Origin of the sequence: Undibacterium sp. FT79W, from assembly GCF_014284215.1 — a bacterium.
Classification (GTDB): domain Bacteria; phylum Pseudomonadota; class Gammaproteobacteria; order Burkholderiales; family Burkholderiaceae_D; genus Undibacterium; species Undibacterium aquatile.
The window spans coordinates 57,672-173,014 of sequence record NZ_JACOGB010000002.1 but is presented as its reverse complement, the minus strand read 5'-3'; the positions used below and the strand labels follow the sequence as shown (position 1 = coordinate 173,014).

General features: G+C 49.8%; 97 protein-coding genes and 1 tRNA gene (2 of these 98 cut by a window edge). 55 read left to right on the top strand and 43 right to left on the bottom strand.

From position 1 onward, the window contains the following. Nucleotides 1-404, bottom strand: the 5' portion of a protein-coding gene (locus H8K38_RS03885; RefSeq protein WP_186883497.1) for a response regulator transcription factor. 244 nt of this gene lie to the left of the window's left edge; 404 of the gene's 648 nt are visible here — the first part of the coding sequence; it begins with the start codon at nucleotides 402-404; its stop codon lies off the left edge, out of view. A gap of 203 nt (nucleotides 405-607) precedes the next feature. Between H8K38_RS03885 and greB the strand changes: the two genes are divergently transcribed. Further along, nucleotides 608-1,156 carry a transcription elongation factor GreB gene (gene greB / locus H8K38_RS03880; RefSeq protein WP_186883496.1) on the top strand — a complete coding sequence of 183 codons (549 nt, stop codon included), beginning with the start codon at nucleotides 608-610 and terminating at the stop codon, nucleotides 1,154-1,156. 59 nt (nucleotides 1,157-1,215) lie between these two features. Beyond that, nucleotides 1,216-2,583 (top strand): DUF3422 family protein, encoded by a 1,368-nt coding sequence (locus tag H8K38_RS03875; RefSeq protein ID WP_186883495.1) that lies wholly within the window; start codon nucleotides 1,216-1,218, stop codon nucleotides 2,581-2,583. Between the two features lie 286 nt (nucleotides 2,584-2,869). Here the strand turns inward: H8K38_RS03875 and H8K38_RS03870 are convergent, their stop codons facing one another. The 4 genes from H8K38_RS03870 to H8K38_RS03855 all read right to left on the bottom strand — a co-directional run bounded on the left by H8K38_RS03870 (nucleotide 2,870) and on the right by H8K38_RS03855 (nucleotide 7,133). Beyond that, nucleotides 2,870-5,164, bottom strand: coding sequence for a bifunctional (p)ppGpp synthetase/guanosine-3',5'-bis(diphosphate) 3'-pyrophosphohydrolase (locus tag H8K38_RS03870; RefSeq protein WP_186883494.1), 2,295 nt, complete (start codon nucleotides 5,162-5,164; stop codon nucleotides 2,870-2,872). Between the two features lie 55 nt (nucleotides 5,165-5,219). After that, nucleotides 5,220-5,423 (bottom strand): DNA-directed RNA polymerase subunit omega, encoded by a 204-nt coding sequence (gene rpoZ, locus H8K38_RS03865; RefSeq protein ID WP_186883493.1) that lies wholly within the window; start codon nucleotides 5,421-5,423, stop codon nucleotides 5,220-5,222. 40 nt (nucleotides 5,424-5,463) lie between these two features. Further along, nucleotides 5,464-6,108, bottom strand: a complete 645-nt coding sequence (gmk, locus tag H8K38_RS03860; protein ID WP_186883492.1) for a guanylate kinase — start codon at nucleotides 6,106-6,108, stop codon at nucleotides 5,464-5,466. Nucleotides 6,109-6,230: 122 nt separating this feature from the next. Further along, nucleotides 6,231-7,133, bottom strand: a complete 903-nt coding sequence (locus H8K38_RS03855; RefSeq protein WP_186883771.1) for a YicC/YloC family endoribonuclease — start codon at nucleotides 7,131-7,133, stop codon at nucleotides 6,231-6,233. 143 nt (nucleotides 7,134-7,276) lie between these two features. Between H8K38_RS03855 and H8K38_RS03850 the strand changes: the two genes are divergently transcribed. The 9 genes from H8K38_RS03850 (at nucleotide 7,277) to H8K38_RS03810 (ending at nucleotide 15,857) form a co-directional block, all read left to right on the top strand. Further along, complete coding sequence (locus H8K38_RS03850) at nucleotides 7,277-8,290, top strand: serine/threonine-protein kinase (RefSeq protein WP_186883491.1); 1,014 nt, start codon at nucleotides 7,277-7,279, stop codon at nucleotides 8,288-8,290. 68 nt (nucleotides 8,291-8,358) lie between these two features. After that, nucleotides 8,359-9,300 (top strand): PP2C family serine/threonine-protein phosphatase, encoded by a 942-nt coding sequence (locus H8K38_RS03845; protein WP_186883490.1) that lies wholly within the window; start codon nucleotides 8,359-8,361, stop codon nucleotides 9,298-9,300. A 3-nt stretch (nucleotides 9,301-9,303) separates the two neighbouring features. After that, on the top strand, nucleotides 9,304-10,041 hold the full coding sequence (gene rph / locus H8K38_RS03840) for a ribonuclease PH (protein ID WP_186883489.1): 738 nt from the start codon (nucleotides 9,304-9,306) through the stop codon (nucleotides 10,039-10,041). A gap of 10 nt (nucleotides 10,042-10,051) precedes the next feature. Then, nucleotides 10,052-10,636: an RdgB/HAM1 family non-canonical purine NTP pyrophosphatase gene (gene rdgB, locus H8K38_RS03835; RefSeq protein ID WP_186883488.1), complete on the top strand. Its 585-nt coding sequence runs from the start codon at nucleotides 10,052-10,054 to the stop codon at nucleotides 10,634-10,636. Next, complete coding sequence (gene hemW / locus H8K38_RS03830) at nucleotides 10,637-11,896, top strand: radical SAM family heme chaperone HemW (protein ID WP_186883487.1); 1,260 nt, start codon at nucleotides 10,637-10,639, stop codon at nucleotides 11,894-11,896. A 40-nt stretch (nucleotides 11,897-11,936) separates the two neighbouring features. Further along, complete coding sequence (locus H8K38_RS03825) at nucleotides 11,937-13,088, top strand: HDOD domain-containing protein (RefSeq protein ID WP_222610744.1); 1,152 nt, start codon at nucleotides 11,937-11,939, stop codon at nucleotides 13,086-13,088. Then, the gene (locus H8K38_RS03820) at nucleotides 13,088-15,103 is read left to right on the top strand and encodes a bifunctional diguanylate cyclase/phosphodiesterase (protein WP_186883485.1); all 2,016 of its coding nucleotides are present in this window, start codon (nucleotides 13,088-13,090) and stop codon (nucleotides 15,101-15,103) included. The genes H8K38_RS03825 and H8K38_RS03820 overlap by 1 nt, the downstream gene beginning before the upstream one ends. A gap of 61 nt (nucleotides 15,104-15,164) precedes the next feature. Continuing rightward, nucleotides 15,165-15,254, top strand: a tRNA-Ser gene (locus tag H8K38_RS03815). 162 nt (nucleotides 15,255-15,416) lie between these two features. After that, nucleotides 15,417-15,857 (top strand): Arm DNA-binding domain-containing protein, encoded by a 441-nt coding sequence (locus H8K38_RS03810; RefSeq protein WP_186883484.1) that lies wholly within the window; start codon nucleotides 15,417-15,419, stop codon nucleotides 15,855-15,857. Nucleotides 15,858-16,226: 369 nt separating this feature from the next. On the opposite strand, the gene H8K38_RS03805 is transcribed toward H8K38_RS03810, so the two are convergent. The 3 genes from H8K38_RS03805 to H8K38_RS03795 are packed head-to-tail and all read right to left on the bottom strand — an operon-like array spanning nucleotide 16,227 to nucleotide 18,391. After that, on the bottom strand, nucleotides 16,227-17,087 hold the full coding sequence (locus H8K38_RS03805; RefSeq protein WP_186883483.1) for a polysaccharide deacetylase family protein: 861 nt from the start codon (nucleotides 17,085-17,087) through the stop codon (nucleotides 16,227-16,229). A 10-nt stretch (nucleotides 17,088-17,097) separates the two neighbouring features. Next, on the bottom strand, nucleotides 17,098-17,817 hold the full coding sequence (locus H8K38_RS03800; RefSeq protein ID WP_186883482.1) for an SDR family oxidoreductase: 720 nt from the start codon (nucleotides 17,815-17,817) through the stop codon (nucleotides 17,098-17,100). A gap of 28 nt (nucleotides 17,818-17,845) precedes the next feature. Continuing rightward, nucleotides 17,846-18,391, bottom strand: a complete 546-nt coding sequence (locus H8K38_RS03795) for an ester cyclase (RefSeq protein ID WP_186883481.1) — start codon at nucleotides 18,389-18,391, stop codon at nucleotides 17,846-17,848. Nucleotides 18,392-18,523: 132 nt separating this feature from the next. On the opposite strand from H8K38_RS03795, the gene H8K38_RS03790 reads away from it, so the two are divergent. Continuing rightward, the gene (locus H8K38_RS03790) at nucleotides 18,524-19,426 is read left to right on the top strand and encodes a LysR family transcriptional regulator (RefSeq protein ID WP_186883480.1); all 903 of its coding nucleotides are present in this window, start codon (nucleotides 18,524-18,526) and stop codon (nucleotides 19,424-19,426) included. Nucleotides 19,427-19,860: 434 nt separating this feature from the next. Here the strand turns inward: H8K38_RS03790 and H8K38_RS03785 are convergent, their stop codons facing one another. Further along, nucleotides 19,861-20,802, bottom strand: a complete 942-nt coding sequence (locus H8K38_RS03785; protein ID WP_186883479.1) for an alpha/beta fold hydrolase — start codon at nucleotides 20,800-20,802, stop codon at nucleotides 19,861-19,863. Between the two features lie 123 nt (nucleotides 20,803-20,925). On the opposite strand from H8K38_RS03785, the gene H8K38_RS03780 reads away from it, so the two are divergent. Next, on the top strand, nucleotides 20,926-21,774 hold the full coding sequence (locus H8K38_RS03780; protein ID WP_186883478.1) for an AraC family transcriptional regulator: 849 nt from the start codon (nucleotides 20,926-20,928) through the stop codon (nucleotides 21,772-21,774). Between the two features lie 588 nt (nucleotides 21,775-22,362). Here the strand turns inward: H8K38_RS03780 and H8K38_RS03775 are convergent. From H8K38_RS03775 to wrbA, 4 genes are read right to left on the bottom strand one after another with little or no spacing between them, the layout of a single operon-like run. Continuing rightward, the gene (locus H8K38_RS03775) at nucleotides 22,363-22,797 is read right to left on the bottom strand and encodes a DUF4124 domain-containing protein (RefSeq protein ID WP_255422831.1); all 435 of its coding nucleotides are present in this window, start codon (nucleotides 22,795-22,797) and stop codon (nucleotides 22,363-22,365) included. A 29-nt stretch (nucleotides 22,798-22,826) separates the two neighbouring features. Then, on the bottom strand, nucleotides 22,827-24,233 hold the full coding sequence (locus tag H8K38_RS03770; protein ID WP_186883476.1) for an FAD-binding oxidoreductase: 1,407 nt from the start codon (nucleotides 24,231-24,233) through the stop codon (nucleotides 22,827-22,829). Then, entirely contained in the window at nucleotides 24,226-24,609 is a 384-nt protein-coding gene (locus H8K38_RS03765) for a DUF2069 domain-containing protein (RefSeq protein WP_186883475.1), read from the bottom strand. The genes H8K38_RS03770 and H8K38_RS03765 overlap by 8 nt, the downstream gene beginning before the upstream one ends. Beyond that, a complete protein-coding gene (wrbA, locus tag H8K38_RS03760) occupies nucleotides 24,606-25,217 on the bottom strand; it encodes an NAD(P)H:quinone oxidoreductase (protein ID WP_186883474.1) in 612 nt (203 codons plus the stop codon). Before wrbA ends, H8K38_RS03765 begins: the two co-directional genes overlap by 4 nt. Before the next feature lie 75 nt (nucleotides 25,218-25,292). On the opposite strand from wrbA, the gene H8K38_RS03755 reads away from it, so the two are divergent. Next, on the top strand, nucleotides 25,293-26,552 hold the full coding sequence (locus H8K38_RS03755) for a YihY family inner membrane protein (RefSeq protein ID WP_186883473.1): 1,260 nt from the start codon (nucleotides 25,293-25,295) through the stop codon (nucleotides 26,550-26,552). After that, entirely contained in the window at nucleotides 26,542-27,597 is a 1,056-nt protein-coding gene (locus H8K38_RS03750; protein WP_186883472.1) for a GNAT family N-acetyltransferase, read from the top strand. Before H8K38_RS03755 ends, H8K38_RS03750 begins: the two co-directional genes overlap by 11 nt. A 17-nt stretch (nucleotides 27,598-27,614) precedes the next feature. Here H8K38_RS03750 and H8K38_RS03745 read toward each other — a convergent pair whose 3' ends face one another. Then, on the bottom strand, nucleotides 27,615-29,033 hold the full coding sequence (locus H8K38_RS03745; RefSeq protein WP_186883471.1) for an undecaprenyl-phosphate glucose phosphotransferase: 1,419 nt from the start codon (nucleotides 29,031-29,033) through the stop codon (nucleotides 27,615-27,617). A gap of 15 nt (nucleotides 29,034-29,048) precedes the next feature. After that, the gene (locus H8K38_RS03740; RefSeq protein WP_186883470.1) at nucleotides 29,049-30,008 is read right to left on the bottom strand and encodes a glycosyltransferase family 2 protein; all 960 of its coding nucleotides are present in this window, start codon (nucleotides 30,006-30,008) and stop codon (nucleotides 29,049-29,051) included. 212 nt (nucleotides 30,009-30,220) lie between these two features. Here H8K38_RS03740 and H8K38_RS03735 point away from each other — a divergent pair, with 212 nt between their 5' ends. The 5 genes from H8K38_RS03735 to H8K38_RS03715 are packed head-to-tail and all read left to right on the top strand — an operon-like array spanning nucleotide 30,221 to nucleotide 35,596. After that, nucleotides 30,221-31,174 carry an SLBB domain-containing protein gene (locus tag H8K38_RS03735; protein WP_186883469.1) on the top strand — a complete coding sequence of 318 codons (954 nt, stop codon included), beginning with the start codon at nucleotides 30,221-30,223 and terminating at the stop codon, nucleotides 31,172-31,174. Next, nucleotides 31,174-32,625 carry a Wzz/FepE/Etk N-terminal domain-containing protein gene (locus H8K38_RS03730; RefSeq protein WP_186883468.1) on the top strand — a complete coding sequence of 484 codons (1,452 nt, stop codon included), beginning with the start codon at nucleotides 31,174-31,176 and terminating at the stop codon, nucleotides 32,623-32,625. Before H8K38_RS03735 ends, H8K38_RS03730 begins: the two co-directional genes overlap by 1 nt. Further along, nucleotides 32,618-33,559: a polysaccharide biosynthesis tyrosine autokinase gene (locus H8K38_RS03725; protein ID WP_186883467.1), complete on the top strand. Its 942-nt coding sequence runs from the start codon at nucleotides 32,618-32,620 to the stop codon at nucleotides 33,557-33,559. The genes H8K38_RS03730 and H8K38_RS03725 overlap by 8 nt, the downstream gene beginning before the upstream one ends. Nucleotides 33,560-33,580: 21 nt before the next feature. Next, nucleotides 33,581-34,519, top strand: a complete 939-nt coding sequence (locus H8K38_RS03720; RefSeq protein WP_186883466.1) for a glycosyltransferase family 2 protein — start codon at nucleotides 33,581-33,583, stop codon at nucleotides 34,517-34,519. A 27-nt stretch (nucleotides 34,520-34,546) separates the two neighbouring features. Beyond that, nucleotides 34,547-35,596 (top strand): acyltransferase, encoded by a 1,050-nt coding sequence (locus H8K38_RS03715; protein ID WP_186883465.1) that lies wholly within the window; start codon nucleotides 34,547-34,549, stop codon nucleotides 35,594-35,596. On the opposite strand, the gene H8K38_RS03710 is transcribed toward H8K38_RS03715, so the two are convergent. Next, on the bottom strand, nucleotides 35,593-36,903 hold the full coding sequence (locus H8K38_RS03710) for an O-antigen ligase (protein ID WP_186883464.1): 1,311 nt from the start codon (nucleotides 36,901-36,903) through the stop codon (nucleotides 35,593-35,595). The genes H8K38_RS03715 and H8K38_RS03710 overlap by 4 nt on opposite strands. A 68-nt stretch (nucleotides 36,904-36,971) precedes the next feature. Between H8K38_RS03710 and H8K38_RS03705 the strand changes: the two genes are divergently transcribed. After that, nucleotides 36,972-39,392: a cellulase family glycosylhydrolase gene (locus H8K38_RS03705; RefSeq protein ID WP_186883463.1), complete on the top strand. Its 2,421-nt coding sequence runs from the start codon at nucleotides 36,972-36,974 to the stop codon at nucleotides 39,390-39,392. Between the two features lie 38 nt (nucleotides 39,393-39,430). Here the strand turns inward: H8K38_RS03705 and H8K38_RS03700 are convergent, their stop codons facing one another. Then, a complete protein-coding gene (locus H8K38_RS03700) occupies nucleotides 39,431-40,456 on the bottom strand; it encodes a GTP pyrophosphokinase family protein (RefSeq protein WP_186883462.1) in 1,026 nt (341 codons plus the stop codon). Nucleotides 40,457-40,764: 308 nt separating this feature from the next. Continuing rightward, nucleotides 40,765-40,983, bottom strand: a complete 219-nt coding sequence (locus tag H8K38_RS03695) for a DUF6500 family protein (RefSeq protein WP_186883461.1) — start codon at nucleotides 40,981-40,983, stop codon at nucleotides 40,765-40,767. A 398-nt stretch (nucleotides 40,984-41,381) separates the two neighbouring features. On the opposite strand from H8K38_RS03695, the gene aceA reads away from it, so the two are divergent. Then, nucleotides 41,382-42,683, top strand: a complete 1,302-nt coding sequence (aceA, locus tag H8K38_RS03690) for an isocitrate lyase (RefSeq protein ID WP_186883460.1) — start codon at nucleotides 41,382-41,384, stop codon at nucleotides 42,681-42,683. A gap of 107 nt (nucleotides 42,684-42,790) precedes the next feature. Here aceA and H8K38_RS03685 read toward each other — a convergent pair whose 3' ends face one another. After that, complete coding sequence (locus tag H8K38_RS03685; RefSeq protein WP_255422816.1) at nucleotides 42,791-43,603, bottom strand: WecB/TagA/CpsF family glycosyltransferase; 813 nt, start codon at nucleotides 43,601-43,603, stop codon at nucleotides 42,791-42,793. A 121-nt stretch (nucleotides 43,604-43,724) separates the two neighbouring features. Between H8K38_RS03685 and H8K38_RS03680 the strand changes: the two genes are divergently transcribed. From H8K38_RS03680 to bamC, 16 genes are all read left to right on the top strand, one after another. Continuing rightward, nucleotides 43,725-44,390 (top strand): phosphoribosylanthranilate isomerase, encoded by a 666-nt coding sequence (locus H8K38_RS03680; RefSeq protein WP_186883769.1) that lies wholly within the window; start codon nucleotides 43,725-43,727, stop codon nucleotides 44,388-44,390. A 191-nt stretch (nucleotides 44,391-44,581) separates the two neighbouring features. Next, nucleotides 44,582-45,850 carry a tryptophan synthase subunit beta gene (gene trpB, locus H8K38_RS03675; RefSeq protein ID WP_186883459.1) on the top strand — a complete coding sequence of 423 codons (1,269 nt, stop codon included), beginning with the start codon at nucleotides 44,582-44,584 and terminating at the stop codon, nucleotides 45,848-45,850. A gap of 260 nt (nucleotides 45,851-46,110) precedes the next feature. Further along, nucleotides 46,111-46,908: a tryptophan synthase subunit alpha gene (trpA, locus tag H8K38_RS03670; protein WP_186883458.1), complete on the top strand. Its 798-nt coding sequence runs from the start codon at nucleotides 46,111-46,113 to the stop codon at nucleotides 46,906-46,908. 103 nt (nucleotides 46,909-47,011) lie between these two features. Beyond that, on the top strand, nucleotides 47,012-47,884 hold the full coding sequence (gene accD / locus H8K38_RS03665) for an acetyl-CoA carboxylase, carboxyltransferase subunit beta (RefSeq protein WP_186883457.1): 873 nt from the start codon (nucleotides 47,012-47,014) through the stop codon (nucleotides 47,882-47,884). A gap of 57 nt (nucleotides 47,885-47,941) precedes the next feature. Beyond that, nucleotides 47,942-49,231, top strand: a complete 1,290-nt coding sequence (folC, locus tag H8K38_RS03660; protein ID WP_186883456.1) for a bifunctional tetrahydrofolate synthase/dihydrofolate synthase — start codon at nucleotides 47,942-47,944, stop codon at nucleotides 49,229-49,231. Between the two features lie 66 nt (nucleotides 49,232-49,297). Beyond that, complete coding sequence (locus H8K38_RS03655; protein WP_186883455.1) at nucleotides 49,298-50,347, top strand: SPOR domain-containing protein; 1,050 nt, start codon at nucleotides 49,298-49,300, stop codon at nucleotides 50,345-50,347. Between the two features lie 14 nt (nucleotides 50,348-50,361). Further along, nucleotides 50,362-50,850 (top strand): CvpA family protein, encoded by a 489-nt coding sequence (locus H8K38_RS03650; protein ID WP_186883454.1) that lies wholly within the window; start codon nucleotides 50,362-50,364, stop codon nucleotides 50,848-50,850. Between the two features lie 22 nt (nucleotides 50,851-50,872). Next, nucleotides 50,873-52,393 (top strand): amidophosphoribosyltransferase, encoded by a 1,521-nt coding sequence (gene purF, locus H8K38_RS03645; protein WP_186883453.1) that lies wholly within the window; start codon nucleotides 50,873-50,875, stop codon nucleotides 52,391-52,393. A gap of 499 nt (nucleotides 52,394-52,892) precedes the next feature. Further along, nucleotides 52,893-55,172: a TonB-dependent siderophore receptor gene (locus tag H8K38_RS03640; RefSeq protein WP_186883452.1), complete on the top strand. Its 2,280-nt coding sequence runs from the start codon at nucleotides 52,893-52,895 to the stop codon at nucleotides 55,170-55,172. A 128-nt stretch (nucleotides 55,173-55,300) separates the two neighbouring features. Then, nucleotides 55,301-56,155, top strand: coding sequence for a 3',5'-nucleoside bisphosphate phosphatase (locus H8K38_RS03635; protein WP_186883451.1), 855 nt, complete (start codon nucleotides 55,301-55,303; stop codon nucleotides 56,153-56,155). Nucleotides 56,156-56,219: 64 nt separating this feature from the next. Continuing rightward, complete coding sequence (gene htpX, locus H8K38_RS03630) at nucleotides 56,220-57,095, top strand: protease HtpX (RefSeq protein WP_186883450.1); 876 nt, start codon at nucleotides 56,220-56,222, stop codon at nucleotides 57,093-57,095. A 52-nt stretch (nucleotides 57,096-57,147) separates the two neighbouring features. Further along, nucleotides 57,148-57,771, top strand: a complete 624-nt coding sequence (locus tag H8K38_RS03625; protein WP_186883449.1) for an L-threonylcarbamoyladenylate synthase — start codon at nucleotides 57,148-57,150, stop codon at nucleotides 57,769-57,771. 57 nt (nucleotides 57,772-57,828) lie between these two features. Next, nucleotides 57,829-58,491, top strand: a complete 663-nt coding sequence (locus H8K38_RS03620) for a site-2 protease family protein (protein WP_186883448.1) — start codon at nucleotides 57,829-57,831, stop codon at nucleotides 58,489-58,491. Nucleotides 58,492-58,510: 19 nt separating this feature from the next. Beyond that, nucleotides 58,511-59,083 (top strand): bifunctional 2-polyprenyl-6-hydroxyphenol methylase/3-demethylubiquinol 3-O-methyltransferase UbiG, encoded by a 573-nt coding sequence (locus H8K38_RS03615; RefSeq protein WP_186883447.1) that lies wholly within the window; start codon nucleotides 58,511-58,513, stop codon nucleotides 59,081-59,083. Between the two features lie 92 nt (nucleotides 59,084-59,175). Beyond that, the gene (dapA, locus tag H8K38_RS03610) at nucleotides 59,176-60,060 is read left to right on the top strand and encodes a 4-hydroxy-tetrahydrodipicolinate synthase (protein ID WP_186883446.1); all 885 of its coding nucleotides are present in this window, start codon (nucleotides 59,176-59,178) and stop codon (nucleotides 60,058-60,060) included. A gap of 80 nt (nucleotides 60,061-60,140) precedes the next feature. Then, on the top strand, nucleotides 60,141-61,301 hold the full coding sequence (gene bamC / locus H8K38_RS03605; RefSeq protein ID WP_186883445.1) for an outer membrane protein assembly factor BamC: 1,161 nt from the start codon (nucleotides 60,141-60,143) through the stop codon (nucleotides 61,299-61,301). A gap of 119 nt (nucleotides 61,302-61,420) precedes the next feature. Here bamC and H8K38_RS03600 read toward each other — a convergent pair whose 3' ends face one another. Both H8K38_RS03600 and H8K38_RS03595 read right to left on the bottom strand, forming a co-directional pair. After that, nucleotides 61,421-61,639: a hypothetical protein gene (locus H8K38_RS03600; RefSeq protein ID WP_186883444.1), complete on the bottom strand. Its 219-nt coding sequence runs from the start codon at nucleotides 61,637-61,639 to the stop codon at nucleotides 61,421-61,423. Nucleotides 61,640-61,923: 284 nt separating this feature from the next. Further along, complete coding sequence (locus tag H8K38_RS03595) at nucleotides 61,924-63,057, bottom strand: cupin domain-containing protein (protein ID WP_186883768.1); 1,134 nt, start codon at nucleotides 63,055-63,057, stop codon at nucleotides 61,924-61,926. Between the two features lie 78 nt (nucleotides 63,058-63,135). Between H8K38_RS03595 and H8K38_RS03590 the strand changes: the two genes are divergently transcribed. Beyond that, nucleotides 63,136-63,669: a peptidylprolyl isomerase gene (locus H8K38_RS03590; protein ID WP_186883443.1), complete on the top strand. Its 534-nt coding sequence runs from the start codon at nucleotides 63,136-63,138 to the stop codon at nucleotides 63,667-63,669. A 70-nt stretch (nucleotides 63,670-63,739) separates the two neighbouring features. On the opposite strand, the gene mutS is transcribed toward H8K38_RS03590, so the two are convergent. The 3 genes from mutS to H8K38_RS03575 form a co-directional block, all read right to left on the bottom strand. After that, nucleotides 63,740-66,379 carry a DNA mismatch repair protein MutS gene (gene mutS / locus H8K38_RS03585; RefSeq protein ID WP_255422815.1) on the bottom strand — a complete coding sequence of 880 codons (2,640 nt, stop codon included), beginning with the start codon at nucleotides 66,377-66,379 and terminating at the stop codon, nucleotides 63,740-63,742. A gap of 395 nt (nucleotides 66,380-66,774) precedes the next feature. Then, on the bottom strand, nucleotides 66,775-68,160 hold the full coding sequence (locus tag H8K38_RS03580) for a DEAD/DEAH box helicase (RefSeq protein ID WP_186883442.1): 1,386 nt from the start codon (nucleotides 68,158-68,160) through the stop codon (nucleotides 66,775-66,777). 87 nt (nucleotides 68,161-68,247) lie between these two features. Continuing rightward, nucleotides 68,248-69,054, bottom strand: coding sequence for an inositol monophosphatase family protein (locus H8K38_RS03575; protein ID WP_222610743.1), 807 nt, complete (start codon nucleotides 69,052-69,054; stop codon nucleotides 68,248-68,250). Between the two features lie 157 nt (nucleotides 69,055-69,211). Here H8K38_RS03575 and H8K38_RS03570 point away from each other — a divergent pair, with 157 nt between their 5' ends. From H8K38_RS03570 to H8K38_RS03560, 3 genes are all read left to right on the top strand, one after another. Further along, nucleotides 69,212-69,967, top strand: coding sequence for an RNA methyltransferase (locus H8K38_RS03570; protein ID WP_186883441.1), 756 nt, complete (start codon nucleotides 69,212-69,214; stop codon nucleotides 69,965-69,967). Between the two features lie 241 nt (nucleotides 69,968-70,208). Then, on the top strand, nucleotides 70,209-72,068 hold the full coding sequence (locus H8K38_RS03565) for a FimV family protein (RefSeq protein WP_186883440.1): 1,860 nt from the start codon (nucleotides 70,209-70,211) through the stop codon (nucleotides 72,066-72,068). Between the two features lie 81 nt (nucleotides 72,069-72,149). Continuing rightward, entirely contained in the window at nucleotides 72,150-72,797 is a 648-nt protein-coding gene (locus tag H8K38_RS03560) for a glutathione S-transferase family protein (protein WP_186883439.1), read from the top strand. Nucleotides 72,798-72,864: 67 nt separating this feature from the next. On the opposite strand, the gene H8K38_RS03555 is transcribed toward H8K38_RS03560, so the two are convergent. Beyond that, nucleotides 72,865-73,665 (bottom strand): PP2C family serine/threonine-protein phosphatase, encoded by an 801-nt coding sequence (locus tag H8K38_RS03555; RefSeq protein WP_186883438.1) that lies wholly within the window; start codon nucleotides 73,663-73,665, stop codon nucleotides 72,865-72,867. Nucleotides 73,666-73,747: 82 nt separating this feature from the next. Between H8K38_RS03555 and H8K38_RS03550 the strand changes: the two genes are divergently transcribed. The 4 genes from H8K38_RS03550 to H8K38_RS03535 all read left to right on the top strand — a co-directional run bounded on the left by H8K38_RS03550 (nucleotide 73,748) and on the right by H8K38_RS03535 (nucleotide 77,199). Continuing rightward, entirely contained in the window at nucleotides 73,748-73,948 is a 201-nt protein-coding gene (locus H8K38_RS03550) for a YdcH family protein (protein ID WP_186883437.1), read from the top strand. A 48-nt stretch (nucleotides 73,949-73,996) separates the two neighbouring features. Then, nucleotides 73,997-76,051 (top strand): ATP-dependent DNA helicase, encoded by a 2,055-nt coding sequence (locus H8K38_RS03545; RefSeq protein ID WP_222610742.1) that lies wholly within the window; start codon nucleotides 73,997-73,999, stop codon nucleotides 76,049-76,051. Between the two features lie 11 nt (nucleotides 76,052-76,062). Further along, nucleotides 76,063-76,476 carry a hypothetical protein gene (locus H8K38_RS03540; protein ID WP_186883436.1) on the top strand — a complete coding sequence of 138 codons (414 nt, stop codon included), beginning with the start codon at nucleotides 76,063-76,065 and terminating at the stop codon, nucleotides 76,474-76,476. A gap of 87 nt (nucleotides 76,477-76,563) precedes the next feature. Continuing rightward, nucleotides 76,564-77,199, top strand: a complete 636-nt coding sequence (locus H8K38_RS03535; protein WP_186883435.1) for a hypothetical protein — start codon at nucleotides 76,564-76,566, stop codon at nucleotides 77,197-77,199. A gap of 333 nt (nucleotides 77,200-77,532) precedes the next feature. Here the strand turns inward: H8K38_RS03535 and H8K38_RS03530 are convergent, their stop codons facing one another. Both H8K38_RS03530 and H8K38_RS03525 read right to left on the bottom strand, forming a co-directional pair. Further along, nucleotides 77,533-79,605, bottom strand: coding sequence for a M13 family metallopeptidase (locus tag H8K38_RS03530; protein ID WP_370587048.1), 2,073 nt, complete (start codon nucleotides 79,603-79,605; stop codon nucleotides 77,533-77,535). A 122-nt stretch (nucleotides 79,606-79,727) separates the two neighbouring features. Then, nucleotides 79,728-81,716, bottom strand: coding sequence for a M61 family metallopeptidase (locus H8K38_RS03525; RefSeq protein ID WP_186883434.1), 1,989 nt, complete (start codon nucleotides 81,714-81,716; stop codon nucleotides 79,728-79,730). Between the two features lie 197 nt (nucleotides 81,717-81,913). On the opposite strand from H8K38_RS03525, the gene H8K38_RS03520 reads away from it, so the two are divergent. Beyond that, a complete protein-coding gene (locus tag H8K38_RS03520) occupies nucleotides 81,914-82,600 on the top strand; it encodes an alpha/beta hydrolase (RefSeq protein ID WP_186883433.1) in 687 nt (228 codons plus the stop codon). Here H8K38_RS03520 and recJ read toward each other — a convergent pair. Then, the gene (gene recJ, locus H8K38_RS03515) at nucleotides 82,570-84,261 is read right to left on the bottom strand and encodes a single-stranded-DNA-specific exonuclease RecJ (protein WP_186883432.1); all 1,692 of its coding nucleotides are present in this window, start codon (nucleotides 84,259-84,261) and stop codon (nucleotides 82,570-82,572) included. The two genes, H8K38_RS03520 and recJ, sit on opposite strands and share 31 nt — an antisense overlap. Next, nucleotides 84,258-85,289: a hypothetical protein gene (locus tag H8K38_RS03510; protein ID WP_186883431.1), complete on the bottom strand. Its 1,032-nt coding sequence runs from the start codon at nucleotides 85,287-85,289 to the stop codon at nucleotides 84,258-84,260. The genes recJ and H8K38_RS03510 overlap by 4 nt, the downstream gene beginning before the upstream one ends. 57 nt (nucleotides 85,290-85,346) lie before the next feature. Between H8K38_RS03510 and H8K38_RS03505 the strand changes: the two genes are divergently transcribed. The 7 genes from H8K38_RS03505 to pbpC all read left to right on the top strand — a co-directional run bounded on the left by H8K38_RS03505 (nucleotide 85,347) and on the right by pbpC (nucleotide 99,494). Then, nucleotides 85,347-86,603 carry a lipoprotein-releasing ABC transporter permease subunit gene (locus tag H8K38_RS03505; RefSeq protein WP_186883430.1) on the top strand — a complete coding sequence of 419 codons (1,257 nt, stop codon included), beginning with the start codon at nucleotides 85,347-85,349 and terminating at the stop codon, nucleotides 86,601-86,603. Further along, the gene (gene lolD, locus H8K38_RS03500; RefSeq protein WP_186883429.1) at nucleotides 86,596-87,288 is read left to right on the top strand and encodes a lipoprotein-releasing ABC transporter ATP-binding protein LolD; all 693 of its coding nucleotides are present in this window, start codon (nucleotides 86,596-86,598) and stop codon (nucleotides 87,286-87,288) included. Before H8K38_RS03505 ends, lolD begins: the two co-directional genes overlap by 8 nt. Before the next feature lie 13 nt (nucleotides 87,289-87,301). Beyond that, nucleotides 87,302-88,621, top strand: coding sequence for a hypothetical protein (locus H8K38_RS03495; protein ID WP_186883428.1), 1,320 nt, complete (start codon nucleotides 87,302-87,304; stop codon nucleotides 88,619-88,621). Next, nucleotides 88,618-89,352, top strand: coding sequence for a polysaccharide deacetylase family protein (locus tag H8K38_RS03490; RefSeq protein WP_186883427.1), 735 nt, complete (start codon nucleotides 88,618-88,620; stop codon nucleotides 89,350-89,352). Before H8K38_RS03495 ends, H8K38_RS03490 begins: the two co-directional genes overlap by 4 nt. A gap of 176 nt (nucleotides 89,353-89,528) precedes the next feature. Further along, nucleotides 89,529-91,415, top strand: coding sequence for an MFS transporter (locus H8K38_RS03485; RefSeq protein WP_186883426.1), 1,887 nt, complete (start codon nucleotides 89,529-89,531; stop codon nucleotides 91,413-91,415). Between the two features lie 4 nt (nucleotides 91,416-91,419). After that, entirely contained in the window at nucleotides 91,420-97,212 is a 5,793-nt protein-coding gene (locus H8K38_RS03480; RefSeq protein ID WP_186883425.1) for an alpha-2-macroglobulin, read from the top strand. A 53-nt stretch (nucleotides 97,213-97,265) separates the two neighbouring features. Further along, the gene (pbpC, locus tag H8K38_RS03475) at nucleotides 97,266-99,494 is read left to right on the top strand and encodes a penicillin-binding protein 1C (RefSeq protein WP_370587060.1); all 2,229 of its coding nucleotides are present in this window, start codon (nucleotides 97,266-97,268) and stop codon (nucleotides 99,492-99,494) included. Nucleotides 99,495-99,512: 18 nt separating this feature from the next. Here pbpC and H8K38_RS03470 read toward each other — a convergent pair whose 3' ends face one another. The 14 genes from H8K38_RS03470 to H8K38_RS03405 form a co-directional block, all read right to left on the bottom strand. Then, complete coding sequence (locus tag H8K38_RS03470) at nucleotides 99,513-101,075, bottom strand: DHA2 family efflux MFS transporter permease subunit (protein ID WP_186883424.1); 1,563 nt, start codon at nucleotides 101,073-101,075, stop codon at nucleotides 99,513-99,515. After that, the gene (locus H8K38_RS03465) at nucleotides 101,075-102,298 is read right to left on the bottom strand and encodes an HlyD family efflux transporter periplasmic adaptor subunit (protein ID WP_186883423.1); all 1,224 of its coding nucleotides are present in this window, start codon (nucleotides 102,296-102,298) and stop codon (nucleotides 101,075-101,077) included. The genes H8K38_RS03470 and H8K38_RS03465 overlap by 1 nt, the downstream gene beginning before the upstream one ends. Beyond that, nucleotides 102,295-103,788, bottom strand: coding sequence for an efflux transporter outer membrane subunit (locus tag H8K38_RS03460; protein WP_255422814.1), 1,494 nt, complete (start codon nucleotides 103,786-103,788; stop codon nucleotides 102,295-102,297). Before H8K38_RS03460 ends, H8K38_RS03465 begins: the two co-directional genes overlap by 4 nt. An 83-nt stretch (nucleotides 103,789-103,871) precedes the next feature. After that, nucleotides 103,872-104,345: a MarR family winged helix-turn-helix transcriptional regulator gene (locus tag H8K38_RS03455; protein ID WP_186883421.1), complete on the bottom strand. Its 474-nt coding sequence runs from the start codon at nucleotides 104,343-104,345 to the stop codon at nucleotides 103,872-103,874. Between the two features lie 109 nt (nucleotides 104,346-104,454). Further along, the gene (locus tag H8K38_RS03450; protein WP_186883420.1) at nucleotides 104,455-106,209 is read right to left on the bottom strand and encodes a PhoH family protein; all 1,755 of its coding nucleotides are present in this window, start codon (nucleotides 106,207-106,209) and stop codon (nucleotides 104,455-104,457) included. A gap of 116 nt (nucleotides 106,210-106,325) precedes the next feature. Then, complete coding sequence (locus H8K38_RS03445) at nucleotides 106,326-106,802, bottom strand: peroxiredoxin (RefSeq protein WP_186883419.1); 477 nt, start codon at nucleotides 106,800-106,802, stop codon at nucleotides 106,326-106,328. A 43-nt stretch (nucleotides 106,803-106,845) separates the two neighbouring features. Further along, nucleotides 106,846-107,781: a polysaccharide deacetylase family protein gene (locus H8K38_RS03440; RefSeq protein ID WP_186883418.1), complete on the bottom strand. Its 936-nt coding sequence runs from the start codon at nucleotides 107,779-107,781 to the stop codon at nucleotides 106,846-106,848. An 11-nt stretch (nucleotides 107,782-107,792) separates the two neighbouring features. Then, nucleotides 107,793-108,833: a bifunctional UDP-4-keto-pentose/UDP-xylose synthase gene (locus tag H8K38_RS03435; protein WP_186883417.1), complete on the bottom strand. Its 1,041-nt coding sequence runs from the start codon at nucleotides 108,831-108,833 to the stop codon at nucleotides 107,793-107,795. 59 nt (nucleotides 108,834-108,892) lie between these two features. Next, entirely contained in the window at nucleotides 108,893-109,807 is a 915-nt protein-coding gene (locus H8K38_RS03430) for a formyltransferase (protein WP_186883416.1), read from the bottom strand. 1 nt (nucleotide 109,808) lies between these two features. Continuing rightward, nucleotides 109,809-110,774 carry a glycosyltransferase gene (locus tag H8K38_RS03425; RefSeq protein ID WP_186883762.1) on the bottom strand — a complete coding sequence of 322 codons (966 nt, stop codon included), beginning with the start codon at nucleotides 110,772-110,774 and terminating at the stop codon, nucleotides 109,809-109,811. A 17-nt stretch (nucleotides 110,775-110,791) separates the two neighbouring features. Then, entirely contained in the window at nucleotides 110,792-111,919 is a 1,128-nt protein-coding gene (locus H8K38_RS03420) for a DegT/DnrJ/EryC1/StrS aminotransferase family protein (protein ID WP_186883415.1), read from the bottom strand. A gap of 173 nt (nucleotides 111,920-112,092) precedes the next feature. Further along, on the bottom strand, nucleotides 112,093-112,464 hold the full coding sequence (locus H8K38_RS03415) for an SMR family transporter (protein ID WP_186883414.1): 372 nt from the start codon (nucleotides 112,462-112,464) through the stop codon (nucleotides 112,093-112,095). 24 nt (nucleotides 112,465-112,488) lie between these two features. Further along, the gene (locus H8K38_RS03410) at nucleotides 112,489-114,186 is read right to left on the bottom strand and encodes a glycosyltransferase family 39 protein (RefSeq protein ID WP_186883413.1); all 1,698 of its coding nucleotides are present in this window, start codon (nucleotides 114,184-114,186) and stop codon (nucleotides 112,489-112,491) included. Continuing rightward, nucleotides 114,183-114,560: an Mth938-like domain-containing protein gene (locus tag H8K38_RS03405; RefSeq protein WP_186883412.1), complete on the bottom strand. Its 378-nt coding sequence runs from the start codon at nucleotides 114,558-114,560 to the stop codon at nucleotides 114,183-114,185. The genes H8K38_RS03410 and H8K38_RS03405 overlap by 4 nt, the downstream gene beginning before the upstream one ends. Before the next feature lie 307 nt (nucleotides 114,561-114,867). Here H8K38_RS03405 and H8K38_RS18620 point away from each other — a divergent pair, with 307 nt between their 5' ends. Then, nucleotides 114,868-115,343 carry the 5' end (the start) of a methyl-accepting chemotaxis protein gene (locus H8K38_RS18620; RefSeq protein WP_186883411.1) on the top strand. Its footprint extends 1,132 nt past the window's final position, so only the first 476 of its 1,608 coding nucleotides appear in the window; it begins with the start codon at nucleotides 114,868-114,870; its stop codon lies off the right edge, out of view.

Sequence of the window (115,343 nt, the reverse complement as noted above, 5' to 3'; positions counted from 1 at the left end):
GCCAGTGCCGTACTGATGTATTTCAAGCCATTCGAAACTTGTCGGATGGCAGCCAGGATCTCATCACTGCCACAATGCTCGTTGAGATAACCGGATGCGCCAGCCTTCAGGCACCGTATTGCATACTGATCTTCGCGAAAATTCGAAAACATCAAAACATTCACTTCCGGCTTTTCAGCTTTGATTTGCTTCAGAACTTCTATGCCATTTTTATCGGGCAGTGCGATGTCGAGCACCATCACATGGTAATCGAGTTTTCTGGATAAACGCACCGCATCGAGCCCGCTGCTTGCTTCGCCCACGACCGCAATATCAGGCGCGGCGGCAATGATTCCTTTTATTCCTTCTCTGACCACCACGCGGTCATCCACAATCATTAACTTAATTGACGCATATTCAGCCATGCATATTCCATTTCTATCTCAGACCTTCGCTATTATGGGAGTTTTACTTTACAGTGAGAAGTCTTGGTACTCGCCAGAATCTGCGCTGTGATCATTGTTCAGAGTTGATCGGAACAGCGCGATCGCTTATTTTATAAGGGATGGCAGAGCTGCGGTAAGAAGATGATGATTAATTTGATCTGCTTCGGCAGAAGATAAAATAAATGAGTAAAGCTTTTATAAAAGAATCTGAGCAGGACGACGATGAAGAGATCGGCGCTCCTGCAATTCCTGCCGGTGCAAAGAATTACATGACGCCGGAAGGCCATCAGCGGATGAAAGACGAGTTCTTGCGTCTGATTGATGTTGATCGCCCGGAAGTGGTGAGTATTGTTTCTTGGGCCGCTTCGAATGGCGACCGTTCTGAAAACGGCGATTACATCTACGGGAAGCGACGCTTGCGTGAAATCGACCGGCGCATACGCTTTTTAAGTAAGCGTCTGGATATCGCGGAAGTGGTTGATCCTCGCGTGCATCATGGTTCCGATCAGATATTTTTCGGGGCAACTATTGTTTATGAAAATTTACAGGGTGAAGAAATTACGATCACTATTGTCGGCGTGGATGAATTTGATCCGCTGCAAGGAAAAATCAGCTGGATTTCTCCGGTTGCCCGCGCGCTGACCAAAGCGCGTACGGGGGACACTGTGATACTGAAAACACCGGCGGGAGTCGATGAGTTGACGATACTGGATGTCATTTATCCAGCGTAAATTGACTCAGAACGATCAGCGTACTGCGAACCTCATTTACTACTTATACGGCATACACGATGGCACTTAACTATACCGATATCAACCATCCTTTGCGGATTCCTCTGGCTGCCGAGGTGCATTCGCGCCCATCATTGCGCCTGAATGCGCCTGAGGTGCTGACCCATATCGCGGTTTTTGCGCATAACCAGGGGCGCATCGACGGCGATAATCTGCATGTGCAATTGCAGATACTCAGTGAATTTTGCGGATATTTCGGTGTCGCTTGTCCCGGTGGCGATGCTAAATATTTTTTCCATGATTTTGGTCGCTTCCGTCTGAAATGGGAATGTCATACCGAGTTTGCGACCTATACGTTTCTGGATAATCCGGAAGACCCAACCCTGGCAGCCGTAGCGATAGCGGATATTGCGCAAGTGTTTGCAAAAGTGCCGTTGCGACATGTGCCGCAACAATGGCTGGCTGGATTGCAAGGAAAAGTGATGGTGGCTGCCCACGTGGCCCTGATTCCTGCCGCAACCCCTGTTGATGCCACGCCGCCGGCCGGTACGGTAACGATGCGCGGGATGTTTGAAGGCAGTGTGTTAGTCGGCAGCCAGGTGATTGATCGCGGTCAGGTCTGGACAGATTTTCTGATTCAGGCTGACGGTTTTAGCCGTTTCATCGTCAAGGATCAGGGCTTTCTCGATCAGCAGGCGGGACGTACTGTGCAGCGCATACTGGAAATTGAAACCTACCGCATGATTGCCTTACTTGGTCTGCCACAAGCGCAGGCGGCAGCGCCGGTATTGAATGCAATTGAAAACGAGTTGGTGCAGATCACATCTACCATGACGCTCGCAAGCGGCAGCGATGGTGAGCTGGCTGATACCGATGCTGAACAGGGTGTCTTACGGCAAATTATTGATCTGGCGGCGCGCATAGAAAAGCTGGCGCTGGAAAACAGCTATCGTTTTTCGGCGTCCAAAGCGTATTTCAGTCTGGTGAATGCGCGTATCGGCGAGCTGCGCGAGTCGCGGATTGATGGTATCCCTACGATAGAAGAATTCATGGAGCGTCGCCTCGCACCGGCAATGCATACCTGTGAGGCGATTGTACGCAGACAGGAAGCGCTGGCTGCCAGAATTGCGCATACCAATGATTTATTGCGCACCCGTGTCGGCATCGTACAGGAACAGCAAAATCGCAAAATCTTGCAAAGTCTGAATGCGCGGGCAGCACAACAACTGCGTTTGCAACAAGCAGTCGAAGGGCTGTCTGTCGCCGCGATCAGTTACTACGTTGCCGGCTTATTTTTATACACCGGCAAAGGCATGAAAGCCATGGGGCTGGAAATTAATCCAGATTTGCTGACCGGAGTTCTGATACCCGTGATTGCCGTCTGTGTCTGGCTGGGCTTGCGGCGCATGCATAAAAAACTGCATTGAATTGTATTGAACGTTTTTTTTGCGGGGCGTTGGTCTGCCGATAAACACAGCGCTCAGCAAGGTAATTGCCCTATCGATCAATGGTGCAATCGGGGCAATTTAGTCTGCGGCAACTGGATGATTGAACGATAAACCCTGGAAACTGACGTAAATATACTCCCCGGAGTATATTTAAAGGCCCAGTCAATTCGCCGACAATAAGGGGGTTTTCTTTAAAAACAGGGGGAGTATATTAAAAACTGCTGTTTTCAGACGGAATGTGGCGGGATGTAATTCAGAAAATGGTTCAGACGCGCACGACGCGGATGACGCCACTCAGATGCTTGATGCTGCGCATAATCTTTGCCAGATGGCCGCGATCTTCCACCTGAATCGTGAAATGGATGTTCGTCATATCATTGGCGTCGCCATCTTCCATATTTACATGGCTGATATTTGCTTCCGATTCACCGATGCCAGCGGCAATGCGTGCTAATGCGCCGCGTTCATTATTCACAGTGACGATGATGCGGGTATCAAAACTGCGATTCAGTTCTTCGCCCCAGGTGACGTCGATCCAGCGGTCAGGCTCTTTGAAATGCATGCGTTTTGCATGTTCACAGTCATCGGTATGCACCACCAGCCCTTGGTCGCGTTTTAACTGGCCGATGATATTGTCGCCCGGAATAGGCATACAACATGGCGCAAGTTGTACTGATAAACCTTCACTGCCATAAATAATGACAGGCTCGCGCTTGTAATTTTGTTTGTCGCCAAACTGTTGGAACGGGAAAGGCGAATCGTCTTCGACCAGATCCAGAATATGTCGTGCGACCAGCGTTGCCATACGTTTTCCTATACCGATATCAGTATAGATTTCATCCATCTCTTTGGCGGTGGATTCATTGAGTAATTTATCGACCAGCGTGCCCGGTAACTCCGGATTCAGATTGACTGCCACCAGCGCCTGAGCGAGCAACTGTTTACCCAGTTCAGTCGATTCATTCAGGTTGATCGTGCGCAGATAATGGCGAATCGCAGAACGGGCTTTGCCGGTACGCACATAAGTCAGCCAGTTGGGTGTCGGACGAGAACCGGGCGACGTAATGATTTCGATGATGTCACCATTTTTTAATTCTGAGCGCAACGGTACCGGTTCGTGATTGATGCGCGTCGCAATCGCCTGATTGCCGATGTCGGTGTGAATGTTGTACGCAAAATCCAGCGCCGTAGCGCCACGTGGCAGGGCGATGATCTTGGATTTCGGTGTGAATACATAGACCGAATCCGGGAACAGATCGATCTTCACGTGTTCTAAAAATTCTGCCGAATCGCCCGTCTGTTTCTGGATGTCGAGTAAAGACTGCAGCCATGCATGCGTGCGTTGCTGCAAATCCGTCAGACTACCTTCGGCGTCTTTGTAGAGCCAGTGTGCTGCCACGCCTGATTCGGCTACGCGGTGCATTTCCTGGGTGCGAATCTGAAACTCGACCGGCGTGCCATACGGGCCGATCAACGTGGTGTGCAGCGATTGATAACCGTTAGTTTTAGGAATGGCGATATAGTCTTTAAACTTGCCGGGCATGGGCTTGTACAGCGCATGCAGAGTACCGAGGGCGTAATAACTCTCACGGAAATTTTCGACGACAATGCGAAAACCGTAAATATCTAATACCTGAGAAAAACTCAGATGTTTATCCTGCATTTTGCGGTAAATGCCATATAGCGTTTTTTCTCGGCCATAGACCTCCGCATTCAGCCCCGCTTCTTTCAGCGAGTTCTTCACTGCTTCCAGGATTTTGCTGACGACTTCACGACGATTACCACGTGCGGCTTTCACTGCTTTGGATAAAGTCCGGTAGCGCATCGGATACAAATGCGAGAAGGCTAAATCCTGTAATTCGCGATAAATATTATTGAGGCCAAGTCTGTGCGCAATCGGCACATAGACGTCCATCGTTTCGCGTGAAATACGGCGTTTTTTTTCTGAGCGCATCACGCCCAACGTGCGCATATTGTGCAGACGGTCCGCCAGTTTAACGAGAATCACACGCACATCGCGCGCCATCGCCAGCAACATTTTGCGGAAATTTTCTGCCTGCGCCTCGATCTGGCTCTGAAATTCGATTTTTTCGAGTTTCGATAAACCATCCACTAGTGTCGCTACCGGCGCACCGAAACGTTCTATCAGTTCTTCTTTTTTGACATCCTGATCTTCCATGACGTCGTGCAACAGCGCCGCCATGATGGCTTGCACATCCAGCTTCCATTCGGCGCAGATTTCGGCGACAGCGATAGGATGCGAAATGTAGGGCTCGCCGGATTTACGCACCTGACCCAGATGCTTTTCATCAGAAAAACGATAAGCCTCCTTAATCAGCTTGAGGTCGCCCGGCGACATGTATTCTGCGAGACGTGCAGAAAGTGCCGTGGTTGAGGCGACACCGACAATAGGTGCAGGCGCGGGGGCCTTTACATTGGCTTCAGTCGAAGTTGCGGCGTTTTTTTTTGCGCTGCTCTGCGGCGTGGCCGCTGATGGAGAGGGGGCAGTATCAGGTTCGGCCGGTTTGCTCAGAGATGAAGAGGTTTCTGTTGCGTTCATTCTGTTTTTTCCGGCCGATAAAGGTGGGTACTTTGATTTTTCGCGTAACGCGAAATTACATAGGAACTTTTTTTAGCATCTCAATACCGATTTTGCCGGCAGCGATTTCGCGCAGGGCAACAACGGTTGGTTTGTCTTTTGCTTCAACCTTTGGTGTGTGACCTTGCAATAACTGGCGAGCGCGATAGGTTGCGCACAGTGTCAGCTGGAAACGGTTAGGGATTTGTTTCAACGCGTCTTCAATGGTAATACGTGCCATATTTTTTCCTAAATACAAATGATACAAATAATTTTTTGAATTAATTCGGGTTGGCGTGGATGCCAAGCTGGGCAAACAATTCGCTGTTCCGTGTCGCCTGTTGAGTAAATCTGCAGCGGGTCGCTTTAACGATCGCGTTCAATTCAGACAACGCAGTGGTAAAGTCTTGGTTGATAATAACATATTCGAACTCGGGGGAGTGCGCCATTTCTCCGCCAGCGGCCAAAATCCGGCGTGTAATGACGTGAGGCTCGTCTTGCCCTCGTTTTTTCAGGCGTTCTTCCAGTGCCGGAATCGATGGCGGCAAAATGAAAATGCCGACAGCACCTGGAAATTGTTTGCGTACCTGCTGTGCGCCTTGCCAGTCAATCTCCAGCAACACATCCGTACCCGCGCGCATCTGCTCTTCGATGATCAGGCGGGAGGTGCCGTAGTAATTACCGTGAACTTCGGCATGCTCGAGAAATTCTCCGGTTTTTTCACGGGCAACGAAGTCTTCGACGGTCGTGAAATGATACTCGCGGCCATCCTGTTCGCCCGGGCGCGGAGGACGTGTCGTGGACGAAATGGATAACTTGATTTGTGGCTCCTGCGCCAGTAAAGCATTCACCAGCGTGGATTTGCCGGCGCCTGATGGCGCAGCAACAATGAACAGGCTGCCTGCAGTGGATGTGATAGGGCGCATACGGATCTCTGGTTGGTATCGTCAGTGAAACATGAGGCAACAAAAACACAACGGCGGCATTGTGTGCCGCCGGAATTGTCGCTTCTTAAAATATCGGCGGCAGTATAAGCAAATGTACCGCGTTATTCAAGGTTTTGTACCTGCTCGCGCATTTGCTCTATCAGTAGTTTCAATTCCATTGACGCATCGGCCAATTCTTTGAGTGCCGCTTTGGAGCCCAGTGTATTGGCTTCGCGATTAAGTTCCTGCATCATGAAGTCCAGACGCTTGCCGACCTGGCCGCCTTTTTTCAGAATGTGGCGTGTCTCTGTCAGATGTGCGGATAAACGGGCAAGTTCTTCCGCAACATCGACGCGTATGCCGTATACAGCGACTTCCTGACGAATTCTGTCGAACGCTTCTTCGCGGGTAATGGTCTGGGCGGCGTTGTTGCCATTGGCGGGTTGTGCTAATCCCAGCGCCTCTTCGAGCCGTGCAACCGATTTTTGCTGAAATTGCTGCAACATTTGCGGCATCAGCGGCTTGATTCTTTCGACGATTTCTTCCATCGCGGTTACCCGGCTGAGCAGTACCTGCTCCAGTGCTGCGCCTTCACGCTCACGGCTGGTAATGAATGCTTCCAATGTGTCATTAATGCTACGGATAATCGTATTCTGCAGGTTTTCGGCATTGATTTCAGCTTCCTCTATGACTCCGGGCCAGCGTAACAATTCATTCACGGTGAAGGGGGCAGCGTCGGGAAAATGACTCTTCAAATTGTCTTGGAAGCTGACCAGTTGTCCGAGTATGGTTGTATTCAGCGCTTTGTTACTGGTTTCGGTGGTTTTTTTTCCGAAACTGAAACGACATTCAACCTTGCCGCGGGCTAACTTGCGCGAGATCGCATCGCGGAATAATGATTCCACAGAGCGAAAATCATCATTGATGCGGAACTGCAGATCGAGAAAACGGGAATTGACACTTTTGATTTCTATGGTAATCGTGCCAGCGTCTGTTTCCTGGGTGCTGGTCGCATAACCAGTCATGCTGTAAATGCTCAAGTTGTTTCCTTTTAGAGAGTATGCTGATGGGCGCAAAAGGGAGTAAGAAGTTGTTACAAACCATTATAGTCTTTACAAACAGTGCGATTATCAACACAATCGCTTTTGTCTAAAGGATGGAAACAACAATGGCTGCACAAAATAACGCCCCCTTGCCAGATGGTCTGGAAATCGCCGGTTACCGCATTGTAAAGAAAATTGCCTCCGGTGGCTTCAGTATTGTCTATCTGGCTTCGGATGAAGACGGTAATGCAGTTGCTATTAAAGAGTATCTGCCGAGTTCGCTTGCTTTGCGTCAGCAAGGTGAGCTTGTGCCTGCAATTTCAAATGAAAATCTGCCGATCTACCGCATCGGCTTGAAATGTTTTTTTGAAGAGGGCCGGGCGCTTGCTCGTATTTCACATCCGAATGTGGTCAGCGTTGTTAATTTTTTTCGCGCGAACGAAACCGTGTATATGGTGATGGCGTATGAGTCAGGACGATCATTGCAGGAGCATATTTTACGTCGTCGCGATAAAGGTGAAAAACCGCTGGTATCAGAGCGTTTCATCCGCCGTATGTTCAATCAGGTGATGAATGGTTTGCGCGAAGTGCATACCAATAAGTTGCTGCATCTTGACCTGAAACCCGCAAATATTTATCTGCGTCTTGACGGTACACCGATATTGCTGGATTTCGGCGCTGCGCGCCAGACATTGAAAACAGATATCCCGAAATTGTATCCAATGTACACTCCCGGCTTTGCAGCCCCGGAGTTATATCAAAAAAATGGTAGCCTTGGCCCCTGGACTGATATTTACAGCATAGGCGCTTCTATTTTTGCGTGCATGATAGGCGCTCCACCTCAACCTGCAGATCAGCGATTGACCAACGATAAAATGGAGGCGCATTTCCGCAAGCTGGAAGGTATGTATTCTCCTGAGCTGATTGAAGTTGTTCGCTGGTGCCTGAAGCTTGATCCATTGGAGCGACCACAGAGCGTATTTGCATTGCAAAAAGCACTGGCGATAAAAGCACAGCCAGCCCCAGAGCTGAGTTCGTTTGGCAAAATGAAATTGAAAATTACGTCTTTTCTTAAAAAATATAAGAAAAAGAAGCCAGAGAGTGACCATATAACGATACAAGAAAGCACATTGAATTAACGATGTTTGTGCTCGTACTGTCGGGTTACCTTTTTTATTAATTGTTATTTAAAGCATTACTACTGTTCATGCGCTTTTCCGTTTATCAAGAAAGTCACATTGGCGGCCGCAAGGTCAATCAGGATCGCATGGGATATAGCTTTACCCGTGATGCGATTTTGTTGCTATTGGCAGATGGCATGGGCGGTCATATCCTTGGCGAGATGGCGGCAGCCATCGCTATGCAGACGATAGGTTCGCTATTTCAGCAGCAGGCACATCCTTTGGTTGGACGCCCGGAGCGATTTCTGGAGGATAGTTTTTTAGCGGCACATCAGGAAATACATCGTTATCATACGTTGAATAATTTGCCGGAAACCCCGCGCACCACCATCGTTGCTTGTCTGATTCAGAATGGGTACGCTTATTGGGCGCATTGTGGCGATTCCCGTTTGTACTGGATGCGTCAAGGGCAGATACTTTTACGTACGAAAGATCATTCTCGTCTCGAAACCCTGATTGCACAGGGGAAGGTGGACCCATCAGAGCGTCACACACATCCTGATCGCAATAAATTGTTCAACTGTCTGGGTGCGCCGAATGCCCCTATTGTTGAACTCTCACGACGTGCTGCATTGCAGCCGGGCGATATTATTCTGCTTTGCTCAGACGGTTTCTGGTCTATGTTGCCAGATCATATGCTGGCTCAACGTTTGCACGAACACACCATCGTTCGCGCGATTCCAGAACTGATTCGCTCAGCGGTCAGTATTGCTGGCAAACACAGCGATAACACGACGGCGCTGGCAATGATGTGGGAAGGCGATAACAGACTGGAGGATTCCTCCATTATTTCCACCAATACTTTACCTATTGGTTCCATTACGACTACCATACAGGCACCTGTTGACCCGGATGTCGCTTCGGATAGTGCAGAACACGATATTTTCAATGATGCAGAGATCGAAAAAGCGATTGCTGAAATCCGCAATGCGATCCATAAGTCATCCCGTATTACTTCTAAAGATTAATTTATGTCTCATATTCAACGCCCTAGCGGCCGCGCAGCGGACGCTTTGCGGCCTGTCGTTATCAGTCGCCATTTTACGAAACATGCCGAGGGTTCTGTACTTATAGAGTTTGGCGATACCCGCGTGATTTGCACGGCCAGTATTGAAGATAAAGTTCCCGGCTTTCTGAAAGGAAAAGGGCAGGGCTGGCTTACTGCAGAATACGGTATGTTGCCAAGATCCACACATACGCGTATGGACCGCGAAGCGGCCAAGGGGAAACAGTCCGGACGCACTCAGGAAATTCAGCGTCTGATAGGTCGTTCTTTGCGTGCAGCATTTGATTTGAACGCATTTGGCGAACGTACATTGCATCTCGATTGCGACGTGATTCAGGCCGATGGCGGAACACGTACTGCTGCTATTTCTGGCGCAATGGTTGCAGCCTTTGACGCCTTTTCCAAACTGGTTGCAAATGGCGTTATTGCGCAGGTTCCGCTCAAAAATTTTGTCGCTGCAGTTTCTGTCGGTGTTTATCAGGGACTCCCGGTGTTGGACCTTGATTATCCTGAGGACTCCAGTTGTGATACAGATATGAATGTGGTGATGACCGATGCAGGGCATTTCATCGAAGTTCAGGGAACCGCCGAGGGCGTCGCGTTTGATCGTGGCACGATGAATCAATTGCTTGATCTTGCTGAAAGTGGCATTAATGATCTCATCGATTTGCAAAAACAGGTACTCGGTTTGTTGGAAAACTGAGTAGATTGCAATGACAAAGAAAATCGTACTGGCCTCCAATAATCAAGGCAAGCTGAAAGAGTTTTACCAGATACTTTCGCCACTTGGCGTTAAGCTGTATTCGCAGTCAGAGTTTGATGTGCCGGAAGCGGACGAGCCCTTTTTCAGTTTTGTCGAAAATGCGCTAGCCAAAGCCCGGCACGCATCGAAACTGACAGGTTTGCCAGCGCTGGCGGATGATTCAGGCATTTGCGTGAATGCCTTGCAAGGCGCTCCCGGTGTATTTTCTGCCAGATACGCCGGTGAACCGAAATCGGATTCCAGAAATAATCAAAAGCTGATCGCTGATCTGCAAAATAAGGCCGATAAATCAGCATATTATTATTGCGTGCTGGTTCTGGTTCGTTCAGAACACGATCCCCAGCCGGTGATCGCTGATGGCATATGGAATGGTGAAATTGTTGCCAGTGCGCGTGGTGAGAATGGTTTCGGATATGATCCACATTTCTGGATTCCTTCGCTGAACAAAACAGTTGCGGAACTATCAGCAGAGCAAAAAAATCAGTTATCGCACCGAGGACAGGCATTGCGTGCATTGTTTGAGAAATTGAAATAAATGATTCCGATTAAACCGGTATCTCAGTTAACTGGCGTAGTGCGACCAACGACGGATATCTCCCAAATTCCACAAGATGTTGCGACAAAATTTTTGTCTCCGGGCAGTCTGAATCTGTCGGTGTTGCCGCCGCTGTCTTTGTATATTCACTTTCCCTGGTGCGTCAGAAAATGCCCTTACTGTGATTTTAATTCGCATGAAGTAAAGGGAAGTTTTGACGAAGATGCTTATCTGGCGGCGTTGCGCGCAGACCTTGAAGTTTCGCTGCCCCTGATCTGGGGCCGGAAAATTTATACGGTATTTATTGGCGGAGGCACGCCAAGCCTGATGTCGGCTGCAGGTGTTGATCGCTTGTTGTCGGATATCCGTACATTATTACCGATAGATGGTGTCGCAGAAATTACGCTGGAAGCGAATCCCGGAACTTTTGAAACCGAAAAATTTCGCTCGTTCAGACAGAGTGGAATTAATCGCTTATCGGTAGGCATACAAAGTTTCAATTCACAGCACCTTGCTTCTTTGGGGCGTATTCATAACGGTGATGACGCTAAACGTGCAATTGATATTGCCAAAACACATTTTGATAATTTCAATCTCGATCTGATGTTTGCGTTGCCCGGGCAAACGCTGACTGAAACGCAGCAAGACATTGAGATGGCGCTGTCTTTTGCTCCGCCACATTTATCCCTGTATCACCTGACGTTAGAGCCGAATACCTATTTTGCCAAATATCCGCCAGCAATTCCTGATGATGATACAAGCGCAGAAATGCAGGAATTGATACACGCGAAGATGGCAGGCGCGGGCTACGTTAACTACGAAGTGTCGGCGTATGCGCAACCCGGTAAAGCATCCCGGCATAATCAGAATTACTGGAATTTTGGCGATTATCTGGGGATCGGTGCAGGCGCTCATTCCAAACTGTCGTTTCCACATCGCATCGTTCGTCAGGCTCGCTTCAAACAGCCGAAAGTATTTATTGAGGCGAGTATGGCTGGTAATGCAGTTCAGGAGTCGAATGAGATCGATGCACGCGATTTGCCATTTGAATTTATGCTGAATGCCTTACGTTTGAATCAGGGGTTTCCTGTTAATTTATTTCAGGATCGTACTGGTCTGCTGCTGAATTCAATAGAGAAAGAATTGCAACTTGCCGAGAAAAAAGGACTGATACAAAGAGATCATCAGACAATTTCACCGACCCCGACGGGGAGGCTATTTTTGAATGATCTTCAGGAAATTTTCTTGCGTGACGTGTAATTCGATGTACAAATCATTTATCCCTTCTTTTTTGCCAGTCATGAATTCGCAGCAGCAGTTGTCTGCGATTTATCCGGATTTTGGTGCCATGTCGCAGAGCATTGTATTCAGTACGCTGGAGCACTGGCAGAACACAAGTTTTTTCGACAGACTTTCTGATATCAGTTATTTCGTTTCTGTTGAGGATTTGCAAGAAATACCAGCAGATTTGCATACCAGTCTGTCTGGCTCCCGGATCGTGCTCTGCGTGTCTGATGAACAATGTGCTGAAGAGTCGAATCACACCAAGTTGAATGATATCGTCAATAACGGATTCAGAATAGTCACTGATCAGTTAAATGCGCAAACAGAAGTGCGTTGGACGGACGCCCGGCACGTTGCGGTCGACTGTACTAGTGGTGTGCCATTAAGTTGCAGGCCCTGGATCACGCGTCTTAGCAGCGGTCAGCATTGGGCGAAACAACTCTCGTCTTCGATAGAGTTGGAGCAAGCAAAGCAAGCAGGCTTTACTTTGTTTTCAGGAGATTATGCGTTTAATCCTCCAGCAAAAAATAAAGCGGCGGATAGCTCGGCCCGCACGCGTTTGCTGAAATTACTGGGATTGCTTTCCCGTGATGCCGACTCCGATGAACTTGAAAATTTAATAAAACAAGATCCCACCTTGTCTTTCATGCTGTTCAAATTAGTCAGTTCTGCCGCTTTCAGTCAACCTGTGCGCGTTTCATCCTTTGGCCAAGCCATCAGTTTATTAGGTCGCAGGCAATTGCAGCGCTGGTTACAGTTGCTGTTATATGCGCGTCAGCAGGATCAGGGTGGTGCGCTTAACCCCTTGATGGCACGAGCCGCATTTCGCGCCAGTATGATGGAAGCTGTATTTCAGAAGCTTGGTGCAAGTAAAGACGATCTGGATGGTGCATTTATGGTCGGTATGTTTTCCTTGCTGGATAAATTGTTCGGCAGTGCGTTGTCGGAGGTACTTCAGCCTTTGCAATTGCGTGAGGATATTTTGCACGCGTTGTTATACAGATCTGGAAAATTGGGGCAGTGCCTTTGTTTAGTTGAACTCGCGGACCGCACAAACACCATGGCGTTAAACGAACAAACGAGATTGTTGGAATTAGATGCAGACAGCTATTACGATTGTATTTGTGACGCGTACGTGTGGGTCAATCAAGTCTGCCGGGATATGTGATGACGGAAACATCTGTTGATGTACTTAATCTGAGTCTCGGCGTCACTTTGGGTGAGGCGGTTCTTAGTCTGGATGGGCATGATCTGGACAGTGAAATTAACCGGATTGCGCATACCTTATTTTCTGATGGGGCGCTTAGTTACGAACGCGGCACTGTCGCGTCTGGGATGTCCGGGCAAGGATTTTGTGTTTCTGTTTCGCCGGAGACTTATTATCTGCTCGCTGCTAAACAGGGTGTTTATTCCGAGGCAGATCTGGAAAAAGTGAATGCGTTGGCCGTGTTAACTGCCCGCCTGTTTGCTAAGCGTCAGCATCTTTTGCAGCAACAAAATATGAATTTGCAACAACATATGTTGCAGACGCAGATACTGGATCAGATTCATGAATCGGTGATTACGATGGATCTGGCTGGCTTCATACTGAGCTGGAATCGCGGTGCCGAAAAATTATTTGGTTATCGCTCTGACGAAGTGCTCGGGAAGAATATTCTGTTCTTGTACGACAATGAAGAGTCAGATGAAGGAACGCCAGCATTTTTCGATCATTTTCTGGAGCATGGCGGTCGCGAGATGGAGGTGCGCCGCCGAAAAAAGTCAGGAGAGGTGTTCTGGGCCAGCCTGACTTTGTCTACGCTCATCAGTCAGGATAATCAGCCGGTCGGCATTGTCGGATATCTCAGCGATATCACCCAACGCAAAGAGGCAGAACTAAAAATTAATCGCCTTGCTTATTTCGATACCCTGACGCAGCTTCCCAATCGTAGTTTGTTTAAACAACTGGTTGATCAGTCTTTGCAGCAATTGCGACGTAAACAAACAAGTGGTGCGTTGCTCTTTATCGATTTAAACCGCTTTAAGCCTGTGAACGATACTTTCGGGCGCCAGATTGGCGACGCTTTGTTGATGCAGGTTGCCAGACGTTTCCAGCAAACTCTGCGAAACGAAGACATTATTGCCCGTTTGGGTAGCGATGAATTTGCTATCGCTTTAACCGATGTGAATCAGTATTATCACGCCAGTCTTGTCGCGCAAAAAATTCTCTCATCCCTTGATGCTGCATTTGATATCGGCATACATGAGCTACGCGTCAGCGCCAGTATCGGTATCAGTCTGTTTCCAGAAGATGGAATGGACGCGGATAGTTTGTTGCAACGTGCAGATATTGCGATGTTTAAAGCAAAGCGTAATGGTGCTGGCATTTCGGGTAGTTATGCGTTTTACAGTAAGGGTATGGATGCACACATTGCCGGAAAGTTATTCCTTGAGTCTGGCTTACGCAAAGCGCTTCATCAGCAAGAGTTTTTCCTGGTATATCAACCGAAGATCGACGTGCAGACGCGCACCTTGGTTAGCGTTGAGGTTCTGCTGCGTTGGCAACATCCTGAGCGCGGTTTAATCTCTCCAGTGGAATTTATTTCCATTGCTGAAGAGACTGGGCTGATTCTGCAAATTGATGCCTGGGTCTTAAACTCCGCCTGCCAGCAAGCGAAGTCATGGCAGGATGCAGGCCTGACTCCGTTCAGAATCGCAGTCAATCTGTCGGCTAATGAATTCACCAGTGGCTTACCATCGAAAATTGAATCGGTACTGCGGCAATATCAGATTTCACCAGACTGGCTGGAACTTGAAATCACTGAAAGTATGCTGATGCACAACACCGAGAGTGTGATCGCGATTATGGAGCAACTGGTTGCACTCGGCGTTAGTCTGGCACTGGACGATTTTGGCACTGGCTATTCCAGTCTTTCGTATCTGAAGCGCTTTCCAATCTCATCCATCAAAATTGACCGTTCTTTTGTGCAGGGCATCCCTGCTGATGCAAGTGATTGTGCGATTGCGAGTGCAATTATTGTTATGGCGCACCAACTGCAGCTGAAGGTTGTTGCGGAAGGGGTTGAGACAACGGATCAGTATCAATTTTTGAGTGCTGCATCTTGTGATGAAGTGCAAGGCTTCCTGTTTTCAAGGCCGACATCCCCGCAAAAGATCGTGAAACTGATCGGTAAAGTCTTTTAAGGCAAAAAATCGTCGCCGAGGCTTGTTTTGCGTATCGCTATCAGGATATAATGCGAGGCTCGGAAGCTTGGCAGAGCGGTTGAATGCACCAGTCTTGAAAACTGGCGAGGTGTTAAAGCCTTCGTGAGTTCGAATCTCACAGCTTCCGCCAAAAACATGTAAAAAAAGGGGTGAAATCAAGAAAGATTTCACCCCTTTTTTCTTTGTGTAATCAACGCTCTTAGCGTTATGTTTCGCAAACGGACGTAAAGCTATGTAAAAGGTAGGAAGTAGGTGGAATGTAGGTAACTTAAAAAAGTTACCTACTTTTGCCATGGCACTCACGACAAAGCAGATTGACGCTGCAAAATCCAAGGACAAGCCCTATAAAATCCGCGACATCGAGGGGCTATATCTCTATATCTCTGTCGCTGGATCAAAATCATGGAAGTGCGATTGTGATGTTGGTGGCCGGCGCACGACGATCACGTATGGAAAATATCCCGATCTTTCTCTTGCTGATGTCCTCCTGAAAAATTTTGAGCGTAAAAAAGCCCCGGTTGAGCGCGTAAAGATGGCGCAGACATTTCGCGAGGTTGCGCTGGAGTGGCTTGAAAAGAAAGTCCCTTCGCTCTCCAATCCAAAACGTCAGCATCAGACCATCACATCGCTTGAGCAATTTATTTCTAAAGTTGGTGATCTGGCGATCGATAAAATGCCGCTGGCCGTGCGAATGATGTACTCGATCACGTACTCGCCACAACACCGAAAGTAAAAAATCGGTGCTCATTGAGCAGCCTTTCCATCGCCTTCACACCTCAACTAACGACTCCTGTGTCCGTAGCTTTACTGTTTCTCGCACTAGTGGCTGGAGATTTATTGATAGCCAATAGGTCGAATAAGTAGAAAGGTTTACTATCTACACGGCGACATTCTACCGTGGGCTATCTCAGCCTGGTTCAGTTTGAAAATCTAAAGTGCGCCTGGCGGAAGTATCTGTGACGTCGGGAAAGGCCAGTTTCAGCATCAACGCAGCTGGGCTGTATGTTATTTATCGTGATTTTATGCAGACCTTGTTAAAGTGCGCAGCGCGAAGTTGCCGCTGCGCCTTATTTTGCACTAACACCTTTAAACAGTAGACGACTCAATCGAGATAGACACGTTCTGGTACGTTGGGCAAGGTGAGAGCGAGGTCGGCAATTTGGTCCTTGCGCAGAAAGACGACTCCAGGATGGCTCTTGGCGTAGGTGATGAAGTCGTCCAGAGCTTTGACGCGGCTTGGCGTGCCGGCGATGCGGTCGTGGGTGGATATCGACATCATCCGACGCCGTGTGGCAGATTCTGAGTAGAGCTGGTCGAATTCATCACGGAGTTCTTGCCCGAATGCAGCAGCGGTGAGCGGACCTTCAGCGCCGAAGCGAGCAATATCGTTCATGCGCAGTGTGTAGGGTACGATGGCGAAGGGTAGACCATTGATCTGGGTGCGCATAGGTTCGTCTCGTGACAGATCATCGATGTGATAGCGAAAGCCGAGTGAGGCAAGGATGCTCAGCGTGTTTTGGGTGCCGCGTAGCCAAAACGCATTGAAGCCAGTAGGACGTGTGCCAGTGGCGGCTTCAATGGCAGCAATATTGGCTTCGTAGGAAGCACGTTCGGTCGCTTGGTCCATTGTCCAATGTGGAGTCCAGGTTTGCCCGTGTGCGGCCGCTTCGTGGCCGCGGGCGACGATTTCGTGCCCTAGTTCAGGATGTTTTCGCACCGCTTCACCCACCATGTGCGAGGTGACTTTAATGTTGTGTTTGTCCCATAAGTTGAGCAGGCGCGGGATACCTTCATAGATGCCGTAGTCGAACCATGTCCGTGCGGGTAGATCGGGCAGGCTTTGCTCCATGACTGGGAACGGTGAGCCATTGTTGTGTTCGCTTTGGGCGCCTGCTTCTAACTGCATGGAGACGGAAATTACTAGCCGGATGTTATCGGGCCAAAAGGCGTGTGGAGTTGGCATGTATATTTCCTTATCCGGCGATCAATGCGCCGCTGTCGAGATCGATTACCGTGCCGGTGAGGGCACGGGCTTGCATGGCGAAGAGGTAGGCCGCGGCTGTGTCTTCGGGACTGGCAACAAAGCCAACTGGTAGAGTGCTACTGAGCTTGTCAAATACGGCGGCACGGGAATTCTCGTCCAGATGGGTCCAGCTGGGAGTATCGACGGGCCCCGGGCTGACGGCGTAAAAGCGTAATGGAGCGAGTTCCTTTGCCAATTGCCGGACGGCTGCTTCGAGTGCAGCGTTAATGAGCGTTTTGGCGAGGGCATTGATCGTAGGCTTGCGAGCCAACATGCCAGAGGTCAAGCCGATGGAACCACCGTCACGGATGCGCGGTGCTGCGTACTTGGTCGCGAGCAGGCTACCGTAGAGCTTGCTGTCCACCGCATCATGTAGGGCTGAGAAATTTTGTGTGACGAGTGGCGAGGCTCCGATGGGGGCGGCAGCGGTGACGACGAGGTGATCAAACGTACCAATATGCTCGAAGAAGTCAGCGACTTGTTTTTCGTCGCGTATGTCGAGCACTTCGGTAATGATTCCAGGGATATCCTGGGCGGCTGCGGTTAGCTTGTGGGCGTCCCGCCCAGCGATGTGGACTTTCCCGCCTTGCGCGGCAGCGCCACGGGCAACGGCCAGGCCGATACCCGAACTGCCGCCGATGACGACAATTCGTTTGTCTTTGAGTGACATGATAGTTCCTAGGTTTTAGTTGTTGGAATTAGTGACCGACAATGCCCAACTGTTGCAACAACGTCAGGTTGTCTTCCAGGTGCCAGTTCTCGGCGATACGCCCATCGGCAATCCGATAAATATCGGTTGCGATGAAATCTACTTTTTGGCCCTTACCCTGTACGCCGTTGAAGTGCCCGGTGAAGTGCCCGGTGAAATGCAGACGGCCCACCACGCGGTCTCCGACAAGGAGCATTTCATCGACCGAAGTAACGAGATCGGGTACGGCAGCACGAAAATTGCGGGACGCAAATAAGGGGCCTTCAATTCCTTGTGGGCGGCCGGGCGGCAAAGTACGGTCGATAAAGTTGCTGTCAAGCGCAGCTTTGGCGAAACTGGCATCGCCCGTGTTCCAAAAGGCATAGTAGCGACGGGCGGCGAGGCTCATAGATTCCTGCTGCGAGGGTGCAATGCCCTTATCGACGATAACGGAGGGTGCGTTAGGCAGAGCGGAACTGTCGGCCGCACTGGCGGCGTTGCCCATAAGTGTGATCATGACGGCAACGACTAGTTGGTGAAGTTGAAAAGTGCTCATGGATATGTCCTTTAACGATTATTCGTCAGCCACTTGCTGGCGTATCGCTATTTTTATCTTTATTAAATTGGAATAAAATGGATGAAAATGCATAAGCATCTGTTCCATTTTAGAAAAGATTGAGAGGCTTCCATGGTAGAGTTAGCCGATATGCGCCTGTTTGTGAGCACGGTGGCCTGCGGTAGTTTGTCTGCGGCGGGGCGTGATCTTGGTTTTTCTCCGGCAGTGGGTAGTAAGCGACTAACACGTCTGGAGGCGGATTTGGGCGTTCGACTGTTGCAGCGCAGCTCTCGTCGTTTGGCGCTGACGGAGGAGGGGGTAATCTACTACGAACGCTGTCAGGCGATTTTGGCCGATGTAGCTGATGCGGAGGCCGCCGTGGGCAGTGTCCGGCAAGAGGCGCAGGGCGTGTTGCGGGTATCTTCCCCAGTGGCGTTGGGTCGTCGTTGGATCGGACCGGCCTTAGCTGAGCTGGCGGTGATGGCACCAAGGTTGTCTGTTCAACTGACGCTGACAGATCAACTTGTCGATTTGATAGAGGGCGGTCTGGATTGCGTTGTGCGTATTGGCGGTGCACCTGATTCGCGGCTGATTGCGCGGTATCTCACGGATAATCGCCGTATCATCTGTGCCGCACCAACCTATTTGAACCAACGTGGCATACCCCAGACGCCAGCAGAGCTGGTTGCGCATGATTGCATTGTGATGAGTCGCAACAGTGCATCCCATGCAGACTGGCGTTTGGAGCAGCGCGATACGGGGCTGCAGACGACCATAAGGGTCAAGGGGCGATTTGCGACGGATAATGGCGAACTTGCCCACGACTGGGCGCTTGCAGGCATGGGCTTGGTGCGCAGGTCTTTCCTCGACGTTTCGGACGAGTTAGCCAGTGGCCGTTTAGTGGAAGTGCTGCCACAGTGGACTGGTGAGTGCGCCCCTGTGCAAGTGTTGTACGCATCGCGCAGACATTTGCCGGCGAGGGTGCGACTGTTTATCGATCACTTGGCGGCGATGTTTGCGCGTGCCGCAATGTAGTATGCCAAGGAACACTGACGAAGAAAGCGAAGCACGGTGCAAAATTCGCTTCGCTTCTGCCCATAAAAATACCGAAGCCGCCGGAAGGCTTTTGAAACATGCTTTACAGGCCGAAATGAATGAGCGTATGGGTGTCGGCTATGGTGCAAACCCTCATAATTCACTTCTTGCAAGCCTGATTCGCCTTAAATCTGCAAGGTTATCCTTTACCCTCATCGACTGCTTCGTAAAGTAGTCCCTTACAGGGTAAGGACATTGTGCCGATCCGCTCAAATATAGACCAATCGTTCTTAAAATGAATGCTGATGCCTCTGCTTCAAATTTTTTGCGCGCTGCTCGTCGCTCTGACATGGGGCGAGTGCAAAAGGGGCACTGAAGTCAGCTCTCCAGTGCCATCTAAGTGTCAGTTTACTGACTAATTTTTCTGACCAACATTACTGACTGATGAAATCCAACAAGTCCTGATTCAAGCGGTCTTTGTGCGTGTCAGTGATACCGTGAGGCGCACCTGGATACTCGATGATTTTCGCACCTTTGACTAATTTGACGGTCGCTCGCCCTGAGGTTTGAATCGGAACGATTTGGTCATCGTCACCATGAATGACCAGGGTAGGCACGTCGATGCGTTTCAAGTCTTCTACAAAATTGGTCTCGGAGAACGCCTTGATCGAGTCAAAAGTCCCTTTGTGCGAGGCCGTCATGCCTTGCAGCCAGAACGCGTCGATCAAACCGGCGGAAGCGCTTGCGCCGGGGCGGTTGAAGCCGAAAAACGGACCACTGGCAATGTCTTTGTAGAGTTGCGAGCGGTTTGTGGTTGATCCTTTGCGCAGGCCATCAAACACTTCCAGCGGAACTCCATTCGGGTTCGCCTCGGTTTTCAGCATCAACGGAGTCACTGCGCTCACCAGAACAATTTTGCTGACGCGCTTGCTGCCGTGGCGGCCGACATAGCGTGCCACCTCGCCCCCACCAGTTGAGAAACCCACCAGTGTCACGTCTTTCACATTTAACGTCTCTAGTACGACGCCCAAGTCATCCGCATACTGGTTCATATTGTTGCCATTCCATGATTGTCCAGAGCGACCGTGGCCGCGGCGGTCATGCGCAATCACCCGGTAGCCTTTCTCTGCCAGGAACAGCATTTGGGCTTCCCAGCTATCGGAGTTCAGCGGCCATCCATGGCTGAAGACAACGACTTTGCCCTCCTTCGGGCCCCAGTCTTTGTAATACAGCGGCGTGCCGTCTTTGGCTGCGATGAACATGGAAGACGGCTGGCTCACACTTGGCGCAGCAATGGCGGTGTGAGGTGCGGATATTGCAGTCAGGCTGGCAGCTGCGATGCTTGAAGCGAGGAAGATGTTTTTGAAGACTTTCATGATGTTCACTTTCGAATCTGTAAGTTTGTTTGCCAATCGGCAGAACAGAGTTTGCCCGTCTTTGATGTATGATGTGTAGCATTGAGTGCGCATTATTTTGCAAATAGTTCAAAAATAACAGATATGACAGATCGTTTAGCTTCACTACTCGCACACTTCAGCATCAGTGCCAAAACCTTTCATGCCGGCGCCTTATGCGGCATCAACTCAATGACCGGTAGTGACGGGCTGGGCCAGTTGCACTTGATCCGACAAGGTGAAGTCAAGGTCATGCATGGCTCAAAGCTCGTTGTCCACATCAATGAGCCCAGTCTGCTGCTGTATGCGCAGCCACTTGCCCGGCGTTTTTTGACTGACAAAACGAAAGGGGCAGAGTTCGTCTGTGCCGACCTTAGTTTCGAAGGCGGGAAGGCTAATCCTGTAAGAGCCGCACTACCTGCTTTTGTCTGCTTGCCCTTATCAAGTTTGCGCGATAGTAAGCCCGTGCTGGATTTACTTTTTGCAGAAGCAGCAGGCACTAACTGTGGACGACAAAAGATGCTCGACAGTCTGTTTGAAGTGCTTCTGATACAAATTCTCCGCGAACTCATGGAACACCACCTTGTTCAGTCCGGCATGTTGGCCGGGATGGGACATCCGCGTTTACGCCGGGCTCTGGTCGCTATGCATGACCAGCCAAAACGCGACTGGTCTTTGCATGATTTAGCAGTCGAGGCTGGGATGTCACGGACTTCGTTTGCCAATACCTTCCGTGATGTGGTGGGGGTAACGCCGGTACAGTATCTGCAAAATTGGCGCGTCGGCCTGGTGCAAAAACTACTCGTAGAGGGACATTCAATGCGCCAGATTGCCGATGAGGTGGGTTACTCCAGCGAAGCAGTCTTGTCACGTGCTTTTCGTACGCAAACAGGAACCTCGCCGCGTGAATGGCGCAAGAATCACGAAGACTCTTGCATAGTGCTGCAATCTTGATGCTATTTATCAAAATTATGCTGACGGGACGGTATTTTGTGTATCGAACAGAATGCAACGTTACACTAATGGTTCACGATCTTACGGCGCATTAAAATTGAGCCCAGAGCCAGACGGGATAATCCGAGTCAGATCAATGCTTTCATGACTGGCGTAGTAATGTACCTTGGTGTGTTCGACGAACACAGTGTCAGCGATGCGTGGTGATTAATACAAATCGCGCAGATACCCTGACAAATTTTTGTAACCGCTAGGGGGCGACGCAAACGCTGAATGGAGGAGACCTTGCCAGTCAGCTCAAACGTCGCTCCGGCATACTTTGCTTCAGAAAGACCTTGCGAATGGGTTGGTACCAAGTGCTGCATTAGGTTCAAGAGCCGCGCGACCCAACGGAGTAGAGCCCATCTCGATGCGCTGCATGGAATGTAATCAAACTGAGTTTGCATGCACATTCAAAATAAGCCAGAAAAATCAACTCGAAACCTGTGTCTTGATTGAGTTTTAGACATTCATACTATCGATCAAGCACCCTTAGATCTTGGCACTTCAGATCTGTTTTTTTTGGGGGGGACCTGGCTGGCAATGCCGCTAGTGTTTGCACGCAAGATCTGCTTTTTCTTTCGTCCTCTTTAGTTTTTGTCGTGCTTTAGCTTCTGATTTGGGTGATGCATTGCGTGCATCTTCTTCGGCCCATTTCACTTGTAAGTGCGCTTTGTCACACTGGCTTTTTTGTTTTTCTGTTTTAGCAGCTTGCCGACTGTTTTCTTTGTCTCGTTTATCTTCTGTTTTATGCCGTTCGCGTTCTAATCTGGCAGCTTCTTTTTTATCTTCTGCTAACTGATTAATGCGATGCTGTTTTTCGCTTTCGCTGTCCGTTGAGTCTTGCGTTACTTTTTTTCCTATGGCTTTCTGATCATGGGAGCAGGGCGTCTGGCTGTATTGCATCCGCCCATCTTTTTCACATTGATAAATTTCCGCCGCAGACAGATTCTGGACGCAAGAAATACTGAGTAAGAAAACCATCAGAAAACGTTTCATTTACATCTCCCTGATCAGATAATTTTTCCCGGATTCATCAGATTGTGAGGATCTAAAGCCTGCTTTATCGAACGCATCAGATTCATTTCGATGGGCGATTTATAACGTAGTATTTCTTCTCTCTTTAGCGCACCGAGGCCATGTTCAGCTGAGATCGATCCGTGAAAATGATGAACCTGATCATGCACCAGCCGGTTAACTGCTTCCTGGTTCTGAATGAAGACGTCAGCCGATTGACCATCTGCGGGGGAAACGTTGTAATGCAGATTGCCGTCACCCATGTGGCCGAAACAGACTACTCTGCTTCCTGCGAAATGGTGCGCTAATAATTGATTCGTTGTTGCGATGAAGGCGGGAATGCTGGAAATGGGCACAGAAATATCGTGTTTGATATTTTTCCCTTCCTTTGCCTGTGCCATGGAAATGTTTTCCCTGAGACTCCACAAGGCACTTGCCTGGGTCAGATTTTCTGCCAGGACGGCGTTAAGGATATGCCCCTGATTTAACTGTGCTTCCAGAAAATCCCTGATGAACACTGTCGCGAGTTCCGCGGATTGATGCTCGGATGTCTCTAATAATACGTAATACGGATATTGTTGCGTGAACGGATCAGACTGGTTGGGAATATGTTTGATCACCAGTTGCAGGCAAATCCTGGAAATTAATTCGAATCCGGTCAGGGTGGGGCCGAGTTTTTTACTCGCTTCATTCAGTAATAATAAGGCGGCTTCAGGGCTTTCCAGCGCCACCATGACCGTCATATTGGCCACCGGTGCAGGATACAATTTGAGTGTCGCGGCGGTAATGATGCCCAGAGTGCCTTCGGCTCCGATAAAAAGATCGCGCAGATCGTAACCTGTATTGTCTTTACGTAAGCCTCGCAAACCATCCCAGATATCACCGTTCGCAGTGACGACTTCAAGACCCAGGCACAAATCACGTGCGTTACCATAGCGCAGTACAGCGGTGCCGCCAGCATTCGTCGAGAGATTGCCGCCGATGGTGCAGCTTCCCTCTGACGCCAGCGACAAAGGGTAAAGCCTGCTCACCTTTGCCGCTGCTTGTTGAATCGCGCTGAGCAGGCAGCCAGCTTCCGCGGTCAATGTATTGTTTGCCGTATCAATTGCACGTATGTTGTTCAAGCGCTTGAGCGACAACACAACTGATTTACCGCTACTGTCAGGGATACTGCCTAAAACCAAGCCGGTATTACCTCCCTGAGGAACAACAGATACACCGAAAGATTTACAAATGGTGATCAGCTTGGCGACTTCCTGCGTTGATGCTGGCCGTAACACCGCTAAGGCATTCCCGCGAAGGCGTTGACGCCATTCCTGCTCGTATGCAAATGTGTCTTCTTTATCAGTCAGAACATAACTGGCACCGATAGCGTTACGGCATTGCTGGATGAATTCAGTCATTCTGACTCTTTCTGGCTTTTTTCGCTTCTTTTTTAATCGGACGTAAATAGCCCAGAATACCGGTGACATAAGTGACAGAGAGTATAACTTCCATCCAGGCCAGTTTAACTGACAGCAGATTGATGTCGCTATAGGCGCGGACGATACCTTCAGTGAAATACAGCCAGATCAGCATCGAGGTCCATTGCATCGTGTAATTATCTTTGCGTAAAACGCCGCGCAAAGGAATGAACAAAGGTAATGCTTTCAGCATGAGCCAGAAGCTGCCCGCCCTGACTGGTGCCAGCCAGGCTTCCCATAAAATACACAGCAAAATCAGCCCAATCAGACTGACACACGCGAGCAGGTGAAACTGTTTTTGGCGCGCCGTAATCATGATGCGGTATTGAGTTTGACAGCCGTTTCCGCAAGCCTGCGACCCAGTGCGATTGCCAGACGGCGACTATCTTCGGATATTGTGTTTTTTCCATCCAAGCCAGACCAGTGGGTGGCGCCGTAAGGGCTGCCGCCTGTGGATGTCGTCATCAGTTCAGCCTCGCTGTATGGCAGGCCGGTGATCAGCATGCCGTGATGCAGCAGCGGCAACATCATGCTTAATAAGGTTGACTCCTGACCGCCATGCAGACTGCCGGTACTGGTAAATACGCAGGCTGGTTTTCCGCTCAGTGTTCCTGAAAGCCAGTCGGCGGCGGTGCCATCCCAAAAATATTTCATTGCCGACGCCATATTGCCGAAGCGCGTCGGCGAACCCAGTGCGATGCCTGCGCATTCCTTAATATCTGAGAGTTCGACATACGGCGCACCGCTGGCGGGAATGTCGGATTCGCTAGCTTCTGTTGTCGGCGACACGGATGGCACAGTACGCAATCTGGCATCGCAACCGGGAACACTTTCAATTCCCTGTGCGATAAATTCTGCCAGTTTTCGTGTGCTTCCATGGCGTGAGTAATATAAAACGAGTAGGGTGAGGTTAGTTGTGTTCATATTTATTATTATATTGGGCTTTATTGTGACTCTCTCAGTAAAATAGAAGACTTGTATTTTTTATTTAAGAAATGTATGCACGGACCGTTGTGGAAGCATTTGCAGAATTTGTTTCAGTTTGCCCGCAAGCGATTGCGGGAAGGGCAGTTGTCGCAGGTGGCAGGCAGTCTGACGTTTACCACCGTACTGGCGCTGGTGCCGATTCTGACGGTTGCACTGGCCATATTCACGGCGTTCCCTCTGTTTAATACTTTCAGGACTTCGCTGGAAGCCTATTTCATCCAGAATTTAATGCCGAAAGGGATAGCCAACACTATCCTCGGCTATCTCACACAGTTCGCAACAAAAGCGACCCGGCTATCGGCCGTGGGCGGTATTGCACTGATGATCACCGCGATCGCAACGATGGCGATGATAGACAAGACATTTAATCAGATATGGCAGGTTAAGCGTTCCCGTCCCATTTTTCAGCGCATTCTGGTGTATTGGGCCATTATCACGCTTGGGCCTTTGCTGATAGGTGCTTCGATTTCAGTGACGTCTTATTTATTTACGGCCACCAGTGGTGTAGTGAAATCGGTTCCGTTTATCGGTGGAATTTTTTATACCACGATTTCTATCGTCTTTACGATGGGCGCGTTTACCTTGCTGTATCTTGCTGTGCCTTACCGAAAAGTTAATTTGCGTGACGCAGCCTGGGGCGGTCTGTTTGCCGCATGCGTATTTGAAATTTCAAAGCGCGGCTTCGCTGCCTTCATTACGCATTTTTCTACTTACACCGTCGTCTATGGCGCGTTAGCGGCGGTACCTATTTTTCTGATCTGGATTTATCTGTCATGGTTAGTCACCTTGATCGGTGCTGTGATTGCTGCTGCGCTGCCGATTGTGAAATATGAGCGTTGGTGGCATGTGCCCACGCCAGGAAGTGCATTTGAAGATGCGATCAAAATATTACAGGTACTGTTTTTCGCCCGGCACAGCGCAAGTAACGCGATTGTTAATGCTGGGCAGATCCGCGCGCAAACAAGGTTCGGGCTCGATGAGATAGAAGGCTTGTTGCAGCGTATGCTGGAAGCGGGATGGGTCGCGCAGGTGTCTTCGCCAACAGTAACATCCGCTTCAACGTTATGGGCGCGCAACAGCGATGGTGGTGATTTATGGACGATGGCAGCCAATCCTTCTTTATTGACAATGGCCGATGTCTACAAGGTATTTGTGTTTGAGCCCGTGCAAGGCAGCCGTTTATCTGCCCTCGTCGAAGAAGTAATTGAAGTGAGTTTGCAAAAAAATCTGCAAGAGTATTTTCTGACGCAAGAGCAAAAAAATGAAATTTAGTCAGATTACTACGTCAGAATTAGACCCAGGTTTGCTCACGCAATGGCAGCAATTGCAGTCTGTATCCACCGTTTATCGCAGTCCTTATTATCATCCGCAATATTCTCAGATTATCGCGGCTGCGCGGCCGGACGTGCGTGTTCTGGTGATAGAAGATGCTGGGCAGGTGATCGGGTTTTTCCCTTATCACAAAATAAATCGTTTCCGTGCTGATGTCATTGGTGGTGGACTCACTGATTATCAGGGACCAATCTGTTCCTTTCAGTATCACTTGCCTGTCGGTGAGATGTTGAAAGCAATGGGTGTCGCTTATATGGAGTTTAACCATATGCCGCAGGAACGGCTTGATTTCTCTGCGTATGCATGGAGTCAGAGCCGTTCATTGACCCTGAATCTGGAAGGCGGTTTTGCAGCTTATGCACAACGTCTGAATGATAAACGTGATGCATCTTTGCTCAAAAAAGTTGAAACCAATGAGCGCAAACTGGCAAAGAAATTCGGGGTCCTGTCGTTCACCATGGATTCAAGAAGCGCAACGGAATTTGATGCTTTGTTAGCGGGTAAATCGGCGCAATTCACCAGAACGCTGAGTGCTGAGCATGATATTTTTGCGACGCCATGGATACGTGATCTTGTGTATGGAATTTTTTCGCAGCACAGCACAGATTTTGGCGGAATACTCTCTTGTTTATATGCAGGTGACAAGATGATCGCTGCCCATTTTGGTATGCGGTCCGGTAACGTTTTGCACTACTGGTTTCCTTGGTACGACACGGATTATGCAGAATTTTCACCCGGTTTGATTTTGTTGGCATCCTGCGCCCGAGAGGCGCAGGCGCATCAGATTGATCTGATAGACCTGGGACGTGGTGAGCAAGCGTACAAGCAGCGCTTTGCCACCGGATTCATTCCTCTTTGCGAGGGTGCGGTATCTGCTCCTGCAGTAATAAGTAAAGCGCAGGGCGCTTACTTATCGGCAAGGGCGTATCTGAAAGAATCCAATCTGGGAAAAACGATCCGCGCTTGGAAAAATGCTAAAAAATAAGACGAATGAATGACGGCTCAATAAGCATTTTTATCGCCAAAAACGACTTTCAAAGTGCGCCAGATAATGACGATATCGAGCCAGATAGACCAGTGCTGCATGTAGTACAGATCATAGTCAACACGCGCCTGCATTTTTTCCAGTGTTTCCGTTTCACCTCTGAGGCCGTTAACCTGCGCCCAGCCAGTGATCCCTGGCTTGATCTTATGGCGGAACATGTAGCCAGTCACCAGTTTTCTGTACAGTTCATTGTGCTCAACAGCGTGTGGCCGTGGCCCGACCAGACTCATTTCACCTTTCAGCACATTAAACAACTGTGGTAATTCGTCGAGCGATGTTTTTCTGATGAAGCTACCAAATTTAGTGACCCTGGAATCACCGACTTTTGCCTGAATCACCGGAACATCTTTCGGTGCTATTTTCATGCTGCGGAATTTATACACATTGATCGGTCGCCCAGCGATGCCGTATCTGACTTGCTTAAATAATACAGGGCCGGCCGAACTCAGACGGACGCCGATGGCAATCGCAAGTAAAACAGGTGCCAACAGAATCAGACCTATCAGTGCCCCGGTAAAATCCAGTATCCTTTTGGGTAGCGCTGCTAAGCCGATGAATGGCGTTTCGGTCGACGCCAGCACCGGCTGACCTGCTAATTCGCGTAGTTGAATGCCAGGCATACCGAAAATTAAAGATTCCGGAACAAAATAAGTCGTCGCCGTGCTGTCATACAAAACTTCAATAATCTCTTCAAGTTCCGGCGACTCTTTACTGCTCATACCTATAAAGACGATATCCACATTCATTTTCCCGGTCTCCTGATCAACGATCCAGTCAACCGCATCTTCGATATTTCCCAGTTTTTTAATATCGATAGGTGGGCGTAACTCATTCCTGTTATCAAAGAAACCGATCAGGTCTATCGCTGCCAACGGCGAATCCCTTAAAGCATTGACTAATCCAGCAGAAGCTGAATTTGACCAGATCAGCACCGCTTTTCTGCGGCGGGCGGGGTTGGAATAGTAAGCTTTGGCAACAGACCGTATCAGCATGGCGACGCTCATCAGAACAAATGGCGTTATCACCAGCCATAAGAACATGACTTTGCGAGACAGTTGTTCCGACGCCTTATCGATATAGGCCGTCAGCAAAACGACCATGAAGACGATAAACCAGCGCCAGCTCAATTTGGGAAATAAAGGAAGTGCGTCTTTAGCCTGCAGTGAATTGAGTAACTGGTGACTTGAGAAAACGATGATGCTGGTAAAGCCTGCAATAATGATGCGGATGCCAAACACATCCACATCTGTTTCTTCGACCTGATGCAAAATAGCAAACAAGGTCAGGCAAATTGCGGTACCGAATGCTATTCCCGTCAACACAGAGAGCAAATGTGCCGGTTGCGATGAGTTAGCATGCGAGTGAGAATTGAACATAAGTGCTGATTCTTTTTATTTGGTTTTACTTTTGAAAAATAATCTTTTGATTTGTGCCAGTTGCCATTGATGCAGGTGTTTTCTGAATTCCGGATTGTCATATCTGGGAGCATGCTTCAAGGCAGCTTGCAGATAACCGGCGATAATCAGCAAGCCACCAATGATGAAGGGCTTTTCGCGCATCCTGAAGATGCCGGATGCAATTGCATACAGCGGGTGATATCCCATAAACCAGATGCCTCGGCCCCAGCGCAGGCGTCCCCGATAGACATTTTTATCTGAGGATCCCATCAGCCTGTGGTGCATCAGGATGGCTTCCGGATGATAAAAACTCAGGGTATTCCACCCCTTCATCCGTGCTGTGTGTACATCAATTCCATCCCACAATACTTCTTCGACGAAGCCGCCTATCTGTTCGAACGCGACACGTCGGTACAACTTGAACTGACCTGCGACATGTTCGTCGATGATGATTTCTTCAATTTTTTTTCCATCTTCCTCGCGAAAGACTTTGCCGGAAACGGCGGCTAATTTTTCATCTTTAGCAAACTGATCAAACATCATTTCCAGGTAGCGCGGCCCAAATGACATGTCGCCATCTAATTTCGCGATGTATTGATAATCCTGGTGTTTGATCTGCGATACGCCGTACTTGAAGGCGGCAACAACGCCGCCACCGACTTTGCGGAATCCCCGGTCTGGTCTTTGCACCAGACGGATGAAATCATATTTTTCTGCATATTCACGAACAATGTCTGGCGTTGCATCTTGTGATCCGTCATCGACGATGATCCACTCAACAGGACGTATGGTTTGGCGAACCATAGAATCGAGAGTCAGACGGATTAAATCCGCTTCGTCGCGAACAGGAGCGATAATGACCAGCGGTACGGTCTGATAGCCACTGGAGTCAACCTTGATGTTGTTATTCAAAACGGGATGCTGCGGGACTTGCTCTGTTGTGGATGGAACCATAGTTTGCTTTCATTCATTTTGTGCAATATTAACGTAGCGAGTGTCGTGCGAACAATTGTTAATAGTTAATAATTGTTATGTTTGTGTTTTAAGTCATGGATATGCGGATGCATTTCAAACGCAAGATATTTTGTGTGTATGACAAAAATTTGCATCTTTATTTACTCTGGCAATATAAAATAAAACGGTTTTCCCTCTAAGCTTAGGTTTAAATGATTTTTACTTCTATTTTGAAATTTGAAGCAAAATTTTTAAGGCGTTTTTGTGCCGGAATTCTGCTGATTTCATTATTTGCTAATGTTTTTGCACAAGAGACTGAGCAAGCGATCAGTCCAAAGCTGAAGGTGGAAAGCCAACTCTCCACTTTGCCCGCAGAGAAAACACCCGCCATTCAGCAGGAACAATCTGCTTTATCTGTACCTGATTTCTCTTCCGACCTGGTAGGAGAAGGCGACCAGCTGTTGATTACCGTGTTCGGACAACCTGACCTGAGCGCTGATGTGATCGTTGGTCCTACCGGTATTATCACCTTGCCTCTGGTGGGAACGATAGACATAAAAGGAAAGACGGCGAATGAGGTTGCCAGTATTTTTTCCCGCAAACTGGAACAGGGCCAATACTTACTGAGTCCGAAAGTTTCAGTCAAAATCAATCAGCAAGTCAGCCGCAGTTTTTCCGTGATAGGCGAAGTGCTGCGTCCCGGGCGTTTCCCCTTGCAGGGGCAGATGAGTATTGTGGAAGCGTTGAGTCTCGCTGGAGGTGTTACTCCCAGAGCAGATAAACACCTGAAGGTATTGCGCAGGACTAGTCAGAATGGGCAGACAGAGTTGCGCGAGTTTACCTCGCTGAAGCTCGATTTCGACGATGAGAAGAACAATGACAGTCTGATGCAAAAAATTCTGCCGAATGATGTGCTGATCATCGGGCAACAAAAGAATTTCTATGTGTACGGAGAGATCCGCCGTCCCGGAATGTATCCGATGGAGGATGATCTGAATATCGTGCGCGTATTGTCTATCGGCGGTGGCGTTACCGAGCGTGGCTCTGCTTCGAGAATTATTATTCATCGAAAATCAGATAACGGAGAGTTGAAAGAAATTCCGGCGCAGATATCAGATACTGTATTGCCGGGCGATGTGGTCATGATCAAAGAACGGATTTTTTAATGAATAAGATGAAAAATCCTTCGGTTGAATTAATACTTTCATTTACACAAATAGGCGCGATGCTGCGCGCCCGTCGCTATTTGATTTTTATTGTGACGATGATTGCGGTGCTCGGCGCAGGTATCACCAGCATGTTACTGCCGAAAACTTATGTGGCGACAGCAGATATTTTCATTGATTACAGAGTTAATGATCCTATCGGCGGCCGTCAGTTTCATCCTCTGCAGGATGAAAGCTATTTGCAGACGCAGTTTGACGTCATTAAAAGTGTGCAGGTGGCTGAACGTGTGATTGCCGAGTTACATCTGCAAAATTCAACAGACAGCCGGCGTCTGATTGCCCGATATGGCGAGCAGGGCGGCTTACGTGCGCTGGCAGAGTCGATCGCAAAAAATATCGAAGTTGCGCCGCATAAAAATAGTCGTGTCATTGGGATTCAGTATTCCGCCGGTACCCCGCAGCATGCAAAAGAAGTCGTGAATGCGGTGGTGAAATCTTATATTGATTTATCACTGGAAATGATGAATGCACCGGCGCGTGCGCGCAAGGATCAGTACAACGCTCAGTTGGAAACCTTAAGTCGTCAGATGGATGAGATACAAAAAAAACTGACCGCATATCAACAGGAATTCCAGATTGTTGATGTTGATGAACGTGCCGATCTCGAATCCCGGCAAATGTCAGCGTTGAGTACCAAGCTGATGGAAACACAGTTGCAAAAGCTTGAGGCGCAGGCAAAGCGACAATCTTTAGAAAAATTACTGAAGCAGGGCAATTTAAATTCTGATATCCCCGAAATCGCAGGTATTGGTCATATATCTGGCCTGAAGGCAGCCCTGATTTCTCTTGATACGCAACTGGCTAACGCTAAAACCACTTTGGGCGTCAGACACCCCCGTTACATCGCGATTCAGGATGAACGAAAAGCGTTGATGGATAAGCTGGAAAAGGAATCGGCAACGGCGTTTCAATCCCAGTTGACTGTTGAAAGCAGGCTGGCACAACAAGAAAAAGTAATGGAAGCAGAATTAGCGGGCTATCAGAAAAAAACTTTTGAAAACAAAAAGCACCGTGATGTCATCAGCTCCTATCAACGGCAATTAGACAGCGTGCAGAAAGTTTATAACGCTGCGATACAAAAATTTGATGAGTTGCTGATGACGAGTAATGTTGTCATCTCGAATGCAACCGTTATGCAATGGGCGGAGCTGCCAGAGAAACATGCGAAACCTTTACTGAAAAATAATCTGGTGTTTGGTCTGATTGCAGGTCTGATGCTGGGTCTGAGTCTGGCTTTTTTACTTGAGCTGATGCATAGAAAAGTTCGTTGTCTGGAGGATCTGGAGCGGGAATTTGATGTTCCTGTAATGGCGCAGGTCGGCTTTCATGAAAGGCTGCTGGATAAAGACGTAAATATCGGTCGTATTGCTGAGAGGAAGACGCATGCCTGAATTGAATGAGGCGCAATCGGGCGCAACAAAAATTGGGCGTCTTGGCGAATTGTTTTTGCAAAAAGGCTTGCTGACCGAAGCGCAGGTTGAACAGATATCTGTCGAACAGCGAGAAAAAAAATTGCGTTTTGGTGACGCTGCGCTTGCATTAGGCTTACTTAGCCAGGCAGAAATTGATTCCGCCCTGGGTGAGCAGTTTGGTGTTGGCAGCAAGGACCTTTATAACGGCAGTGCAGATAAGAAGCTGCGTTTTTTTCACGCGCCTTTTTCCAAAGAAGCGGAAGAAATCCGCGGCTTACGTAGTGAATTGCTGTTGAAGTATGGGGCGCAGGAAAAAATCAAATTTGCGTTGATCAGTCCGGGTGCCGCCGAAGGTAAGACATATATGGCCGCCAGTCTTGCAATCGCGTTGTCGCAAGTCGGACGAAAAACGCTACTGATTGACGCGGATTTACGCACCGGTAATTTGCATGAATTGTTTTCGTTGGGGGTTCGCGACGGCTTATCATCCGTCTTGATAGGTCGCTTGGCAATGAGTGACGCCTTAATTCCGCTGATGCCCAATTTGCATATTCTGCCTGCCGGCCCACGTGCGCCGAATCCGCTGGAAATTTTGCGGGCACCAAGATTGCGCGAATTGCTGGATTCATGCCACGACCAGTTTGACGCTTTTGTATTCGATACCTGCGCGGCGTCTGAAAGTTCTGACGCGCAGATGGTTGCACATCAGATCGGCGTTGCTTTACTGGTCGCGCAGAAAGACCTGACGGTATTAAGCGATTTACGTCAGACCAGAAGCGATATGCAAGCGGCAGGGGTCAATGTGATTGGTACGATATACAATCAATACGCGCCGCAGGGCGACAGCACAGGGTTGCGCGCAAGAATATCAGCAGTTCTGCGTCGCTTGCCCTTCTTCCGACGCGCTGTTTAAGATGACGGACGGATACACCAGATGATCGATGTCAGTGTCTGTATTTGTACTTTTCGTCGCCCTCAGTTATTGCGCCGTTTATTACTCGCTGTTTTTTCGCAGAATATGCCGGATTGCCGGATTGAGGTCGTCGTCGTCGATAATGACCCGCAACAGTCGGCTGCAACTGTGCTGGCGGAATTCAAAGCAGAGCATCACGATCGATTAATCGTTCTAAATTTAAGTCAGCCGAATATTTCCCTCGCGAGAAATGCCGCGATCCGCGCCGCAGGTAGCGAATGGATATGCATGATCGATGATGACGAGATTCCCCGGCGTGACTGGTTACTGAATTTGTTCAGTACGCAAAAAAAATACGCAGCAGACGTCGTGTTTGCACCGGTGTTGCCCGAATATCAGGATGGTGTGCCTGAGTGGATAAAAAAAGGTGGCTACTTTGACCGGCGTCGTTTAGCGACAGGAACCGTGATCGATCATCGTGATGCCCGTAGTGGCAATGTGCTGGTTCGTCGCTCCGCGCTTGCGCAGATTACTCAGACACAAGGTGGCACAGAGGGGCCGTTTGATCCGGCGTTTGGCCGCACTGGCGGTGAGGATTCCATGTTGTTCCGTCGTCTCGACGAGTCCGGTAGTCGTATGGTTTGGTGTGACGATGCTCCTGCGCTTGAATTTGTTCCGTTGGATCGTGCCAGGGCAGCATGGTTGTTGCAAAGATCGTTTCGCACCGGGCAATTGTTTGTGCGTACAGAGCTGGCAATGTGTCCGCCATCGGCGCGTTCAGGGCATGCGCTCTGGTTGTCTTTCCGCGCAGTTGTGCAGATGGGTATTGCCTCTGTTTTTGTTATCGCGCTGATGCTTTTCGCTCCCCTGAAAGCGTTTCATTGGGCGCGTGTTGCAGCCTCTCAATTAGGTAAGCTGAGCCATTTCCGTGGCAAGGCGTCTGAGGCTTACGGTGATTAATAAATAAAATAAAGTAGCGGGTTTCTTATGAGTTCTTTGCATCAACAGCGACTTTTGGCATTAGACGGCCTGCGGGCAGTGTCGATCTTGCTGGTGCTGGTGTCGCACGCATGGCTGGGGCACATCGTCCCCGGCGGTTTAGGCGTCACGATTTTTTTCTTTATCAGTGGTTTTATCATTACCCGTCTGATGATTTCAGAGTGGGATAAGACTGGCACGATCAGCATTAAAAAGTTTTATATACGGCGCTTTTTCCGGCTGATGCCAGCATTGATTGTATTTGTTGTGCTCTCACTCATCACGATGCAGTTAGCTCATGTTAACTGGACATGGACAGAGCTGAGTTCGGTGTTTTTTTATTTCGCGAATTATTTCGGCATCTTTATCGGCTTCAGTGGTGAAGTATTGCCGCCGCCTTTATCGATCACCTGGTCACTGGCGGTCGAAGAACATTTCTACATGATCTTCCCGGTATTTTTTCTTGCAGTGATTGCTGTACCTAAGCGGTTTTATCGTGTCGCGATTGCTTTGCTGATTGGCGTGCTGTTCTGGCGCATCTATCTGGTCTATGGCGTTGGGCTCGACAATCTGCCGCATTACCGCATTTACAAAGCTACCGATACCCGCGCAGATTCGATTGTGTACGGCACCTGTTTTGCGTTTTTACTCGCACGGACAGAATGGGCCTTAGAATTTTTCAGTCAAAAGAAAGTGATTCTGGCTGGTGCAATATTGATGCTGTTTTCGTTGCTGTTTCGCGATGAAAACTTCCGCGAAAGTTTTCGTTACTCGATACAGGGTATCGCTTTGATGTGTCTGTTTCCGGCGCTGGTGTTGAATACCACCATTGCCAGCCGCATCCTGAGCACGCCGGTATTTGTGTACATCGGGCGCGTCAGTTATTCGCTTTACCTGTATCACTGGCTGGTTTTCGGCATCATCACCATGTGGCTGCCCGATCTCAGTTTTGCGGTGAAATTTCCAATGATGATCGTGCTCTCGTTCATTCTTGCAGACTTGTCGTGCCGTTGGGTGGAAACTCCGTTTCTACGCTTGGGGCGCCGGTTTGCGCATTAAGAAACAGAATCCTGATTCAGTCTGCGTGTGGCCGAGGTAACGGCAACCAGCGCAAAGATAAAAAACACATTCTGAAAACCAAACCCGCGGAACAAGCTGCTTTCCGTAAAATTGGTGACCACCACAACGAGCAGCATCGCGCTCCAGAATGCTGCCTGTATTCTGTCTTTATGTGACAGAAGAACCAGCATTCTGACCTGCACCAGCAAGGTTAATATACAGAGCGCCAGTCCTATCAGCCCTTGTTCATTCAATATATCGAGATAGCCGTTGTGCGATTGCAGCGGAATCCAGTTCAGCGCATCAATCACGAATTGCGAGAGACTGTCCGGCCCCAGCCAGAAAGCGCCATAGCCCAGGCCAAGCACCCAGTGCCGCTCAATTTCCAGCCAGACCAAGTCCCAGATATCAGTGCGGCCAGTCAGATCCGAGCCTTTACCGAAAATACCTGCGATCGGCGCAGAGACTTCGGGCCAGGTCGGAAAGCGCGATTCCTGCATATAAAAAATATAGACCCCAACCAGAATCACACACAGCAAGCTCAGCAGCACGCGCGTAATCGAATAATCAGAACTTAAACGACGTTTTCTGAGTAAATGAAAAATACCGCTGGTCGAAAGTGTGATGATCATGCTGGTCGAACTTTTACTCATCACCAGCATAAAAAAGCTGAACATAATCACGAATAACAGCAGCTTAAAATCCACTTTTTCCAGACATGCTTTTACCTGCCATAACAAGATCGCCATCGCAGCGACCTGGCCCAATTCATTTTTTTGCGAGAGTGCGCCACGCCACGCACCGCCCAACTCATAATCGATACCTATGCTCGGTACGGCCACCGCCATCACCAGCGAGAGCGCCAGCATGCTCATCAGGGGATAAATTAAACAGTTCACAATCAAATGCAAAGGGCGCGGTGCAAGCTGTATGCTGAGACCGATCAGGACAATGCCGTAAAGCTGTATCGCCCGCTTGAACGTGACGGCAGGCAAGGGCGACCAGATGCTCGACAGCACGCACCAGATCAGCACCAGCACCAGAAAAGGATTCAAGGCACGAAGGTCTTTCAATACTTGCGGCAGATGTTTTGATAAAACGAACAGCGCAACCAGAAACAAACTACCCCATTCTAATTTCGTGGTCAGCGACCCTTCCATCGTCAATGCAGATGTACCGGCATAGTCCCAGGAGATACCGTAAGGCAGCAGTGAAAAAATCGCAAATAAGACCACCATGGCCCGTATGAGCAGGATTTCATAGTCTTGCATGGGCTTAAATTGATCTGAAACCGGCGGAATTGTCATTGACTCATATCTTTGTCATTTGTTTGTGCGATATTCTAATGTCTTGCTCTGTTGTCGCGATTTATTTCATGAACTATTTTCTGCATTTGTCCAAACACGGTTGGCGTTCATTGATTTTTCAGTTAATGCTGCTGTCCGCTGCATGTTCCATCTCTGCAAGACCTGCCTATGCCGCTGATCCAGAATGGTTTCCGTTCAGTGTGAATGAAGATCAGCTCTCTGCGGTGGCTGATTTCAGTGCGATGAATAACCCGCTGACGCACAGCGATCGTTTGTTTGTGAAACAGGCGCACTTTTATCGTATCGGTGCCGACAATAAAATCAACACCGCTGATGATCAGCGCGTACGCCTGTTCGGTATCAGCCTCAGCGGTGCCGCGAATTTCCCGCCGGAAGAAGACGCCCCCAAAATCGCGCGGCGTTTGCGGCGTCTGGGTTTTAATGCAGTCAGATTACATCATCTCGATTCTGTGCTGAGCGACAGCGATGCGCAGCCACAGGGCATATTAAATAGCGGCGCATTTCCCAGCTTTAATCCAGTTGCTTTGCAGCGCTTGCACACCCTGATCGAAGCGCTCAGGCAAGAAGGCATATACGTTAATCTGAATCTGCATGTCGGCTACACATTTCGCTATGCGGTTGACCGGCTGACGCCGATGTTGCCGGGCGAGACCATGCCGCATGCGAGCCATCCGCTGCACGTATTCGAACCGCGCATGATTGCGTTGCAAGTCGAATATGCGCAGCAACTGATCCGGCGTTTGCAACTCAATGATGACCCCGCGCTGGCCATGATAGAAATTAATAACGAATCTTCGCTGGCAGGCGCGTGGCAACGCAAAGAACTCGATGGTTTATCCGGTGAATACGAACGCTTGTTGCAGCAGCAATGGCAACACTGGATTACACGCCAGCACGGCAGTCTGAAGCAGGCATGCGAACTTTGGCGCAGTTGCGGTCTCACCAAACAAGGTGCCTTACTCGTCAAAAGTGATGAGGCACGTGTTCTGGCGCATGGCGAAGGCTGGTTTGCGCGGTTTAAATATTTTTTGCAGCGTGTTGCCAGTAAATTAGGTTGGTCTTCGTCTGCGTTCTTTGAGCAAGAGTATGAAATGCATGAGCAGGGCGCTGGTCGTCGCGTTCTGGATTTCACCCGATTTCTGGTCGAGATGGACAAGCAATATCTGGATACCATGCGCAAAGCGATACGCGCAGAGGTGGGCCCGAATCTGCCACTGACCGGCACGCAGGTGTACTTTGGCGGATTGCTGAATACCGATGCCCAGCAGGAAATGGATTACGTCGATGAACATTTTTATGTCGATCATTACGATTTCCCGCATCAGGCATGGGACAGAAACGACTGGCGCATCCGCGATCATTCTGCCTTGCGTGAAGGCTGGGAGCCCTTATTGAAAAGAGCGTTTTATCGCGATGCCAGAAAACCATTTGTGGTCAGTGAATTTAATCAGGCGTATCCGAATCGCCAGAGCGCAGAAATTATTCCCGTCATGACAGCGATCGCCAGCGCGCAGGATTGGGATGGATTATTTTTCTTCCATTATGTCGACGGCAATAGCTGGCAAGCCTTGCCGGATAGCTTTGGCCTCAGCGGGCAGAGCGGGCAACTTACCACGGTGGGCATGTCGGCCGCCATGTTCCGCTATTTTCAGATTCCGGTTTTGCGCGAACAGTTGCGCATTCCTATCAGCGCAGAACAGCGGCAATTGTTTGGCGCGCTCGGTGATGGCGTGTCGTCTGCGGCGTACACCGATTATTTGAAAAGCAAGCGCAACATCGATATCAAAGACGCTTTTTCCAAGCACATTACCGTCAGCGATGCGCCGGATAACAATGAACAGGCATCGCAGTCAAAAGAAGAAACGCAAGCATCGTCAACGGATAATTCAGCCGTCTGGTCTGCCGCTGGTGGCGCTATGCAGTTTCATCCTGATGGCCCGAATTTGCGCGTCACAACACCATACAGCGGCCTGTTTGCCGGGTTTAGTGCAGCGGATAAACCGGTCGCAGAACAATGGATGTCGCCCGTTTTTGCCAAAAATACGCGACAGTTTGGTGTGATGCTGGCGATGAGCCGAGACGGCAAGCCTTTAAGCGCATCGCGCCGTGTCTTGCTGAGCCTGAGCGGCGCAACGATGGGCAGCCAGCCGGATGAAATCCCAACCCGACCAAAAAAACTGGTGCCGTATGCCGGTGATCATCAATGGTGGACGCTGGAGCCGGACAGCCGCAATGCAGGCAAACCCTCAGGCCCGCGTGACGCAATCGGCCCGGTCTGGCAGGAGCGGATCGCAGCAAGCATTTTTTATCCGACCAAGGCACATAGAATCCAGATTTACCCGCTCGACGGCCAGGGCCAGCGACTGAGCGCGATTGCGGCAAATGACATCAGCCGTGTCGCTGGTGGTTTTCAGATGACGCTGAATAAACCGACGTTGTGGTATGAGGTGTTGATTGAGGGGCGATAATGCCCTTTATGTAGACGTTATGAGAGGTGTTTAGCGTTTTAAATGCAATCGTCATTCCCTAACCACTCGTCAAAGCGAGCTCGTTGATCGTTATATAGTATTCTTTGATATACATCTTTATTTGACTTGTAAAGGATGTGGCGTATTTCCGTATAAGGATTGAGGGCGTGGCGACTGACCTCATCTTGTCCGAGATGCCTCTTATATTCCTCAACTTTATTGAATTCGCTTTGCACCACTTCTTTGAATTTATTGGGAGTGATTTTTTCATAGGCAATTATTTCAGATACAAAGCCATCGACTTTATGTGGCTGAAATCGATATCCAGGAAATTTTTCTTCTGCTATCGCCAAGAATGAAAATGCATCAAGTGGGTCAGTAGTTGAAGGTGCCGTGACTGTATTTTTTGCTTTAGCTTGGATCGCCTCTGTTTCATTTTTAATCGAAAAAAATTCTCTATCGGCCAATTCAAAAAGCGCGGCAAGAGTATTGATTCGTCTTTTCATGTTCAGAGGAATAGACTGTTTATACTTGATTTTATGATCAAGAACACTCCATGCGTCTTGAATTATTGTTCTTATTTGAACTTCAAATCTAAGGTTAGAGTACCTCTGGTATTCTTTCATTTGAATTCTCGGAGCCTGCAGCTTTAGATCAATATGAAGACCTTTATATCCGAAAGAATCTTCTTTCGATTCCATTGCGGTAATTTTATCTGTGACGCCAATTACTTCGAACTCCTTAGACAAAGAGTTTTTTATTTTTATAACATCAGACTCATACATGCAAAGAACTCGAAGCCCTACTAAGTCAGTGATGTGATCTTTTATTTCGTATGGAGTGCTATTTTTCTCTAAATCCGTCTGATACTTTCTAGAGAATTTTTTTATGCATTCTTCCCTATCTTTAACTCTTCCAATAACTGCTGAAACTGCGAAGTCACTCGCTATCAAAGAATCGATGATGACTATGAAGGCATTCTTAGCCAGTTCAAAAATTTCATGATTTTCATTCCAATATTCACTGAAACTTGACTTCTCTCTCTCGAAATCTAGTGATGGCATAAGATATTCTTTCGATATTTAATGTACTTTAATTTAATAAAAGTGATATTAATTTGTTGGATGCATAAATGCAATTTGCATCCACATCTTAAAATCCGCAGAATGTTCGTTGTATGTGGCTATTGTTAAAAAAAGGGGAGTATGTGCATTTTTCGCTCTATTCTCAGCGTATTCATTAGGTGTTTAAAAATACTCTCCCCAGTATATTTTGCCAGTTAACAGGCAAAAAACGGATGAAACTGGTGCTATTGCCAAACTGCGCGGCTTTTGGGCTAGTGTGTGGACTAGGGTGGCAAGCGCAGGCGTACTCAGAGTGTCGCCTCAACCATGCGTCTGATCTTTGTTGCTTTTTCAAAGTGATCTAGTTTGTTTTCCAGTATCCACCACCTTGCTGCCTCCATGAGCAGTTCAGGGTCATCGTTTTTGTTGGCAAAGAAAGCATAAAAAGACAGGCCAACGCTGTCGCCTTTAGTCTCGATCTTTTCATTACAGACTTTGATGATCTTTCTTTTCAGTGCGTCTCTCATGTGCTCAATATTTCTGCGTGTGTTTGGCTGACCGGGATAACCGTGAAGAGATCGACGTTAACATGCTTGTGTGAAATTGACAACGCAGCCTGCACTGATACAAAAGGCGGACACGCATTACTTGCTGTTATTTCGTTGAGCGCACGATCTTCCGCTCTAAAAAATATCGTGATATGAAATCAGCTTGCCGCATTATGAGAAATCCTGTTTCGGTGCATCAATCTGCTTTCTCATTTTAAGAAAAACACTTCCGCATCGCGAAATAAAAAATGTAGATCCTTGATTTTAAACAGTTAAATATATTTTTTCTGTCTTATATAAGACATTGTTGCTGCGCAAAAAAACTCCTATGATTTATATCAATAGAAATCGAATTTAATTGATCAGCAGGGGATAGTATGAGTACACGCGAACAGCAAATCGCTGCTTTACAGGCAGACTGGGATGCCAATCCACGTTGGCAAGGCATTAAACGCAATTACACGGCAGCAGATGTGGTGCGGCTGCGCGGGTCGGTGCAAGTGGAACACACGCTGGCGAAAAACGGCGCGCTCAAATTGTGGGATCTGCTGCACCGCGAGCCGTTTATTCACGCACTCGGCGCGATGACAGGCAATCAGGCGATGCAGCAAGTAAAGGCGGGTCTGAAAGCGATTTATCTGTCTGGCTGGCAAGTCGCGGGCGATGCGAATGTCGCTGGCGAAATGTATCCCGATCAATCGCTGTATCCGGCCAATTCTGTGCCGCTGGTGGTGAAGCGCATCAATAACACCCTGACGCGCGCCGACCAGATTCAGTGGGCGGAAGGGAAAGACGAGATTGATTATTTCGCGCCCATCGTTGCCGATGCGGAAGCTGGTTTTGGCGGCGTGCTGAATGCGTTTGAATTGATGAAGGCGATGATCGATGCTGGCGCGGCGGGCGTGCATTTTGAAGATCAGTTGGCGTCGGTGAAAAAATGCGGTCACATGGGTGGCAAAGTCCTGGTGCCGACGCGCGAAGCGCTTGAAAAGCTGAATGCAGCGCGTCTGGCGGCGGATGTGATGGGCGTACCGACGCTGATATTGGCGCGCACCGATGCAGAAGCTGCCGATTTATTGACATCGGATATCGACCCCAACGACCAAACCTTTTGCACTGGCGAGCGCACGGTCGAGGGCTTTTATAAAACCACGCCCGGATTGCAACAGGCGATTTCCCGAGGTTTGGCGTATGCCGAATATGCCGATTTGATCTGGTGCGAAACCGGCAAACCCGATCTGGCTTTTGCGCGGGCGTTTGCCGAGGCGATACACGCGAAATTCCCCGGCAAATTACTCGCGTATAACTGCTCGCCTTCGTTTAACTGGAAGAAAAATCTGGACGACATCACGATTGCCAAGTTTCAAAAAGAACTGGGTGCGATGGGTTATAAATTTCAGTTCATCACGCTGGCCGGATTCCATGCGCTGAATTACGGCATGTTCCATCTGGCGCATGGTTATGCGCGCCGCCACATGTCTGCCTTTGTTGAATTGCAGGAGCAGGAATTTGCTGCCGCCGCCAGAGGTTTTACTGCGGTGAAACACCAGCGCGAAGTGGGAACGGGTTATTTCGATGCAGTGACGCAGGCGATACAACAAGGGCAGTCGTCAACCACCGCTTTGCATGGCTCGACTGAAAATGAGCAGTTTTTGGAGCCGCTGAAACAGATCGCCTGATTCATTACGATAAAAGCTGAGGGCGATAAAATCCGGAAAATCTCAGGCTTGCATGAAAAAAGACCGCGCTGCTTGTGATGCGCGGTCTTTTTCTTTGTGATGTTTGATCAGGACTGGCGTCGCAGCGCTTGCTGTGCGCGGCGTTCGCGTAACAGGATGCCGATATATTTTGAGCCCTGTGTTGTGTAGCGCTGCCACAAGCGGCGCGGTTCGCTGGCGAGACGCCAGAGCCATTCCATGCCAATTTTTTGCATCCACAAGGGCGCACGTTTTTTCTGGCCGAGCGCAAACTCCATCGCCGCACCGACGCACAGCAACAGCGGGGCGTTGCGGCTGGTTTGCTCGCGGCGATAGCGGAAGGCGAAGTATTCCTGTTTCGGCATACCAAGGCAGATGAATACGATATTCGGTTGTGCCTGTTGTATCAGGCCAATGGCGGTATCGGCTTCGCTGCCATCCGGTGTGAATTGCATGGACGGGCAGAAGATCGAAACTTTTAATCCCGGGTAGGTCTGTGCAAACGCCTGCAACAGCATGTCTTCCTGCCCTGGCATGCCGCCGACAACAAAGATGGACATGGCTTTTTCAACGCAGCCCTTGCACAAAGAGACAAACAAATCAGCGCCGGTCACGCGCTCTGGCAGCGGGTTTGCCGACATTTTGCTGGCCCAGACGACAGGCATGCCATCGGCAAAAATATAATCAGAGGTTGAATAAAGCTGTTTGAATTCAGGCTGACTGTCGAGCCGTACCACGTGATCAACATTCGGTGTGACCACCACCCGCGCAGGATGCTGGCGATCGGCGGCAACGTCTAACAAATGCTGATTCGCCTCTGCAAAAGACATATTGTGGATGTTAAGCCCGAACAGGTGCGTGCAGGAATTGCCGATGTGGGATTGCGATGCGGTGTTTGTCATAGTGCTGAGCCTGAAAAGATGGTCTGATTATCTCAGAACTCTGGTGTTTTGCCGCGTTATCGCGGGTGAAAAACATGATCGAAAGAGTAAAATAAGTTTTCCTCCATTTTGCGGGCAGATGATGCAACACAGAACCAGAATAAAAATTTGCGGGCTGACTAATCTTGCGGACGTGAACACGGTCGTTGCCAGTGGCGCCGATGCGCTGGGATTTGTGTTTTATCCGCCCAGCCCGCGTTATGTCGAGCCTGATGTGGCGGCGACGTTGTTGCAGGCGTTGCCGCCGTTTGTGGTGTCGGTGGGTTTGTTCGTGAATGTGACGGAACAGGATTTGCAGGCCACGGTAAAAAAAGTGCCGCTGCAGCTGTTGCAATTTCATGGCGACGAAACACCGCAGCAGTGCGCCGCGCTGGCGGCCAGTGTGCAACGGCCGTTTATCAAAGCTTTTCGCGTCAGACCTGACACGAGCGCAGATGATTTGTTAGAATGTGAGCGTTCATATCGTGACGCAAGTCCTTTATTTAACGGTTTGCTGCTGGATACTTTCGTTGAAAGTTACGGTGGTAGTGGAAAGGTTTTTGATTGGTCTCTCATCCCAAAAGAGCTCGCGCCTCGGGTCGTTTTAAGTGGTGGCTTGAGCGTTCAAAATGTGACTGGCGCAGTTAGTCAGGTGCGTCCGTTCGCGGTCGATATCAGTAGTGGTGTCGAGTTATCGAAAGGGCGCAAGGATGAAGTCAAGGTGCAGGCGTTTATCGCGGCTGTGTATCGAGCTGACAAACCAAGCTGACAAGTCAGTTTGAAAACGCAGCCTGATATACCGCTGAAATGCGGCTGACAATAAGCCCGAAAAATGGCTGATCAATAATCTGTAAGCGCCTTGCTGATGCAGCAATGCGGTAAAACTACTAAAGAGTCCGGCGCTTCCGTTAATACGACGTGTTAGCGCAGAAACAGCGCCGGCCTTAGCAAAGGAATGATATGACACATAAAGTCCCCGGTTCTGCTAGTACCGAATATCCAGACGTCGCCCATCAGGCGATTTACCAATCTTCCGATTACCATTTACCAGACCAGCGCGGCCATTTCGGCCCGTATGGCGGTACTTTCGTTTCCGAAACGCTGACGCATGCCTTGAATGAGCTCAAGGATGCGTATGCCAAATACCATAACGACCCGGATTTCATTGAGGAATTTCGCAAAGAATTGAAATATTTTGTTGGTCGTCCATCGCCTGTGTATCACGCAAAACGCTGGTCTGATCTGATGGGCGGCGCGCAGATTTACTTCAAACGCGAAGACCTGAACCATACCGGCGCGCATAAAATCAATAACGTGATTGGCCAGGCCTTGCTTGCCAAGCGTATGGGAAAACCGCGCGTGATCGCCGAAACTGGTGCCGGCCAGCATGGTGTGGCGACTGCCACGATCTGCGCCCGCTTTGGCCTCGAATGTGTGGTGTATATGGGCTCGGAAGACGTTAAGCGGCAGGCGCAGAATGTCTATCGCATGAAGTTGCTGGGAGCGACGGTGGTGCCGGTGGAATCCGGTTCCAAAACCCTGAAAGATGCGCTGAATGAAGCGATGCGCGACTGGGTTGCGAATGTCGATAACACGTTTTACATCATCGGCACGGTGGCTGGCCCGCATCCATATCCTATGATGGTGCGCGATTTCCAATCGGTGATTGGTGAAGAATGCCTGTGGCAAATGCCGGAGCAAACCGGGCGTCAGCCTGATTATGTCGTGGCATGCGTCGGTGGCGGCTCGAATGCGATGGGGATTTTTTATCCTTACATCGATCAGAAAGACACAAAACTGATCGGTGTGGAAGCGGCGGGCGAGGGCGTTGACACCGGCAAGCATTCCGCTTCGTTGACAGCAGGTTCTCCTGGCGTATTGCATGGCAACCGCACGTATCTGTTGCAGGATGAGAATGGTCAGGTCATCGAAACCCATTCTGTTTCCGCCGGACTGGATTACCCGGGCGTTGGCCCTGAGCACGCCTGGTTAAAAGACAGTGGCCGTGCTGAATATGTGACGATTACGGATGATGAAGCATTAAAAGCATTCCACGATTGTTGCCGCATTGAGGGCATCATTCCGGCGCTGGAATCGAGTCATGCGCTGGCGTATGGCGCGAAACTGGCCGCGACTTTGCCGAAAGATCAGATCGTGCTGGTGAATTTGTCAGGACGCGGCGATAAAGATATGCATACCGTGGCTGAACGTGCGGGGCTGAAGTTTTAACAGATTGTCTTTGTCATCAGGGTGCAAACCGGGTGCAAAAAAGGCTGAAATAAGGCCATAAACAAGGTTGAAATCAGATACTCCCCCATGAATTTGGGTTTTCCCGCTTGAAGTCAGCATAAATAAAGGGCTTCAAAATATACCCGGGGGAGTATCTGGGAGCCTGATTTGAGTGCCCGTACCTGATCTTTTGTCCGGGCGGCATTGCTGGTCAGTATTGTCATCACGTGATGCCGTCGTTCACTTTCTTACTTAATACTATGTCAAAAATTCAAGCTACTCTCGCCGCGCTCGCGGCGCAGCAAAAAAAAGGTCTGATTCCGTTTATTACTGCCGGTGATCCGGCGCCTGCTATGACCGTGCCGCTGATGCATGCGCTGGTCGAAGGTGGTGCTGACATCATCGAGCTGGGTGTACCGTTTTCTGATCCTATGGCCGATGGCCCGGTCATTCAGCGTGCTTCTGAGCGGGCGCTGCAATTTGGAATTGGCTTGCGTGATGTATTACAATTCGTCCGCGAATTTCGCCTGAGCAATCAGATAACCCCGGTGGTGCTGATGGGATATGCCAATCCGATTGAGCGTATGGGGCAGGATGCTTTCATTGCGCAGGCATCCGAAGCGGGCGTTGATGGCGTGCTGGTGGTAGATTATCCGCCCGAAGAATGCGAAGACTTTGCCGCCAGAATGCAGCAACAAGGCATGGATACGATTTTCCTGCTGGCACCGACGTCGACCGGTGAACGCATCGCGCTGGTGGGTAAAATTGCCAGTGGCTATGTGTATTATGTGTCCCTGAAAGGGGTGACCGGTTCCGGCAATCTGGATCTGGATGCCGTGGCAGAGATGATTCCGCGCATCAAGAAACACGTCAAAGTACCGGTGGGCGTTGGTTTTGGTATTCGCGACGGTGCCACGGCCAGAGCGATTGCCTCGGTATCGGATGCAGTGGTGATCGGTTCGCGTATCATTCAGGAATTAGAGAATACGCCGCATGAAAACGGTGTTGCCGCAGTAAAAAGTTTTATTTCTGGTGTCAGACAGGCCTTGGACGAGTAAAATACGCGCCGAACGTACCTGAAAGTACACCATGGTTCCTGTATCAGAATGAACCAGATGCCGGTTTGCAGCGATTGCAGACTGGCTGTTACGAGGAGAAAACATGAGTTGGTTAGAAAAATTGTTACCACCGCGCATACAGCGCTCGGAATCTGCAAATCGCAAATCTATCCCCGAAGGTCTGTGGGTAAAATGCCCATCCTGCGAGGCAGTGCTGTACAGATCAGATCTGGAAGCCAATGTTCATGTCTGTCCTAAATGTAGCCATCACATGCGTATCGGCGCACGTGAACGCCTCGATTCCCTGTTGGATGCCGGCGGTCGTTACGAAATCGGTCAGGAAGTCTTGCCTGTCGATACTCTGAAATTTAAAGATAGTAAGAAATATCCGGATCGTCTGAAAGACGCGCTCGAAACAACGGGTGAAACCGATGCGATGGTCGTTATGGGTGGTTCGATTATGTCGATTCCCGTTGTCACCGCTTGTTTTGAATTCCAGTTCATGGGCGGCTCTATGGGCTCCGTTGTCGGCGAGCGCTTTGTGCGCGGTGCGCAGGCAGCGTTAGAGCAAAAAGTGCCGTTTATCTGCGTGACAGCCACAGGCGGCGCGCGTATGCAGGAAGGTTTGCTGTCGCTGATGCAGATGGCGAAGACAACTTCGATGCTGACCAAATTATCTGAAAAGCGTCTGCCTTTCATTTCTGTGCTGACTGACCCGACGATGGGCGGCGTTTCCGCTTCATTTGCGTTCCTTGGTGACGTCGTGATCGCTGAGCCAAAAGCGCTGATCGGTTTTGCCGGCCCGCGTGTGATTGAAAATACCGTGCGCGAAAAATTGCCGGAAGGTTTCCAGCGTTCTGAATTCCTGCTGCAAAAAGGCGCGATCGATATGATCGTTGACCGCCGTAAAATGCGCGAAGAAATCGCCCGTTTGCTGGCGTTGCTGCAAAATCAGTCGGCCGATGCAGTTGCTTAATTAATTAAAATTTTCTCTATAAGCCCGACATCATGTTGTTCGGGCTTTTTTTATCCTATGTCCAATTTGCCTGCGAGCTTGCCTGAATGGCTGGCTTTACTCGAAACGCGCCACTCCAAAGAAATCGATATGGGGTTGGAGCGCGTTGCGTCCGTTAAAAACCGTCTGGGTTTGCAGTTTTCCTGCCCGGTCATTATGGTCGGCGGTACCAACGGTAAAGGCTCTACTTGCGCGATGCTGGAAGCGGTGTATCTGCAGGCGGGTTATCGCGTCGGTTTATACAGTAAGCCACATTTTCTGGATTTCAACGAGCGCGCCCGGATCAATGGTGAAAACGTCGATGACGCGAGCCTGATCAAGGCTTTCACCGCCGTTGAAAACGCCCGCGAATCGACCTCGCTGACCTATTTTGAATTTACCACGCTGGCGATTTGCCAGTTACTCGCCGAAGCGCCGCTGGATGTGGTGATACTGGAAGTCGGTCTGGGCGGACGTCTGGATGCGGTGAATGTGATCGATGCGGATGTCGCGATTGTCACCAGTGTTGATATTGATCACACCGATTATCTGGGTGATACGCGGGAAAAAATCGGCTTTGAAAAAGCGGGCATTTTCCGCCCCGGCAAAGCCGCAATTTGCAGCGACCCGGTACCGCCGCAATCCTTAATCGATCATGCGAATGCGATAGGTGCAGATTTATGGCTGTTTGGGCGTGACTTTAATTACGCTGGCGATAAGCAACAATGGAATTTTGGCGGTCGTACCCAGCGTCGCAACTCTCTTGGTTATCCCAGCTTGCGTGGCGCGAATCAGTTGTTGAACGCATCCGGTGTACTCGCGGCGTTAGAGGTGCTGCGCAATGAATTGCCGGTCGGGGCGCAGGAAGTGCGTACCGGGTTGGTGATGGTGGAATTGCCCGGTCGTTTCCAGGTGATGCCGGGGCGTCCGGCGGTGGTGCTGGATGTGGCGCATAATCCGCACGCAGCGGCAACGCTGTCGCAAAATCTCGATAACATGGGCTTTCACGCCTACACCTATGCCGTGTTCGGCTCCATGCTGGATAAGGATATCGACGGTGTGATTGCGCAGTTAAAAGACAAAGTCGATCACTGGTATGTGACTGGCTTACCTTTGCCGCGCGCTGCGACTGCTGCACAACTGAAACAAAAATTGCTGGATGCCGGTGTGTTAAGTGACCCTGAAAAAACCATCGTCGCTTTTGAATCACCGGAAGCTGCCTATGCAGAAGCCATCAGCAAGGCGGGTGAAAATGATAGAATAGTGGTCTTCGGTTCTTTCCTGACGGTCGCCGGTGCAATGCGCGCCAGAAGGACTGCACTGCATTGATGTGATTTTGTCGGTTTGCTCCGGATTTTCCGGGCAAACAACACTAACTAACCAGATTATTTGCACATGGGTTTGCTCTCGCGCTTTAAACAGAAGCAAGAAACTTCCGACAGTCAGGACAGCGGTGAATTCCGTTCCCGTTCTGAGGAGGACAGTGTTCAGTCCCGGGCTCGCAGTAAAAAGACAGAGAGTGCCCGTAAAAATAAGATCAACGACCCGATACTTCCGGAAAAAAAGCGTGCACGTCGCCGTCTGATCGGCGCGATGGCATTGGCGCTGGCGGCGATTATCGGCTTACCGATGATTCTGGATTCCGAGCCTAAACCGCTGGCCGACGACGTTAACATCCGTATTCCTGCAAAAGATAAAGTGACAGATATCGCTGCGAATCAGGTCGCTGAGCCAGTGGCGCCGCGTAAATCGGCTGTCACCAACAGTGATGCTGTAGAAGAAATCATTGAGCCTGTCAGCAGCGCTAAAAGCAAGCCAGCAACTGACGTCGTCAGCAAGGTCGCGCCAGCGAAAACCGATGTGGCGACGGTAATTGCCAAATCCGACAAGCCAGCCGGTGCAGAGCCACGGGCCGAGCGCAAAGTCGAAGCAAAAACGGAAGTTAAGCCAGAAACGAAGTCAGAAACCAAATCAGAATCCAAGCCTGAAAATAAGCCAGAATCTAAGCCCGTAGCGAAACCGGCAGACAAAGATGTGGCGAAAGCGGAACATAAAGCAGAGCCTAAGCCTGAACGTAAAGCCGATACCAAACCGGAACCAAAAGCTGAAACCAAACTGGTGAAAACGAATGGTAACGATGATGATGCAGCGCGCGCATTAGCGATTCTCGAAGGCAAGGCACCACCCAAAGTAGCGAAACCTGAAGCCGCTGATAAATCCTCCTTCGTCGTGCAGGTCGCAGTTTTGTCCACCCAGGAAAAAGTGGATGAATTGCAAGCCAAGCTCAAGAGCGGTGGCATCAAATCTTACACACAAAAGGTACCAACCGCCTCTGGCGATAAAACCCGTATTCGCATAGGTCCGTTTGAATCCAGAGACGAAGCAGAAAAAGTGCGCGCCAAACTGACGAAGTTAGGTTTAAGTGGTTCGCTGGTGCCGAACTAAGCGGGGCGCGGATCTTGACTCTGTTTGACTACGTCGTGCTGGTGATATTGATTTCCTCGATTGTGATCAGCACGATGCGTGGATTAATCAAAGAAATTTTGTCATTGGTCAGCTGGGTCGTCGCCTTTGTGGTCGCCAATGCGTACAGTGAAACGCTGGCAGGGTGGTTGCCCGCCGTGTTTCCTGGGCAGATTATTCGGCTGATCGTGGCTTTTCTGGTTTTGTTCATCGGCGTGCGCCTGCTGATGGCGCTGGTGATGATGGCGGTGGACGCGGTCATTAAAGCCAGCGGCTTATCGCTGGCGGACCGTGGACTCGGTGGTTTATTTGGTCTGGCGCGCGGTTGTGTGCTGGTGTTGGCGGCAGTGCTGGTGTGCGGGATGACAAGTATGCCGCAGCAGGCATTCTGGAAAGATGCCTTGTTCAGCCCGCTGGCAGAAACTGCGGCGCGTACGGTGATCCCGTTTCTGCCTGCGTCGGTGTCAGACCATGTCCGGTTTTAATTTGTCTTTTTAGGAGTCCACCATGTGTGGCATCGTAGGTGTAGTTTCAAATAGTCCTGTCAATCAGCTCATTTATGACGCATTGCTGTTACTCCAGCATCGAGGTCAGGATGCGGCTGGTATTGCCACCAACCACGGCAATAAATTTGCCATGCACAAAGCGAATGGCCTGGTGCGCGATGTTTTCCGTACCCGCAACATGCGATCCTTGCCGGGGAATGTCGGTATTGGTCAGGTGCGTTATCCAACTGCTGGCTCGACCAGTGAAGAAGAGGCGCAACCGTTTTATGTCAACGCACCGTTTGGTATCGTGCTGGCACATAACGGCAATCTGACGAATGCGGTTGAACTGAAAATCGAATTATTCAAAAATGACCGTCGTCATCTGAATACCGATTCCGATTCGGAAGTGTTGCTGAACATTCTCGCGCATCAGATTCAGGAAGTGACCAGCGGTTATTCGCTCGACCCTGAAGGTTTGTTCCGCGCGGTGTCCATGTTGCATCGGCGTGTGCGTGGCTCGTATGCTGTCGTGGCGCAAATTTCCGGCTACGGCTTGCTGGCTTTCCGCGACCCGCACGGCATTCGCCCTTTGTGCCTCGGTATTTCTGAAAATGCTGGTGGCACCGAATACATGATCGCCAGCGAATCAGTGGCGCTCGAAGGCTTGGGCTTTAAGTTTGTGCGTGATGTCGAGCCTGGCGAAGCCTTGTTCATCGACCTTGATGGCAAGCTGTATCAGCAGCAATGCGCAGATAATCCCAGCCTCAATCCATGCGCGTTCGAATACGTGTATCTGGCGCGTCCGGACTCCATCATCGACGGTGCGTCGGTTTATCTGACCCGCCTGAAAATGGGTGAATATCTGGCGGAAAAAGTCCGCAAGCAATTCAACCTCGGCGACATCGATGTCGTGATGCCGATTCCGGATTCTTCGCGTCCATCGGCGATGGAGCTGGCGGAAAAACTGAATCTCGATTATCGCGAAGGCTTCATCAAAAATCGCTACATCGGTCGTACTTTCATGATGCCGGGACAAGCGGTGCGCCGTAAATCTGTGCGTCAGAAACTCAATGCGATCAGTTCCGAATTCAAAGGCAAGAGCGTGTTGCTGGTGGATGATTCCATCGTGCGCGGCACGACCAGCCGTGAGATCGTGCAGATGGCGCGTGAATCCGGCGCGAAGCGAGTGATCTTTGCATCCGCTGCGCCACCGGTGCAATTCCCTAACGTCTATGGTATCGATATGCCGACCCGCAGCGAACTGATTGCCTTTGGTCGTTCCGAGGAAGAAGTCTGCCGCGAAATTACGGCGGATGCGCTGGTGTATCAGGATGTGGATGCGATGAAACGTTCTATTTCCGACGTGAATCCTTTGCTGAAAAACATCGAAGCATCTTGTTTTGATGGTTTTTACATCACCGGCGACGTGACACCGGCTTATCTCGATAAACTGGAAGCGGCGCGCAACAGCCCGCGTCCGGACACGGAAGATTTGCTGCGCTCACAACTCAATCTGAATCTGGCGGCGCGCGCAGACTGATCATCTGTTTTCATCGTTGTGCCGTTTCAAAAAAGCCCGCCCGGGTGTTTCCGGCGGGCTTTTTTTATGGGATTTATCTGCTTTTCAGGGGAGTATGTGCTAAAAATGCCTTTATCTCCTTATAAATAAAGGGTGTGAAAATATACTGGGGGGAGTATATTTGGGCCGGAAAACGCTAAAAAATGGCGTTCCTGTATGTTTGCCGTGCGTTTGTCAGCGGCTGCGGTCGGAGGCAGGGCAGGGTGTGAAATTCGCTCCGGTACATTGCTTACGTATCGCAAAGTATCAGTGTCGGCGTTGGTGTTTCAATTCCATACAAAACTGGCGCGGCTGCGGGTGGCGTGCGAGGCGGTATAAAAATACAATGATCCCGTCTGGTCAGTGTCTTGCGTAGCATTGTGTCCTGATCTTGTTACTGACCTTGTTGCCTATTTTGTTGCCGACCTCGTACGTCCCGTTTCTCACCCATTTACGCCCATTCACGCCCATTTTTGACATCATGCTGATACCTTTCCGTTTCTCTCCTGTTGCAATCGCGGTCGCTGCTGCTGTTGCGTCTATCGCATCGGTTGCATCTGTTTCTTCGGCTTATGCGCAAACAGAGGTAGTCAAGCCCGCCAGTGCTGAGGAAGCGGTAAAAACACCAACTGTGCCACCGTCCAAAAAAACGGATGCGCCGTCTAAAGAGAATGTGCAGAAAGTGACGATCAGCGGTGGGCGCTCTGATATCGATGAGCGTCGCCAATCCACGGCGGCAAAGCTGATTTTTGGCCGTGAAGAGCTCGACAGGAATGGCGACACCAATATCGGCGACGTCCTGAAACGTTTGCCCGGCGTGACAATCGGTGGGCGTCCCGGGCGTGGCGGCGATATCCGCATGCGCGGCATGGGCAATGGCTATACGCAGATACTGATCAATGGCGAACGTGCGCCGCGCGGTTTCTCCATGGATTCGCTGACGCCCGATCAGGTGGAGCGCATAGAAATCGTTCGTGGTGCGGTGGCTGAATTCAGCACGCAGGCGATTGCCGGCACGATCAACATCGTTTTGCGTGAAGAATATAAGCAGAAAACAACCGATCTGAAATTTTCGCTCGGTTCAGAGCAAGGGCGGCTGGCACCGAATCTCTCGATCACCATGCCGGGTGAAATTGGGAATCTCAGTTACGCTTTCAGCGGTTCGGTTTTTCAGAATCGTCAGCACGATGAGAGTACGACGTTCACGTCTGAAAAAGACGTGAACGGGCAAGATGCCTTAATGCAGAATCAAGCCGATCAGACGAACCGGCAAACCACCGGTATCAATCTGGCGCCGCGTTTGAACTACCGTTTTGAGAATGGCGACACGCTGATGTTGCAACCGTTTTTAATGCACTCACGCAGCGATTCTGATAGTCGCAGTGAAGTCGATCAGCTATTCCGTTCTGATACCTACAGAGGAACGACGCCGTACGCGCTGGCAAATGCAAATGCGCACGCTGAAACGACTTTTTTACGTGGATTCGGTAACTGGCAACATCGCTTTGAAAATAATGCCAAGCTCACTGTACGTTTTGGTGGCGGCTTGGGAAAAATGGATAATTCTTCCACCCGCACGCAGTTTGACACCACGGGTAAGCAGATTGATCTGATTACCGATGTCAACAATACCCGCGATAGCAGCCTCAATACCGGCGGCAAATACATGCTGCCATACGGTGAAGGGCATACGCTGGCAGCCGGTTGGGATATGGAATTCGGCAGACGTGAACAGACGCGCGTGTCTTTGGATAATGGCCTGCCGCAATTTGCTGAGTCTGGCGACAATCTCGATGCGCGCACCCGCCGTCTGGCCGCTTTTGTTCAGGATGAATTTGATATCAATCCACAGTTCGCTGCCTACGCAGGTCTGCGTTGGGAAGGCATCCATACATCAAGCACGACCGCCAAAGGCGTAGTGACGAATGACAGCACAGTGGTGAGCCCGATTTTACAAGGCGTCTGGCGCATTCCGGATTCAAAAGATCAGATCCGTCTCGGCTTCAGCAGCACCTATCGCGCACCGGCATTGAATGATCTGATTGCCTTGCCCAGCATCTCAAATCTGAATACGCCGACACGCCCTGATCGCACTGGTAACCCGAATCTGAAGCCTGAATTATCGAAAGGCATCGATCTGGCTTTCGAGCATTATCTGAGCCGCGCCGGTATTGTCAGTGCAAATCTGTTTGTGCGGAATATTGATGATCTGATTCGCCGAACCACAGAACAAGTGGTGACAGCAAAGGAAACGCGCTGGGTGTCGTCACCGAAAAATATCGGGCATGCTGTCACCAAGGGGATAGAACTCGAAGCGAAATTCCAGTTGCAGGAATTTTTCCCAGACGCACCATCGGTTGATTTCCGCAGTAATTACAGCCGTTTCTGGTCTAAGGTGGATGATATTCTGGGTTCCAATAACCGTTTGGATCAACAGCCGACCCAGACCGCGAATTTTGGCGTCGATTATCGCCTGAGTGGCATGCCGCTGACGCTGGGCGGTAATGTTAACTGGACGCCAGCGTATTACACCCAGACCACGAATGCGCAGTTAAATTACACGGGCATCAAACGCCAGCTGGATTTGTATGCGCTGTGGAAATTTAATCCGAATCTGCAGGTGCGACTGTCCGCAAATAATCTGACGGCGAATGATTCCATCAGTAATAGTCTGGTCACTACCGGAGGCATCAATCATATCGATTACAACGATGCCAAGACCTATAAAACCCTGACTTTGCGCGTGGAGATGAAGATTTAATTTGCCCGGGTATTTGCGTCATCAGGCGGGAATGCGCATATATTTTGCATTGCAGCAGTTTGCGTAAGCTGAGAGTACAATAAGACGATGATTACATCGGATGCTTCTTGTTACGCTGGCTGAATATTATGTCCATTCTTACTCTTAATGCTGATTTACACAGTCACTCCACCATATCGGACGGCGTGCTGACGCCTGCCGCCCTGGCCGAAAGAGCGAAAGCGAATGGCGTTGATGTCTGGGCGCTGACGGATCACGACGAAGTCAGCGGCGTGGCTGCTGCTCGTGCAGCGGCACACGAGCTTGATATGGGCTTTATTTCGGGCGTTGAAATTTCCATCACCTGGGCGGGTAAAACTATCCATATCGTTGGCTTGAATATCGATGAAAATAACCCGGATTTAATTGCCGGGCTGGCAAAGACGCGTTCAGGACGTGAGCGCCGGGCGCAGGATATGGCCGCCGATCTGGCGAGTAAAGTCGGCATTACTGGCAGCTTTGAAGGGGCGCTGAAATACGTTGGCAATCCGGATCTGATTTCCCGTTCGCATTTTGCCCGTTATCTGGTGGAAATTGGTGCTGCGCCTTCGGTTTCTGATGTGTTTAAACTCTATCTGGCCGAAGGCAAGCCGGGTTATGTGCCACATCGCTGGGCGACGCTGGCAGAAGCCGTCAGCTGGATACGCGGCGCGGGCGGTGCTGCAGTCGTCGCACATCCGGGGCGTTATGATCTGAGCCCGCTTGCATTCGATAGTTTTTTCCGCGAATTTAAGGAATATGGCGGCATTGCGATTGAAACGGTGACTGGCAGTCATACCGTAGATCAGTATGATGAATACACCAAAATTGCAAATCAATATGGCTTTCTGGTATCGCGCGGTTCAGACTTCCATTCTCCGGAAGATGCGGAAGTGGATATCGGTAAACTGCCTTTGCTGCCGAAATTTTCCAAACCGGTATGGGAAAACTGGCTGAGCGCTTGAAATTGACAATATTGCCTATATCTTCCAAAAAGATTAACTTCTTTCCCCTGGCTGGAGATTCTGTATGAAACGTATCGTCTTATTTTTGCTGACTAATCTGGCGGTGATGGCCGTGATGTCTGTCGTCCTGTCTGCATTGGGCGTCAATCGCTATCTGACAGCAAACGGCCTGAATATGGGCATGCTGATGGTGTTTTCGCTGGTGGTTGGTTTCACCGGTGCGATTTTCTCTCTGTTGATCAGTAAGCCGATGGCAAAGTGGTCAACTGGTGCCCGCGTCATTGATGCGCCGTCTTCTTCAACGGAATTGTGGCTGGTGAATACTGTGAAAACACTGGCGGATCGGGCTGGTATCGCGATGCCTGAAGTTGCTATTTACGACGGCGAGCCCAATGCGTTTGCAACTGGCGCATTTAAAAACTCTGCTTTGGTCGCGGTGTCGTCAGGCTTGTTGGAAGGAATGACAAAAGAAGAGGTTGAGGCTGTTCTTGGTCATGAAATCGCCCACGTTGCCAATGGCGACATGGTGACGATGACGTTGATACAAGGCGTGGTGAATACCTTTGTGGTCTTTCTGGCGCGCGTGGTCGGTTACGCGATTGACAAAGCCGTGTTCCGCAACAGCGATGACGACAGGCCAGGTATTGGTTATATGATTACCGTCTTTGTTTGTGAAATTATTTTCGGTATCGCCGCATCCATGATTGTGGCCTGGTTCTCGCGTCAGCGTGAATTCCGTGCAGATGCAGGCTCAGCGCAATTGTTAGGAAACCGCCAGCCTATGATTCATGCTCTGGCTCGCCTCGGAGGTATGGAGCCGGGTGAGTTGCCAAAGTCGATTGCTGCTGCGGGTATCAGTGATAAACCGGGATGGGGTGCTTTATTTTCCTCACATCCTCCGATGGAACAACGTATCGCTGCGTTGCAAAATCTGAAATAATATTGCACTTATTTATATAGCGGTAGCGGTTGCTACCGCTTTCTTCTTTTTTATGACCCAATTTTTCCAGATTCATCCAGAAAACCCGCAATTGCGTTTGATTAAACAATCGGTGGAAGTGGTGGAGAAGGGTGGCATTGTCGCTATCCCTACCGATTCCTGTTATGCGCTGGTATGTCGCCTTGACGATAAAGACGCGGTGACGCGTTTGCGGCGCATCCGTGGTGTCGATGAAAAGCATCATCTGACTCTGTTATGTCGTGATTTGTCTGAAATCGCCTTGTATGCGAAAGTCGATAACCGGCAATACCGCTTGCTAAAAGCGGCTACCCCAGGGCCGTACACGATGATATTGGAGGCGACTAAAGAAGTGCCGCGGCGTCTGAGTCACCCGTCCCGTAAAACCATAGGTTTGCGGGTGCCGGAAAACAATATCACGCAGGCTTTGCTGGAAGAGTTGGGACAACCTTTGCTGGCAACGACGCTGATTTTGCCAGACGAGGACGAACCATTGACTGATCCTGAGTTGATCCGTGAAAAGCTGGATAAAATAGTTGATCTTGTGATTGACGGCGGCGCATGTAGTCTGTCGCCAACCACGGTGATTGATATGACAGGCGAGATGCCGGAATTGGTCAGACAGGGCAGAGGCGATGCCAGCCTGTTTGGTTTGTAATTTTCATTCACGCGAACGCAGATGTAAGCTGAGTGACAGAATATTTAAAAGACTTCCATGAATGAATTAATACAGACGGTACTGATTTACGCTTTGCCCGTGATCTTCGCGATCACCTTGCATGAGGCCGCGCACGGCTATGCCGCCAAATATTTTGGTGATACGACTGCTTTTAGTCAGGGGCGTCTGAGTCTGAACCCCTTGGTGCATATTGATCCCATTGGTACAATTTTGATCCCGGTTGTTTTGTATTTTGCGACCGGCGGATCATTTTTGTTTGGTTACGCCAAACCGGTGCCGGTGAATTTTTCGCGCCTTAAAAATCCTAAGCGGGATATGGCGTGGGTGGCGTTGGCAGGTCCGGCAGCCAACTTTGCGATGGCATTTGCCTGGATGTTGTTCGGCGCGGTATTGCAGGCGGCAGATATCGATGAAGCCTATTTCAATAGCATGGCTAAAGCGGGTTTGCTAACGAATCTTGTGATGATGGCGTTTAACCTGTTTCCAGTCCCGCCTTTGGATGGTGGCCGGATTTTGGTTAGTTTATTGCCTTACAAACTTGCCTATAAATTTGCTCAGATTGAACCCTATGGCTTTTTTATCGTCATGGGGCTGGTCGTTTTACACGTGCTGCAATTCTGGATGTTGCCAGTGATGGTGTTGACAAGCAGCTTTTTGTCTCTATTACTGACGCCGTTTTCTTTCCTGCTGGGTTTGTGAGTTGATCGAAGCCGTGCTTATGTCGAATTCCATACTCGCAGAGCCATCACGCTGGGTCAAAAGATTTGCATCGCTGATTCCTGCAGGTGAAGTGCTTGATCTGGCCTGCGGCGGCGGCAGAAATTCCCGGTTTTTACTGGCTGAAGGCTTTACCGTTACCTGCCTCGATAGGGACGACAGCTCTTTTGCTGATCTGGTGTCTCGTGGAGCTAAAACTATTTTGCATGATCTGGAGCCTGATGCAGAAGAGTACGACTGGCCGTTTCCTCCAGCGTGTTTTGCGGCAATAGTTGTTTGCAATTATCTGCACCGCCCCTTGTTTCCTCGCTTGCTGGAGAGCTTGCAGCAAGGCGGATTGCTGATCTATGAAACCTTTGCAATGGGGAATGAGCAATTTGGAAAACCATCTAGCCCGCGTTTTCTTTTGCAAGCCGGAGAACTGCTGCGGCAAGTAAATGCCAACCCAGAATCGTGTATGCATGTGATCGCGTATGAAGAAGGTTTTATTGCCGAACCAAAGCCTGTAATGGTGCAGCGTATATGCGCCAGAAAAGCAGTTGGATCTGCACCGGAAGATAAGCTCCCGTTTTAGTTGAATGAGGATGAAATCTAATTCCATCTATTTGCGCCCCGACTGTCGGTCTATCCGCTACAATCAGGGTTTTACTTTTTTCTTGCACTAACATGACAAAGATACAGGGTAGTCTGGTCGCGATTGTGACCCCTATGCATGAGGATGGCAGTCTTGATTTGCCATGCCTGCGCAAATTGATTGACTGGCATATTGCTGAAGGCACCGATGGTATCGTCATCGTCGGTACGACCGGTGAGTCGCCGACTGTCTCTGTTGAAGAGCATTGCGAACTGATCCGTGTCGCTGTAGAGCACACGAATAAACGTATCCCTATCATTGCGGGTTCTGGCGGTAATTCGACCGCAGAAGCGATAGAGCTGACCCGATTCGCGAAAGACATCGGTGCCGACGCTTCGTTGCAGGTGGTGCCGTACTACAACCGCCCAACGCAAGAAGGCATGTATCAGCATTTTAAGAAAATTGCCGAGTCGGTTGATATTCCGGTGATTTTGTATAACGTTCCGGGTCGTACGGTTGCCGATATGTCGAATGACACGATTTTGCGACTGGCACAAATTCCAGGCATTATCGGCGTCAAAGATGCAACTGGTAATATTGGTCGTGGAACTGATCTGATTCGTCTCGCGCCATCTGATTTTGCTGTGTATTCAGGCGATGATCCGACAGCAATGGCGTTGATGTTCTGCGGTGGTAAAGGCAATATTTCTGTGACTGCCAACGTCGCGCCGAAAGCAATGAGCGAGTTGTGTGCTGCTGCGATGCGGGGCGACATTCAAGGAGCGATTGCGATTAACAATCGTATGCTGCCGTTGCATAATAAGTTATTTGTTGAACCTAATCCGCTGCCAGTAAAGTGGGCGATGGTTGAAATGGGATTGATTCCTGCTGGCATCAGATTGCCTCTGGTGCCGATGGCCGCCCCATATCATGAAGTGGTTCGGGCAGCTTTGCGCGAGTCAGGTGTATTACAATAAGCACCATTCTGAGCGGGTCAGTGACAGACCCGCTTGCTCCACGTAGTTTTTGATTGACGATAATGAGTAGGGACTTTCACATGGCAAAAAGCTTTGTTGCTAAAAATGGGATCATTGGCGCAGTAGCGTTAGTTGGATTGACTGGTTGCAGCTCTATTAGCAATATAATTGAGCCGAACAAGATTGATTACAAAAGTGCAGGTAAGGTAACAACCGCGTCCCTGGAAGTCCCTCCTGATCTGACTCAGATCCGCCGCGATAACCGCTTTGCCATTCCTGATGCCAATAAAAGCAGCGCGACTGCATCGGGCTACAATCTTGAAAAAGGTGTAAAAGCCTCCTCTGTTGCCGCGACGATTGCGCCAACGCAGATTAAAGGTATGCGAATCGTCCGTGACGGCTCGCAGCGCTGGTTGGTTGTTGGCCAGACACCTGAAGTACTGTGGCCACAAATTAAAGATTTCTGGCAAGAATCTGGATTTTTGATTAATGTCGAAAATCAGGAAGCTGGTGTGATGGAAACTGATTGGGCTGAAAATCGCGCCAAAATTCCTCAGGATATTATCCGCAGTACTTTAGGTAAGGTGATTGACTCCTTGTATTCGACTGGTGAACGCGATAAATTCCGTACCAGACTGGAGCGCGGAGCTAATGGCGAGGTAGAGATTTACATCAGTCACCGCGGCGCGCAGGAAGTGTTGACTGGGGCGCAAAAAGACAGCGCTACCTGGACATCCCGTCCTGCTGATCCTGATCTGGAAGCGGAGTTCTTATCCAGGCTGATGGCTCGTCTGGGTACTGACGCTGAAGTTGCCAAGGCGGCGGTCAAGGCACCGGCTGCGAATGTTAAACCGCGTGCTCAGCTGTTGAAGGCTGGTGAATCAAGTTATGTTGAGGTTGATGAAGGATTTGATCGCTCCTGGCGTCGTGTCGGACTGGCACTGGATCGCGTCGGCTTCACTGTGGAAGATCGTGATCGTTCACAGGGATTGTATTTTGTTCGCTATATCGATCAGGATATTGATGCAAAAACCAAGGGTGCAAGCGAAGGTTTCTTCTCTAAATTATTCTCTTTTGGTTCCAGCGATAAATCAAACGATGCTAAAAAATATCGCATTCTGGTGAAGAACGCATCGAACGGAGCTGTCAGCCATATTTCTGTGCATAACAACGAAGGTAAAGTTGATTCGTCGCCCGTCGCAACCAAAATATTGCAGTTGTTAAACGACCAGTTAAAATAATTCTGTTCTTTATTCAACAAAAAAAAGCACAGGAAATCCTGTGCTTTTTTTATGCCTGCGAAAAAAATTTAGGCATAAAAAAAGCCGACCCGAAGGTCGGCTTTATAAGTAATTAAAAATTACTTAGATGCTGGAGCTGCTGTAGCGGAAGCTGCTGGAGCTGCTGCTGCATCAGAGGCTGCTGCTGGAGCTGGAGCTGCTGCTGGTGCTTCTACTGCTGGTGTAGATGCTGGAGCTGCTGCTTCAGTTGCTGCTGGAGCTGGAGCTGCTTCTTCTTTTTTGCCGCAAGCAGCCAAAGCGATTGCTAACAGGGATACGAGCAAGAGTGATTTTTTCATGTTTTACTTTCAAATAAGTAGATCAAAAATGAGATCAAAATTTTGCGATGAATAATTACCGGTAATTATCGCTCTATAGGCTTACCCGAAGGCTCCGAAATACTACTCGTTACCTTCGAAAGTTTCCTAACCCATGATTATAATGATTTTTCCGGCAATGGAATAGGTCTTGCTGTCGAATTGCACTTAATTTCCTGAATATTTGTAATAAAGAACTAAATTCAGCGATATTTTTTGACGAAATTTTCATTTCTCTGACTTTAGTCAACGCCGAAAAAGATCAGTTATCGTAATTCTAACCATCCGTCTTCGTACCACAAGCAAAACGCCTCCATGACGTCTGCCGAAGCGGAAGATAACTCGTCGCCGTCAAGGAAGCGCTGATTCGCCAGTTTATTTAAAAGGATTTTGTCATCTTTGCTGACTGCAAATGACTCGCCGTTTATAAAAACATGCTTACCTTTGTATAACATCGATGACTTTAACGATAACTTAATTCCCTTTTTTTGCGCTGCCTGCTCAAAGCGCTTAGGAGATAAAGGCTTTTCCGGGGACGTGAAAAATACCGAAGGCTTTGGTTCTGATAAATATTCACCCAGAAAAATAGTGATATCGTCAGCGGTAAACTGAACTTTGGCGATTTGTTCTGCCACTGTTTCCAGTAATTCATTACCGATTTCGGCAGGTTTTGTTGTTGCTTTCAAATCCGGGTCGCTATAACGACCGGGTAAGTCTATCGATTCAGACATGAAGTGAAGGAAAGCTTCACCCAACTCCTGAAACGCCGGAGCACGGAAACCAACCGAATATGTCATGCACTCGCCGATGGCAACGCCATCGTGCGCATATTGCGGCGGCAAGTACAACATATCTCCTGGTTCGAGAACAAATTCTTCTTCAGGTTTAAAGTTGCTAAGAATTTTGAGCGGCATTCCTTCGACAAGAGATAAATCTTGCTGCGCACCGATTTTCCAGCGCCGCTGACCATGCGCTTGTAATAAAAAGACATCGTAGGAATCATAGTGCGGGCCGACGCCGCCACCATCTGCTGCATAGCTGATCATCAGATCATCAAGGCGTGCATCTGTTATGAAACGGAATTGTCGCAACAGTTCATCGGCTTGTTGATTGTGCAGATTGACGCCCTGAACTAATAGCGTCCAGTCTTTCTTTTCTTTGATCGGAACCTGTTTTATCGGGCCGGATTTCATTTCCCAGTGTTTCTTAAAGAAGGTAATTAATCTTGACTCGGTATCTTCTTGCGATGCGAGTTCAAATAATTCTTCCGGGTTCAGCAGGGCTTTAAATCCGGGGATCGCCTGGCGGATAAGTAATGGCTTTTTATGCCAGTAGTCACGCAGGAATTGTTCCGGGCTGATGTTGCCCAGCAGGGCGAGGGGGGAGGTGGTTTTTTTCATTCCGGCATTATAGGCTTGCCTGCGCCGCTGTTCCAGACAGGTATAATCGTGCATGAATATATTTTTTAAGGATATCGTATGAAGATTGTCAAAAATTCGGTTGTTACTGCGCGCTATACATTAAAAGACGCACAAGACAATCTGATCGAGGAAGGTCAGGAACCTATGGTTTACCTGCACGGCGGCTACGATAATATTTTCCCGAAAATCGAAGAGGCATTAGAAGGCAAGGAAGCTGGTTTCAGCACCATTATTCAATTAAATCCTGAAGATGCATTCGGGGACTATGATGCTGCACTGGTCAAAGTAGAACCGCGTAACCGGTTTCCATCACCTTTAGAGGTCGGTATGCAGTTTGAAGGTATGCCGGAAGAAACCGAAGAAGACGAGGCACTCATTTTTACCGTGACTGATATTGCAGAAGATAAGGTTGTTCTGGATGGCAATCATCCGCTTGCAGGGATTGCGTTGCGATTTTCGCTGACAGTTGAATCTGTGCGCGAGGCTTCGGATGAAGAGGTCGCACATGGTCACGTCCATGGTGCTCATGGGCATCATGACGACGAGGATGATGGTATGGGTGATGAATACCGTAGTCATCAGATACATTAATCATTGCATCTCGCTGGCACAGATTTTTTCTGTTGGCGCATAAAAAAACCGCACCTGAGTGCGGTTTTTTTTACTTAGCTTGTCTGATCAGTGATTTGAGTTCGTAGAGTGCATCGAGCGCTTCTCTTGGCGTCATTCTGTCAGGGTCGATTGATTCTATCGTGTCCTGTAATTCTTGTAGCTCCGCAGGAATCACCGCGACCTCTGTCTCCGTTTCGACTGAAACGGATGATGAGGAAAATAAATCAAACTGTGATGTCGATTGTATCGAGTGCGCTTCCAGTTCGGTCAGGTGTTTGCGGGCAGAGCGTATAACGCTTTGTGGAATTCCCGCTAACTGAGCGACTTGTAAGCCATAGCTTTGTGATGCAGGCCCCGGCTGTACCGCATGCAGAAAGACGATGTTCTCCTTATGCTCGACTGCAGATAAGTGAACATTCTCAGCACTTGGGTGAAGCTCCGGCAATTGCGTTAGCTCGAAATAATGCGTCGCAAACAAGGTGTAGCTTTTCGATACCTGGATTAAATGTTTCGAGATTGCCCAGGCGAGCGCCAGTCCGTCGAACGTCGATGTGCCGCGTCCGACTTCATCCATCAGCACCAGAGAATTTTCCGTCGCACCGTTCAAAATGGCGGCAGATTCCGTCATTTCCACCATGAACGTCGAGCGTCCGCCAGCGAGATCATCCGCCGCGCCTATGCGAGTGAAGATGCGGTCAATTGGCCCGATAACAGCAGCACTCGCAGGTACATAGCTACCGATATAAGCGAGCAAAGTAATCAGCGCAACCTGCCGCATGAAAGTCGATTTACCGCCCATGTTCGGGCCGGTAATCAGCAACAGTTTTCGTTGTTCGGAAAGGTCGCAGTCATTCGCGATAAAGCGCTCTATCTGATTTTCCACAACAGGATGGCGGCCCTGTTTAATTTGCAGAATGGGCTCGTTGACGAGTTGAGGCGCGCACCAGTTGTTTTTGCTTGCGTGTCCGGCGAGACTGACCAGAGTGTCGAGTTGAGCGATGGCATGTGCGATTGCCTGGAGAGAGCTGATGTGGGGCAATAGCTCTTGCAACAATTTTTCATACAACATTTTTTCGCGCACTAAGGCTCGCTCCTGGGCTGACAGCGCCTTGTCTTCGAATGCTTTAAGTTCTGGCGTGATGTAGCGCTCGGCATTTTTTAGCGTCTGACGACGGCGATAGTTCTCCGGCACTTTATCGCTCTGACCGTTCGTCACTTCAATGTAGAAGCCATGTACACGGTTATATTCGACGCGCAGATTGGCGATGCCAGTGCGTTCTCTTTCTGAAGCTTCCAGCTGTACCAGAAACTGACCTGCATTTTCAGATAAAGCCCGCAATTCATCTAATTCGGTGTCAAAGCCATTCGCGATGACGCCGCCATCCCTGACCATGGTGGATGGTAAAGGCATCAGTCCACGTTCCAATAAATCAAGACAATCTGCAGGCGTTGCTAAATCTGACAATATCTTTGTCAATACACTGGTCTGATTATCGGCAATGCACATGCTGACGTAATTGCGCAGGTTAGGCAGATGTTGCAGACCATCCCTGAGTGCGGATAAATCGCGCGGACGTGCCGACTGCAGCGCAATCCGTGTGGTGATCCGTTCTATATCCGGTATCGCATTCAGGGTTGTCGCCAGCCCATCGGTAGAGTCAGTCTGAATTAAGGCTTTGATAGAACTGTGTCGTCCCGCTGCAATGGCCTGATCACGTTTGGCATGATGCAGCCAATGCCTGAGTAAACGGGAACCCATCGCGGTACGGCAATGATCTAACAGTGAAAACAGGGTTGGCGATTCCTGACCGCGTAAGGTTTCGGTCAGTTCAAGATTGCGCCTGGTTGCGGTATCCAGACCGATAAATTCATGCTCACTTTCGACGCTGAGGCTATTAACGTGTTTCAAGCCTCGACCTTGCGTGTTTTCGGCGTATCGCAATAATGCCCCGGATGCACCTAAGGACGCGCTCAGATTGTCTGCACCGAAACCTGTCAGCGTTGTGGTGCCCATTTGATCTTGTAAGGCTTTTTGCCCTTGCTTGAGATCAAAGTGCCAGTCGGGCACTTCAGAGAATTTGCCCGGTAACTGTTCGTAGTGTTCGTCCAGTAAAAGGGTGCCGGCAGAGAGCAAAATCTCAGCCGGAGATATGCGTTCTAATTCTTGTTGCAGACGCTGAAACAGTGATTTTTCATCAGTTGAAAATTCCATGAGTTTCAGCGAACCACTCGCTAAGGATAACCATGCCAGCCCCGCAGTGACGGTTTTCCGGTGTTGCAACAGGCAGAGCGAAAGCAGTGGCCGTTCTGATTTTTCGGGCAACAAATCCGTATCGGTCAGCGTGCCCGGCGTGATGATACGCATGACCTTGCGCTCAACCGGCCCTTTGCTGGTTGCGGGGTCACCAATTTGTTCGCAAATTGCCGCAGATTCGCCCATTTTCACCAGTTTGGCGAGATAGGGTTCTAATGAGTGAAATGGCACGCCTGCCATTTTGATAGGATTGCCTCCGGAGCTGCCGCGCTGGGTCAGCGTGATGCCAAGCAGGCGTGAGACTTTTTCAGCATCGTCAAAAAAAAGTTCATAAAAATCGCCCATGCGGTAGAACACCAGCGTGTCTGGGTGATCAGCTTTGATGCCAAGATATTGCTGCATCATGGGAGTATGTTGCGTTTCTTTTGCGGTCATATTGCTTATTTTTATTCGATTTATTTTCTTAGTTTCGTCTGTCCGGATTTCCCGGATTTGTCAGATCAAATTCGTTGCGCACCTTATCATAGACGATGGCAGTGGTCTATGCTTGTGCCTGTATGCGCTTGATCCGGTTCGGAAGGCGAAAAATTTTTTCGTGAGTCGTGCATGTTTGCGCCGGAGTTGTGTGCAGGTGAGCCATGATGCTATTGAGTTCGCTGTGCAGAATGCGTGTTGCAAGTTGGAATGGAAAGAGTGCATTGACTGGCATAAGTGCAGCAGGTAAGACGCGAGTGAAATGTATCGGGATGCGGAGTTCAGCAGCGACGAAGGGAGCAGGAAAATGTACGACATCTTCCTGCTCCCTTCGTTTTGCGATATGAGTTAAATAATTAACCGTTACCGCGGCCGCCAGAGCGGCGAGGTGTAGATTGTTTTACTGCCGGACGGTTTCCTTGTGGACGAGGCTTACCCGCGCCGTCACGGGCCGGAGCCGCACCGGATGTTTTGCCTGGTGTGCGTGCCTGCGCAGGTTTGTTGCCTGCTGGCGAACGCGCCCCCCTGTTTGCGGGCGCATTTCCGCGTCCCTCAAAACTACGCAATTGAATTGGCTGTGCTTTTGCGTGTGGATCAGGAATGAAGCCATCAATAATTTCTTGCGGAATCTGACGCTTGATGAACTTTTCAATATCAGCAAGTAATTTGAACTCGTCCACGCAAACCAGTGATACCGCTTCACCACTCGCACCGGCACGGCCAGTACGCCCAATGCGGTGTACGTAATCTTCGGGTACATTCGGCAGATCGTAGTTGACGACATGCGGTAATTGGTCGATATCAATGCCACGCGCAGCAATATCGGTAGCAACTAACACCGGCAGGCTGCCATCTTTGAATTCAGACAAAGCTTTGGTGCGTGCAGACTGACTTTTGTTGCCATGAATTGCCATGGCAGCGATACCGTCTTTGGCTAATTGCTCTACCAGCTTATTTGCGCCATGTTTAGTGCGCGTAAATACCAGCACCTGCGACCACGCATGTGTCTTGATGAGGTGTGCCAACAGTGGATGTTTCTTATCTCTGTCAACCGGATGCACTTTTTGTGCAATCACTTCGACCGTCGAATTACGACGCGCAACTTCTATCATGGCTGGATTGTTTAACAGCCGGTCAGCAAGTGCTTTGATGTCATCAGAAAAAGTCGCAGAGAACAACAGGTTCTGGCGTTTTGGCGGCAGGATCGCCAACACTTTTTTAATGTCGTGGATGAAACCCATATCCAGCATACGATCCGCTTCATCCAGTACCAGGATTTCGATGTTACGCAGATCGATCGTTCCTTGTTGATGATGATCCAGAAGTCGCCCCGGTGTCGCTACCAGAATATCGACGCCATGTTTTAATACCTTGATTTGCGGATTAATACCTACGCCACCGAAGATCACCGCCGATGTCAGTGGAAGAAATTTTCCGTAAAGCTCCACGCTTTCCTGCACCTGCGCCGCCAGTTCCCGCGTCGGTGTCAGAACCAGCGCACGGATAGGGCGACGGCTTGTCTTATCCTTAGGTGCATTGGCTGAGGTCGACAGACGCTGCAAAATCGGCAGCGTAAAACCAGCTGTTTTACCAGTGCCGGTCTGCGCACCAGCCAGCAGATCCCCGCCTTGAATGACCGCTGGAATTGCTTGTTGTTGAATCGGCGTGGGGGATGTGTAACCTTGTTCGCTGACGGCGCGAAGAATGTCCTCGGATAATCCGAGTTCGTTGAATGAGGGCATGTGTTTCTGTAGATTTTCTTTAAAACCCAGACTGGTTATTGCCAGCCTGGTGACGATGGCACTCCGGCATCCGGAGCGTAAGAGATATTATTTTGTTGCCGATGCTGCAAATGGCTGCAATAAATTGACCATCTGTCCGAAAACTTTAGGTGTGCCTGCAAGCACATCACCTTTATACAGATAATCTGATTCGCCAGAGAATGTGCCGACAATGCCGCCAGCTTCAGTAATCAGCAAAGAGCCGGCAGCAACGTCCCACGGTGCCAGTCCCTTTTCAAAGAAGCCATCAAGGCGACCCATCGCAACATAGGCGAGATCCAGTGCAGCCGAGCCTGGTCTTCTCAGTCCCTGGCATTTACCTGTCATCACTTTGAACATCTCCATGTACTGATCTAGGCCTGACAAATCACGTGAAGGGAAACCAGTGCCGATCAGCGCGTCTGCGATCTTGTCGCAGCGGGTGACACGGATACGTTTTTCATTCAGGAAGGCACCTGCGCCTTTACTGGCGGTGAATAATTCGTTGCGGGTAGGGTCGTAGACGACTGCTTGCGTAATGATGCCACGATGTTGCAAGGCAATCGAAACACAGTATTGTGGAAAGCCGTGGATGAAATTGGTCGTTCCATCCAGAGGATCAATGATCCAGACATAATCATTTTCGTCGTGCAAATTAGCGGAGGCACCTGATTCTTCTGCGAGTATTGCGTGATCAGGGTAGGCTGTCTTCAACACCTCAATGATCGCAGTTTCTGCGGCCTGGTCGACTTCTGTGACAAAATCATTGAAATGTTTTTCAGTGACACTGACGCGATCGAGGTCAAATGAAGCGCGGTTGATTAATGTCGCGCCGCGACGAGCGGCTTTAATCGCCGTATTGAGCATTGGGTGCATATAGTTTCCGATAAAATGACGGCAAACGAGAACTCTCATCTCAATATGAGAGAAACTGGTTTGCTACACAAAAATGATAAAGAGCGTGCGCAATTGTCTTTTGCCCGGCGAAAGCACGTAACCAAAAAATAATCAACGCTGAATGATGCTATTTTAAATGAACTTGACTGAAACTGACACATCTCTTTTTCAACGCCTGCGTTTTGTACTGGTGGAAACCAGTCATCCGGGCAATGTCGGTGCCGCGGCAAGGGCGCTGAAAACCATGGGTTTTGCCAATCTGGTGCTGGTAAGGCCACGATATCCGGACGTGCTGAGTCATCCTGAGGCAATTGCTTTTGCCAGCGGTGCGCAGGATATTCTTGAATCTGCCCGCATCGTTGATACTGTTGAGGAAGCACTTGCCGGTTGCGATCTCGTTGCGGCCGTCAGCGCCCGTTTGCGTGAGTTTTCCCCGCCTGTCGTTACACCAAGGGAATTGGCGGAGAGTGTCGCTCACCGTCAAGGTGGTGATGTTGCCTTTATTTTCGGTAGCGAGCGTTATGGCTTGCCGAATGAAGTTGTCATGAATTGTCAGGCGTTAATTAATATACCTGCGAATCCCGCTTATTCATCATTAAATCTCGCGCAGGCAATACAGTTGCTGGCGTACGAATCCAGAGTCGCGATGCAACTGACTGTGACTGCTCCCCAAATCGGATTTCAAGGGCAAACAGCGAGCAATGAAGCTGTAGAGGGCATGTATTCCCATCTTGAACAGGCATTGGTCGCGATTGATTTTATCGACCCAGCACACCCTAAAAAACTGATGCCACGTTTGAAGCGGCTTTTTTCCCGCGCTCGTTTAGAGTTGGAGGAAGTGAATATTTTGCGCGGGATCGCCAAGAAAATTCTGGATCAGCAGCAAAAGTAAGGTGATTAATGGAATAGGGGCGGCTTTCAGATCATTTGTTATTTAATTTGTTGTCTGAATTGATAAATATCATGAAATCACTTGCTTTAAAGCTAGTTTGTTTCCTGTTTAGTATTTTCAGTTGTAACTAGTTTTGTTATAACGACAGTAAGATTGTGATTTAAACATATCGTCAGAATGCTGTTCCATTTTCGTTGAGGAAATTATTATTTTTGCTCCCTTTCCAAGGTCGTCCCTTTCCTTGATATGTGCCAGCGTCATTGCTGCCAGTTCGGCAGGGTCGGCTCATGCTCTTGGTGTTGGTGGCTTGCGGGTTCAATCGGGTTTAGGACAACCGCTGAAGGCGCAGTTAGATGTGACTGGTGCCGATGCGCAAGATGCAGATATCCATTGTTTTAAAGCGCTGGTTGAGACCACTGACGGCGACTTACTGTCTGTAGTTAACCTGGGAATGTCAACTCAGGGAAATAAGCGCATTCTCAGTTTATCGACACGAAAAAATCTCTTAGAGCCTGCGCTGAAAGTGGTCTTAAGTGTAGGCTGCGAAGTTCAGTTACACCGTGATTATCTGATATTGCTTGATCCGCCGGAATTTAGTTCCGTTGGCAAAAACCTCAATTTGCCTCTGCTAAGTCAGAATGATGGCTTGGTATCCAGCGCTAACGTCCCGACTGCTAAAGAGTCTAGACGAATCAGAAAAGAACCACTGCGCCCCTCAGTTGCGGCAAATCCTGCACCTGAAACAAAAAAGAGCGCCCCTCAGGCTGCGCAGAAAGACCGTTCAGTACGCGCATCCAGTGCCACGCGGGATGCTTTAAAACTGTCTGATGAAGCTGATGTTCAACTGCTTCCTGCCGGACTGAAAATGGCGGACAGCTTGTCTGTTGTATCTGATGAACAGCGCAAGGCTGATGCTCCAAATATCGCGGAACTACGCCTCGCGCAGGCACAATTTGCCGCGATGTTGCGCGGAGAAAATCCGCCTGCCTCAGTAGAAAAAAATACCGCGGATCAGAAGAAAATACAAATTCTTCAGCAGGAAGCAATTCAGTTAAAGCACACGATTCAACAAGACAAAGCGGCACTCGAAAAAATAGAAGATGCAGCAGTCGCCAAACCCTGGTTCTACGTTTTCGGCGCGTTGATACTTGCCGGGCTGACGATTATTGGTTTGCTTTTTGTATATATTCAACGCTTACATAAACGTTATGCATCAACCTGGTGGGAGCAGGACGAACCTAAACTTGGTCAGGATCAGAAGAAAAATATAGAAGAACTGGTGAATGACGTTCAGGCGAGTTATGGGCCAACGACGGTCAATGGTATGAATAGTTCGGCTCTGTTAAAAAACTTATCTGAGCAAGCTGGAGTTGCATCGGTTCCTGCATCAGTCAAAACAGGACCGGCTGACCATGCCGCGGCGCTTGGTGCCGTGTCGGGAACTGCCCGCGCTTTTACACCTTCTCTTGAAGATACCAATAGCAGCACCTTTAATTTCTTTTCTTCACGTGCCAGCTCTTTGAAAGTAGAAGAAATTTCGGATGTAACGCAGGAAGCGGAGTTCTGGATGTCGGTGAACGATCCTGAACGTGCGATTGAAATTCTGGAGCCGCAGGCAGAGCAGGAGCGTCCTGATTCTCCGGTGCCCTGGTTATATTTACTGGATCTTTACCGCGTCACGAAAAATAAGGAAAAATACGACGCGCTGCGCGATCGCTTTATTGTTTTCTTTAACGCGAATGTCCCTGAGTTTGAAGTTGATCCGCTGAGTTTGCCAACCCGTCATCTGGATGATTTCGAACATCTGATGAATAAAATATGCACCCTTTGGAATACTAGTAACATATTACCGTTCCTCGAAAGTTTGCTGGTTGATGATCGCGATGGCAAGCGTATGGGATTTGAGTTGCCCGTGTACCGCGATATTTTGCTGTTGATATCCGTTGCCAATGAGTTAGACCGGATGAGACCCGACAAAGACACATCAGGCTGGCAAAAAGTAACGAATGTCGAATTGCATGCGGATGCTGTTAAAACGGAACCGGATGCTGACACGAATGTGATTAATTTTGAGACTATCGATTTCAAAATAAATCCATAAAATCTATTTGGCGAAGCTGTCTTAGCTTCGCCGTCAACGTTATCAAAACGTATTAATCCGTATCAGTTACGAGGTCAGAAAATGATTAAGCTCTGTGGTTTTGCAGTCAGTAATTATTACAATAAAGTGAAACTGGCTTTACTTGAAAAAGATATCCCGTTCGAGGAAGTTCTTGTCTGGACTGATCGCTCCCCGGACTTGCTGCGAAAATCGCCACTCGGCAAAGTTCCTTACATCGAAACTGAGCAGGGTGCGCTGTGCGAATCTCAGGTCATCCTTGATTATTTAGAGCAAGCCTATCCGGAAAAACCCTTGTTACCAGCAGATTCGTTTGCAGCGGCAAAAGTCAGGGAGCTGATCGTGTTTATGGAGCTGCATCTGGAGCTGCTCGCACGCGAATTGTATCCACAGGCGTTTTTTGGCGGACAGGTTTCTGATGAAGTGAAGACTCGCGTGGAGAAACAACTGACACGACACGTTTCTGCATTTGCCCAATTGGCGAAATTCGAGCATTTCATCGCGGGAGATCAATTCACCATGGCGGATTGCGTTGCGGTGTGCCATTTGCCATTAATTTCCCTGGCGACGAAAGCGATTTACGGACGTGATTTTTTGACCGATTTACCCGTAAAGGAATATCTGGCAAGAATGAATGCAAGACCGCACATGCAAACCGTAAACGCTGACCGTAAAGTCAATCAGGCTTTATTTGCGAGTAAGAAAAAATAGAAGTTGGCCAGACTATGGCGATAAAAAAGGAAGCAACATTGCTTCCTTTTTTTTGTAATTTTCAAGCTTATATCGCTCTGCGCATTTTCTGCACGGTATAGTTTTTGACCTCTGCAGGCGGCACAACTAATTTGACAATGGCAAATGTGCAGTTGTCGCCGCGTGGCGTGCCACGGTCACGGGCTTTCCTGATCAGTAATTCAGAAGCCTGTCTTGGTGAATTTGCGGCAACGGCGGCAGACAGTTCTGCATCATCGAAGTAATGCCAGAGACCGTCGGAGCAGAGTAAAAAGCTGTCGTGCGCTTTTAAGCCATCGTATTGACCGAAAGTGATGTAAGGCGGCGTGGTGGTTGAACCAAGCACATTCGTCAGTATGTTCGATAGTTTATGAGTCTTGGCTTCCTCGGGAAGAATTTTTCCTTCTTCGACGAGTTGTTCTACATAAGAGTGATCACGGGTTTTTTCGACAAAATTAGGGCCACTGAAACGATATAAACGTGAGTCGCCGGCATGTGCCCAAATCGCTTGTTGCTGTGGCGTGATGACCATGGCAACGAAGGTGCTGTGCGGTTCCTTTTCTGAAGATACAGCAGATAATTTGATGACGGTGTGTGCTTCGTTCAGAATGTTTTCGAGTAATGCTCGGACATCATTGCCCGGATAAAAATCATCAAATAATTGTTTGGCCGTACGGACGACTTGCTCTGCTGCGAGTGCGCCACCGCTTTTTCCGCCCATGCCGTCAGCAACCACGGCCATCATGTAGCCGGGTGCGTTGGTGGCGGCAAATAAGCCGACACGGTCTTGTTGTTCCTGGCGGTCACCGATATGTTGTCCGGTGCCAGCTTCGATCTTATATTGGCTCATACGTCTCGGTAGATTACACTAACGGAATTCAGCCTGTGCTGATTTCCAAGAATTCATCCTATTTTACTTTAAGCTGAAGGCTATGAGCCATCCTGAACAAGTGCGACAACGAATAATTGAGTTAGAGGTTGAACATCGCGATCTCGACATGGTAATTAACACGTTGACCACAGATCCTGCACACGACGAATTGCAATTGCGTCGCCTGAAAAAACGTAAATTACAACTCAAAGATCATATTACTCTGCTTAAAATGCAAATGATGCCCGATGTGCCTGCCTGAGTTATTTTTACCAATAATATTACTGTTTTAGCTTCTGATTGCCGCATTTTGATTGAAAATACTCCCACCAGCACGATAAATACCAGCACATCGCATGATGCCGAAGTCGAGCAGATTTTCGGCTCCACAGGGCCGCTCAGTAACAGCATTGCCGGCTATCGCCCGCGTCAGGCGCAAACAGAAATGGCGAAATCCGTGGCAGCTGCGATCGCCGGTCAGAAGACCTTGCTCGCTGAGGCAGGAACGGGAACGGGTAAAACCTACGCCTATCTGACGCCGGCTTTGCTGTGGGGTGGGAAAGTAATTGTTTCAACTGGTACAAAAAACTTACAAGATCAGTTGTTTTTACGTGACATTCCCATGATCAAGAAGGTCTTGCGGGCGCCAGTTTCGGTCGCTTTGCTCAAAGGCCGGGCGAATTATCTGTGCCATTATCATCTGGAGCGTACGCTGCAAAATGGACGTCTGAGTTCACGCGAAGATGTCGGCTACCTGCGCGACATCGCACGTTTCATCAAGACGACCAGCAGCGGTGATAAATCTGAACTGTCGCGCGTTCCTGAAAATGCCAGCGTCTGGAGTCTGGTGACATCGACTAAAGATACCTGCATGGGATCGGAATGTCAGTACTACCAGGATTGCTTCGTCATGAAAGCACGTAAGGAAGCGCAACAGGCCGATGTGGTGGTGGTGAATCACCATTTGTTTTTCGCCGACGTTGCGCTGAAAGACACTGGCATCGCTGAATTGCTGCCTTCGGCCAATACCGTGATTTTCGATGAGGCGCATCAGTTACCGGAAACTGCGACTCTCTTTTTTGGCGAAACGGTATCCACGTCGCAAGTGCTGGAGCTCTGCCGAGACGTCCTCGCTGAAGGCTTATCGCATGCCCGCGATGGTGCGGAATGGGCGAAGCTGGTGGCACCAGTTGAACGTGCCGCCCGTGATTTACGCCTGGCATTTCCGCAGGATATTGTGCGTCTTTCTATCGATCAGATTGCACCTTCCAGTCCGTTTTTTGAAGCGCTCGATACGCTTAAAGCCAGCATGAGCGACATGATTGCCGTGTTGGAAAAACAGGCGGAACGCGCTGAAACGATAGAGCAATGCCGCGCCCGCGCGATCATGTTGCAAGATCAGATCGACGACTGGAATGCCGAACCCAAAGGCAAGGAAAAAGAAGGCGATTACGTTTTGTGGGTAGAAGCATTTTCTGTCTCGCTGCAACTGCATCGCACACCGCTGTCGATCGCACCGATATTCAATAAGCAGCGTGAAGGTGTGCCCCGTGCATGGATTTTCACGTCGGCGACGATGGCGGTGAAAAATGATTTCAGCCATTTTGTCTCGCAAATGGGTTTGTGGAATGAACCCGCACATACCTGGCCGAGCCCGTTTAATTATCAGGAACAAGGTTTTTTATATGTGCCGAACGGCATGCCTGAGCCGAATTCGCGTGATTATGCGGAAGCCGTAGTGGAAGCTGCATTACCGGTGATCGCGGCGGCGGGCGGACGAACGTTTTTGTTATGCACGACACTTAAAGCGGTGAAATTCAGCGCTGAGCGATTTAAAGAGGAGTTTGAAAAACGCGGTTTGAATTTCCCCTTGTTTGTTCAGGGCGATGCCGGACGGACAGAGTTACTCGATCGTTTCCGGGCGGCTGGCAATGGCGTGCTGATCGGCAGCCAGAGTTTCTGGGAAGGTGTGGATGTGCGCGGTGAAGCGCTGTCATTGGTGATTATCGATAAATTGCCATTTTCGCCGCCGGACGACCCTGTGTTGGCCGCACGGATCACGGCGATGGAAAAAAAGGGGCTGAATGGCTTTGTTCATCACCAGTTACCCGAAGCGATTATTAATCTGAAACAGGGGGCAGGGCGTCTGATTCGTGATGAATCGGATCGTGGTGTGCTGATGATTTGCGATCCGCGTCTGATTTCCAAACCCTATGGCAAACGCATCTGGCAAAGTCTGCCTTCGTTTGCCCGTACCCGTGCAGAGGCCGACGTGGTCAGTTTTTTTGAGAAACTGCATGTCGCCAGAACGACCACAGTCACGCCTGAAAAAGGCGTTCCACCTGATATGCCTGAACGAATTTAAAAGGATAAGTAATGTTTCTGACTCTGTTGCTGGTGACTTTTGCCGTTGCCATTGCTGTTGCTTTACTCGTTTCCCGTATGTTCACGCAGCCGATAGACATGATACTGAAGCGCATCATCGCGGATGCGATCAGCGCGGCCTGGCTGAAATACATGAAATTTGCGATTCTGGTTGTTGGCATTTCTTCGGGCGTGCGTATTTACGAGCTAGAAAAATACATCGTGCCAGCGAGATTTGATAAGGAAAACAAACTGCTGGAACTGACTTTCGAGCGCTGGATACTCGAAATATACCGCACCATCATCGCGACCTTACAAGGCATCGCGTGGATGCTGCTGCTGTTTTTTGTCTGCGCACTGATTGCGTATGTGATTGTTCGTGTCGCTGAAATGAAGCGTCGTCAGACGGATAGCGAATCACAGTAAAGCGGGCGGAAGTTGCAATGACGTTGTCTGCGCTGGAGCTAGCTGCATGGAAGATGACGAGAGATAAACAGACATTGGCAGGGTGAGATGAAGGCGATAGTCGGCGCAGAAATTCTGGATCAGGACAGGTTTGCCGCATGGCTGCCTGTATTGCAGGAGTGGGGTGCGTGCCACGTTGAATTTGCGCAGCAAGTGGACGATGCGGCGTATTGGTACACCGAGCGCAGCAATGTCGGGATACTGGCGCAGGCGGCCTGGCGTTCGGGGCGGGTGGCACTGGAAGAATATCAGGCCAGAAAATCCCGCCAGCACGGTCATGCAACGAAAGAATGGCTGGGACGCTGTGATTTGTGGATTTCGGATGAACAGGGCGGCGAACTCATCGAGGCCAAGCAGGAATATCTGGCACTGCGTTCACGTCAGGCTGTTTTTCTGACCAATAAAATACTGGCAACGGCAGTCAAAGACGCCGGACACACGCGTAACGGCATAGACTCAGCCGCCTGCGGCATCGCATTTTTACCGGTCTATTTAAGGGCAAGCTGTGCGCCGACAGCTGAGCGACTTGAGGCGGATATTCTTGCGCTGATCGCCGCTTTGCGCACATCAGAGGCAGGTATGATGGCATGGAGTTTTCCCGCTGAAACCCGCGAATATCTCGGTGCGGACGGGCGCAATCTGATTCCGGGAATTATCTTGCTGGGCGCTTCTGCACCAACCTGAATCAGCCTGAATCAACCAGAAGCCAAGCTGAAATCACCCTGAATCTCCCTGAAAAAATGCATTTTCAGGGGAGTATCTGTGTTTTTCGCCTTTATCTCCTTATAAAAAAAGGGCTATAAAATATACTCCCCCCAGTATTATTTAGCTCTTATTTAGCCTTCGGAGGGTGTCAAACAGGCGTTGGGCGATGCTGCGATACTTTGCACGCTATGTCTGCTGATAGGCAAATTCAGTACTTCAGACAAAAAAAGCCGGGCATATTTCTATGCCCGGCTTTTTATATCGAACTACCGCTGTCGCTGTTATACGCCAGTAAAACGATCAGTTGGCTGATTACCAGATCGTGACGCGTTCTGCTGGTGGCAGATACATCTTGTCGCCTTCTTTAACGCCGAACGACTGATAGAACGGTGTCATGTTGCGCAAGGAGCCGTTGGCGCGGAATTCGCCAGGCGAGTGCGGGTCAGTCTTGATGCGGATGATCGCTTCCTGTTCGCGCAACTTGCCACGCCAGACCTGACCGAAGCCGGTGAAGAAACGCTGATTGCCGGTTAAACCATTGATGACCGGTGCAGGTTTGCCACCGAGGGATAACTGATAGGCTTTGTAAGAAATCGCCAGACCAGAATTATCGGCAATATTTTCGCCCAGTGTCAGTTCACCATTGACGTTGTAGCCGGGAACCGGGCTGAACGCATTGTACTGTTTGACCAGTGCGGCTGTTTTTGCAGCGAACTTAACGTGATCTTCTTTTGTCCACCAGTCACGCAGATTACCCGCGCCGTCATATTGTGCACCCTGATCGTCGAAGCCGTGGCTGATTTCATGTCCGATAACGGTACCGATACCACCGTAGTTCACGGCATCGTCCGCTTTCGGATTGAAAAACGGTGGTTGCAGGATCGCAGCCGGGAAGACGATTTCATTCATCTCCGGGTTGTAATACGCATTCACGGTTTGCGGTGTCATGCCCCATTCGTCGCGGTCAATCGGTTTGCCGAGTTTATTGAGCTCGGTTTGTGCGGCGAAGCTGCGGATCGCACGCAGATTGCCGACCGCATCGCCTTTGGTGATGTGCAGCGCGGAGTAATCTTTCCACTTATTCGGATAGCCGATTTTAGGCATGAACGTTGCCAGTTTTGCCTGTGCTTCTTTTTTCGTTTCCGGGCTCATCCAGTCCAGCGTATCGATACTTTCCTTGTACGCTAACAACAGATTGGCGACCAGTTTTTCCATTTTCGCTTTGCTGTCAGCCGGGAAGTATTTCGCCACATACAGTTTGCCTAAGCTTTCGCCCATGCCGGAATCAACCAGGCGAACACCGCGTTTCCAGCGGATTTCCTGCTCAGGAACACCGCGCAGTGTTTTTGAAAAGAATGCGAAATTCTCGTCGCTGTATTGCTTAGGCAACTGGCTGGCGACCGAGCTCAGCAAATGCCATTTGAAGTACGCCTTGATCGTGTCGAGCGATGTTTCCTGCAATACCTTGTTCATGCCAACCAGATAGCTGGGCTGGCTGACGATGACATAATCAATTTTGCCGGTGACGCCGAGTTCTTTCAGATAGGCATTCCAGTCGTAGCCTGCAGTGAGTTCATTGATTTTGCTGATCTCGACTTTATTGTAAGCCTTGATCGGATCGCGCAAATCGACTTTGGTCCATTGTACTTTCGCGAGTTCTGTTTCAAATGCGAGAATCGCCGCCGCATTTTTTGCGGCTTCTTTGTCGCCCGACATCGTCAGCATGGTTTCGATATGCTTCAGATATTTGCTGCGAGTATCTTTCAGCTTGGCGTCGTCGTCTTTCAGGTAGTAGTCACGGTCAGGTAAGGCCAGACCGGATTGAGCGATGTCGAGCACGTATTTGGTCGAATCTTTATTGTCCTGATGCACCTGAATATCGTAAGGCGCGGTGACGCTGATGCGATTGAGCCACGCCATCAGGACAGGAATTTGCTTTTTATCGGTCAGCGCATCGATTTTGGCAAAATCTGCCTGCAATGGCTTCAGACCAGCAGCTTCTATACTTTTCGTATCCATGAAGCTGGCGTACAGATCGCTGATTTTCTGCGCATCTGATCCGCTGGCATTCTTGGCTTTTGCCAGACCATCGATGATGGCGTGCAGACGTGGCACAACTGCTTCGCGCAAATCCATGAAAGCACCGGCAGAAGAACGGTCTGACGGGATCTGGGCATTTTTGAGCCAGGTGCCATTGACGTGACGGTAAAAGTCTTCTTGTGGTTTGACGGATTTGTCGTTGTACTGAACGTCAATACCCGACTGCAGTGGCGCTGCTTTGGCAGGTTCTGCCGCAGATGCACTGGCAGCCCCAGCGATCAGTAATGCAATGGCGCTCAATACCTGCGCTTTGAATGTTGGTGTTTTAATTGCTTGAGTTTTCACTTTTGGTGATCTCCTGTCGGTGGGTGGAACGATAAAAATATCGTCGCCCTAAGGGCTGGGCGCGATAGAAATAAACAGATGAGGCTTGAGTGATCGGTCTCATTATTGACGTACGGTACTGATCATTTTAACGGTGTGAGTATTTTCGACAGCCGGTCTGGAACAAGATTATTACGTACTAATGCCGGGTATTTTAATCCTTCAAAATAATCGAGCTTGATCGTCCGGTAGTATTCACCATGTCTGACGATCAGCTCTATTGCTTGCTTCTGCGTTTTAGCATTGGTGATCGCTGATTTCAGGGCGTCTGCTTTATAGCTTTTGCCATTAACGGCGATGATCAGGCTGCCGCTCAGGATATTCGCTTTGCCGGCAGGGGTGTTTAATAGCAGGCGAGTGATTTTGCCGGTTTTATCCAGACTGAATCCGAGTGAATACAGAAAGTCACCATCCTGTGTATCTTCTGTTGCTTTCGCATACTCAGACGGTTTCTCGGTGTACACCAGTTTCCAGCCTGCCAGTTCCAGGCTCGCAGTTGGGGTTTTACTTTGCAAACCTTCCAGACGCTCTTGCAGGAAATGCCCCCAGTCAAATGGCTGTATTTCATTGAGGGTGCTGATAATGTCGCTCAATTGATAGCTGAGCGGGCTTGTGCTGCCGTTGTTGACGCCAAAAAACTTGCTGGCAAAATCATTCAGCGAACGCTTTTCTGCTGAAAGTGCGCGCAATTGTGCATCCACTTCCAGCCAGAGTAATGCGCCTTCTCTGTAATAATCTTCATCCCGCTGAAAATCACTCCAGGCCTGACTGCGGCGGCTCACAAACACGGGATTATTAGTCGTGTCCTGCAAATTGCGCCAGCTGCGCCCGCTCTGATGATCGTAATAAGCGGCCACGTTTGCCAGCACGTCGCGAATATGTTCCTGCTTCATCAATCCCGAACGCGCTGCCAATACATAGCCCCAGTACTGAGTCTGACCTTCATACACCCACAGCAGACTATCCTGCATCGGGGTGTTGAAATGTGGGGTCAGCAGATCTGCGGGGCGGCGGAATTTTCCGTTCCATGAATGGGTGTATTCATGCGCGAGCAAATCGCGGCCACTGGATTTTTTTGCCCAATCGCTGAAGTAACCCGGGCGCACGCCATTTTCGCTGGACTGGTGATGTTCAAGCCCTATGCCGGAAAATTCATCGCTGAGCGCCAGTAAAAAATCGTAATGGCGATAATGTTGTGAACCGAACAGGATAGTCGCTTGCTGCACCAGCGCCTTATGCGCTGCGATTTGTTCGGGCGTGGCATTCAGTGATTCAGGTTTATCCGCCACCACATTCAGATGCACAGGTACTTTTGCGCCGGGATTGAGATCAAAACGTTTGAAATACTTTCCTGCAAAGACTGGTGAATCGACCAGTTGTTCCAGTGTGACAGTCTTGAACTGAAACTCGTTTTGGCTTTGACTTGGGCTCAGGTTCTCACTTTTTTCTGCCAGCTTCAGTGCGCTGCCGAATTGAAATCCAGCTGGCAAAATCAGGGTAGGCTGAATCTGTATCTGGTCAGACGCTGCGCCCGCCGGATACAGAATCATGTTATTCCATTGCACACCGATAATTTCCGGCGTCATCGTAACGCGGCCGAATTTATCATCCGTCGGTGACAGGAACTGATATTCGGCTTTGAGCTGACTGACGCCTGCAGGAATTTGCAGATGAAACGCATACATATTCAATGGGTCACGTTTCCAGGCGATGGATTGCTGGTTGCCGCTGAAATGCAGCCCTGCAAGCTGGTTCAAGGCTACGTTTGTGCCATGTTTGCCTGGCAGCCATTCGGGGAAATATAGTGTCAGCGGGCCAGTTTGTACCGGAATACTGGCGCGGATGTTAAAAATTTTCCTGTCCAGATCGCTGGCATCAACGGTCAGTTGCACGATGCCCGGATAAGCTTTGTTGCCAGCAGATTTCCCTGTGCTGACCTGAGTCTTGTCGGTAGCAACGTTTTCTGTCGCAGCAAGAGCGCAATTCAATGTAAAGAAACCGCTGAGGAATAATCCGAATAAGGGGAGCAGTGCGGTCGCTGATGATAAAGGTTTGCTAGCGGGCAATCTCATGTAATTGTTTCTTTTCGTCTTTCAGGTCTTTGAGGATCTTTTTTGGTTTTTGATTTGGGTAATATTGGTTACCTATCAATACATGGACTGCGTAAATGAAAATTAGTTTCCAAAACTAAGTTACTATTTAATTGAAAATTAGTCAAAACACAGTCAAAACATAGTCAAAACTGAATTAAACCTGAAACGATAGAAACATGACTTTCTTGGTCGATTTTCTCGCCGGTAGCGGCTCTTTTCCCGCAATCGTGATTGCCCCGGGTTTACGTTACGCCATGCACAGGGAGTTATTCAGCCTGCTGGCGGATAAAGCGGTCGCGGCAGGGTTTGCCGTATGTCGTTTTAACTGGTGTTTCTACGAAAGCGATCCGCTCGCCGGTCAGCCATCATCTGCGTTACAGGATGAGTTGGAGCAACTCAAAGAAGTGATAGAGCAGTTACGGGCAGAATCACGTGTATTGCCAGCGCAAGTGCATGTTTTCGGAAAATCATTCGGTAGCATCATTGCATGGCAGGCACTGCGCGACGACGCTGAATTGAAAAGCGGCGTGCTGATGACACCCTTGTTCGATGAAATGCAAGAGGGGCAGCCATGCGATGTTACCGACACATATTACCCGGGTCTGCTCGCAGAATCCCGCCCTTTGCGGATCGTCTGCGGCGACAATGATCCTGATTGCAGGGTTGCTAGCGTGCACCGTATTGCGGATCAGGCTGCAGCAAATATCACCTTAACACTGCTGCGCGGTGATCATCTGCTGCAAATTCACACGCCGGATACGCAGTTACTTGAACGTGCGTCAGCAGAAAACATGGCGCTGGCGGCGGATGCCGTCGTGCAGTTTCTGACGCGTCAGCATTCAATATGCTCGACCAATAACTGAACCCTGGTGACGCCGTTGTATTCATTGGCATCGAGCCGGAATGCCACATGCACATGCTCGCTCAGGGTGTCGGTATGGCCAAACCAGATAGCGTCATAACGAACGCCTTTTTTCTCCAGCACCAGTTTTAAATGGCGTTCTTTCAAAATGCGTTGTGAGATCAGTTTAAAGTCATCGCAGAACACCGGCGGCGGAAAACCCTGACCCCAGACCTGGCTATCCATTAAGGCGATAAAGTCGGTGCTGAAATAGGCTTCTTCGAGTGCGCCGTCAGTTTCGATGATTCGTTCTAACTGATGTTGTTGCAACCAGCTTTTCCCTACGGCTTCAAACGCTTGCTGAAATGCAGGTAAATCGTCGTGGCGTAAGGTTAGTCCGGCCGCCATCGCATGCCCACCGAATTTTTTTATCAGCGTCGGCGCATGTTTCGAGACCAGATCGAGTGCATCACGCAGGTGAAAGCCCGGAATAGAACGGCCGGAACCCTTGATTAAGCCATCGCCACCGGGCGCAAAGGTAATGGTGGGGCGATAAAACTTATCTTTGAGTCGCGAGGCGACGATGCCGATCACACCCTGATGCCAGCTTTCGTCAAACACGGTAATGGTGTGGTTGGCTGCAGGTTCGAACTGATCCAGATGCAGCAGCGCAACGTCTTGCATGTCGCGTTCTATGTCTTTGCGGTCGGCATTGATGCCGTTGAGCTCCTGCGCGATTTGCCAGGCACGGCCTTCGTCGTCAGTCGTCAGGCATTCTATGCCCAGCGACATATCAGCAAGCCGGCCAGCGGCATTTAAGCGCGGGCCAAGTGCAAAACCCAGATCAAACGGGCTGGCATTACGCGGTTCGCGACCTGCGACTCTGAATAGCGCTGCAATGCCCGCACAAACACGTCCGGCGCGCATGCGTTTAAGCCCTTGCGCAACGAGGATGCGGTTATTGGCATCGAGCCGCACGACGTCAGCAACCGTGCCGAGGGCGACCAGATCGAGCAGGGTATCGAGCTTGGGCTGTTGTTGCTGGTCAAACACGCCGCGCTTACGCAATTCTGCCCGCAGCGCGAGTAACACATAAAACATCACGCCAACGCCAGCCAGATGCTTACTGCCGAAAGTGCAGTCAGGCTGATTCGGATTGACGATTACCTCGGCATCGGGCAACTGCTCGCCGGGTAAATGATGATCGGTCACGAGTACCGCGATACCCTGCGCTTGTGCTGCCGCAACGCCGTCAACACTGGCAATGCCGTTGTCAACGGTGACGATGATATCCGGTGATTTTTCGCGTATGGTCAGCGCGACGATTTCCGGTGTCAGACCATAGCCGTATTCAAAACGATTCGGCACGATGTAATCCACATTCGCGCCCAGCATACGCAAGCCGCGAATGGCGACCGCGCAGGCCGTGGCGCCGTCACAGTCATAGTCGGCAACGATGACTAATTTCTTACGTGCGGCGATCGCGTCCGCCAGAAAGACCGCCGCTTTTTCTATTTGCAATAAGCCTGATGGCGGCAACATGGCACTTAATTCTGTGCTCAATTCGGTTTCGCTCAGCACGCCACGTGCTGCATACAGGCGCGCCAACACCGGATGCATGCCGTTTTGCCGCAGCATTTCTGATTCGCGCAGGGAATAGGGGCGGGTGGTAATGCGGGTCATGTTGGCTTCAGTGTAAAAAGTGCTTGCAGGCGGGGCTTGATCCAAAATTGGCGCAGCGACCACGGCGTCAGCTTAAAGCTGGCAAGCAGATGTGCATCAGAGCAGTGCAGGGTGATGCTGTTGAGCTGGCGGTTTTTTAATGCCGCCAACACAGGCGCAAACCAATCGTTTTCCAAGGTCTGCATTTGCGTCAGCCATTGTCCCCAATCGCTATTGATTGCGGACTCAGTTAAATGTTCAAGTAAGACGCAGGTCGTGTCTGTTGAAGTTGTCTTGTTTTGTGCGTTTTGTGTATTTTGTAAATCCGGTGCAAACAGCAAATCGGCAAACGACTGTGCTGTATGAATGCGCTTTTCTTGTTCCATCAGTGTGTCCGCGCCACCAGAAAGCCAGACCGAGTTAATGGCTTTTTTTCCTTGCGCTTCACGCTCATCATTCAGCGTATGTGCGAACCACATCATCTGAATTTCATTTTGCAGTTTGCGCCATGCTCTTGCATGCTCACCATCCGGCATCCAGATATCGACATTATGGCCGCAGGCCGCATCAGCACTGGCTGTTTTTAAACCAGTCCAGCCATCAGCGCGCAGAAACCAGGTCGATGCGTTGCCATACTGTAGTGTCATCCCTGCTTCGTCGGTCGCTGTTTTTGCAATCTCAAACAAGACGCGAGATTCTTGTTCGGAGATGTCGAGTCGTCGTTGGTCAGTCAGAACCAAATGATCGCGGGCGATATGAATATGCACCGGTTGCAGTGTGAACCAGCGCCCATCGACTGGCTGCAAACCCATGTCCCGCATACGGTTTAACGTGACTGGCGGGTCGCAGTCGTGTGCACCTTGCAGTTCGTTTGCCAGAAAATATTCATGTACCAGTGCTTTGGAAAATGGATCAATGTTCCTGAGTGGCATGCGCTTTGCAGATGCAATCAAGCGAGCCAGTGCAGGCGTTTGCATCGCTTTGAGCAGATCATTCTCTAGTCCGGATGGGGGAATGCTGAACGGCAATATCAGTTCTAAATTTTTCATAGAGCGTATTGTATGGCAAACTTCTGTCTGCCTTAATTCCTTGAAACGACATTTGCAGTGAAAAATCTCTCTTTTGAATGGCTAGTGGGTCTGCGTTACACGCGCGCCGGACGTCGCAGTGGTCGTAATAGCTTCATTTCTTTCATTTCCATGATCTCTATGTTCGGTATCGCACTCGGTGTCGCCGCGCTGATTATTGTGCTGTCGGTGATGAACGGATTTCAGAAAGAAGTCCGCGACCGTATGTTATCGGTGCTGTCACATATTGAAGTATTTGACGCAGCCGGTTCTATGCCAGACTGGAAAAATACGGCACTGCAGGCGCAGAAAAATTCTTCTGTTGTCGCCAGTGCGCCTTACGTTGATGGGCAGGCGATGATTATCCGCGACGATGTGATGCGCGGCGTGATTCTGCGTGGCGTATTGCCAGATCAGGAGCCTAAAGTGTCGGAAGTGGCGACAAAAATCAAAGTTGGAAGATGGGAAGACCTGAGACCGGGAGAGTTCAATATTATTCTGGGTACGGCGCTGGCGAGCAGTTTGCATGTCAGAGTCGGCGACAAAGTGACACTGGCGGCACCCGAAGGGCAGATGACGCCTGCAGGCATGGTGCCGCGTCTGAAAGCATTTAATGTGGTCGGCATTTTTGATGCCGGACATTATGAATTCGATTCTGGCATGGGATTTATGCAGATCGAAGATGCGCAAAAATTTTTCCGCCTGTCTGCACCTTCTGGCTTGCGTCTGCGTATCAAGGATATGTTAAAAGCGCCGCAGGTTGCGTTGGAATTGTCGCAAACCTTGACCGGTGATTTGCTGATCCGCGATTGGTCGCAACAAAACCGTAACTATTTTTCCGCCGTCAAAACAGAAAAGACGATGATGTTCATTATTCTGGCGCTGATTGTGGCGGTTGCCGCGTTTAATCTGGTGTCCACGCTGGTCATGACTGTCACCGATAAGCAGGCGGATATTGCGATTCTTCGTACACTTGGTGCTTCGCCAGGTTCCATCATGAAAATATTCATGATACAAGGTGGCATCGTTGGTCTGATCGGCACCGGTTTAGGCGTCGCGCTCGGCGTTCTGGTGGCGTTGAATATTGATGTGATTGTGCCCGCGATCGAACATCTGTTAGGCGTCAATTTCCTGCCGAAAGATCTGTATTTCATCAGTGCCTTGCCATCGGATCTGCGTTGGGCAGACGTCTGGCAAATCAGCAGCATGGCGGTTGTATTGGCATTTGCCGCAACTATTTATCCCAGCTGGCGAGCAGCCTGCGTTAAACCGGCGGAGGCCTTGCGTTATGAGTAATTTCACAGAAAAAGCAATTTTAAGTTGTACCCAGCTTGGCAAAACCTTCAATGAAGGCGCGGAAGCGGTCAAGGTGTTGCAGGGAATTGATCTGACAGTCAATGCCGGAGAGCGCGTCGCAATTATCGGTGCATCTGGCTCAGGTAAATCGACGTTGTTGCATTTGTTAGGTGGCCTTGATACGCCGACGACAGGTCAGGTTCGTCTTCTGGGTGAAGATCTCGCAAACTTAAGCGAGTCTGTGCGTGGCGTGATGCGCAATCGTTCTTTGGGCTTTGTGTATCAGTTCCATCATTTATTGCCGGAATTTTCTGCGCTTGATAACGTCGCAATGCCCTTGCTGATTCGCCGTATTCCGCGTGCGGAGGCACATCAGCAGGCGCAGGCAATACTGGCCAAAGTCGGGCTGGAGCACAGAGTCACGCATGTGCCGGGTGAGTTATCTGGTGGCGAGCGACAACGGGTTGCTCTGGCACGTGCCTTGGTGACGCAGCCAGCATGTGTTCTGGCAGATGAACCAACGGGCAATCTCGACAGCGGCACTGCTCAACAGGTATTTGCACTGATGCTGGAATTATCCAGAACATTAGGTACCGCTTTTGTGATTGTGACCCATGATGCCGGGCTTGCCGGACGTTGCGATCGCGTGTTCCGTTTATCGGAACAGGGTCTGCTACAGCAATAAGGTTGCTGAGTCTATGAAGCGGACGGCGACGCAGTTCAATAGCAAGTACAAAAAAACGGGTGTAGCTTGTCTGTTTGTGCTGAGCTCATGGCCTGCGTTCGCGACCACGGAACTGGTGCTGCAATTAGAAACTTCACTGTCCCGGGATACTAATCCATTCCGCTTTTATGACGATCAGGTCGGGGGCGGGCGTAAGCAGGAACAGATACAACGTCTGACCGAGACTGTGAATGCAAGCGATATCCGCGCCGGCGCCATCATACCTTTGCTGTCTGATCAGACGCGCCTGACTCTCAGCGGCTCTCTCGGAAATCGCCATTACAAGGAATATCGTCAGCTTGACCATCAACCAGGCGCAGCGGACGCTGCTTTCGATTGGCAGGCAGGTAAATCCGTCAGTGGCAGGGTATATGCCGGTAAAGATAAACGTTTGTTTGAGTACATTAATGGTAGCCTGACGGAGCGGGATATCGCGCATTCGCGCCGTGCCGGAGCAGACGTCAGAATAAAACCAGATGACGACTGGATGCTTAGTGCGAGCCTGTTTCGGAATGCGCTGAACTACGATCTGGACCTGAACCAGTTATATAACTTTGACGAACGCGGTCAGCAGCTAGGTTTGCGTTATATGTCGCCAACGGGTTCCAGTATCGAGGCGGGGACGCGTTTATCTGAGACCCGTTTTGCCGACAGAACGCCAGAGCAAGTGCGGGATCTGGATAAAAAATACAAAGAAACGGAGCTGTATCTGGATGGTGAGTGGCGCTATAGCATCAAGACCATCACCAGCGCCCATCTGGGGCTGATACGTCGCCGCTATGATGTGTTGCACGAACGTGATACCCGTTTATTTAACGCGATCTGGCGTGGTACTTATCATTACTCAACAATGTTAAGGCTGGATTTGCAGCTATTCGACAGACCATTTACGATCGTTGACCCCTCCATTCTGTATGTGGTCAGTAAAGGTGCACGCGTTGACGCGTTGTGGAAGTGGTCGGATAAAACTAACGTCAATTTTTCAGCCTTGCTGCAGAATAGTGATCAGGAGCTGATTCCCAGATTAGTCAGACCCGACAATAATTCTTCCCGCAAAGAGAAATTACAACGCATCGGTGTTGGTGCGAGTTACCAGTTCGAACGTGGTTTCCGGCTTTTATTCGACAGCTTTTACGAAAAAACAGATAGGGTTGCTGACGATATCAAACTCAGGCAAGGGGTCGTCCGTCTTGGCATAGAATATACGTTTGAGAATCTTCCCGGCAGCGCTGCACGATTAGGTTTGCAGCGCTATCAACAATCTTTAAGTGCCACAGAGCCGATACGCGAATGATGTCCTTGTACAAAAAAGCCAGCCGCTTTGCCGCACGCCATCTCGCAGGGCGATGGATTAATTTGCGCAAACAACAAGGTGTCGTCAGTTTTTCATTTGACGATGTGCCGGCCAGCGCTTGTCATACTGGCGCAGAAATTCTCGAGCGCTATCAGGCGCGTGGCAGTTTTTACGTTTGTGGCAAATTAACTGACGGTACAGAGCAGGGGCAGACCTGCCACAGCGTGAAAGATTTGCAGAAGCTCATTGCAGATGGCCATGAAATTGGCTGCCACACTTTTTCCCACATGAACTGCGCCAACAATGGTCTTTCTGCTCTGCGTCGGGATTGGCAGAGCAATCAGGCGTTTTTTGAGATGCATCAATTGCCGAATAGGGGATTTGCATTCCCGTTTGGCGCCTACGATTTGCCCAGCAAAATAGCCGCTTCGGAACGATTCTTGTACAACCGCATCACCGGTGGTGGCACACACATAGGAAAAGCGGATTTATCCGCCTTGCGTGCACAAGCCTTGTATGCGGATAAGACTGATGCTGATACGGTATTACAACTGATTCAGCAAACTGCAAATGAAGGCGGCTGGCTGATTTTTTATTCTCATGAGGTCAGGAATGAGCCTGGTCCGTGGGGCACAACGCCGGAACAACTGGAAATGGCATTGCGGATAGCAAGCCAGTCCTCTTGCCGCATTCTGACCGTCGAAAAAGCGATCGCTTTTTTCCAATCCTGAATTTCCATTGCGGTTTCCTGACTTCATGTCATGCTGCTGCGCTGTCTCTGACCACAGTCACAGATTAACTGGTCAGGCTTATTCATTGTTGCTGAATTTACAGATGCTTACTTATTTTGCAATCTTGTCAGTTACAATCTCACACTTCCTTTTCGCCTTTTTTAACGAGCAACTTTATGAGTAAACACAGTCAGTTCGCGCTGCTTACCCAACGACGTTTTGCCCCATTTTTTTGGACGCAATTCTTTGGTGCATTTAATGATAATTTTTTCAAAATAGCGCTGTTGACCATATTGACTTATGACGCGTTGAATTGGGCGAACATGGATGTCGATTTGCTGAACAATCTCATTCCGGGCTTATTCATTTTGCCGTTTGTTCTGTTTTCTGCGACATCGGGGCAGTTTGCCGATAAATTCGAAAAAGGCGGCATGGCGCGGAAAATTAAGCTGCTGGAAATTATTATTATGCTGATCGCTGCATTCGGCTGGATGAGCCATAACCTGTGGGTGCTGATCGCTGCTGTGGCTGGTATGGGAATACATTCAACCTTGTTTGGCCCCGTGAAATATGCGTATTTACCGCAGCATTTGCAAACAGACGAGTTGGTCGGCGGTAACGGCCTGATAGAAATGGGAACGTTTGTTGGTATTTTGCTGGGAGAGATTCTGGGCGCAATGCTGGTTACCCATAAACCATGGGGAGTAGAACTGGTTGCTGCTGGTGCGGTCATTGTTGCGGTGATTGGTTACCTGACGAGTCGCAGAATTCCATATTCACCTGCACCGGAACCGGAATTGAAGATTAACTGGAATGCCGCCACGGAAACGGTGCGCAATATCAGTTTCAGCAAACAGAACCGGCCTGTGTTTCTTTCCTTACTGGGAAATTCCTGGTTCTGGTTTTACGGCGCCATATTGCTGGCGCAATTTCCTTCGTATGCCAAAAATTATCTGCATGGCGACCATAGTGTTTTCGTGCTGTTACTGACCTTTTTTTCGTTTGGGATAGGCGCTGGTTCCTTGCTATGCGAAAAACTGTCCGGTCATAAAGTTGAAATTGGTCTGGTGCCGTTTGGCTCTATCGGTTTATCGGTGTTTGGCTTCGATTTGTATTTATCCAGCGTTGCTTATATCAATACTTCCGGTGTTGATTTTTTGCAGTTTTTAGAACAGACAGGCAGTTTGCGCATCTTGTTTGACATCGTCATGATCGGTGTCTTTGGCGGCTTTTATATCGTTCCTTTGTTTGCCTTAATTCAGACACGTTGCGACCCGAAACATCTGTCGCGGACTATTGCTGGTATGAATATTCTGAATGCGCTGTTCATGGTCGTTGCGTCCCTGTCGGCCATGCTGATGTTGAAGAATGGCTTTACGATTCCACAGATTTTCATGGCGACCGCGATTCTGAATGCGATAGTCGCTATTTATATATTCAGTCTGGTGCCTGAGTTCCTGATGCGTTTTGTGGCATGGTTGCTGATTCAGACTGTGCACAGGGTCAAAACCGTCAATACAGATAGGATTCCACTCGAAGGTGGCGCGGTGCTGGTCTGTAATCACGTGTCTTATATGGATGCGATTGTGATCGGGGCATCCAGTCCGCGTCCGATTCGTTTTGTGATGGATCACAGAATTTTTAAAATTCCGTTTTTGTCCTGGATATTCCGTACGGCGAAAGCGATTCCGATTGCGCCGGCCAAAGAAGACCCGTGGCTGATGGAAAAGTCCTATATCGATATCGCTCAGACATTGCATGAAGGGGAGTTAGTTTGTATTTTCCCTGAGGGCAAGCTGACGCATACGGGCGACATGAATGAGTTCAAAGGCGGAATTATGAAAATTCTGGAGCGCTCGCCGGTACCGGTTTATCCGATGGCGTTACGAGGATTATGGGGGAGCTTTTTTACGCGCGACAAAGGCAATCCTTTTGAGCGTGCATTCCGGCGCGGGCCTTTTTCAAAACTGGAATTAGTGGTTGGTGAAGAAATGGCGGCGTCAGAAGTAACGCCGTTGGTGCTGCAAGCAAAAGTAAAACAATTGCGTGGCGACTGGAGATAAAAAGATGGCTAGCCTGATCAAATCAATATGCGCGTTTGCCACTTTGCTCGCCATCGGCAATCTGCCGGTTGCTGAAGCAGCAACGATAACGCGTTTTACGCCGCAAGGTGAGATTGCTCAGATCCGGCAAGTCAGAGCAACTTTCTCAGAAGCCGCCGTAGCATTCGGCGACCCGAAAGCCGGGGAGCCATTTAACATCAAATGCAGTGGCGATGCCGCCAGCGGCAGTGGTCGGTGGGCTGATGAGCGTAACTGGGTTTATGATTTTACTCAGGATTTGCCGGTCGGTAGCCAGTGTTCATTTACGCTGAAAACTGAGTTTAAAACGAAGTCGGGGGCGGTGCTGACAGGCAAAACCGGTTTTCAATTCAATACCGGTGGGCCGGCAGTGGTACGCACCAATCCTTATGCACAATCGGATATTGAAGAAGAACAGATTTTCATCCTTCATCAGTCTGGCGCGGCCACTGAGGCTAGCCTGCGCCAGCATGTGTACTGCGAAATAGAGGGCATACACGAGCGGGTTCCGGTTAAATTCGTGACTGGCGAGACACGCAATCTGCTGCTCAAAGAGTTTGCCCAGAAAGCGGATGCCAATAAAATTTCGACTATTCAATGCCAGCAAAAATTTCCCGCTGAAGCCGGAGTGAAAATTGTCTGGGATAAGGGAATCGTCAGCACCAGCGGCATCGTCTCTACGCGTGCACAAAGCTTCCAGTTTAAAGTGCGCCCTGCGTTCACCGCGAGTGTTTCTTGTGAGCGTGAAAATGCCAACGCTGCGTGCACACCGATTTTGCCGATAAGAATGAATTTCAGCGCAGGCATACAGCGCAAGTTTGCTGAAAAAATCCTGCTAAAAAGTGCCAAAGGATCTGTAAAACCTGAATTACCCAAAGAGAATGGTGAGGATCTGATCACCTATCTCAGTTTTAAACCACCTTTTGCTGAAAAATCTGAGCTGAGTATTGAGTTGCCTTCCGGTCTCAAGGACGATAGCGGTCGCAGTTTGTCAAATGCGGCACAGTTTCCATTCAAGCTGATGACCGCTGACTTCCCCCCGCTGGCGAAATTCCCGGCGGCGCCGTTCGGCATCATTGAACTCAATGCCGACGCGACCTTGCCCGTCACCCTGAGAAACGTCGAAGCGTCATTAGTGGCACGTTCGGCGAATGGAAAAGTCGCCCCAGGTCAACTGGCAAATCTGAAAGTCGATGAAGATACCGCCATTATTGAATGGTTGAGTAAGCTGAATCGTTATCATGAGTCGACGATTAGTAAGAACAATCAATTGATAGAAACCCGCAGCATAGGATTGTTGAGTAAAGAAGCAAAAGCAAGCAAGTTGGAATTGCCGGCAACAAATACAGATAGTGTCCGGCCATTTGAAATTGTTGGCATTCCATTTAAAGCGCCGGGTTTTTATGTACTTGAACTTGAGTCGCAAAGACTAGGTGCCGCTCTGCTCGGTAAACCTGCACCGATGTTTGTGCGCACCAGTGCGTTGGTGACGAATCTGTCAGTACATCTGAAATCCGGTAGGGAAAATGCTGCGGTCTGGGTCACACGGCTGGATAACGGCAAGCCAGTGGCGAATGCCGATATACAGATTTCCGATTGCTTTGGTCGTTCCATCTGGAAAGGGCGATCCGATGTCAATGGCATAGCGATGCTGGCAAAGCCACTCAGCGGCTGTCAGAGCAATGAAGCGAGTGCTGAAGGTAAACGTGGCGAGTCAAAAATTAATGGCTATTTTGTGAGCGCGCGTAAGACGGATGAAAAAGGCCGTGCTGATATGGCCTTCGCATTATCGTCATGGAATAACGGTATCGAATCGTATCGCTTCAATCTGCCGACCGAGTTTAATACAAGCGCCTCGGTGAAAGCACACACGGTATTGGATCGCAGTTTATTCCGGGCCGGTGAAACGGTGTCCATGAAGCATTTGATTCGTGCCGAGACGATGCATGGTCTGGCTTTGGTCAAAACAGAACAATTGCCAAATCGTTTGCGTATTGTGCATCAGGGAAGTAATCAGGAATTTCAGTTCCCCGTGGTTTGGAGAGGCCGCAATGCGGCTGAGAATACCTTCACAATTCCTGTGCAGGCAAAATTAGGTCGCTATGACATTATCCTTGATAAAGGGAACGTGAAACTGGCGACGACCAATGATGAAGGTGGTAACGAGGATTACCGATATAGTGATCAGACTTATTACACCGGTGGTTTCCGTGTCGAAGAGTTCCGCTTGCCACTGTTGCAAGGACGCGTGATTCCGCCAAAAGGCCCGCACCTCACGCCGAAAGAGTTGCCGCTGGGTCTGCAATTGAATTATCTGAACGGTGGCGGCGCATCAGGCTTATCGGTACAAGTGACCAGCCTGTTACGTAACCGTATGCTGCACTTCCCAGATTATGAGCAGTTCTCTTTTTACACCAATGACGGTAACGAAGACGAACAAAAAATCGTTGCGAACAAGCTTCCTGTCACGCTGGATAAAAACGGCAGCGGCAAAACAGTATTGAACTCTTTGCCAGAGATACGGCGTCCGCAAGAGTTACTTACTGAAATGACCTATGCCGATCCGAATGGCGAAATACAGACGATCAGTAGCGTGATTCCGGTGTGGCCAGCGGCTGTCGTCGCAGGAATCAAGAATGAAGACTGGGTATCGGTAAAAAACAAAACCCGTTTTACTGCGATTGCACTTGATACCAATGGCAAGCCCATGTCTGACGTTCCGTTAGTCATTACAGGTATTGCGAGACACAATGATTCACATCGGCGTCGTATTGTCGGTGGTTTTTATGCGTATGAAAATGCAGAATCGAGCAAGGAATTAGGTCAGCTTTGTAAAGGCAAGTCTGACGCACGCGGCTTACTGATCTGCGAAGTTGAGATGACAGAATCCGGCAATATCGAATTGCAGGTCAAAGCTTCTGATAATCAAGGGCGGAGTTCTTATGCAAAAACCTCGCTCTGGGTCACTGGCAAAGGTGAGGTCTGGTTTGATGGTGAGAATCAGGATCGCATGGATGTTTTGCCGGAGAAAAAACAGTATAAGGCTGGCGATGTCGCGAGCTTTCAGGTGCGCATGCCTTTCCGCTCTGCGACAGCATTGGTTGCGATCGAACGCGAAGGCGTGATCGACACCATGGTGGTGGAATTGAATGGCCGGGATCCGACAATACGGGTACCGATCAAAGCCAGTTATGGCCCGAACGTGTATGTGTCCGTGCTGGCAGTGCGGGGGCGTATGCGTGAAGTGCCGTGGTATTCCTTCTTCAGTTGGGGGTGGAAAGAACCTCTCAATTGGTGGAGTGAATTCCGTGAGTATCAGGCACCCGGTGCGACGGTTGATCTGGCGAAACCCGCGTATAAATATGGCATTGCGGAAATTAATGTCGGTATCGCTGCGCAGCAACTCGCAGTAACAGTCAGCAGCGACAAGCCAGCGTATCCTATCCGCGCCACGTCTAAGGTCAGCATACAAGTCAGACTACCTGACGGTAAGCCTGCGGCTGGTGGTGAAGTCGCCATCGCTGCGGTTGATGAGGCATTACTGGAACTGCAGCCGAATGACAGCTGGAATGTATTGGCGGCGCTGTTGCAACGCCGCAGTTATGGTGTGGAAACTGCCACTGCGCAGATGCAGGTAATAGGTAAACGCCACTATGGCCGCAAAGCAGTGGCCGCTGGCGGCGGCGGGGGGAAATCTCCGACCAGAGAGTTGCTTGATACGCTGTTGCTCTGGAAGCCTGCAGTACAGCTTGATGCCAATGGTCGGGCGCAGATTGATGTGCCACTCAACGATGCCTTAACCAGTTTCCGGATTGTGGCTGTCGCGCAAAGTGGTGATGGCTTGTTTGGTACCGGAACGACAAGCATCAAGGCAACGCAGGATCTGCAAATCGTCTCAGGATTGCCGCCGCTGGTACGTGAAGGTGATCATTACAATGCAATGCTGACCGTGCGTAACACGACAAGCCGTGCGATGAAAGTGATGCTGCAAGGGAAAACCAATGGTGCCGCAGCATTATTGCCAGCACAAGAATTACAGATACCGGCAGGCGAGGCACGTGAAGCAAACTGGATGATAGAAGTGCCGCTGCTTGGTTCCGATGTGCAAAGTCAGCAATTGCAGTGGGAATTCAGTGCGCAGGAGCAGGGGGCAACTAATCAGGGGGCGAAAGATGGTTTAAAGTTCGTACAAAAACTGATTCCTGCGACTCCGGTAACAGTACAACAAGCGACGCTGATTCAGCTTGATAAGCCTTTGACTTTACCGGTGGTCAAACCCGCAGACGGTTTGCCCGGCCGGGGCGGTATCGCAGTTTCTTTCCTGCCCAGCCTGATCAGTGGTAGCGATGGTTTGCGCCGGTATTTTGAAAACTATCCGTACATCTGCCTGGAGCAAAAAACATCAAGAGCCATTGGTTTGCGTGATGCAGGAATGTGGCAGAAAGTCGTCAATGAATTGCCTACTTATCTTGATGCCGATGGTCTGGCGTATTACTACCCCCCAGCGGACAGTGGACAAAGGCTGGGCAGCGATACGCTGACTGCCTACCTTTTGTCGGCAACGCAGGAAGCAGGCTATGCGATACCTGAATCCCTCAGAGATAAGATGCTGCAAGGCTTGCAAGCTTTTGTAGAGGGTAAGATCACCCGTGATTTTTGGTCGCCGCGCAAGGATTTAGATGTACGTAAACTGGCGGCGCTGGAAGCCTTATCCCGTTATAACTTGGTCCAACCAAGAATGCTGGGTTCGGTGCAAATCACGCCAAACCAATGGCCAACTGGTGCGGTGTTGGATTGGTATCTGATACTGCAAAGAAGCAGCACATTGCCACAACGGACTGTGGCAATGAAAGAAGCAGAACAGATCTTAAGCAGCCGGCTCAACTATCAGGGCACGCGCATGGGGTTTTCCAATGAGCGCGATGATTACTGGTGGTGGCTGATGGGGAATAGCGACGTCAATGCAAATCGTTTATTGCTGGCGATGATAGATAATCCGGCCTGGCGCGATGATTTGCCTAAGATACTCAATGGCACATTGCAACGGCAGGTGCATGGGCATTGGATGACGACAACGGCGAATGTATGGGGATTGCTCGCGTTAGAAAAATTTTCGAAAAAATTTGAAGCTGAAAAAGTCAGTGGTTCCAGCCGTATCAGTTTGCAGCAAGCGGCAAATCCGGCATTGAATTCGCAAACTTTTAACTGGCCAGCGAATGGCGGGGGTAAGTTGCTGTTGTCGTGGCCGCAAACAACTTCTGCTGATACGAACCTGAAAGCGGCGCATGATGGCAAGGGCAAGCCGTGGTTGCAGTTTCAAAGTCTGGCAGCCGTGCCATTGAGAACAGCGTTTTCCAGCGGTTACAGGATCACGAAAACGGTGACGCCTGTGGAACAAAAACAAGCCGGAAAATATCAGCGGGGTGATATCTTGCGCGTCAACATTGATATTGATGCGCAAACGGATATGACGTGGGTGGTGGCAACCGATCCTATCCCCGCTGGCGCGACCTTGTTGGGCTCAGGTCTGGGGCGCGATTCTGCGATTGCGACTGCTACTGAGCGCAGCTCTGGACAGGCATGGCTGGCATATGAAGAGCGTAGTTTTGACAGCTTCAGAAGTTACTATCAGTTTGTTCCTAAAGGTAAATTCAGTATGTCTTACATGGTCAGACTGAATAATGCAGGTGAATTTCATCTGCCATCGACCCGAGTTGAAGCCATGTACGCACCGGAAATGTTTGGTGAGTCGCCAAATGCCTTGATGATAGTGAAGTGAAACGGTTTTTATCTTTATCCCGACTGACGCAATTGTTCTCCGGCAGCGTTAAAGTGCCTGATTTTGCAGGAAATATTTTGCGTCAGTTCGTTTATTGGCTGAGTGCATTGCTGTTGTTATGCAGTGGCAATGTTTATGCGGTGGTCAGCTATCAGGATGTCAAAGCGCGGTATTTATCCTCAGATGCCGCGTTGCTCGACAGGCATGGCATTATTCTTCAGCAGATGCGGGTGGATGCCAGAGAGCGCAAACTGGCATGGGTCAGCCTGGAAGATATTTCTCCTGCACTCAGAAGCGCACTGATCGCATCCGAAGACAAACGTTTTTATCAGCATTCCGGCGTTGACTGGAATGCGGTAGCCGCATCCGCCTGGGGGAACTTATGGAATACGAAAACACGCGGCGCGTCTACCATCACGATGCAACTGGCTGGTTTGCTGGAAGAAGATTTACGGCGTCGCTCATCCGCCCGCAGCACCTCGCAGAAAATTTCTCAGGCGATTGTTGCGCAATGGCTGGAGCGTCAGTGGCGTAAAGATCAGATTCTGGAAGCTTATCTGAATCTGGTGCCGTTTCGCGGCGAAATCGTTGGTGCGCATGCACTCGCAAGAGTGATGTTCGGCAAGCATCCTAGTGGCATGGATCAGATTGAAGCAGCCATTGCCGTCGCGCTGATACGTGGCCCGAACGCCAGTGTCAGCAAGGTCAGTGAACGGGCTTGCCATATCCTGCGCGAGCAAAAACACCCTGAATTTTGTGTCAATCTGGAAGGACAGACTGCGCTGGCTTTTTCTCATCTGAGCAGTAAATCAGGTGTGGCAACCAACAGCATGTACACAACAACCCAGAACGGATTAAATCTCGCGCCGCATTTTGCCCGCAGAGTCCTGACGGCGGATGCACGTCGCGTCACATCGACGCTGGATGCCCGTTTGCAGGCATATGCGAAAGACAGTCTGACTCGCCAGTTATCGGCCTTAGTCGATCGGAATGTTGAGGACGGCGCTATCCTTGTTCTGGATAACGCCAGCGGTGATGTTCTGGCATGGGTAGGTTCCAGCGGCAGCTTATCCGATGCTGCCCATGTGGATGGCGTTGTCGCACTGCGCCAGGCAGGCTCTACCCTGAAACCATTTTTGTATGAGCTGGGCTTGGAAAAACGCCTGATCACAGCGGCCTCTGTCATTGATGATACGCCGGTCAATCTGACGACAAGCAACGGCTTATATATTCCGCAGAATTACGATAAGCACTTTAAGGGCATGGTCAGTGCGCGGACGGCATTGGCGTCGTCACTGAATATTCCTGCCGTCAGGATGTTGATCAGCATTCAACCGGAAGTGTTTTTCAGACGTTTGCAAGCGCTGGGGTTGCAACTGCGTGAATCGGGCGATTATTACGGCTACAGCCTCGCCTTAGGTAGCGCGGATGTCAGTTTGCTGAGTTTGACGAATGCTTATCGTAGTCTGGCGAATCAGGGAAGTTTTAGTGCTCCTCGATACAGAAATACAGACCCACGCCCATCGTCAGTGAGAGTGATGGATACAGCCGCATCCTATATTGTGAACGACATATTGAGTGACAGAGCGGCGCGAGCCATGACTTTCGGATTAGAAAACGCGTTGGCGACACGGGTGTGGAGTGCCGTCAAAACCGGTACGTCGAAAGATATGCGTGATAACTGGTGCATAGGATTTTCTGAGCGTTACACCGTGGGGGTTTGGGTGGGGAATGCTTCCGGTGCGCCTATGTGGGACGTTTCCGGTGTGACCGGTGCGGCACCGGTCTGGCAGGAAATCATGCACTATCTGCACAAAGATAGTCAGCCGATCAGGGCAGGGAAACGCCTATTGCCCGATGGTGTTGAGCAACGTCACATCAGTTTTTCCGACGAGATTGAAGCCGCCAGAAATGAGTTGTTTTTAAAAGGAACAGCGCAGGACAAGATTGTGCGTGCGCATTCAGATCAGATACAGAAAAAAATAACCTATCCTAAGTCAGGAATGATCGTGGCTGTCGATCCGGATATTCCGCCGGAACGGCAGCGCATGCGCTTTGTCTCTGCCGGCGATGGACATGTTCTTGTTTTGGATGGGCAACGTTTAAAAACAATGACTGTCATCAGTTCGCAGCAAGAGAAAACTTTAAGGTATGACTGGTTCCCCATCCCCGGCAAGCATGTGCTGAGTTTGCTGACGCCTCAGGGATTGTTGCTGGATCAGGTCAGCTTTGAAGTGCGCGGAGCAACGCTGGTCTCAAATAAAAAAACGGGCCAACGCTAGTTGACCCGTTCATCTTTGTTAATGCGCACCACCTGCATCAACCGGTGCCGACGATTTTTTCGGCTTGGTCAACCAGACCAGCGCGATCAGGCCGAGAAACATAAACGCTGACAGATAAAAAATATCTGTTGCGGCCATGGTGCTGGCTTGTACGCTGATGGTTCTGTCCAGAACCGCATACGCAGCGTGGTCAGACATTCCTTGCTGCGTCAGGCCTTGCATACTCTGCACGAATACCGGTGAAGCGTAGCCAGTGCTTTCAGTGATATGCGCGTGATGCATCGTGCTGCGGCTGTCCCACATGGTCGTCATGATTGATGCTCCCATGCCGCCGCACATAATCCGGACAAAGTTGGACAGGCCGGATGCTGCAGGAATTTTTTCCGGTGGCTGACCGGATAAGATGATCGATGTCAGTGGAATAAAGAACATCGACATTGCCGCCCCCTGAATCAGCGTTGGAATCATCAGCGACATCGTATCGACTTCCGTGTTGAAGCGAGCTCTGAGGAAAAAAACCAATGCAAATCCCAAAAATGCGAGCGATGCAACCCGGCGTGCGTCCACCTTCGGTAAAATTTTCCCGATGATAGGTGACAATAAAATCGCAAAAATACCAACCGGTGCCATGACTTTTCCTGCTTCAGTCGCGGTGTACGATAACTGGGTTTGCAACCACAGCGGCATAATAACGAGACTGCCGAAAAACAGGCCATAGCCAACAGAAATAGCAACGACACCCGCGGAAAAATTTCGTCCTTTGAACAAAGATAAATCAACGACGGGATGGTCTTGCCCTTTTTCCCAGATGATGAAGTAAATCAGTCCAACGGCGGCAATCACGGTCAGTAAAATGATTTCACCAGAATTGAACCAATCAAGTTCCTTGCCTTTATCCAGCATCAGTTGCAAAGCGCCGACCCAGATCACCAGCAGAAACAGACCAACCTTATCAATCGGCAACGCCCTGATGGTTGATTCTCTCTTATGGTAAATCGACCATGTCGCCCAAGCAGTAAATAGCCCGACTGGAATGTTGATATAGAAAATCCATGGCCAGGTGTAATTATCTGAAATCCAGCCACCAAGCAGAGGCCCCATAATCGGTGCAACCAGCGTCGTCATGCCCCATAGCGCAAGCGCCATTGAACTCTTGGCCGGGGTGTAACTCGATAACAGCAAGGATTGGGACAGTGGAATCATCGGGCCAGCAACCGCACCTTGCAAAATACGCGCCGCGATCAGTGTCTCGATATTCGGTGCGATACCGCACAGCCAGGACGACAACACGAATAATAATATCGATGTCATGAACAATCTGACTTGCCCGAACTGTGTGGTCAGCCAGCCCGTTAACGGAACCGAGATCGCATTGGCGACGGCAAACGAGGTGATCACCCAAGTGCCTTGTTGCGGTGATACGCCAAGGTTGCCTGAAATGGCCGGAATCGACACGTTGGCAATCGACGAATCAAGTACATTCATGAACACCGCCAGCGACAGGGCAAGTGTTCCCATTGCCAACTGTGCACCTTTCAGCGGCGGATGCGCTGCATGAGCAGCGCGGGATGCAGTACTCATTACTTTGCCTTGGCGTTAGCCGTATTTGCTGTGGATAAATTAGCGTTGATAATCGAAGCGATGCGTTGCTCAACATCTTTGCCGTTTTGTTCAAATACGCTGGTCTGATAAGCAGGTGTGGTGCGGGCTGCCGCATTTGCCGTGACCGGTGCTCCTTGTTGCTGAGAGATATTGACCTGTACCTGCATGGAAACCCCGATGCGCAACGGATGTGCTTCCAATTCTTTCGGGTCAAGAGAGATACGCACGGGAACACGCTGCACCACTTTAATCCAGTTGCCACTGGCGTTTTGTGCCGGCAGTAATGCAAACGCAGAGCCGGTACCCGCAGACAGCCCAATGACTTTTCCGTGATATTCGACGTCGCTGCCATACAGATCTGAATGCAAAGTCACATCCTGGCCTATGCGCATATGGGCTAACTGTACTTCTTTAAAGTTGGCATCGACCCACAGTGAATTCAAAGGAACGATAGACAATAACGGCGCTCCTGCATTGACACGCTGTCCGATTTGTACTGCGCGCTTCGCAATATAGCCGCTGACCGGGGCGGGTAAGGAGGCGCGGTTATATGCCAACATTGCTTCACGTACTTTAGTGGCAGCACGCAGCACATTCGGGTGCTGCGTGACGGTCGTATTTTCGGTCAGTGCACGGTTAGAGCTTAACTGTTCGCGCGTAGCCAGCAACGCAGCCTCAGCTGTTTTCAGCGCATTTTTAGCATGTTCCAGTTCTTCGGTGGAAATTGCACCGGAGCTGAGTAAAGTCTGGCGGCGCGCCAGATCGGATTTTGCCCGTTCAACATCCGTGCTGCGTACGTCGATATTCGCTTGCAGGCTGGCATTGTTAGCAAACAGCACCTTCACTTCACGCACAGTCTGTGCCAGTTGCGCTTCAGCTTGATCCAACGCGACTTTGGCGTCTGTCTTGTCGAGTTCAATCAAAGGTTTTCCAGCTTGCACCAGTTCGGTATCGTCAGCATGAATCGCAACGACAGTGCCGGCAATCTGCGGTGTCACCTGAATGACGTTACCTGCTGCATACGCATCTTCTGTATGTTCAAAATTACGTGCAACCAATGCCCACCATGCTCCGTACGCAATTGCGGCGATCGCAATAACGGCGGTAACAACGAGCAGGCGGCCGCGGCGCTTGCTTTTGTCCGGTGCAGCTTCGATTGCAGGCGCGGTAGGGGGATTCGTGTTTTGTGCTGGAGCGTTCATTGCGCTGCCTCCGGTTTGTTAGGTGCTGTGAAATTGTTGGATGTTGAATTCGCCGATGCGATGCTTTCGGCCTTGCTGTCATAGCCACCGCCGAGTGCTTTGATCAGATTAATCTGACTGTCCGTATGGCGAATAGCGATGTCCAGTGATAATTTTTGCTGCACGAGCAGCGTCGTTTCTGCCGCTAATACAGGGAGCATGTTTGCGGTGCCTGCTTTTTGTCGTTGCTGTGCGAGTTGCAAGGCCGTTTTGGCTGCTTGTTCTGCGATGACCTGCTGTTTCGCTTGCGCTTCGCTGGTTTGCAAGGTCTGCAATTGATCTGCAACCTCATGCAATGCATCTGTCAGACTCTGATTGTAAGTGGCAACAGCGACGTCGTAGCCTGCGACTTTATTCTTCAATTGCGCGCGCAGACGACCACCCTCAAAAATCGGCAGGCGTATTGTCGGCCCTACGCCGACGATACTGCTGCCACTCTTGATAAAATTATCCAGACCCAGGCTGGATAAACCGGCAAATCCGACGATGTTGATGTTGGGGTAAAACTGATTTTTCGCCAGATCAATCTCGCTCTGACCAGCTTCAACCCGCCAGCGCGCCGCAACGATATCCGGTCTTCTTGAAATTAATTCCAGTGGCAGATTGGCGGGAGCTGTAATCGCCATATTTGTCTGCAAACGAGGAGCAGGAATTTGCTGCCCGCGTTCTGGTCCCGCACCTAGCAATGCAGCCAGTTGGTTGCGCGTTAAGGCGATGGCTTCTTTCCAGCTGATGATATCGTTTTTGATACTGGAAATTTGCAACAAACTTTGTTGAATTTCAGATTTAGTTTCCAGTCCTGCTTTCAGCCTCTGTAACGTCAGCTGATCGATTTTTTCACGAACGGCAAGTTGTTGTTCGCTCAGCGCGAGTTGCTGATATTGGCGCGCCAGTTGCAACCAGCTACGGGCAATCGCACTACTCAATAGCAGCCGTGCGCTTTGTTTTTCTGCTTCAGCGACTTTTTCCTGCGAGACGGCAGTGCGTATTTCTGCGCTGTGTTTGCCCCAGAAATCAAGTTCATAGCTGGCATTCAGTGCCAGCTGATTATTGCTCTCGTAACTACCGGCCAGCGGTTTGGGAATCAGCCCGTGTTCGGTAAAACGTTGGTAAGTGCTGTCCAGACTTGCGTTAACCGAGGGAAGGGTGTTGGCACTGACCGCAGCACTGACTGCCCGTGCCGCATTGATACGCGCGCTCGCCGCCTGCAGAGATGGGTTGTTGTTTAAGCCTGCATCAATCAAGGACTGCAGTTCTTGACCGCCAATCGCAACACCCCAGTCACTGGCCGGCCACAGGCCTTGTTGTTGCGCAAATATGCCGGAATTTTCTTCGTTAGCTATCGACTTGAGTTGTGACTGACTTTGTATGCCGTCAAAGCTAACACATGCAGAAAGCAGTGCCAGCACTCCGGCAGCCATCGCATGATAAGCAATATGCTTGCTGTTCATCTTGTTTATCTCAGGAGGTTTCATTTGGTTTGTATGTTCACAGTTGGTATCGCTGCTAATGAATTTAATTGCCTGTGCAATGATTATTTTGACGACTCTAACAAAGGGCGATTTGCGAGTGCCTTGCGCAACAGACACTTCAAAAAGCCAAGTTCTTCTTCTGAAAATCCGGTAAAACCGATGTTAAGAACTTCTTTGTAAAGAGGCGGCAGTTGTGCGGCCATTTCTTGGCCACTCGCGGTCAGTTCCAGCTTGAAAAGGCGTTTATCTGCCGGGTCTTGCGTTCTGAGCAGAAAACCCTTGGACTCGAGTTTATCCAGCGTTCTTTTCATTGCAGCCGAATCGATGAATAAGTCACGCGACAGATCCGCCGCAGTATGGCATTTACCGAGACCCAGCATTAAAAAAACGCTGGCTTGTGAATGTGTGATACCACGCGAACGCAAAGCGCCATCAGCGGCACGGGATAACATCGTTCTGGTTCTCGCGATCAGGTAACCCACGCTGTCTTCTACATGGCTTGCATCAAACTGTAAGGAGGATTTTTCGTCAGTCATTTCATTAAATAATCATTGCTTAGGCAATAGTTTATCTCAGGTAAAAAATAATTGCTGGGCGTAAAAAAAGCGCTGCCGCGGCAGCGCTTGAAAAGTATCTTTGAATTATTTACAAAATTTCACTGGCGTGATCTGCCAGACGTGAACGTTCGCCGCGGGCTAAAGTCACGTGACCACTGTGTGACCATCCTTTGAAACGATCAACGACATAGGTCAGACCGCTGGAACCTTCGGTCAGATATGGTGTATCGATCTGCGCGATATTTCCAAGACAGATGATCTTAGTGCCTGGACCCGCGCGCGTCACCAGAGTTTTTACCTGCTTCGGTGTCAGATTTTGCGCCTCGTCGATAATCAGAAATTTATTGACGAAGGTACGACCGCGCATGAAGTTCAGCGATTTGATCTTGATCTTCGAACGAATCAGATCCTGCGTGGCAGCGCGTCCCCAATCACCGGCATCATTGTCTGACTTATTCAGCACTTCGAGATTGTCGTCAAATGCGCCCATCCATGGAGACATTTTTTCTTCCTCGGTACCTGGCAGGAAGCCGATGTCTTCACCAACAGGCACGGTGACACGGGTGACAATAATTTCGTTGTAGGTTTTGGTTTCCAGTACTTGCGCCAGACCTGCAGCGAGCGCGAGTAAAGTTTTACCCGTACCAGCCTGACCCAGCAGGGTGACGAAATCACATTCCGGATCCATCAGCAGATTCAGAGCAAAATTCTGTTCACGATTGCGGGAAGTGATACCCCAGACACTATTCTTCACATGGCCATAGTCGCGCAGAGTTTGCAGTACGGCGGTTTTACCGTTAATTTGTTTTACTTGTCCGTAAAATGAAGCCTCACCATTATTCGGTTCAAGATAAACAAACTGATTAACCAGCAATGAGGGAATTACCGGACCAGTGATACGGTAAAACGTGGTGCTGAGTCCGTTTCTGTTTTCTTGCCAGGTTTCTATACCTTTGCCATGTTTATTCCAGAAATCGTCAGGCAGCTGTACGATGCCGGAGTACAGTAAATCGCTGTCTTCCAGAACATGATCATTAAAGTAATCTTCCGCTGGCAAACCCAACGCACGCGCCTTAATACGCATGTTGATGTCTTTTGACACCAGTACGATAGGGCGTCCCGGAAATTCCTGTTCCAGTGCCTGCACGACGCCAAGAATCTGATTATCAGCTTTTCCTTGCGGCAGGCCGCGCGGTAATTCTCCGACTTGCAGCTTGGTCTGAAAATACAGATGACCCTTTGCTTCTTTATTGCCTAATTTGGATAAGGGAATCCCTTTTTCTATATCCTGATGGTCGATGTCACCAACCAGCGCATCGAGAGAACGCGAAATCTGGCGCGCATTGCGCGCAACTTCCGACATCCCTTTCTTATGATCATCAAGCTCTTCCAGCGTGATCATAGGCAGGTAAATGTCATGTTCCTCAAAGCGGAATAAGGACGTAGGATCATGCATCAGGACATTGGTATCGAGTACAAATAGCTTGATGATTCCTGATTTGTCGGCAGCACGGCTGATGCTCGATTTAACGCGGATATCAGGAATTTTTGCTTCGGTAACAGTGGTAGTCGCTGGTGTAGCAATCTTTGCTGCTGCCGGTGCTGGTGCCGGTATTCGGGTCGCTTTGGCCGGTGCTGTTTTTTGCGTTGAGCGAGGACCGGCTTTTTGGGTGGCAACAGGTGTCTGCGCTTTCTTCGCAGTGGCTGCCTGATTTTCAGCGGCTCTGGTTTTTTCAGTGTGGGCGACTTTTACCGCTTTACTTGGCTTACCTGATTCCGCTTTTGGGTAGTCTTTTGGTGACAATAATGCTGCGGGTTTGGTCGGCATTTTTGGTAATGGCATGAATACCTCAATCAAAAAGTGAGAGCTGTAAAATCAAAAAGCCGCTGTGGCGACCCCAGCTGATTGCTGGTTTTGCCCCTTGCGGCTTCTAAGTATAGAAAATTGGTAGAGTTCAATTAGGTTTTTGCGCTCACGAATTCAAGTACTTCATCAACGTGTCCTGCTACTTTGACACCTCTCCATTCTTTCACTAATTTACCTGTGGCGTCAATCACAAATGTGCTGCGCTCTATGCCGCGAGCCTGTTTACCGTACATGTTTTTCATTTTCATGACGTTAAACAGCAAACACAAGGTTTCGTCAGGATCGGATATCAGTTCAAATGGCAGATCGAGTTTCTTCTTGAATCCTTCGTGCGAACGCAAGCTATCCCGGCTGATGCCAAAAATTTCTGTGTTTGCTGATTCAAATTGTGGATATAAATCACGGAAAGCAATGCTTTCGGTGGTGCAACCCGGGGTATTGTCTTTGGGGTAGAAATAAATCACCAGATTTTTACCCGCGTAATTACTTAAGTGAAATTCCTTGTCGCCTGTCATGGCGGCAGAAAATTCTGGCACCTGGCAATTCAAAGCGGAAAGCGTGTCAGCCACTGTAATCTCCTTGGTTAGTGGTGGAGAAGGTGTTGCTGGCAGACTATATCAGGGCAACCAGTTCTCCGGATCTTCCAGGTAAGCTGGCCCATGAAAGGGGATATGTCGGCAATTCTTTATCTTTGATAACGTTAAAATAGTCAGCCATAGATATGCAACGATAACCTTGCTTATGCCAGCCTGTCAGCAATTCCTCGAATATGGGGGCGAGTTTTTGCCCTTCAAGTTCTGCATGTAAGGTAAATACATGGTCTCGCAGATTTTTTGTCAGATCCAGTATGTGTGCTGCAATTGTCGAACTGGTCAGCTCCTGACCGTTCACTGTTCGTCCCAGCAATTCATCCAGCGTAGGCAGGGTTGTCGGCATTTGTATGCATGACTTTACCTCGTTACCTACTTTTAAACGGTAAGGGCCTGCTTCTGGATTTGCAAGGCTGCCATCGTCAGTCAACATGGCGCGGCCATCAGAAGCGTATCGCATTCCAAATTGATCAAGCTGGGCAAATGCGTGTGCATTCATTTGCCAGCCAGCAGCTCCGTGCGTTGCTGGTGTGTGGCCAAAAATCTGCTGAAATTTCTGCTGCGCTTGTTGCATCTGGCTGCATGTCCAGTCTTTGCCGCGCTGCCGGACATTGTCATGCCAGACGACGTGATCCCAGGTGTGGATGCCACACTCAAAACCGGCATCAGCAACCGCACGCATTTCTGCCGTGCAGTTACCGATGTCCGGCGCAGGTAAGAGCACGCCATACATCAGGGTTTTGATGCCGTAATGTTCTACGACTGAAGTACGGGAAACCTTTTGAAAAAAACCCGGGCGAAATGCCCGGCGCAACGCCCAGCCGGTATGATCTTTTCCCAGTGAAAACAGAAAAGTTGCTCCGGCCTGATGTTGCTTAAGTATCCGCACCAGATTCGGTACACCTTCCTTCGTGCCGCGAAAGGTGTCGACGTCGATTTTCAGAACGATGTTCGGCATGCTGATCCGTATCAGTCCATCAACGAACGTGCTTCAGCAACTTGCGAACGATAAGCATCAAAAATATTGCGCATCGTATCTTTCATGTCAGTCGTTGGCGCCCAGCCCAATTCTTCGCAAGTATTGGTGATTTTGGGGACGCGATTTTGTACGTCCTGATAACCTGCACCGTAGTAAGCGCCGGATGTCGTTTCAGTCAGTTGTACTTTTTTCGCTGTTTCTGCATATTCAGGATACTCGGCAGCGAGTGTCAGCATCATGTGGGCGAGTTCACGAATCGAGTAATTGTTGGATGGATTACCGATGTTGTAAATTTTGCCGGACGCGACACCATTTTTGTTATCGATGATGCGCATCAGTGCGTCGATACCGTCGTCGATATAAGTGAATGCACGTTTTTGCGCACCGCCATCCACCAGCGAAATATTCTCGCCGCGAACAATGTGACCGAAGAACTGCGTAACTACACGTGAGCTGCCTTCTTTTGGTGTGTGAATATTGTCCAGGCCGGCACCGATCCAGTTGAACGGACGGAATAAGGTAAAGTTCAGACCTTCCATGCCATAGCCCCAGATCACGCGATCCATCAGTTGTTTCGCACAAGAGTAAATCCAGCGTGGCTTGTTGATTGGGCCGCAAATCAGTTCTGATTCTTCAGGATCGAATTCTTCATCGTGACACATGCCATACACTTCAGAAGTCGAAGGGAAAACCAGGTGCTTACCGTATTTCGCAGCCGAACGCACGATAGGCAGGTTGGCTTCAAAGTCCAGCTCAAATACGCGCAATGGCTGTTTCACGTAAGTGGATGGCGTCGCGATCGCGACCAGCGGCAGAATGACGTCGCATTTTTTCACATGATATTCGACCCATTCTTTATTGATGGTGATATCGCCTTCAAAAAAGTGCATGCGCGGATGGTTGATCAGGTCGCCCAGACGCTCGGTTTGCATATCCATGCCGTAGACTTCCCAGTCTGTCGTTTCCAGAATGCGTTTGGACAGATGATGACCGATAAAACCGTTCACGCCGAGAATGAGGACTTTTTTCATGGTGAGTTCTTCTTAAATGTAAATGTTGGGCTATGCCGTATGACGCAGTCTGATTGTGATCAGGCCGCCCCTGTCAATTGCTTCAATTCGTTGACCGGGATAGGTTTTCCATCGCAGTGCAATTCAATTATGCGCAATGCTTTACCATCGCCGCATACGCCAAGGGCGACATTATCTACTACATGCAAGCCTGTCGGCAAATTTCCAGCTGGTAAATTGGATAAACGTGCTTTTTGAATAATAAAATGATGCCCTGACTGCTCAAAAAAAGCTCCTGGGTAAGGCGGTGCGACAGCACGGTGCAGGTTATATACCTGTTGAGCTGACTGCGACCAGTCTATCCGGCCATCTTCAGGTTTGCGTCCACCGAAATAACTGCCTTCGCTGAGTTTGTTTTCTAATGCTTTGTATTCGCCGCAGATCAGGCCGGGCAGGGTGTACCAAAGCGTTTGCTCAGCGGCGACAGTTAATTTTCCGAATACTTCATAGGCAGTGTCGTCCGGCAGAATAGGTACGGCTGTTTGCGCAATAATTTTGCCAGCATCCGGTTTGGCCGCCATTTCATGCAAGGTGGCGCCCGTTTCCGTTTCGCCGTGCAAAACTGCCCAGTTAACCGGGACGCGGCCACGGTATTTAGGCAATAAAGAACCGTGCAGATTGTAGGCGCCGCGTTTCGCCAGCGCGAGCAGATCCGTTGGCAACATGTGGCGATAATAAAAGCTGAAAATGAAGTCAGGCGCTATCGTAGCGATACGTTGCGCCAGGTCGGCGGATTTAGGATCTGCAGGCGTGATGCTTTCGATGCCGTGTTCCTGGCATAAAGCGGCGACGGATTCAAACCAGATCGTTTCTGCCGGATTATCTTCGTGCGTGACGACCAGAGCGATATGTACGCCGCGGGCGAGCAGGGTTTTAATGCTGCGTACACCGACGTTGTGGTAGGCAAAGACGACGGCAGTGGGCTGGGAACTCATGTCAGTTTTCCTTCGCTGCACTAGCAGGCAGATCTTGCAAAATCGTTTGCACCACGTAACGCGGGCGACCTCGTACTTGCTGATAAATGCGCCCGATGTATTCGCCAAGCAAGCCTATGCCAAACAGAATCACACCCATCAGGAAAAAAGCGATGGCGAAAAGGGTGAACAGCCCTTCGGCTTCCGCGCCGAAAACGAAACGGCGTATCAGCAGCAAAGCAACTAAACCGCCGGAAAGCAGCGACAACATCATCCCAAGCATGGAGAATATCTGCAAAGGCATGATGGAAAAGCCAGTCATCAGGTCGAAATTCAGACGTATCAGACTGTATAGCGAGTATTTGGATTCACCCGCAGCACGCTCCTCATGCTCCACCACGATTTCTGTTGGTTTGCGTGAAAACGTGTAGGCCAGCGCAGGTACGAAGGTGTTGACTTCGCCGCACTGATTAATCAGATCAATCACGTTCCGACCGTAGGCACGCAGCATATTGCCCTGATCGGTGATTTTGATGCGGGTGATTTTTTCGCGCAGGTGGTTCATCGCTTTTGACGCATAGGTTCGCCAGGCAGAATCCTGACGCTTGCGTCGTATCGATCCTACATAGTCGTAACCTTCGCGCATTTTGTCGACCAGTGCGCCGATTTCTTCCGGAGGATTTTGTAAGTCAGCATCGAGCGTGACCACAATCTCGCCACGGGTTGCTTCAAAGCCAGCCAGAATCGCCATGTGCTGGCCGTAATTACCATTGAACAGTACGACGCGTGTGACGTCGGGGCGAAGGCGGAACTGGTCGGATAAAATCGCCGCGGTATTGTCGCGGCTGCCATCGTTGACGAAGACGATTTCATAGCTGATGCCGCGTGCCGCCAGCGTATCGAGAGCGGGATAAAGGCGGCTGAACAACTTGGCGAGGCCTGCTTCCTCGTTATAAACAGGAATGACCACTGAGAGTTCGGGTTTCATCATAAGGCGTGCCAGATTCAAAGAAGGCGGGATTTTACCGCAGACACGACGCGTTCGACATCGGCCTTTGTCATTGCCGGGAACAATGGCAAAGTCACGATCTGATTGCCAATACGTTCAGCAATCGGGAACATGCCTTCTTTAAAGCCACGGGCGCGGTACATGGTGAACAGATGAATTGGACGATAGTGGTAGCCGAGACCAATCTGCACGTCCAGCATCTGCTGCATGAAGACTGCGCGGTTTACACGTTCCGGCAGCACGATATGGAACATGTGCCAGTTGGAGTTGGTGAAGTCCGCGACCGGCAGTTCGGCACCGGTCTGCGCTTCAAAGTCCGGGCCGAATTGTTCGAAATAATATTGGGCGAGTTCTTTACGTCTGGCGTTGAATTCCGCCAGATGTTTCATCTGACCGAGGCCGATTGCTGCGGCGATGTCGGTCAGATTGAATTTTCCGCCCAGCACATCTACGTCGATACCATCCAGGCCGCTCCGGGTCACGCCTTGTAAACGGTATTTTTCGGCAAGGCGTGCTTCTTCTGCATTATTCAATACCAGGCAGCCACCTTCACCGGTCATGATATTTTTGTTGACCTGAAAGCTGAACGACACAAAATCGCCAAACGAGCCTATGCGCTTCCCTTTCCAGGTTGAGCCTATGGCCTGCGCTGCATCTTCGACCACGCGTAAGTGATATTTGTCGGCAAGCTCGTACAATTTATCCATGTCGCAAGGCAAGCCGCACATGTGCACAGGAATGATTGCTTTTGTGCGTGGTGTGATCGCGGCTTCAACCCGGTTCAGGTCGATGTTATGCGTTTTCGGATCGATATCGACAAACACTGGCGTCGCGCCGGTTTCAATAATCACGCTGGCCGTGGCGACCCACGAATTCGGCGTCGTGATCACCTCGTCACCAGCGCCGATGCCGGCGATGCGCAAAGCGATTTCCATGGTGCAGGTGCCGGAGTTAAACGTACGTACTGGACGGCCACCGAAGTATTCTGATAACTGCGCTTCCAACGCCTGCACTTTTGGTCCGCTGGCGAGCCAGCCGGAGCGCAATACTTCCGAGACAGCCGCAATGGTTTCTTCATCTATGCTGGGTTTGGTGAAAGGCAAAAATGGTAAAGAGTCGCTCATATTGATCCTTTAATAGCGTCTGAGACGCGTATGTACTGCATGTTTGGTACGTATTGATGCTGTATCAGTCTAATTATACTGGGTGGAGTATATCCGGATGCCGCTTTGTTTTCGCCGACAATCAGGCGATTTTTGCGCATACTCCCCTAAATTCCATTAATTATCTATTCAAATCAGCTCTTCATTAATAAAGCAACGCCAATGATGATGATGCCGATCGCCAGCATGCGTTGTAAGCTCATGACTTCACCCAGGAAATACCAGGCGCCGATCGCATTGACGATATAACCGATTGACAGCAGGGGGTAGGCAATCGTTACCGGAATGCGCGACAAGCCAATAATCCACACAACGACAGACAAGCCATAACACGCGAGGCCACCAATAATCGGCCATTGGGTTGCGATCTGTACGCCGATATGAAACCAGTTGCTGGCATTGACGTGGATTTCGCCGATTGCATTCGTGCCTTTTTTCAGCAGCAGTTGCGCTAACGCGTTCAACAGGATGCCGGTAATGATGAAACCGAAAGTATTGATATTCATTATGGTTCTTGTGTTTTTTATTCTTTAAGGGTGAGTCGTCGCGATAATCACGCGGCGCGGATCTTCGCCAATCACGCGCATCGGCAGGTTTTGCTGCTGAAATTCCTTGTAGATATCCGTGCGGACAATCGCAACAGCCGCTTCACCGCGCTGATTATGGGCACGCCAGCGCGCAACGAAATCAGCGCGATCAGGTATCCATAATTCGGGTTGCTGCTTGAGGCCGAATTCCATTTCATCCGGAAATTCTACCAGTGTCAGCGTGCGTTCCAGATAAAACGGCAGCGCCTGCTCATAACGCCCAACTGCATACAATGGCGTATCCGGTTTCGTCAGTTCGGCTTTCATGGCGGGAATATGCGCCGAGCCAGCGATGTATTTCCCCCAAGGATCGTGACCGAGGAAGGCGACTTGCCCGGCGATAAATCCGGCACTCGCCAACAGAATAAGCGCCCAGTCTTTGCCAACATTGCCTTTACCAGCTGCGTACCATGCTGCCAGACCACCAAGCAGCGTCAAGCCCGCAGCCACGTACAGCCACGCGGCATAGCCCTGATACAGAGGAATTTCAAATGCATTCGAGCCAAGTCCCGCCGCTTTATTTACGAACAGCAGCCCCGTCAGCCCTAACAGCGCGAACAGGATGGCAGCGATTTTTAAGGCGCGCGCCTGACATTGATCGAGGTAGAAGGCTATCAGCAAGGCCAGCGCCGGGAAAATCGGCAGAATATAGCCCGGCAATTTAGAGCCGGAAATGCTGAAAAAGAAAAAGAAAAACACCGCCCAGACCAACAGCAATTTACGCGGTTGAAAACCATGCGATTGCTCTTTCACGCCTGCCCATAAACCCTGCAGCAATACACCTAACCAGGGCACGATACCCAGCAACAGGAAAGGAAAAAAGTAATACCAGGCACCGCCACGGTTGTGCACGCCACTGGTGAAGCGTTGAAAATGTTCGTGAATGAAAAAGAAGTGCGGATGCTCTGGATTTTTCAACGCAATTAAAATGAACCAAGGCGCCGTGATCGCAAAAAACAGAATCAAACCTTTGCCCATATGCAGGCGCGCCCATAACGCCCAGTCGCGGGTCAACAGGGTATAGATCACCAGCACAGCGCCAGGTAACACGAAACCAATCAAGCCTTTCGACATCGTTGCCAATGCCATTCCTGCCCAGCACACCAGCATCGCGTTGCGGCGTTCAGTGTCGCTGACACTATCGCGTTGCCCGACTAATAGTCCGCACATACAGAGCACCATCATGCCGGATAAGCCCATGTCCAGCGAGTTGACGTGACCCATGCCCGCCCAGTAAAAGCTGGAACCGAGTACCAGTGCGGCGATAATCCCGACGCGACGACTGAATAATTTATTTCCCGTGTAAGCGACGGACGCAACTCCGATCAAACCGCACAGCCCGGTCCACAAACGTGCCTGCCAGTCGCCGAGACCAAACAAGGCAAAGGTCAGGGCATTCATCCAGTTTTGCAGCGGTGGCTTCTCGAAATACTTGATGCCGTTCAGGCGCAAAGTGATCCAGTCACCCGTTGCCAGCATTTCTCTGCCCATTTCGGCGTAACGGCCTTCATCTGTCGGCACCAGAGTTCTGGCACCCAGCATATAAAACCAGACAATCAGGAAGCCAATTGCTAATGCCCACAAAGTGCGTGGTGAGTCGAATGGTGATTGTGCGTTCTGCCCTTGGTTGTGCAAATTCATGTGTTCTCCATGACCAGCGCCAGCGCGACTTTGCGGCCTTCCGCCATCAGAATGTTATAGGTGCGGCAGGCCGCCTGATTGTCCATACATTCAACTCCGATGCGTTGTGCGGTCAGTGCTGCAATCAGGCGTGGATGGATGAAGCGTTGTTTGTCGCCCGTGCCTAAAATCACGACGTCGGGTTTGGTCGCATCGATTTGCGCAAAATCGTCAGCGCTCAGGGCGTCAAAGCTGCTGACTGGCCAGACGACAGGCTTTGCTTCGGGTAAAACAATCAGACTATGACGATACAGAATCGCGTTGATTTCAACGCTGTCTTGTTCGTAACCTGTGATGGTTTGATATTGTTGTGTCGGTGTGGAATGCAGCTTCATCTTTTCGTTCTGTCTTTGAGGTAAGCCATGTGAGTGCGGCATTGTAACTTTTTTTAACAGAGAGTTCTTTGCTTTCACCTCGCTTGCGCCATCCTTCCTGCGCGTCAAAATCCCTCGTCTGAAAATATCTTGCGGAAAACTTGCACCATCATGAATCACTATTGTGGTAAAGCCGCATTTTTTACGATCTTTAAAGAAAATCTCAGACGCCGATGAATGCGATATTGCTGTTTTCTGTTACGCTCATTTTGAAGCTTTGTTGTTTTTATATTATCCGAAATCAGAATCATCTTTCACGGAGGAAGTGATGTGGAATATTTCGATACGCGCGCGTCTTAATTTTGCAATGTACGGACTTGGCACCTTATTACTGCTGATTGCTATTGGCGGATTTATGGGAGTGAGGAAGTCAAATCAGTCATTGCAAACGGTCTACGATGACAGACTGGTGGCAGTTGGTCAGCTCGATATCGTGATACGAGCCATTCTTCGCAATCAGATCGAACTGGCCAGCGCCTTGTCCGTTCCGCCAGAAGCAATCCCATCTTATCTTGATGAAGTCAAAAAAAATAAGGCAATAGCGGACAAAGAGTGGGCTGATTACATGGCGACGTATCTGACGCCGGAAGAAAAATTGCTGGCCGATCAGTTTGTGCAAAGTCGTTCGCGGTTTCTGGAAAAGGGACTGGTGCCGACGGTGAAAGCCTTGCAGGACAAAGATCAGAAAACTGCAGCTGAATTATTCCAAGGGGCCGTAAGGACTGAATTTGAATCGGTCAAAAA

Excerpts from the sequence above, each read along its gene's own strand:
- H8K38_RS03790 (WP_186883480.1), top strand. The coding sequence starts at position 18,524 with ATGGTAGAGTTAGCCGATATGCGCCTGTTTGTGAGCACGGTGGCCTGC.
- H8K38_RS03575 (WP_222610743.1), bottom strand. The coding sequence starts at position 69,054 with ATGCACCCAATGCTCAATACGGCGATTAAAGCCGCTCGTCGCGGCGCG.
- H8K38_RS03435 (WP_186883417.1), bottom strand. The coding sequence starts at position 108,833 with ATGAAAAAAGTCCTCATTCTCGGCGTGAACGGTTTTATCGGTCATCAT.
- H8K38_RS03850 (WP_186883491.1), top strand. The coding sequence starts at position 7,277 with ATGGCTGCACAAAATAACGCCCCCTTGCCAGATGGTCTGGAAATCGCC.
- H8K38_RS03855 (WP_186883771.1), bottom strand. The coding sequence starts at position 7,133 with ATGACTGGTTATGCGACCAGCACCCAGGAAACAGACGCTGGCACGATT.
- H8K38_RS03520 (WP_186883433.1), top strand. The coding sequence starts at position 81,914 with ATGACTTTCTTGGTCGATTTTCTCGCCGGTAGCGGCTCTTTTCCCGCA.
- H8K38_RS03680 (WP_186883769.1), top strand. The coding sequence starts at position 43,725 with ATGCAACACAGAACCAGAATAAAAATTTGCGGGCTGACTAATCTTGCG.
- rph (WP_186883489.1), top strand. The coding sequence starts at position 9,304 with ATGTCTCATATTCAACGCCCTAGCGGCCGCGCAGCGGACGCTTTGCGG.
- H8K38_RS03780 (WP_186883478.1), top strand. The coding sequence starts at position 20,926 with ATGACAGATCGTTTAGCTTCACTACTCGCACACTTCAGCATCAGTGCC.
- H8K38_RS03725 (WP_186883467.1), top strand. The coding sequence starts at position 32,618 with ATGCCTGAATTGAATGAGGCGCAATCGGGCGCAACAAAAATTGGGCGT.
- H8K38_RS03775 (WP_255422831.1), bottom strand. The coding sequence starts at position 22,797 with ATGGTTTTCTTACTCAGTATTTCTTGCGTCCAGAATCTGTCTGCGGCG.
- hemW (WP_186883487.1), top strand. The coding sequence starts at position 10,637 with ATGATTCCGATTAAACCGGTATCTCAGTTAACTGGCGTAGTGCGACCA.
- H8K38_RS03580 (WP_186883442.1), bottom strand. The coding sequence starts at position 68,160 with ATGCCCTCATTCAACGAACTCGGATTATCCGAGGACATTCTTCGCGCC.
- H8K38_RS03560 (WP_186883439.1), top strand. The coding sequence starts at position 72,150 with ATGATTAAGCTCTGTGGTTTTGCAGTCAGTAATTATTACAATAAAGTG.
- aceA (WP_186883460.1), top strand. The coding sequence starts at position 41,382 with ATGAGTACACGCGAACAGCAAATCGCTGCTTTACAGGCAGACTGGGAT.
- H8K38_RS03570 (WP_186883441.1), top strand. The coding sequence starts at position 69,212 with ATGAACTTGACTGAAACTGACACATCTCTTTTTCAACGCCTGCGTTTT.
- H8K38_RS03845 (WP_186883490.1), top strand. The coding sequence starts at position 8,359 with ATGCGCTTTTCCGTTTATCAAGAAAGTCACATTGGCGGCCGCAAGGTC.
- htpX (WP_186883450.1), top strand. The coding sequence starts at position 56,220 with ATGAAACGTATCGTCTTATTTTTGCTGACTAATCTGGCGGTGATGGCC.
- H8K38_RS03410 (WP_186883413.1), bottom strand. The coding sequence starts at position 114,186 with ATGAATTTGCACAACCAAGGGCAGAACGCACAATCACCATTCGACTCA.
- H8K38_RS03490 (WP_186883427.1), top strand. The coding sequence starts at position 88,618 with ATGATGTCCTTGTACAAAAAAGCCAGCCGCTTTGCCGCACGCCATCTC.
- H8K38_RS03430 (WP_186883416.1), bottom strand. The coding sequence starts at position 109,807 with ATGAGTTCCCAGCCCACTGCCGTCGTCTTTGCCTACCACAACGTCGGT.
- accD (WP_186883457.1), top strand. The coding sequence starts at position 47,012 with ATGAGTTGGTTAGAAAAATTGTTACCACCGCGCATACAGCGCTCGGAA.
- H8K38_RS03460 (WP_255422814.1), bottom strand. The coding sequence starts at position 103,788 with ATGAACAGCAAGCATATTGCTTATCATGCGATGGCTGCCGGAGTGCTG.
- H8K38_RS03480 (WP_186883425.1), top strand. The coding sequence starts at position 91,420 with ATGGCTAGCCTGATCAAATCAATATGCGCGTTTGCCACTTTGCTCGCC.
- wrbA (WP_186883474.1), bottom strand. The coding sequence starts at position 25,217 with ATGAACACAACTAACCTCACCCTACTCGTTTTATATTACTCACGCCAT.
- H8K38_RS03420 (WP_186883415.1), bottom strand. The coding sequence starts at position 111,919 with ATGAGCGACTCTTTACCATTTTTGCCTTTCACCAAACCCAGCATAGAT.
- H8K38_RS03810 (WP_186883484.1), top strand. The coding sequence starts at position 15,417 with ATGGCACTCACGACAAAGCAGATTGACGCTGCAAAATCCAAGGACAAG.
- H8K38_RS03540 (WP_186883436.1), top strand. The coding sequence starts at position 76,063 with ATGTTTCTGACTCTGTTGCTGGTGACTTTTGCCGTTGCCATTGCTGTT.
- H8K38_RS03425 (WP_186883762.1), bottom strand. The coding sequence starts at position 110,774 with ATGAAACCCGAACTCTCAGTGGTCATTCCTGTTTATAACGAGGAAGCA.
- H8K38_RS03415 (WP_186883414.1), bottom strand. The coding sequence starts at position 112,464 with ATGAATATCAATACTTTCGGTTTCATCATTACCGGCATCCTGTTGAAC.
- H8K38_RS03450 (WP_186883420.1), bottom strand. The coding sequence starts at position 106,209 with ATGCCATTACCAAAAATGCCGACCAAACCCGCAGCATTATTGTCACCA.
- bamC (WP_186883445.1), top strand. The coding sequence starts at position 60,141 with ATGGCAAAAAGCTTTGTTGCTAAAAATGGGATCATTGGCGCAGTAGCG.
- H8K38_RS03825 (WP_222610744.1), top strand. The coding sequence starts at position 11,937 with ATGAATTCGCAGCAGCAGTTGTCTGCGATTTATCCGGATTTTGGTGCC.
- H8K38_RS03485 (WP_186883426.1), top strand. The coding sequence starts at position 89,529 with ATGAGTAAACACAGTCAGTTCGCGCTGCTTACCCAACGACGTTTTGCC.
- H8K38_RS03720 (WP_186883466.1), top strand. The coding sequence starts at position 33,581 with ATGATCGATGTCAGTGTCTGTATTTGTACTTTTCGTCGCCCTCAGTTA.
- H8K38_RS03750 (WP_186883472.1), top strand. The coding sequence starts at position 26,542 with ATGAAATTTAGTCAGATTACTACGTCAGAATTAGACCCAGGTTTGCTC.
- H8K38_RS03770 (WP_186883476.1), bottom strand. The coding sequence starts at position 24,233 with ATGACTGAATTCATCCAGCAATGCCGTAACGCTATCGGTGCCAGTTAT.
- trpB (WP_186883459.1), top strand. The coding sequence starts at position 44,582 with ATGACACATAAAGTCCCCGGTTCTGCTAGTACCGAATATCCAGACGTC.
- recJ (WP_186883432.1), bottom strand. The coding sequence starts at position 84,261 with ATGACCCGCATTACCACCCGCCCCTATTCCCTGCGCGAATCAGAAATG.
- H8K38_RS03870 (WP_186883494.1), bottom strand. The coding sequence starts at position 5,164 with ATGAACGCAACAGAAACCTCTTCATCTCTGAGCAAACCGGCCGAACCT.
- H8K38_RS03745 (WP_186883471.1), bottom strand. The coding sequence starts at position 29,033 with ATGTTCAATTCTCACTCGCATGCTAACTCATCGCAACCGGCACATTTG.
- H8K38_RS03705 (WP_186883463.1), top strand. The coding sequence starts at position 36,972 with ATGAACTATTTTCTGCATTTGTCCAAACACGGTTGGCGTTCATTGATT.
- H8K38_RS03800 (WP_186883482.1), bottom strand. The coding sequence starts at position 17,817 with ATGTCACTCAAAGACAAACGAATTGTCGTCATCGGCGGCAGTTCGGGT.
- folC (WP_186883456.1), top strand. The coding sequence starts at position 47,942 with ATGTCCAATTTGCCTGCGAGCTTGCCTGAATGGCTGGCTTTACTCGAA.
- lolD (WP_186883429.1), top strand. The coding sequence starts at position 86,596 with ATGAGTAATTTCACAGAAAAAGCAATTTTAAGTTGTACCCAGCTTGGC.
- H8K38_RS03595 (WP_186883768.1), bottom strand. The coding sequence starts at position 63,057 with ATGAAAAAAACCACCTCCCCCCTCGCCCTGCTGGGCAACATCAGCCCG.
- H8K38_RS03735 (WP_186883469.1), top strand. The coding sequence starts at position 30,221 with ATGATTTTTACTTCTATTTTGAAATTTGAAGCAAAATTTTTAAGGCGT.
- purF (WP_186883453.1), top strand. The coding sequence starts at position 50,873 with ATGTGTGGCATCGTAGGTGTAGTTTCAAATAGTCCTGTCAATCAGCTC.
- H8K38_RS03620 (WP_186883448.1), top strand. The coding sequence starts at position 57,829 with ATGAATGAATTAATACAGACGGTACTGATTTACGCTTTGCCCGTGATC.
- H8K38_RS03795 (WP_186883481.1), bottom strand. The coding sequence starts at position 18,391 with ATGAGCACTTTTCAACTTCACCAACTAGTCGTTGCCGTCATGATCACA.
- rdgB (WP_186883488.1), top strand. The coding sequence starts at position 10,052 with ATGACAAAGAAAATCGTACTGGCCTCCAATAATCAAGGCAAGCTGAAA.
- H8K38_RS03765 (WP_186883475.1), bottom strand. The coding sequence starts at position 24,609 with ATGATTACGGCGCGCCAAAAACAGTTTCACCTGCTCGCGTGTGTCAGT.
- H8K38_RS03625 (WP_186883449.1), top strand. The coding sequence starts at position 57,148 with ATGACCCAATTTTTCCAGATTCATCCAGAAAACCCGCAATTGCGTTTG.
- H8K38_RS03685 (WP_255422816.1), bottom strand. The coding sequence starts at position 43,603 with ATGACAAACACCGCATCGCAATCCCACATCGGCAATTCCTGCACGCAC.
- rpoZ (WP_186883493.1), bottom strand. The coding sequence starts at position 5,423 with ATGGCACGTATTACCATTGAAGACGCGTTGAAACAAATCCCTAACCGT.
- H8K38_RS03785 (WP_186883479.1), bottom strand. The coding sequence starts at position 20,802 with ATGAAAGTCTTCAAAAACATCTTCCTCGCTTCAAGCATCGCAGCTGCC.
- H8K38_RS03730 (WP_186883468.1), top strand. The coding sequence starts at position 31,174 with ATGAATAAGATGAAAAATCCTTCGGTTGAATTAATACTTTCATTTACA.
- H8K38_RS03550 (WP_186883437.1), top strand. The coding sequence starts at position 73,748 with ATGAGCCATCCTGAACAAGTGCGACAACGAATAATTGAGTTAGAGGTT.
- H8K38_RS03635 (WP_186883451.1), top strand. The coding sequence starts at position 55,301 with ATGTCCATTCTTACTCTTAATGCTGATTTACACAGTCACTCCACCATA.
- greB (WP_186883496.1), top strand. The coding sequence starts at position 608 with ATGAGTAAAGCTTTTATAAAAGAATCTGAGCAGGACGACGATGAAGAG.
- H8K38_RS03600 (WP_186883444.1), bottom strand. The coding sequence starts at position 61,639 with ATGAAAAAATCACTCTTGCTCGTATCCCTGTTAGCAATCGCTTTGGCT.
- H8K38_RS03455 (WP_186883421.1), bottom strand. The coding sequence starts at position 104,345 with ATGACTGACGAAAAATCCTCCTTACAGTTTGATGCAAGCCATGTAGAA.
- H8K38_RS03710 (WP_186883464.1), bottom strand. The coding sequence starts at position 36,903 with ATGACAATTCCGCCGGTTTCAGATCAATTTAAGCCCATGCAAGACTAT.
- mutS (WP_255422815.1), bottom strand. The coding sequence starts at position 66,379 with ATGACCGCAAAAGAAACGCAACATACTCCCATGATGCAGCAATATCTT.
- H8K38_RS03820 (WP_186883485.1), top strand. The coding sequence starts at position 13,088 with ATGACGGAAACATCTGTTGATGTACTTAATCTGAGTCTCGGCGTCACT.
- H8K38_RS03510 (WP_186883431.1), bottom strand. The coding sequence starts at position 85,289 with ATGAAAAATTTAGAACTGATATTGCCGTTCAGCATTCCCCCATCCGGA.
- H8K38_RS03640 (WP_186883452.1), top strand. The coding sequence starts at position 52,893 with ATGCTGATACCTTTCCGTTTCTCTCCTGTTGCAATCGCGGTCGCTGCT.
- H8K38_RS03590 (WP_186883443.1), top strand. The coding sequence starts at position 63,136 with ATGAAGATTGTCAAAAATTCGGTTGTTACTGCGCGCTATACATTAAAA.
- H8K38_RS03655 (WP_186883455.1), top strand. The coding sequence starts at position 49,298 with ATGGGTTTGCTCTCGCGCTTTAAACAGAAGCAAGAAACTTCCGACAGT.
- H8K38_RS03805 (WP_186883483.1), bottom strand. The coding sequence starts at position 17,087 with ATGCCAACTCCACACGCCTTTTGGCCCGATAACATCCGGCTAGTAATT.
- trpA (WP_186883458.1), top strand. The coding sequence starts at position 46,111 with ATGTCAAAAATTCAAGCTACTCTCGCCGCGCTCGCGGCGCAGCAAAAA.
- H8K38_RS03715 (WP_186883465.1), top strand. The coding sequence starts at position 34,547 with ATGAGTTCTTTGCATCAACAGCGACTTTTGGCATTAGACGGCCTGCGG.
- H8K38_RS03405 (WP_186883412.1), bottom strand. The coding sequence starts at position 114,560 with ATGAAGCTGCATTCCACACCGACACAACAATATCAAACCATCACAGGT.
- H8K38_RS03465 (WP_186883423.1), bottom strand. The coding sequence starts at position 102,298 with ATGAACGCTCCAGCACAAAACACGAATCCCCCTACCGCGCCTGCAATC.
- H8K38_RS03495 (WP_186883428.1), top strand. The coding sequence starts at position 87,302 with ATGAAGCGGACGGCGACGCAGTTCAATAGCAAGTACAAAAAAACGGGT.
- H8K38_RS03875 (WP_186883495.1), top strand. The coding sequence starts at position 1,216 with ATGGCACTTAACTATACCGATATCAACCATCCTTTGCGGATTCCTCTG.
- H8K38_RS03525 (WP_186883434.1), bottom strand. The coding sequence starts at position 81,716 with ATGAGATTGCCCGCTAGCAAACCTTTATCATCAGCGACCGCACTGCTC.
- H8K38_RS03535 (WP_186883435.1), top strand. The coding sequence starts at position 76,564 with ATGAAGGCGATAGTCGGCGCAGAAATTCTGGATCAGGACAGGTTTGCC.
- H8K38_RS03700 (WP_186883462.1), bottom strand. The coding sequence starts at position 40,456 with ATGCCATCACTAGATTTCGAGAGAGAGAAGTCAAGTTTCAGTGAATAT.
- H8K38_RS03755 (WP_186883473.1), top strand. The coding sequence starts at position 25,293 with ATGCACGGACCGTTGTGGAAGCATTTGCAGAATTTGTTTCAGTTTGCC.
- H8K38_RS03555 (WP_186883438.1), bottom strand. The coding sequence starts at position 73,665 with ATGAGCCAATATAAGATCGAAGCTGGCACCGGACAACATATCGGTGAC.
- H8K38_RS03440 (WP_186883418.1), bottom strand. The coding sequence starts at position 107,781 with ATGCCGAACATCGTTCTGAAAATCGACGTCGACACCTTTCGCGGCACG.
- dapA (WP_186883446.1), top strand. The coding sequence starts at position 59,176 with ATGACAAAGATACAGGGTAGTCTGGTCGCGATTGTGACCCCTATGCAT.
- gmk (WP_186883492.1), bottom strand. The coding sequence starts at position 6,108 with ATGCGCCCTATCACATCCACTGCAGGCAGCCTGTTCATTGTTGCTGCG.
- H8K38_RS03740 (WP_186883470.1), bottom strand. The coding sequence starts at position 30,008 with ATGGTTCCATCCACAACAGAGCAAGTCCCGCAGCATCCCGTTTTGAAT.
- H8K38_RS03615 (WP_186883447.1), top strand. The coding sequence starts at position 58,511 with ATGTCGAATTCCATACTCGCAGAGCCATCACGCTGGGTCAAAAGATTT.
- H8K38_RS03695 (WP_186883461.1), bottom strand. The coding sequence starts at position 40,983 with ATGAGAGACGCACTGAAAAGAAAGATCATCAAAGTCTGTAATGAAAAG.
- H8K38_RS03470 (WP_186883424.1), bottom strand. The coding sequence starts at position 101,075 with ATGAGTACTGCATCCCGCGCTGCTCATGCAGCGCATCCGCCGCTGAAA.